This window comes from Mesorhizobium sp. B2-3-12 (assembly GCF_006442205.1).
Taxonomy (GTDB): Bacteria; Pseudomonadota; Alphaproteobacteria; order Rhizobiales; family Rhizobiaceae; genus Mesorhizobium.
Genome location: NZ_VFVR01000003.1, coordinates 1 through 111948 on the forward strand (window position 1 = coordinate 1; position 111948 = coordinate 111948).

Genomic DNA, 111948 nt, shown 5'->3' on the forward strand with positions numbered 1-111948 from the left:
GAACAGGGGTGGGGGTCTGTAGGGGCAAGGTCGGCGCAGTCCCCCTCACCCGGATTGCCAACCCGAATTGCGGGGCAATTCGGGCAATCCGACCTCTCCCCGAGGGGAGAGGAGGCGCATGCGCCGGTGTCAGCCTCTTCTCCCCTCGGGGAGAAGGTGGCCGCGAAGCGGCCGGATGAGGGGGCCTTTGCGCGATTACTTTCCGCTCGCCGGGATCAGCCTGAAATCTGGCAGCTCCCGCAAGCCCAGTTCCGGCCCGGCTGGCGAATAGACAACGAAGAGCTGCATCGGCGCATCACCCGTATTTAGCGTCGAGTGGAAGCGGCTTTCCGGCACATAGATGGTGCAGCCGGGACCGACCTTCTCGACCACCGGATTGCCTTGCTCGTCCTCGACCATCTGTTCGCCATGGCCCGAAATGACGAAGATGATCTCTTCCGCACCCGGATGGTTGTGGCGGGTATGGCCCTTGCCCGAGGGCAGGTCGACGACGCCGCCGGAAAAGCGGGTCGCGCCATTCACTTCGGGCGCTACGGTCAGGGACAATTTCCCCCAGTCGAAGCCGAAGGCGTCGACGTCCTTCGGATAGACAAACACCTTGCTCTTGTCGGTCATCTCTCATCATCCCTTCTTTTTCTTCGTGGGCGCTTTGTCGCCGCCCAGCGTGACCGCCTTGAAATCCGCCGTTTGCCTGGCGATCGCGGCTTCCGCCGGCAGCCGTTCCATCGAGCTCGCGCCATAAAAACCGTGCAGGCCCTTAGCACGAGAGAGAATGTAGCGGGCATCGTCGGGCATCGAGATCGGGCCGCCATGGCAAAGCAGGATGACGTCCTTGCGCACCGAGCGCGCGGCTTCCGAAATGGCGTCGATGGCCACGACGCAATCGTCCAGCGACTTGGCAGACGTGGCGCCGATCGAGCCGCCCGTGGTCACGCCCATATGGGCGACGATGATGTCGGCGCCGGCCTTGGTCATGGCGCGCGCCTCTTCCGGGTTGAAGACATAGGGCGTGGTCAAGAGGTCGAGCTTGTGTGCCTCGGCGATCATGTCGACCTCGAGGCCGAAGCCCATGCCGGTTTCCTCGAAACTCTGCCGCATGCTGCCGTCGAACAGGCCGATGGTCGGAAAATTCTGCACGCCGGAAAAGCCCATCGTCTTCAGTTCCGCCAAAAGCAGCGGCATGATGACGAAGGGATCGGTGCCGTTGACGCCGGCCAGTACGGGGGTCTTCTTGACCACCGGCAAGACCTCGTAGGCCATTTCCTTGACGATGTCGTTGGCATTGCCATAGGCGAGCAGGCCGGCGGCCGAGCCGCGTCCGGCCATGCGATAGCGGCCGGAATTGTAGATGATGATCAGGTCGATGCCGCCGGCTTCCTCGGCCTTGGCCGACAGGCCGGTGCCGGCGCCGCCGCCGACGATCGGCACGCCCTTGTCGATCATTGCCCGGAATTTCTTCAATATGTCCTTGCGCGGTATGGCTGGCATGTCTGGTCTCACTGTCTGGCGATGTCGAGGAAGGCGGCGGTTGCCGCCTGGGCGAATTCCGGATCGTTGATGTGCAGCGGCAGGCGAGTGACGCGGCGCGTCGCATCCGGCCTGATGGTGCGCTCGATGGCGTCGAAGAGGGCGGCGTCGGCTTCCGGATCGAAGAAGGCGCCGCCTTCGATGTCGAGCGCGGAGACGCCTTTTTCCGGGATCAGGAAATGCATCGGGCCTTCGCACAAAGCGAGTTTGGCACCAATCCATTCGCCGATCTCGCGGCATTCCCGCGCGGTCGTGCGCATCAGGGTGACATTCGGGTTGTGCTCGTAGAACCGTCGGCCACGATACCGTTCCGGGATGGTCGAAGGCGCCCAGAAATTGACCATGTCGAGCGCGCCCACCGAACCGACATAGGGCAGGCCAGTGCGGGCGACGGCGCCGAACCGATCCTGTGTCGCCGGCAGCACGCCGCCGAACAGCAGGTCGCAGACCTCCGTCGTGGTGATGTCGATGACACCCGACAGCAGGCCGCTGTCGGCCAGTTTCTCCATGCTGCGGCCGCCGGTGCCGGTGGCGTGGAACACCATGCAGTCGTAGATGTCGCGCAATTGATCGGCGATTGCGGTCACGCAAGGCGTGGTGACCCCGAACATGGTGAGGCCGATCGACGCCTTGCCGTCCGCTGCCGGTGCTGGATTGCCTGCCATGCCTGAAATCGCCTGAGCGGCGTTGTGCAGCACGACCCGGGAGAGCCGGTTCAGCCCGGCCATATCGGTCACCGATGGCATCATGATGATATCGGATACGTCGACGTAAGGGGCGGTGTCGCCGGAGGCCAGCGTCGAGACCATGATCTTGGGCAGGCCGAGCGGCAGCGCGCGCATGCCCGCGGTGATAATCGAGGTGCCGCCGCCACCGCCAATGCCGATCACGCCGGCAATGTCATTTCGCGACTGGATGAAACGGGTGAAGGCGACGCCCATGGCGGCGACAGCCGCGCCACGGTCATTGCCGCCGAGCACGGCCGTGCCGCCGGCGGGATGATGCGCGGCGACATCCTTGGCGCCGATGTCGACGGATATTGTTGCCTCGCGCGTTCCGACATCGATACGGCAGACGAGGGCGCCGGTGGCAGCGATGGCGTCGGCCAGGAAGCCGAGTTCCTCGCCCTTCGTGTCAGCCGTGCCCACCACATAGACGCGCTTCATCAAGGTTCCCAATCCCGGCGGCGGCGATGCGTCTATCTCATCGCCAGGATTGCACCGGCTGCCATTGCAATTTTTTGAGACGCGCGTATCGTATTGGTATGGATGTCTCACGTCAACAACCTGCAACGAACGACGATGCCGGTGAGAGAGCCGAGCGCGGACCCCGCGCGCGTACGAAACGGCTGATGCTGGAGACGGCGACAAGGTTGATGCAGGCGGGTGTCACGCCGTCGATCAGCGAGGTGGCGGAGGCGGCGCAAGTGTCCCGCGCCACCGCCTATCGCTATTTTCCCAGCCAGGCAGCCTTGGTGCAGGCGGTCGTCGACGAGGGGCTCGGGCCGATCCTCACCTGGAAATCCACCGCCGCCGATGCCGAGCTCCGCGTGGCCGAACTGTTCGATACCGCCATGCCGCGCATCGAGGCCTTCGAGGCGACATTCAAGGCGGCGCTGAAACTGTCGCTCGATCAATGGGCGCGGCGCCAGGCGGGCACGCTGGGCGGCGAGCCGGCCTTCACACGCGGCCATCGCGTCGAATTGCTGAAGGAGGCGCTCGCGCCGCTCAAGGGCCGCCTGCCGCCGCGCGACCTCAAGCGGCTGGCGCAGGCGCTGTCGCTGATCTTCGGCGTCGAGGTGCTGATCGTGCTCAAGGATATATGGGAGCTGGACAGCCGCCGGACGATGTCGGTCGCGCAATGGGCGGCGCGTGCGCTGGTGCGCGCGGCGATCGCCGAGTCGGGCGCCGACACGGCCCGGATCACGTTGGCAACGACGCAGAAATAGCGCTTATCTGGTTGGACCAGATTTGAGTGTCGACTGCCGATATTGGTTCCAATGCAAAAGTCCACACAAGGCCAAAACGTATCAATGAGTAGGAAAATATAGAGAAAACAGTTGGATAAGTCTGGAATTCGCAGACTTTGCCCGGCATCCTTGCTCAAGAAAGGGCTTGACGGGCATTCACAATTGGTAATACCAGATTTGGAAAGAAAAGCGGATCGAAAGTGAGGGCTGCGATCCATTTCCGGACAGAGCGAGGAGGCTCCAAGTTTGGAAAAGCGCGACCACGGAGGAACTACCAGGGCCGGCTCCGTCGCCGGCCTGCAAGACAAGGTAGAATGCGCACAAGGGAGGAAATCATTATGCGCAAGTTAGTGACCAGCGTGCTTGCTGGTATCGGCTTAACGCTTGCCTGCGGAACGTCCGTCTACGCGCAGGAAAAGTCGCTCACCATCTTCTGGGCGGAATGGGATCCGGCCAATTACCTGCAGGAACTCGGCAACGAGTACGAGAAGGAAACCGGCGTCAAGATCACGGTGGAAACCACGCCCTGGTCCGACTTCCAGACCAAGGCCTTCACCGAGTTCAACGCCCATGGCGACGCCTATGACCTGGTCGTTGGCGACTCGCAGTGGCTCGGCGCCGGCTCCACCGGTGGCCACTATGTGGACCTGACCGATTTCTTCAAGAAGCATGATCTCGGCAACGTCATGGCACCGGCGACGGTGAAATATTATGCCGAGTATCCCGGCAACAGCGGCAAATACTGGGCGATCCCGCTCGAGGGCGACGCTGTCGGCTGGTCCTATCGCAAGGACTGGTTCGAGGATCCCAAGGAAAAGGAAGCCTTCAAGGCCAAGTATGGCTACGACCTCGACGTGCCGAAGGATTTCAAGGCGCTGCGCGACATCGCGGAGTTCTTCCACCGGCCGGACCAGAAGAGATACGGCATCGCCATCTACACCGACAATTCCTATGACGCGATGGCGATGGGCTTCGAGAACGCGCTGTTCTCCTATGGCGGTGAGTTGGGCGACTACACGACCTACAAGGTCGACGGCCATATCAACTCCGACAAGGCGGTTGCCGCGCTCGATGCCTACAAGGAACTCTACAAGTTCACGCCTCCGGGCTGGGCCAAATCGTTCTTCGTCGAGGACAACCAGGCAATCACGGAAAACCTGGCCGCGATGAGCATGAACTTCTTCGCGTTCTTCCCCTCGCTGATCAACGAGGCGTCGAACCCGAATGCCAAGAACACCGGCTTCTTCGCCAATCCTCCCGGTCCAAATGGCGACCAGTTCGCCGCGCTCGGCGGGCAAGGCATCTCCGTCATCTCGTACTCGAAGAAGCAGGACGAGGCGATGAAGTTCCTCGAATGGTTCATCAAGGACGAGACCCAGAAGAAGTGGGCGGCCCTTGGCGGCTACACCTGCAGCCAGGCAGTGCTCAAGTCGCCTGAGTTCCAGAACGCCACGCCCTACAACAAGGCCTTCTACGAGACCATGTTCAAGGTGAAGGACTTCTGGGCGGTGCCGGAATACGCCGAACTGCTGCAGCAGCTCAACCAGCGCATCTACCCCTACATGATCGGCGGCAGTGGCACCGCCAAGGAAACGCTGGACGCACTGGCTGGCGACTGGAACGCGACCTTCAAGAAATACGGCCGCGTGCAATAATCCTTCATGTCCCGCGGAGGGGGCGGTGTCGCCTCCTCCGTTTCTTTTTCTTGAACCGGGAGCAGGGTCTTGGCGACCACGATGATCACCACCCTCGACAGATCCTCGCGCGCCGCGGCACGCGGCCTGAGCGATATCTCCATCCGCAATCTCTTCATCATCCCGACGGTTCTGTTCCTGATCGTCTTCAACATTTTTCCGCTGATCTACTCGCTCGGCTACTCCTTCACCGATTTTCGCGCGTCGACCAATGCGCCGGCGAATTTCGTCGGGCTGCAGAACTATCGCGACCTGCTCAACGACCCCTATGTCTGGTCGAACTTCGCCATTACGGCGAAATACGTGATTGTGTCGGTCGTCGGGCAGTTGCTGGTCGGCTTCGGCGTGGCGATGCTGCTCAACCGGGATATTCCGCTCAAGGGCCTTATCACCACGCTGCTGCTGCTGCCGATGATGCTGTCGATGGCGGTGGTCGGGCTGTTCTGGAAGCTGCTTTACGATCCGTCGTGGGGGGTCATCAACTATGCGCTCGGGCTCGGCAATTTCGAGTGGCTGGCCGATCCCAAGATGGCGCTCTACGCCGTTGCGTTGACCGACATCTGGATGTGGTCGCCCTTCGTCATGCTGCTGTCGCTGGCCGGGCTATCGGCTGTGCCGAAGCATCTCTATGAGGCCGCCGCGATCGACCGCGCCGGGCCGTTCTATACCTTCTTCCGCATCACGCTGCCGCTGGTCGCGCCGATCCTGATGATCGCGGTCATTTTCCGCACCATGGAAGCGTTCAAGACTTTCGATCTCGCCTACATCCTGACCAGCCAGCCGACGGCGGAGCTGATCTCGATCCGGCTCTACAAGATGGCGTTCCAGGAATGGCAGACCGGGCGCTCCTGCGCGATGGCCTATATCGTGCTGATCATGGTGCTGGCGATCACCAACATCTACGTCAAATACCTCAACAAGGTGAAGGAGCGCTGAGATGGCCGCCGTCCGCACTTCTTCCGAAATCACCTTCAACCGCGTCGCCATCGTCGCCGTGCTGCTGGTGACCATCATCTTCCTGGCGCCGATCTACTGGATCGCCTCGACGGCGTTCAAGCCGCGCAATCTTGCCACCACCATTCCGCCGACCGTCGTCTTCCAGCCGGAGATTTCGCCCTTCGTGAAGCTGTTCACCAAGCGCTCCCAATTGCGCAGTCCGCCGTCGCCGGAAGAGTACGCGGCGGCCCCATGGTGGGAGCGTGTCGTCTTCGACGGCGGTGAAAAGATCGTGCGCGACGGCAAGGGCCAAGTGCAGTGGTCGGGCTATCCGAGCCGCTTCCTGAACTCGCTGATCATCGCCATCACGTCGACGGTGCTGGCGGTCGGCATGGGCACGTTCACCGCCTATGGGTTCTCGCGCTTCAAGGTGAAAGGAGAGGCGGACCTGCTCTTCTTCATCCTGTCGACGCGCATGCTGCCCCCGGTGGTGGTGGCGATCCCGATGTTCCTGATGTACCGCGCGGTCGGCCTCAACGATACCCACATAGGGCTGATCATCCTCTACACCGCTTTCAACCTGTCCTTCTCGGTGTGGCTGATGAAGGGTTTCATGGACGAAATCCCGAAGGAGTATGAGGAGGCGGCACTCGTCGACGGCTACACACGCATGGAAGCCTTCTTCAAGATCGTGCTGCCCGAGGCCGCCACCGGCATCGCCGCCACCGCCGTCTTCTGCTTCATCACGGCCTGGAACGAATACGCCTTCGCGCTGATCATGACCAACCGCCGCGCCCAGACGGCGCCGCCCTTCATCCCGAGCCAGGTCGGCTCCGGCCTGCCGGACTGGACGGTGATCGCCGCCGGAACCTTCCTGTTCCTGCTGCCGGTCGCCATCTTCACCTTCCTGCTTCGCAATCATCTGCTGCGCGGCATGTCCTTCGGAGCGATCCGCAAATGAGCTTTCGCACCATCAATCAGAAATATCTGGAACCGGGCTCGCAGATACTCATGGTGCTCGGCATCGTCGCGCTGTGCCAACCCTGGAACATGACCCTGCACACCTACGGCCTGACCATCATCCTGATCGGGCTGGTCGGCTTCAACATCACCTCGAAGATCGCGCCGGAGGAACAGGCCGGCACCGGTCATGGCGCGGATGCACGAAATCCGGGAGCACAGCATTGACCCAGATCGAGCTTCGCGGCGTCCAGAAATTCTTCGGTGCCGTCCAGGTCATCAAGGACCTCAACCTCAAGATCGCGGACAATGAGTTCATCGTGCTGCTCGGCCAGTCCGGCTGCGGCAAGACGACGACCTTGCGCGCCATCGCCGGACTGGAAACCGTCGACGAGGGCGACATCCTCATCGACGGCAAACCGGTCCAGCATCTGAAGGCCGCCGACCGCGACATCGCCATGGTGTTCCAGTCGTTCTCGCTGTACCCGCATATGAGCGTCTACGAGAACATCGCCTTTCCCTTGCGCGCCACGCGCAAGAGCAAAAGCGAGATCGACCAGGAAGTGCGCTCGGTCGCCAAGACGCTGCAGATAACGGATTTGCTGGCGAAGAAGCCGTCGGCACTGTCGGGCGGCGACATGCAGCGCGTGGCCATAGGCCGGGCGCTGGTGCGGCGGCCGAAGGCGATGCTGATGGACGAGCCGATCGGCGCGCTCGACGCCAAGCTGCGCGAGGAGATGCGGGCCGAGATCAAGCGGCTGCACATCAAGCAGGGCTCGACCACCATCTATGTGACGCACGATCAGATCGAGGCGATGAGCCTCGCCGACCGTATCGTCATCATGCATGAGGGCGTGCTGCAGCAGGTGGGAACGCCCGACGAGGTCTATTCGCGGCCGGCCAATCTGTTCGTGGCCCAGTTCGTCGGCAGCCCGGTGATGAATGTCGCCGACGCGGCCGTGACGGAGAAAGCCTCGGCCGCATCGGTGACCGTGGGCGACGCGGCCACCGGCTTCGAGTTTCCTAGCACGCTGCTGTCGAAGCTCAACGGTCATGCCGGCGATGGGTTGGCGCTCGGTATCCGGCCCGAAGGGGTGCTCATTCGCCGTGACGCGGCCGACGGCTTCATGGCCGTCGAGACCCAGATCGTCGAGCCGCTCGGCTCCTTCGACATCGTCGACCTGAAGGTCGGCACCAAGATGCTGCGGGCGCGCACCAAGAGCGGCTTCGTCAGCGGTCCCGGCGAGAAAGTGTTCGCCAGGATCGATCCGACGCAGGCGCATTTCTTCGACAAGGCAAGCGGCAAGTCGCTTGAGGTGAGGCTCTGATGGCCCATATCCAACTCAAGAACATCTCCAAGACTTTCGGCAACCACACTGCCTTGACCGGGCTCGACCTCGACATCGCCGATGGCGAATTCTTCGTCCTGCTTGGCGAGACGGGCGCCGGCAAGACGACGACGCTGCGGCTGATCGCCGGGCTGGAAAAGCCGAGCGAAGGCCAGGTCTTCATCGATGGGGTCGACGTTGCCGACTGGGGCGCGGCCGAGCGCGACGTGGCACTGGTGCTGCAGCAATACTCGCTCTATCCGCGCTACACGGTGCGCGAAAACCTCGAATTTCCTCTGAAGCCGAAGATCCGCCGGCTGCCGGACGCCGAGATCAAGGACCGCGTCGACCGCGCCGCCCGCACGCTCAGGATCGAGCACCTGCTCGACCGCAAGACCGATAGGCTGTCCGGCGGCGAGATGCAGCGCGTCTCGATCGGCCGCGCCATCGTGCGCAAGCCGCGTGTGTTCCTGATGGACGAACCGCTGTCGGCGCTCGACGCCAAATTGCGCGAGGCGCTGCGCACCGAGTTGAAGAACCTGCAGATACAGCTCGGCGCCACCTTCCTGTTCGTGACCCACGACCAGATCGAGGCTATGTCGATGGGCGACAAGGTCGGTGTGCTCAATCATGGCCGCATCATCCAGACCGGCACGCCTCACGAGATCTACAACAATCCGCGCGACACCTATGTGGCGAGCTTCGTCGGTTCGCCGCCGATGAACCTCATCGACGGCAGGCTGGTGAACGGCCGCGCGGTGATGGCGCCGCTGAATTTCGAACTGCCCTTCGCGGGGGGAGCCAAAGCGGGTGCGGCGACCGAGGGGCGCCCGCTCGTCTTCGGCATTCGTCCGGAGGATGTCTATCTGGAAAGCGGCGCACCGGTCGAGGCGCGTGTCCACGACGTCGAGAACCATGGCGTCGAAAAGATCCTGACGCTGCGGGTCGGCGACACAACCCTGCGCGCCACGGTGCCGGCCAGAACCGATGTCGCGATCGAGCAGCCGGTGCGTTTTGCCTGGAACCCAGACAAGGTGGTGCTGTTCGACAAGGGCAGCGGCGTGAGCTTACGGCACGCCGGATGACGTCGCGACCGAGGTGTCGCGGAGAAGCACCTTGGACAGCGCCCCAAAACAAAACCCGCCTCGCGGCGGGTTTTTGGCGCGACTCGGCACCTCAACCAGATGTATAGCATAACTGCCCTCTGCAATCAATGTCGGGGGGCAATACCGCTCGAACGGTTCGTCCGGTCTCTACTTCGGCAGATAGGTCTCGTAGGGTTCGGTGTTGAGCAAAAGGATCACGCATTCGGTGTCCGAGAGGCAGGCGTCGTCATGCATCTCGTTGGCCTTCTGGGTCCAGTAGGAGCCAGGCGGCAGTTCGACCTTGGTCGCCTCACCGCCCTCCATCTGCCAGTGCGCCCATAGGCCCTGGATGACCACGGCGCGATAGTCGGCGGTGTGCGCGTGGACGGGGGCGCGCCAGTTGCCCGGGACTTTCAGCAATGTTCCGGCTGGACCCTTGGCCCTTTCGCCCCACAGTGGTCCCAGGCGCTGCGGCTGGTCTGGCGCCTCGGCGACGTAGGGGATCTTGCCTGCCGGCAGATAGCTGTCCTCGAGGGCAAAGGCGCGTCCGGGAATGACCGACAGGACACCAAGCGCGAGCAGTGCGAAATGATTGGCCATGGGATTTCCTCCACGGGCCAGATTATCCGCCGGATGCCGGCCGGCCATGACGCTGCGTCCAAAAGACCTGGCAATTCCTCCAGACCGGGAAGGATTGGAAGTGATTTTGGTGGCTGACGTCAGGACGGCTCTTCGCCGGCACCACTATGGCGCAGATGGCTCGGCGCCACGCCCATCACCCGCTTGAAGGCACGGCTGAAGGATGCTTCCGAATCATAGCCCAGTTTCGCCGCCGCGACCGATACCCTCATGCCATCCCGCGCCAGCCATTGCCTGGCCTGATGCATGCGCACGCGCAGCACATATTTGGCCGGCGTCTCTCCGACCACCGTGGCGAAGCGCTGGGCAAAAGCCGAGCGCGAGGCTCCCATCATCCGCGCCAGTGCCTCGACGCTCCAATCGCGATCCGGCTGCAGGTGGATGGTCGCCAGCACCTTGCCGACGTCGGGATTGCGGACGGCGGCGATCCAGCCGGTGGCATCGCCACAGCCGTTCTCCACCCAGGAGCGGATGATCGTGGCGGCGAGCACATCGGCAAGGCGGGCAAGGATGCCGCCGGAACCGACCCGGTCCATCGTCACCTCGCCGGCCATAGCGTCGAGCAGATGCTGAATACCCGGCGCGTTCGCCATCAACTTATGCGCCTGCATCAGGGTGGGCATCATGTCGAGCAGCGGATGCGAGCCGTCGAGATTGAAATGCATGCTGCCGCAAAACAGCAAGGTCTTGGGGCCGCCGCACTCGTTGGAGACGTCGTAGATGTTCTCGCACACCGGTTCGATCGTGTAGCGGCCAATCGGTACCGGGGGCACGCCTGGCGCGCTGGCCAGGACATGCTCGTCACCGCGCGGGATCAGAAGTGCGTCGCCCACCGAGAGTTCGATCCACTCCCTGGCTGGTGAGAACAGCCAGCAGCCCTGCTGGCCGATGAAATGAAACCGCGCGGCTTTCTGGGCCGGGAAGGAAACGGCCCAAGGCTCGCCCAACACGCAGCGGCCATAGTCGACGCCGTCGAGCCGCAATCCGCGCAGCATGTCGCTCAGCGGGTCGCCAGAAGTCGGTAGCGCCATTTTGGACGAATTGTAATTCATTCCGGAGTTTCTAGCATGGAAACTCCAACTTGTCACTCCCATGTTGCGTTGCAGCCAAATGTTGCGTTGCAACAAACCGTAGACCGGCCGCATAGCCAAGTCATGGCGGCGAGGCATGTAACGGGTGGAACCCGAGCCGGTCATTTTCCATGCGGCGCCGCAAACAGATCGGAGACTGACCATGGCCGAACCCGCGACAGGCGCCATTGACGCCGCACTTCTCAACCCCGTCGAATCCGATGAACGAACCGAACCGGCGTGGGGCGCGGTGGTCTCGCTGGCCCTTGGCGTTTTCGGTCTTGTCACCGCCGAATTCCTGCCCGCCAGCCTGCTGACGCCGATGGCGCGTGATCTCGGCGTCAGCGAAGGCGTGGCCGGCCAGGCGGTGACGGCAACCGCCATCGTCGGCGCCATCGCCGCGCCCACCATGGCCATCGTCACAAGGCGCATGGACCGCAGGCTGGTGATGTGGATGCTGACGGTTTTCCTCATCCTGTCCAACCTCCTGGCCACCTTCGCCTCGTCGCTCACCACGCTTCTGCTCGCCCGTGTCGTGCTCGGTGTCGCCCTTGGCGGCTTCTGGGCGATGTCGGCGGCCATGGCGCTGCGGCTGGTGCCGATGCGGCTGATGCCGCGCGCCATGTCGATCATCCTAACCGGCGTGTCGCTGGCCACCGTCACCGCCGCTCCGGTCGGCGCCTATGTCGGCGACATCTGGGGCTGGCGCACGGCCTTCATGATCGCGACCATTGTCGGGGCCTTGGCGCTGCTGGTGCAGTTGGGCACCATTCCGAAGCTGCCGCCGGTCGGTGTCGCGAGCTTCCGCACCTTACTAGAAGTGCTGGAGCGGCCGTCGATCAGGGTTGCCCTGCTGGTCGTGCTGCTGGTCGCGTCCGGGCACTTTGCCGGCTTCACCTATGTCCGTCCCTTCCTCGAGAAGGTGCCGGTGCTCAACATCGAGACGATCTCGTTGGTGCTGCTGGCCTATGGCATTGGCGGCTTCTTCGGCAATATCGCCGGGGGCTTCCTTGCCGAACGCAATCTCAAGGCAGCGGTTGCGCTGGCACCGCTGCTGATCGCATTGGCGGCCGCCTCGATGCTGATCCTTGGCGCGTCGCCCATGATCGCCGCCGCCGCCGTCGCGGCCTGGGGCTTCGCCTTCGGCGCGGTGCCGGTCGGGCTGCAGAGCTGGCTCGTGCGGGCAGCGCCCGACCAGGCCGAGAGCGCCGGCGGCCTGATGGTGGCGACCTTCCAGGTGGCGATCGCGATGGGCGCTGTGTTTGGCGGCCTGCTGGTCGACCATGCAGGCGTTGCCAGCGCCTTTGCCTATTGCGGCATCGCAACGCTGCTGGCTGCCATCGTGGTGTTCCTGCGCGGCCCGAAGCAGGCCAAATAGTCTCTCCCAGCAGCCAACGGCAACGGCCCGGGAACCCCTACGGTTTTCGGGCCGTTTGCGTTGTGATGGCGGCGACGAAGCGGTTGAGACTGTCCTCGACATGGACGGCCACTTCGATGATCGGATCAAAACTCCACCACAGCAACGCACCTTGCCAATGCGACGCCATCAGCAGGCCGACGTCTTGTGGCGGGTCGTCGATTTCAGCGAAGCAGGCCGCAAGAGCGGCGCACAGGAATGTCTTCCAGGCCGCGCCGCGTGCCCTGAGCAGGGGATCGCGCAAATCCTCGCGCAAGACGAGCAGGCCTTCGGCATAGGACTCGATGCCGCCATAGCCCTGCGACAGCGCCACCAGCAATTCGATGGCGCCGGCCGGGGTTTTGGGCATGCTGGCGGCGAGCGCCCTTGTCTTGTCGTCCAGGTCGTCCCAGGCATGCAGCAAGGTGCGCTGCTTCAACCGAGCCTTGTTCTTGAACCGCTGCACCAGGGTTGCGCCGGACAGGCCGCAGGCTTTTGCCAGACGCTCGAAGGTGAGCGCTTCCGGGCCATGCTCGTGCATCAATCGCAACGCGGCTTCCAGCACCTGCTCGTCGGACCGGGTCTTGGGGCGGGTCATCTTGACATTCCAATATAACCGAATGATCATTTATATATGTTGCGAGCGGCATTAGCCAGCTCGGATTTGATCGACGGTGCTGTTTTGGGAGAGTTCAATGACGTTGCAAGGAAAAGTTGCCCTGGTTGCCGGCGGCACACGAGGCGCCGGGCGCGGCATAGCGGTCGAACTCGGTGTCGCCGGTGCAACTGTCTATGTCACGGGGCGAAGCACGCGCGGCCAGCAATCCGAGTATGCCCGGCCCGAAACCATCGAGGAGACGGCGGAACTGGTCACCGCGAATGGCGGCAAGGGCATCGCCGTGAAGGTGGATCATCTGATCGCCGACGACGTGCGCGGGCTGGTCGGGCGCATTCGCGCCGAGCAGGGTCGGCTCGACATACTGGTCAACGATATCTGGGGCGGCGAAAAGCTGTTCGAATGGGACAAGCCGGTCTGGGAGCACAATCTGGAGAACGGCCTGCGCATGCTGCGCCTGGCCATCGACACGCATCTGATCACCGCGCACCATGCCTTGCCGCTGATGATCGAGCGGCCGGGCGGGCTGCTGGTCGAAATCACCGACGGCACCGCCGCATACAATGCCGAGCATTATCGCCTGTCGCCCTTCTACGACCTTGCCAAGGTGGCGGTGAACCGCATGGCCTGGGCCCACGCCAAGGACCTGGCGAAACACGGCGCCACATCGGTCTCGCTGACGCCGGGCTGGATGCGTTCGGAAATGATGCTGGAGATTTATGGCGTCGCCGAGGAAAACTGGCGCGACGCGACGGCGAAAGTGCCGCATTTTGTCATTTCCGAGACGCCGCGCTTCGTCGGCCGCGCCGTTGCCGCTTTGGCCGCGGATCCGGATCGCTCGCGCTGGAACGGTCAGTCGCTGTCCAGTGGAGGGCTGGCCCAAGTCTATGGCTTTACCGATCTCGACGGCTCGCGGCCCGATGCCTGGCGCTATGTTCCGGAGGTTCAGGATGCCGGCAAGCCAGCCGATGCGACAGGCTACCGGTAGCAGTCGGCTTCAAGCCGAACGCCCGTCGAAATCGAAGATCGACAAGGTAGACGGATCGACATCATCGATACAGTTGATGTTGATGTAAGCGCTGCGCTCCGCACCTTCGTCGACATCCTCGGCGAAGGGATGGAGGCCGCAGCTGCGGCAGAAACGGTGCGCTATTTTCGCATCGCCGAATGTGTAGCGGCCAAGATCATCGCCCCAGGCAATGAGGGTAAGCTTGTCATGTGGCACGGCCCACAGCAGCGCGGCCTTGCGGGCACAGATCGAACAATTGCACCTGATGACGCCGTCGAGCTCGCCCTCGATTTCGAACGCAACCTTGCCGCAATGGCAGCTGCCCTTGTACAGCATGAGTATCTTCCTATCGCTGGCAGGTGCAAAGGCACGCTGGCCGGGTTATGCGTTTCGCGGGCCTGACGGCTGCTTGCCCTAAGGACGTTCTATCCTGGCGGAGTCCGACATCGACATGCAATCAATCCGCGACCATCTCGAAATCATCCTGTCACGTCTTGCCAACCGTGCGGCCGACGAGAAGGTCTTCACGAAGCTTTATGCCGAAGCGGCACGGGCCGCGGCTGACGCCAGCGAGGCCCGCAAACGAGCCGGCGTGACGCTCGGCCCGCTCGACGGCACCATCGTCTCGATCAAGGATCTGTTTGATGTCGCCGGCGAAGCGACCACGGCCGGCTCGCTGATGCGCAAGACCGCCGCGCCCGCTTTGCGAGACGCGGCAATCGTCGGCCGGTTGCGCCAGGCCGGCGCTGTCATCATCGGCAAGACCAACATGACCGAATTCGCCTTCACCGCGATCGGCGACAACATGCATTACGGCACGCCAGGCAATGCCGTCGATCCAAGCCGCATTCCAGGCGGTTCGTCCTCAGGCGCCGGCGTTTCCGTGGGTGAGGGGACGAGCGAAATCTCCATCGGGTCCGACACCGGGGGCTCGATCCGCATTCCGGCGGCGCTCAATGGCGTCGTCGGCTTCAAGCCAACGGCGCGGCGCGTGCCGCTCTCTGGCGCTTTTCCGCTTTCGGGCACGTTGGATTCGATCGGGCCGCTCGCCCGAACCGTCTCGCAATGCGCCGCCGCCGACGCGGTGATGGCCGGCGAGGTGCCGAACGAATTGGCGGCCATTCCACTGGCCGGGCTTCGCATTGGCATTCCGCGCGGCGTTCTTTTCGGCGACACGCAAGGCGAGGTTGCCGCGGCCTTCGAGCATTGTCTCGGCAGGATCGGGGCGACCGGCGCACACATTACGGAGCTGTCGATCGACGATCTGATCGCGGATTTGCGCACGGCCACCAAGCGCGGTTCGATCGCGGCCATGGAAGGCGCCGAAGTGCATGCCGACTGGCTGGCGACCGGCGCACCCGTGGCTGTCGACCCGCATGTCAGCGGGCCTTTGGCGCGGGCGACACTGCTGACGGCTCCAACCTATATCAGGGCGCTGCGCCGCCGTTCCGTGCTGGCCGCCGCCATGGATGAGCGGTTGGCGTCGGTTGACGTGCTGGCGTTGCCGACCACGCCGGTGACGGCGCCGACCATCGCTTCCCTGGCCGAGGATGCCGAACTGCGCGAGCGCACCGAAGGGCTGCTGTTGCGCAACACCCAGGTCGCCAATCAGTTCGACCTCTGCGCGATTTCATTGCCGATGCCAGCCATGACGCTGCCTGCCGGCTTGATGCTGGTCGCGCGCAACGGTCATGATCGCCGCTTGTTGAGGATCGCCGCCTCGGTGGAGGCCTTGCTCGCCTCCTGACAGTTCTGTTCCGCTTCAGGCCGGGAGCATGCTCTTGGCGATCATTGCTTGTGTGAGAAGCAGTGCTTGCGCTCACTGTCCTTGGCGGTGCGCACTATGCTCGTCGCGACCAGCCAAGGCAGGCTGTAGTCCTTGCCGGTGAAGGTCTGGGTTCGATGTTCGATCGATCCCCTGACGACGGTCCTGCCGGCGTAAAGCACGTCGGACGCATCGGTCATCGCCTTGTCCTTCGGCGGCAATCGGCTGGTGTCGATCGAGACACCTTTGATGATCTTGCCGGTGGCGAGGTCGAGCGCACTGTTCGACGGGCAGGGCGCCTTGAAGCAGCGCAGCCCGTTGTCGCAATAGACATAGCTGCTCTCGGCCATTGCCGAGGATGGCAAGGCGCAGACCAGGAGAGCGGTGGCAGTCAGAAACGCGTGGCGAAGACCGGACATGGCCGCAGGGTCGCCAAGAAATGGGGCGAAAGCGCGATTGCTATGTCTGGCTTGGAAACCGCCGCCGGTAGTGATCGACCACTTCAGGATTGCGCAGATTGACCGGCAGCTTACCCGCCAGCACCAGCAGGGCTTCGCCGGCCGCGCCGACGCCCATGCGCATCATCGATTCTTCGGTAATGCCCGCCATATGCGGGGTGATGATGACATTGTCGAAGCCGAAATAGGGATGGTTCGACGGCAGTGGCTGAGTCGAGAAAACGTCGAGCGCGGCACCGCCGATGCGGCGCTCCCGCAAGGCATCGATCAGCGCGTCATCGTCGACCACCGGCCCGCGCGACACGTTGATCAGCAGTGCGTTGGGTTTCATGCGGGCGATGCGCTCGCGGCTGATCAGGCCGCGTGTCTCCGGCGTCAGCGGGCAGCAGAGAACGATGATGTCGCTCTGCTCGACCAGCGCGTCGATCGACAGAAAACCGACTTTTTCCGGCGCCGGCTGCATGCTGCGCGTCGTCGCCACCACTTTCAGGTCGAAGCCGTGCGCCGCGATGTGACCGACCGCTTGCCCGACGGCGCCGAGGCCGACGATGCCGATGGTCTTGCCGGCGAGTTCGATGTTGGAATTGGCATGCTCGCGGCCGGCGAGCCAACCCTTGGCGCGCAGGTCGCGGTCTACCTTGCGGAATTGCCGCAGCAGCGCAAGCGCGGTGAACATGACATGCTCGGCGACCGAGCGGGCGTTGACCGCCGGCACGTTGGCCACGAGCACGCCGGCTGCCAAGGCTGCCTCCATCGGGATCATGTCGAGCCCGGCGCCATGGCGGATCGCGGCCCTGAGTTTCCAGGCGCCCTCGAACAGTGCCGGCGGCAGCGGCGCGCGCACGATGACGATGTCGGCGTCCTTCGCCTCCCTGGCCAAGGTGACGGCATCGAGCGCCGAAGCGATGACGAGTTGACCGGCGCCGGCCAGCTTGGCCGAGGCGCGTGGGTGCAGCGGATGGGTCGACAGGATTTTTGGTACGGTCTGAGCCACGGTCAGGCCTTTTCGAGCGCGGGACTCGCGGGCGCGGCCGCCTTGCCCTCGATCAACCCCTTCCAATAGCTCTCCGCGCCCTGCAGATGGGCACTCATCAGCGCCTGGGCGAGATTGCCGTCGCGGCGCAGCAGCGCCTCGTAGATCTGCACGTGCTCGGCATGCGAGCGCACGCTGCGTTCGGGGTCGTTGAAGTAGATCGGCAGGCGCTGCTCGCCCATCAGATAATAGACGCTGCAGATGTTGTGGAAGACGCTGTTCTTGGTGGCGCGGACGATTTCGAGGTGGAATTCGCGGTCTTCCTTGGCCAAGCCTTCGCCAGCGGCGATACGCTCCTCGGACGCCTTCAAGATTTCGCGTAGCCGTTCGAAATTCTCCTCGGTGGCGCGCGAGCAGGCAAGCTCCGCGGCCTTGATCTCGTGGATCTTGCGCAACTCGACCGTTTCATAGATCTGCAGCGGATCGAGCGGCAGGCCGGCGCGGGCGAACAGCGCCAGCGCCTCGACGCTGGCCTGTTTGGTGTCGACATAGATGCCTGATTTGGCGCGGCGCTCGACGATGCGCATGGCCTCGAGAATGGCGAGCGCTTCACGAATCTGGCCGCGACTGACGGCGAAATGCTCCGCCAGTTCACGTTCCGATGGCGTGCGTCCGGTCTCCTTGTCCGAGTGGGAGAACAGATAGGCGGCGAGTTCCGCGAGAAGGTTCTTTTCTTTCATCGTCAACAGCGTTGCGCGTGCGCCTCCAGGAATCGCTCCGAAACCGTGAATCCCAATCCGGGCTTTTCCGGGATCGCTATCATACCGTCCCTGGCTTCGACAGTCTCTTCGACCAGATCGTGGATCATCGGATTGGCGCCGAGCGAATATTCGACCGTGAAACTTGAAGGCGACGCGGCACAGACATGCAGCCCGGCGAAGAAGCATGGCGCGCCGGCCCATAGATGCGGCGCGAAGCGCAAATTGAAGGCGCTGGCGATGGTGCCGATCTTCATTGCCTCGCTGATGCCACCGCAGAAGGCCGGGTCCGGCTGGAAGATGTCGGCCGCCTTGAGCACGGCGAGGTCGCGGAAGGCATAGCGCGTCGCCTCGCTTTCGCCGGTGGCGATCGGAACGGTGCCGGCGGCGCGCACTTCGGCCATGCCTGGCTTGTCGTCGGCGATCACGGGCTCCTCGAACCAGGCGAGGTCGAGATCGCCGACGAGATGGATGAAGCGCTTGGCTTCGCCGACCGTATAGGTGCCGTGGGCATCGACCATCAGCTCGACATCGGGGCCGAGCGCCTGGCGCGCGGCGCGCACGCGGGCGGCGGAAATGTGCGCCGCGCCATCCATGGCGCCGACCCGCATCTTCAACGCCTTGAAGCCGCCCTTGGCGATGTAGGATTTCAATTGCTCGCCAATGGCATCGGCCGATGCCCAGCCACCGGAGGCATAGGCCTGCATACGATCGACCTTGCGGCCACCGAGAAGCCGCCAGACCGGCTGGCCCAGCGACTTGCCCAGGATGTCCCAAAGCGCGATGTCGACGGCGCTGATTGCGGCGACGCTCATGCCGCGCCGCGCCAGCTGCGGCATGGCGTGGCCCGCGTAAGCGGCACTCTCGTGGCGCACGCCGTTGTAGAGCATCTCCCAGATGACGCCAATGTCGGCCGGATCGCGGCCGATCAATTGCGGCCCGACTTCTTGGTTCAGCATGTGGACGAGGGCGCCGTAGCTGCCGGCGCTGCCGGCGGCGTTCTTGCCTTCGCCCCAGCCGACCAGCCCGTCATCGGTTTCGATGCGCAGGATGGCGGCGTCGAAGGTCATCACCTGGCCGAAGTCGCTGCGATGCTGCTTCGCGGCTTCGATCGGGACGCGGACCCACCAGGCTTGGACGGTCTTGATGCGCATGTTTTTCCCCAACCCTGCCGCCGGCCGGGCGGAAGGGCAAATTTCCCAGAGGCAATCGACTACTTGATCAGCGGCAGCAGCGTTTCGGCGGTGATGCGCATCTGGTCGGTGTAGAATTTCTCGGTGAGCACGCTGGAGCCATGGTCCTGGATGAACTTCAGCTGCTCGGGCGAGATATCGACCGGGTGACGCTCGACCATGTCGGGATAGGGTGCCGCCGGCGTACGATCGACCGGGGCGACGAACTCATTGGTCAGCGCGCCGTCATAGCCGACTTCCTTCAAGGTCGCGACGATCCTGGGCCAGTCGATCTGGCCAAGGCCGGCGGCGAAGCGGTTGTTGTCGGCGACATGGAAATCGAACAGGCGCTTTCCGACCTGCCGGATGGCGTCATGGACGTTAAATTCCTCCATGTGGATGTGGTAGGCATCGAGGCAGACGCCGCATTCGGGGCTGACCGCGTCGGCCAGCGCCAGCGCCTGGGCACCGCGGTTGAACAGATAGGTCTCGAAGCGGTTGAGCGGTTCGACGGCGATCTTGACGCCGACCTTCTTGGCATGAGTGAAGCATTCGCGAGTCGCGTCGACGACCCACTTCCATTCCTCTTCCTCGGTGCCGTCCGGGACCACCTTGCCGACTGTCGCCGGAACGAGCGTGATGATCTCGCCATCGAGCTCGCCGACCATGGTCAGCACGTCCTTGACATATTGCACGGAGCGCTCGCGCTGGCCCTGGTCCCTGGCGGCGAGGTTGCGTTCACCCAGCATCAAGGTCACCGCGCCCCAGCAGCGAATGCCATGCTCCTTCAGCAACGCCCGCGTCTCCTTGGTCTTGTACTGCGCTGGCTCGCCGGAAATCTCGATCGACTCATAGCCGAATTTCTTGATGCGCTTCAGCGTCGTCTCAAGCGGTTCCGCGCGCATCCAGTTGTGCGTCGAAAGATGCATGGTCTGTCCTTCCCGGATTCGTCCGTATGGTTTGCCTTCGACATGCATCGCCGAAAGACGACGCAAGGGTTCCTCCCCAACGCATCCCCAGCCATTTCTTGCAAACTGGTTAGACCAATTGGGCCTGAATTGAGGTCTACAGCAAATTCTTCGAGACGGCAACAACCGAGGCTCCGCAACTTTCAAGGCGGATTAGTTTGTTGATTACATTGCGATATATGCCGTTATTTCGCCCTCGCGGAGCGCCTTTTCAGTGCATTCCGAGGCTTGACCAGATTGCCTAATTTGGTCATACCAGAATGGCGGCGTCGGCGGAGCGTCCGACGCGATAAGACCAAAGTGACTGGCCCTGCTTCCATCAGGCGCTATGCTTGGTCGCGATAAACGAGGAGGATGCCGATGCCGACGACAATGAAGGGCCCTGGACTGTTTCTGGCACAGTTCGCGGGCGATGCCGCACCGTTCAATTCGCTGGCGTCGATCACCAAATGGGCCGCCGGTCTCGGCTACAAGGGCGTGCAGATCCCGACCTGGGACGCGCGCCTGTTCGACCTCAAGAAGGCGGCGTCTTCCAAGGCCTATTGCGATGAGGTGAAGGGCATCTGCACTGACGCCGGGGTCGAGATCACCGAATTGTCGACGCATCTGCAGGGGCAGTTGGTGGCGGTGCATCCGGCCTATGACGCGCAGATGGATGGCTTCGCGCCGCCATCGGTGCACAACAATCCGAAGGCGCGGCAGGAATGGGCTGTCGAACAGATGAAATTCGGCGCCAAGGCATCGCGCAATCTGGGGCTCGATGTCTCGGTATCGTTCACCGGCTCGCTGGCTTTCCCTTACCTCTATCCCTTCCCGCAGCGGCCCGCCGGACTGATCGAGGAAGCCTTTGGCGAACTTGGCAAACGCTGGAAGCCGATCCTGGATGTCTATGAGGACAATGGTGTCGATGTCGGCTACGAAATCCATCCTTCAGAGGACGTGTTCGATGGGGCGACCTTCGAGATGTTCCTCGACGCTGTCGGCGGACACAAGCGCTGCAACATCAATTACGACCCTTCGCACTTCCTGCTGCAGCAGCTCGACTATCTCGAATTCATCGATATCTATCACGAGCGGATCAAGGCGTTCCACGTCAAGGATGCCGAGTTCAATCCGACCGGCCGGCAGGGCGTGTACTCCGGTTACCAGAGCTGGACGAACCGCGCCGGCCGCTTCCGTTCGCTCGGCGACGGGCAAGTGGATTTCGGCGGCATCTTCTCCAAGCTGACGCAGTACAATTACGATTCCTGGGCGGTGCTGGAGTGGGAGTGCTGCCTGAAACATCCTGAGGATGGTGCCGCCGAAGGGGCGCCCTTCATCCAGCACCACATCATCCGGGTGACCGAGAAGGCATTCGACGACTTTGCCGCCGGCACGACGGACAAGAAGCTGCTGCGCGCCATGATGGGAATCTGACACCGATTTCGCTCCCCCTTGGGGAGGGGTATTTCATACGAGGGAGAAAAACATGGTAGGCGCATCGAAGTCGGAAACGGGAGGCGGCCCGATCCGCTACGGCATGGTCGGCGGCGGGCAAGGCGCCTTCATCGGCGCGGTGCACCGGATCGCGGCACGCCTGGACAATGATTTCGTGCTGGTTGCGGGCGCCCTGTCGTCCGACCCGGCCCGTGCGAAAGCCTCGGCAGCCGAACTCGGGCTCGATCCCTCGCGCAGCTACGCGTCCTACGCCGAAATGGCCAAGGCCGAGGCGAAGCGCCCGGATGGCATCGAGGCGGTGGCCATCGTCACGCCGAACAATGTCCACGTGCCGGCGGCCAAGGCCTTCCTGGAGGCAGGCATCCATGTGATCTGCGACAAGCCGCTGGCGACGACGCTGGCCGAAGCCAAGAAGCTCGCGGCGGTCGTCGAGAAGACCGGCAAGGTGTTCGTGCTCACCCACAATTATACCGCCTATCCGATGGTGCGGCAGGCGCGCGAGATGGTGGCTAAGGGCGTGCTTGGCGACATCCGCATCGTGCAGTCGGAATATCCGCAGGACTGGCTGACCGAGGACCTCGCCGCCACCGGCCAGAAGCAGGCGTCGTGGCGCGGCGACCCCAAGCAGGCGGGCGCCGGCGGTGCGCTGGGCGACATCGGCACCCATGCCTACAATCTCGCTCGCTTCGTTTCCGGGCTCGAGCTCGATTCGCTCTCGGCCGATCTCGATGCTTTCGTCCCGGGTCGGCTGCTCGACGACAACGTCAATGTCATGTTGCGTTTCAAGCCGACGGGAAAAACGCATCCGGCCAAGGGCATGATCTGGGCGAGCCAGGTGGCGCCGGGTCATGAGAACGGCCTGAAGCTGCGCATCTACGGTTCGAAGGGCGGGCTGGAATGGGTGCAGGCCGATCCCAACTATCTCTGGTACACGCCTTTCGGCCAGCCCAAGCAGTTGATCACCCGCAACGGCGCTGGCGCCCTGCCGGTGGCGGGCCGCGTCAGCCGCGTACCGTCGGGTCATCCCGAGGGCTATCTCGAAGGCTTCGCCAACATCTATCAGGAGGCGGCGCGGGCGATCCGCGCGGCGCGCAAGAAGGGTGGCAAGCCGGCAAAAGATGTCGTCTTCCCGACCATCGAGGATGGTGTCGAGGGCATGGCCTTCATTGAAGCCTGCGTGAAGTCGTCGAAGAAGAATGGGGCGTGGACGAAGCTTTAGCCGCGCGGTGGGTAAAGAAGGCCCCCTCACCCGGATTGCCGACCGAATTGCAAAGGGCAATTCGGGGCAATCCGACCTCTCCCCCAAGGGAGAGGAGGAGGTGGCGCCGACGCTAAGTCTCTTCTCCCCTCGGGGAGAAGGTGGCCGCGAAGCGGCCGGATGAGGGGGAGTTTGCGCGAAGCGACGGGACAGCCAGTACGCGCCATCAAATGAGGGGGAGGGTGTCGATGAAAATCGGCATGTGCATGTTCTTGTGGACGACCGCGGTGTCGAAGAGGCATGAGCCGCTGCTTCGCGACATCAAGGCAACCGGTTTTGACGGTGTCGAAATCCCGATCTTCGCCGGCATGCCGGACGACTACAGAAAGCTCGGCGAACTGCTCGACCGTATCGGACTGGAGCGGACGGCGGTGTCAGCCATGGGCGATCCGGCGATGAACCTGATCTCGGCCGACGCGGCAACGCGCAAGGCCGGTATTGACTATATGAAATGGGCCATCGATTGCGCCGATGCGCTTGGTGCGCGGACATTGAGCGGTCCGCTGCATTCGACGCTCGGCGCCTTTTCCGGATCCGGGCCGACTGCCGCCGAAAAGAAGCGCTCGGTCGCCTCGCAGCGCGCCATCGGCGACCATGCCGGCAAACGGGGTGTCACCATCGGGCTCGAGGCCCTGAACCGCTTCGAATGCTATCTGCTCAACACCATGGCCGACTTGTCGGAACATATCGACGCCATCGATCGGCCGCACATCAAGGCGATGTACGACACCTTCCACGCCAATATCGAGGAGACCGACCCGATCGGCGCCTATACGAAGCATCGCCGCAATGTCGTGCATATCCACATATCGGAGAACGATCGCGGCGTGCCGGGGCGCGGCAACATTCCGTGGAAAGAGACCTTTTCCGCCATTCGCAAGAGCGGCTATGACGACTGGCTGACCATCGAGGCGTTCGGGCGTTCGCTGAAGGATCTGGCGGCGGCGACCAAGGTTTGGCGCGATTTTTCGGAGAGTCCGGAAGCGGTTTATCGCGAGGGGTATAAGCATATCCGGAGCGGGTGGAAGAAGGCGGCTTAGGCGCCCTGCGCCTGGTCCATTTTAATGCGTTCGCGGTTGCCAGGTGGTTCCCCCACTCCGTCTCGGCTTCGCCGAGCCACCTCTCCCCCCTCCGGAGGGAGAGGAAAGGGAGCCTGGTGGCTCGGGTGAGGAAGAAAGTCTCGGTCTAAGGAGGATGGGCGCCGCCTTAGACAGCTTGGCGCCTTTCCTCTCCCCCGTCGATCGGGAGAGAGGTGTCGAGCGAAGCTCGACGGAGTTGGGGGTCGACCCTTTAGCGCCGGGCGAGACGATGCCTTGCGCTTATGCGTCATAAAGCTACCCCCGCTCGGCCTGAATCCTGTTGTAGTCGTGGATCGTCCGGCTCAACCGGCGGCGCAGGAAGTTGGATATGTTGTCGAAAATGAAGACGACGAGCAGGATCAACAGCACCATGTAGAATACGTTGGCCCAATTGGAGTTGGTGCGCATGGCTTCCCACAGTTTCAGGCCGATGCCGCCGGCGCCGACGGCGCCGATGATGGTGGCGCCGCGGGTGTTGGATTCCCACTGGTAGAGCGTCTGGCTGATGAAGACCGGGATCACTTCGGGCATCACACCATAACGTTGCACCAGAAGGCCATTGGCGCCGGTCGACGTGATGCCTTCACGCGGCTTGTCGTCGATGTTCTCCAGACCTTCCGAATAGACTTTGCCGAGGGTGCCGATCTCGGTGAAGAAGATCGCGGCACTGCCGGCCAATGGACCGGGGCCGAAGGCGCGGGTGAAGAACAGGGCCCAGATCAGCATGTCAACCGAGCGCATGAAGTCGAAGAAGCGCTTGAGCACCTGGCTCAGCACACCGCTCGGCGTGATGTTGCGCGCGGCGAAGAAGGCAAGCGGGAAGGCGACGATGCCCCCGAGCAACGTGCCGAGGAACGCCATGACGATGGTCTGCAAGAGCTTCGTCCAGACATCGCCATGCTGCCATTGGGCGTTGTTCCAGATGTTGTCGCCGGCCAGCGCGAGGTTCGACGTGCCCGGCTTCAATTCGGGCCCGGATATGATCAGCGAGATCACCTCGCTCGCGGGCTTGCCGAAGAAGGGCGAGCGCGTGTCGAAGACGAAATTCGCCCAGCCCAGGAAGCGCTTGCGCACCTTGACGCGGTCGACGGTGACGCGCACCTCGCCGACGAAGCCCATCTTGGCAACGATTTCGTCGTCATGCACGGTGACCCAGTCCGGCACCGAGCCTGATACCACCGGCTTGCCGCCAGTCAGAGCGACAGGAATTGTCTGGCCGTTGGCGACGATGGTCGCCTGGGTTTTGTCGAAGGTGACGGACTTGGCCGGCCCATCGATCAGGATGGTGTAGGTGCCATTCGCGTTCTTGATCACCCAGTCGGGATCAGGGTTCTCGCCCAATGCCGAGAAGCGCGGGTATTTCGGTGTGATCTCAGGCTGGTCGAGGCGGAATTCCGGCTGCAGGTCGTAGCTGATCCATTGCGTCAGGAAGAGCGGCAAACGTTCCCAGTGCGAATCCCGTAGCACCTGCGGCAGGCTGAAGAACCACAGGACATAGATGAGGTAGAGCAGAATGCCGGCAAACAGGAGCAGCGGCGTGAAGCGTTTGTACAGCGGCCGCCGGAATATCTGCGGGTAGCGCTCCTCGATCGGCAGCATCTGTTCGGCGGTCATGGTCGCCATGATCTACGCCCCCATCATAAAGGCTTGCTCACCGACAAGCTTGCGGCGCAGCCAGGCGGAGAACTGGTCGATGATGAAGATGGTCGTGAACAGGAGCAGCACCAGCGCCAGCGTCTTGGCGCCGAAGCCGCGCGAGATGGAGAGCTTCAGCTCCTCGCCGATGCCGCCGCCGCCGACGGCGCCGATGATGGTCGAGACACGGACGTTGATCTCGACGCGCAGCAGCGTGTACGACATGAAATTGGGCAGAACCTGCGGCAGGCCGGCAAAACGAACCCGCTCGAACCAGTTGGCACCGACCGCGCGCAGGCCTTCCTCGGCCCGCATGTCGATGTTCTCGTTGATCTCATAGAACAGCTTGCCCAGCGCGCCGATCGAATGCAGGCCGATGGCGATGATGGCGGCGATCGGACCGGTCGAGACGATGGCCGCGAACAGGCCGGCGATGACGATTTCCGGAAAGGCGCGCAGCAATTCCATGAAGCGCTTGACGATCTGCCTCAGTGCCGGATGCGGCGTCAGATTGCGCGCCGCGATGAAGGAAAAGGGCACCGCGAAAATGAAGCCGATGAAGGTCGAGACCAACGCCATGTTCACGGTGGTGATCATCAGCTCGAAATATTCGGGGATGTAGAAGCCGCCCCAGACATAGACGCGGCCGAGCGGGAAGTTGAATTCCTGGGTGCCGGTATCATGCGGCGAGGCCATGTCGAACAGGGCGCGCCAGACGTCGTTCCAGTCCTTGGGAATGAGCCAGCTCAGGAAATCCAGAATATGCGGCAGCCGGTCGAAGAAGTGCCCGGCATTGGCTTCGTCGGCGAACCACATGCTGGCGAACATGGCGGCAAGCAGCAGGCCGACGCCAAGCACTGTATAGAACCGGCGCAGCGACGTCTGGCGTCGCCAGGCATCGGCCATCTGGTGGGTGGCGCCGGAAGGGGCTGTCACGGAAAGGGTCATGATCGGAGATGCAAAAAGGGCGGCACCCGAGGTGCCGCCCTTTTCGATTTCGCCGTTAGCCGCCGATGGCTGCCTTACGGGCTTCGACGATGACGTTGTAGAAGTCCGGCTTCACCGGAACATAGCCGGTAAAATCGCCGCCTTCGACGCCTTCGAAGCAAGCCTTGTCCTTCTTGGGCAGGTCGGTGAAGAAGGCGGTGAGCTTGGCGGTCATGTCGTCGCCGAGCGCGGTGCGCACGACCAGCGGGCCGTTCGGGATCAGGCCCGAGCGCCAGACTTCGACGAAGTCGTTCGGGTCGACGGCGCCCTTGGCGACAACCTTGTGGAAGGTGCCGGAGGTGAAGCCGTTCTTGAAGTCGCCGATGCCCGAGGAATCGTCGACGGCGACGTCGACCTTGCCGTCACGCACGGCCAGGATGTTGTTCTCATGGCCGCCGTTGAACTGGGTCGAAGCGAAGAAGGTTTCGTTCGAAGCGCCCGTCTCCTTCGGAATCTGGGTCAGCGGGATCAGGTAGCCGGAGGTCGAATCCGGATCGGCGTAGCCGAGCTTCTTGCCCTTGGCCGACTTGATGTCGGTGATGCCCGAGGTCTTCAGCGCCAGGCCGATCGAATAGTAGCCGGTGGCGCCATCGGTCTGCTTGGTGGTGAGGATCGGGGTGACGGCTTTCGGGTCCTTCAGGACAACGCTGGCATAGCCGGAAGCGCCGAGTTCGGCGAAGTCGAGCGTGCCGCCGAGCAGGCCCTGGATGACGCCGTCATAGTCGGCGGCGGGGAACAGCGAAACCTTCTCGAAGCCGAATTCGGTCTTCAGGTGGTCGGCCAGGCACTGGTAGTTGCGCAGCCGGTCGGTTTCGTTTTCACCGCCGAGAATGCCGACGCGAAATTCCTTCATGTCGGCGGCGTGGGCCATGCTGGTGGCCATGGCGAGCACCGAAACGGCGCCGAAAACCATCTTCCTGAACATTGATGTCTCTCCTGTAAGTTCCGGCCCCGCGCCGGCAGCGTTCTTGATCTTGACAAGTGCCCTTGACGCGGGCGGACGATCCAGGCTGCTCGCCATTGGCCCGTAATGGGCTCAGTACCCCGGGTATGCGGGTTCGAGCGGTCCGGCGGATGCGGCGATCTTCTGCTTGAAGGCAACGCTGGTGGAGGTGATGACCTCGGATATCTCGCCACCATTGCTGTCGGCGCCATAGACGAGACGCACGGCTTCGCGGTCGAGTTCCTCCGGCGGCCCGTCGAAGACGACCTTGCCGGCGGCCATGCCGATGATGCGGTTGCAATAGGTGCGGGCGGTATCGAGCGTGTGCAGATTGGTGACGACGGTGATGCCTTCGCGCAGATTGATGTCCTGCAGCGAATCCATCACCACCTTGGCGTTGAGCGGGTCGAGCGAGGCGATCGGCTCGTCGGCGAGGATCACCTTGGGCTGCTGCATCATGGCACGCGCGATGGCGACGCGTTGCTGCTGTCCGCCCGACAATGTGCCGGCGGGCTGAAGAGCGGTACGGGCGATGTCGAGCCGCTCGAGCGCGGCGACCGCTTCAGCGCACTCGACGCGCGAAAACATGCCCAGAAGGTTGGACAGGGTGGAACGGTGGTTCAGCTTGCCAAGCAGCACATTGGTCAGGACGTCGAGGCGCGGCACCAGGTTGAACTGCTGGAAGATCATGGCGCAGTCGCGCTGCCAGCGCCGCAGCGGCGAGCCGCGCAATTGCGAAACCTCGGCGCCGTCAAAAAAAATCGACCCCTGGCTGGGGTCGACAAGACGGTTGATCATGCGAAGAAGAGTTGATTTGCCGGCACCCGAACGACCAATGACGCCGACCATCTGCCCCTGCGGGATCGAGATGCTGACGTCGCTGACGGCGGTGTTCTTGCCAAATCGTCGGCTGACACCGCGGATTTCGAGCGTGGCAGAGCTTGCTGACATGGGCTGGTTCCAGTCCGGTCCATATTGATCGTCAGGCACTCGCCTAACGCAGCCACATGAACCTGCCATGTCGCCAGCATGTCAGTTTTGTTACGCTCCACAGATACGACGGCCGGGTCCTGCTGGCGATCAGCCGAGCATCAGCAATTCCTCGAAATGCTTCATGTCGCGGAATGCGCAGAAGGCAGGCGGCTTGATCTCGATCACCGGGGCCTCCCGGCCGAAAAGCGCCAGACACTCGTCGAAAAGCGCGCGCCAGGCAGCAGCCCTGTCGTCGGCGAGACGCTGGATCTGGTAGGCGAAGGTGATGTGGAAGACGTAAGCGTCATGGTCGGGGTGCCGGTAGCCGAACGGCACCGCGAGCGCGTCACGCCATTCACGCATGATGCGCACGTCCTCGTCGGTCGCGCCGGCAACAGTGAGGCCGGTCGGCACGATCTCGACCACCTTGATGTTGAACGGCCCGGCGCCCTGGAAGCCTTTCAGGCGTTCGAGGTAGAGGCGGGTCATGGCGTCGATGCTGGTGTCGAGCGGCACGTCGGACGGCCAATAGGGGAGCCGGCGGCGATATTCGATGATGCCTTGGAACAGCGTCATGTGCAGGCTGGAGATCGGCGTGAAGGCAAGGCGGTCGACGTCCGGCATGGCCATCATCCGATCGCGGACAGCGAGCACCACGGCTTCCGAGGGCGAGCCGCTGACCAGATGGCTGACGACGGTGTTGCCGGGTTCCAGGAGAAAATTGCCCGACGCGTCGTAGCGCGTGCCGAGATGCGCTGGCGGCGTCGGATTGGAGCCGGCAAAGAATCCGGTGAGCGAGGGTCTGACGGTGTCGAGCATGGCGATCTCCTTGGGGAGATGGCGTCCTGTACGAGTCCTGTGTCAGGGATATGAACAGGCCGGCGATATGACGATGATGTGAGGGCTATGCCTCTTTGCCCGACGCGCTTCCCTCGTATTTCTCCAAAAACGCCTCGGCGGTCAATTCCCGGAAATCCTCGAGGCTAGCGCGCAGCCTGGCATGATCCCAGTCCCACCAGGCAAGCGCCTGGTAGCGCTCGGCGGTGCGGCGGTCGAAACGCTCGCGGATCGGTTTGGCCGGCACGCCGGCGACGATCGTGTAGGGCGCGACATCCTTCGACACCACCGCCCCGGCGCCAACCGCCGCGCCATTGCCGACGGTGACGCCGGGCAGGACGGTCGAGCCGTGGCCGAGCCACGTGTCGTGGCCGATGGTGACGCGTTTGGCGCGACGCTCAGCGAAGAATTCGCTCTCATGCTCGGCGTCGTCCCAATAGTCCGACGCGCGATAGGTGAAGTGGTGCAGCGTCGGCCGCCAGGTCGGATGATTGGTGGCGTTGAGGCGCACGCTTGCCGCGATGTTGGCGAACTTGCCGATCGTCGCGCACCAGACGGCGCAGTCTTGCATCATGTAGGAATAGTCGCCGAGTTCGCTTTCCGAGACCCGGCTGCGGTCGGCGATCTCGGTCCAGCGGCCGAGCGTTGAGTTGTGCACCTCCGCCGTGGGGTGGACAAGCGGCGTCTCCGACAGTTTCCTGGTCATGCGGCGAGTTTTCCCGGGGCGAAGGCGGTGACGTCGATGATGCGGTCGGCCACCGCCTCGCGCACATCATGGTCGTGGAAGATGCCGAGCAGGGCGACGCCCGCCGTCTTCTTGGCGGCGATGAGTTCGATCACCACGTCGCGGTTGGTGGCGTCGAGCGATGCGGTCGGCTCGTCGAGCAGCAGGATCGGATGCTCGGTGATGAAGCCGCGCGCGATGTTGACGCGCTGCTGTTCGCCGCCTGAGAAGGTTGCCGGCGGCAGCATCCAAAGCTTTTCCGGCAGGTTGAGCTGGGCCAGCAAGGTCCGTGCCTTGCCTCTTGCCGTCTCGCGCTCCTCGCCGCGCTCGACCAGCGGTTCGGCGACCACGTCGAGCGCCGAGACGCGCGGCACGGTGCGCAGGAACTGGCTGACATAGCCGATCGTTTGCCGACGTATGGCAAGCACGGTGCGGGGACTGGCGTGGGCCAGGTCGATCAGCCCGTCTTCGTGCGTGACGATGATCTGGCCTTCGTCGACGGCGTAGTTGCCGTAGAGCATTTTCAGGATCGAACTCTTGCCGGCACCGGAGGGGCCGCCGAGCACGGTGCATTCGCCCGCCTTGATGGAGAAGGAGACGCCGGAGACGACAGGCAGTTTGATGCCGTCGCGCAGATGCATGGTGAAGCTTTTCGCGACGTCGGAAACAACGAGAGGGGTCGGCATCGTTACACCTGCAGAATGGAAGAGACGAGCAGTTGCGTGTAGGGCGCGCGCGGATCGTCTAGAACGCGGTCCGTGAGGCCGCTTTCGACGACGCGGCCATCCTTCATCACCATCATGCGTTGCGACAAAAGCCGGGCCACCGCGAGGTCGTGGGTGACGACGATCGCGGCAAGGCCAAGATCGGTGACCAGTCCGCGCAAGAGGTCGAGCAGGCGCGCCTGCACCGAGACGTCGAGACCGCCGGTCGGTTCATCCATGAACACCAGCCGTGGACCGGTGACGAGGTTGCGGGCGATCTGCAGGCGCTGGCGCATGCCGCCGGAAAAGGCGCGCGGTTCGTCGTCGATGCGGTCCTGCTCGATCTCGACGCGCGACAGCCAGTCGACCGCGGTGGCGCGGATCTTGCCGTAATGGCGGTCGCCGACCGCCATCAGACGCTCGCCGACATTGGCGCCGGCCGACACCGTCATGCGCAGGCCATCAGCCGGGTTCTGATGGACAAAACCCCAGTCGGTGCGCATCAGGAAGCGGCGCTCGGCCTCGCTCATGCGGTAGAGCTCGCGGAACTGGCCATCACGCATACGGTAGCTGGCGGTGCCGGAGGAGGGCAGCAGCCGCGTCGACAGGCAGTTGAGCAGCGTGGTCTTGCCGGAACCGGATTCACCGACGACAGCCAGGACCTCGCCCGGCCACAGGTCGAAGGAGACGTTGTCGCAGCCGACGCGCGAGCCGTAGAATTTAGAGAGCGCCGAGACGCGCAGCAGCGGTTCCTCGGTCATTGTGCCGGCTCCATCATCTCGGGGGCAAGATGGCCGCGATGGCCCTCTTCACGCCGCTTCTCGCAGTGGTCGGTGTCGGAGCAGACGAACATGTGGCCGCCATGGTCGTCGAGGATGACCTCGTCGAGATAGACATTCTCGGCCGCGCACAGCGCACAGGGCTGGTCGAAGGTCTGGACCTCGAACGGATGATCCTCGAAGTCCAGGCTGACGACATCGGTGAAGGGCGGCACGGCGTAGATGCGCTTTTCGCGACCGGCGCCGAACAACTGCAAGGCGGGCGAGCGGTGCATCTTGGGATTGTCGAATTTCGGCGTCGGCGACGGGTCCATCACATAACGACCCTCGACCTTCACCGGATAGGCATAGGTGGTGGCGATGCGGCCGTGCTTGGCGATGTCCTCATAGAGCTTGACATGCATGAGGCCGTATTCCTCCAGCGCATGCATCTTGCGCGTTTCGGTCTCGCGCGGCTCGAGGAAGCGCAGCGGCTCCGGGATCGGCACCTGGTAGACCAGCACCTGGCCTGCCGTCAGCGGATGCTCAGGGATACGGTGGCGGGTCTGGATGATGGTGGCGCTGGCCGTGTCGGTCGTGACAGCGACATTGGCGACCTTCTTGAAGAAGGCACGGATCGAGACGGCGTTGGTGGTGTCGTCGGCGCCCTGGTCGATGACCTTCAGCACATCGTCGGGACCGATGATCGAAGCGGTGACCTGGACGCCGCCAGTGCCCCAGCCATAGGGCATCGGCATCTCGCGGGAAGCGAACGGCACCTGATAGCCCGGAATGGCGATGCCCTTGAGGATCGCGCGACGGATCATCCTTTTGGTCTGCTCGTCGAGATAGGCGAAGTTGTAGGTGGCGATGTCGGTCATGGTGCGACCTCCAGTCCTTTGGCATAGCGCTTCAGCCGCTCGTCGAGCGTACCGGTGTGCAGTTCGAACATGTGGTTGTCGTCGTCGTAGAAATAGATCGAGCGGCCTTCACCCTCGACGCGCGGACGCGGCGGTCGCATGTCTAGGCCCAGCTTGCCGACGCGCTCGGCGTAGTCGTCGAAATCGGCGTCATCGATCTTGAAGGCCACGTGATTGTAGGTGCGTTCCGGCAGCGTCTCGCCTTCCATGATGGCGATCCAGATGTCGCCGATCAGGAAGAATTTTTCGCGCGACAGCGAAAACTGCGCGGCATCGCTGGCATAGACCTGGCGGGCGTCGAAGACGCCTTTGAGGATAGTGCTCATCCGGTCGAGGTCGCGCACGATGAAGGTCATGTGGGACAGGCCGTGGATCATTCCGCCGCTTCCCGTTTTTCTTCGGTCTTTGCTGGATTTTCGCGGGCCTCGTATTCGGCGCGCATGCGGCGCACGAGGTCGAGTTCGGCCTGGAAATCGACATAGTGCGGCAGCTTCAGATGCTCGACAAAGCCGGTCGCCTGGACGTTGTCGGAATGGGAGATGACGAACTCCTCATCCTGGGCGGCGGCGACGATGTCCTCGCCGAGCTCGGAGGCGCGTAGCGCCCGGTCGCAGAGCGCCATGGCCATCGCCTTGCGTTCGCTCTGGCCGAAGACGAGGCCGTAGCCACGGGTGAATTGTGGTGGCGCCTTGGCCGAGCCCTTGAACTGGTTGACCATCTGGCATTCGGTGACCCGCACCGTGCCGAGCGGCACCGCGAAAGGCAGCTCGGGAACGTCAAGCTCAAGCTCCACCTCGCCTATGCGGATTTCACCAACAAAGGGATGATTGCGGGCGTAGCCGCGCTGCGTGGAATAGCCGAGCGCCAGCAGAAAACCCTCATCGCCGCGCGACAGTGCCTGCAGGCGGATGTCGCGCGCCATCGGGAATTCCAGCGGCTCGCGGGTGATGTCTCCGGGAATGTGATCGCCAGGCATGTCGCCATCGGGCTCGATCAGGCCTTCGCGGGCAAGGATGGCCGAGACACGCGGCATGGGCTCGGCCTCGCCGGCGCGCTGCAACGGTTCGGCGACATCGGCGCCGGCGGCCAGCTCGGGGTCGAGCAGGCGGTGCGTGTAATCGAAGGTCGGACCGAGCAGCTGGCCGCCAGGCAGGTCCTTGTAAGTCGCCGAGACACGCCGTTCGACCAGCATCGCGCTGGTGTCGATCGGTCTGGTGTAACCGAAGCGCGGCAACGTGGTGCGATAGGCACGCACCAGGAAAATCGCTTCGATCATATCGCCGCGCGCCTGAACGATGGCGAGTGCCGCCAGTTCACGGTCGTAGAGCGAGCCTTCGCTCATCACACGGTCGACGCCGAGCGCCAGCTGTTCGACGATCTGGTCGAGGCGAAGTGCTGGCACGGAGCGGTCGCCGCGCCGGCGGTCGGCAAGCAGGCTGTGAGCGTTGGCAATGGCGGCTTCGCCACCTTTCACCGCGACATACATGGTCAAGCCTCCATCGTCTTGATGCGCGTCGTGCGCGGCAGGCAAGCGATGCCGTCCGGTGTGGCGAGGACGATGTCGACGCCGCGTGGAAAGCGCTGGTTGTTTTGCTTCCACTGCTCGACGAAATGGCGCGGCATCCGCGCCGGCGCGATCGTGGCGCTGGTTTCGATGCCGGGACCTGCCAGCAAGAGCGGGGTCCCCGAAGTGAGGTCGCCGACCTGCAGGATCAGCGTCGTCGATCGATCGGGATAATCCTGCGTGCCTTGTGAAAAACCGTCCAGCGCCATCATCTCGGCCGGGTTGGCGACAAATGCGAAATGCGCGTCGGCCGGTGTGTTGGCCAGCGGTGCGCCGGTGTGGAAACCAAGCCAGGAGCCGATCGCGGCGGAGGCGTGCAGGGCCGGGTCGAGCCAGAGCGGCGTGTCATTGTCGCACAGCGCCAGGGCAATGGCGCCTGATGTCGCCGACAGCGGCGCCGGCGGGCGGGCCAGGCCCGGTAAGGCCTGAACGCTGCCCGGCCGCGCCATGGCGTCCATGACGGCCCGAAACACGGTCTGTGCGTTGAAGACCGGATCGGCGAAACCGCCCTCGATCGATTGCGCTGCGATATCCATCAATCTTCTCCGCGAACCATGGTGAAGAAATCCACTTTCGTCGCCGCCGTCTCGGCGCGGCGTTTTTCGCGGGCAACGGTCAGAGCCGAGCGTAAGGGCGCGATGAGCCTGGTCTCGACCTCGGCGCGGCGGGCAGGGTCCTGCCAGAGCGCGTCGGCGATGGCCGCGAGCTTCGCCTTCTGCTTGTCGCGGCCAAGCGCGTAGCAATGGCCGACCTGTCCTGACGGCAGCCGGACCGTGGCGCGAGTGACGGTCGCTTCGCCGACATTGAAGGGCGCGCCGCCGCCGCCGATGCGGCCACGCAGCGTGACCAGGCCGGTCTCGGGGCCGCGCAGCATCTCGGCTTGCGATGGCAGGCCGGCCTCGTTCCAGAGCCGCACGATGTCGTCGCCGCTGGATTGCGCCAAGGTGGCCATGGCAGCCTTGCGCTCGGCCTGGTCGCGGGCTTCCTGTCCTCGCATCGACTGATTTCCTCGTTGCCAAATTTGTCTATTGATATAGACAACTATACAAATTATACATATTACCTAGCGCGAGTCCATGACGGGTGCGTGACAGGATTGGCCGGGGGGCAAAAACATGACCGGACATGATGTGGCCGACAGCATCGAGCGGCGCAGCGGCGTCTCGCTGTGGCGCCAGATCGCCGACAGGATCCTGCAAGCGATCGCCACTGGCGATTTCGCCGAGAACGCCGCGCTGCCGCCCGAGGTCGCACTGGCGGAACGTTATGGCGTCAACCGTCACACGGTGCGCAGCGCCATATCCGCCCTCGTGCAGGAGGGCGTGCTGCGGGCCGAGCAGGGGCGTGGCACTTTCGTCTTGTCGCGCAAGCGGCTGTCCTACCCGATCGGCGCGCGCACGCGCTTCTCGGCGGGCCTGCAGGGTCAGACGTCGGAGCGCCACATCGTGTTGCTTGCCTCATCGATTGAGCCGGCCAGCCCGCGCGTCGCCGAGGGCCTCGGTCTGGCCCGTGGCAGCGAGGTGATCCGGCTGGAGACACGCGGCGAGGCCGACGGCCGGCCGGTGTCGCGCGCTGCCGCCTGGTTCGAGGCCAGGCGCTTCGCCGGCATCGACAAGGCGATGGCGCAAACCGGGTCGATCACCGCTTCGCTCGCCCGTTTCGGTGTCGACGATTATCTCAGGCAATCGACCGTGCTGTCGGCCCGCCATGCGGACGCCGCCGATCTCGCCGATCTCGACCTGCAGCCGGGCGCCATCGTGCTGGTCACCGTGGCGGTCAACGTCACACCCGACGGCCAGCCGATCCAGTTCTCGGAGTCGCGTTTTCCCGCGGAGCGAGTGGAGCTGAAGTTGTCGGCACTGTAACGCCCTGGCTATCCGATCTCGATCACGGCCTTGATCAGGCCCGACTTTTCGTGCGCCCAGCGTGCGAGATCCCTTGGCGTTCCTTCGAGCGTGGTGCGGTGGGTGACGAGCTTGGCCAGCGGCACGGCGCCGTCGCGGATCGAGGTGGCGACGTGGTCGAAATCGGCGCGCAAGGCGTTGCGGCTGCCAACCAGCGTCATCTCGCGCTTGTGGAACTCGGGGTCGGAAAAGACGATCTCGTCCTTGACGACGCTGACGAGCACCAGCGTGCCGCCATGCGCGACATGAGCGAAGGCCGATTGCACCGAGGAGGTGTTGCCGGTGGCGTCGAAGACCACGTCGAAACCTTCGCCTGATGTCGCATCACGCACCAGATCGGACACGGGTGCCTGTGAGCCGTCAAGGATCGAGAAGCCGAGCTCGCTTGCCGCGAAGCCCAGCCTTTCGGTGCTCATGTCGAGAAGTGTCACGTCAAGCCCGGCAATGCGGGCGAAGATGGCGGTGCCAAGCCCAATTGGGCCGGCGCCGATGACCAGCGTGCGTGCGCCGGGCTCGGAACGTGCGCGGCGCACGGCATGTGCGCCGATGGCCAGGAATTCGACGGCGGCGGCGTCGGCCAGCGACAGGCCATTGGTGGGATAGAGGTTTTGTGCCGGCACCAGGATCTGCTCGCACATGGCGCCGTCGCGGTGGACGCCGAGCACTTCGATGCGCACACAGCAATTGGGTTTTCCGTGCCGGCAGGCGATGCATTTGCCGCAGGAAAGATAGGGGTTGATGATCACCGGCTCGCCAATGTCGAGGCCGACGCCTTCGCCTGTCCCGATCACGGTGCCTGATACTTCATGGCCCATGATGCGGGGGTAGGCGAGGAACGGGTGCTTGCCCTCGAAGATGTGGTAGTCGGTGCCGCAGATGCCGACATGGCTGACCGCCACCAGCGCCCAGCCGGGAGGCGGCGCGCCGGGAGCAGGGTGGTCTTCGACAACAAGGTCGCCGGGCGAGCGGCAGACGACGGCTTTCATGCTTTGATCCAGTCTGTTCGCGAAATCGCCGGCCCGCGTCAGGCCGGCGATCGATTGGAACGCGTTACTTGCCGCGGCGGCGCAGTCCGTCGAAGTAGACGATGATGATGATCAGGGCGCCAGTGATGATGCGCTGCCAGAACGAGTTGACGTTGAGCAGGTTGGCGCCGTTGTTGATGGTGGCAAGGATGAAGGCGCCGAGCAGCGGCCCGTGCACCGAGCCGACCGCACCGAAGAGCGAGGTACCACCAATGACGGAGGAGGCGATCGCCTGCAGTTCCCAGCCCTCGGCCTGGGTCGGGTTGCCGATGCCGATGCGGGCGGCCAAGAGCACGCCGACGAAAGCCGCGCACAGGCCGGACAGCGTGTAGGCCATGTAGATGGTGCGCTGGACATTGACGCCCGACAGGCGCGAGGCCTCGGCATTGGAGCCGACCGAGAACAGGTACCGGCCCCAGCGGCTGTGATGCAGGAAGACATAGGCGGGCACGCCGACCAGGATCACCATCCAGAACAGATTGGGGATGCCGATAAAGGAATTGCGCGAGAAGGCGGTGAAGCTGTCGCTGTTGATGTTGATCGAGTTGCCGTTGGTCATCAGAAGGCCGATGCCGCGCAGCGAGGTCAGCGTCGCCAGTGTGATGATGAAGGGCGGCAGGCCCATCTTGACGATCCCGAAGCCGTGGAAAAGGCCGATTGCGACACCGACCAGCAAGGTGATCAGGATGGCGAGCGCGATCGGTACGCCGGCATTGATCAGCAGGGCGACGACGACGGTGGCGAAACCGACCACCGCGCCAACGGAAAGATCGATGCCGCCAGTGATGATGACGAAGGTCTGGCCGACCGCCATGATGGCGATCATCGAGCCCTGCCGCAGAAGATTGGCGATGTTGTTGCCGGAGGCGAAGCTTGGCGTCGCCAGCGACAGGACGATCCAGAGCAGCACCAGCAGCGCCAGCAGCGTCAGCCCGAACAGGACGTTGTAGTTGCGCTTCGGTTTTTCGGCGGGGATCGCCTCGATGCTCATGTCTGTCCTCCCAGTTTTTCTTGTTTCTCGGCGAGCGCCTGCGTGAGAATGTCCTCGTGACTGGCGGTGTTGAACCCGTGCGTGGCGACCAGCTTGCCGCGCCGGAACACATGCAGCGTGTCGGCCAGCTCGTAGACCTCCGGCAAATAGGACGAGATCAGGATGATGCCGGCACCCTTGGACAACAGCTCGCCGAACAGGCGATAGATCTCGGCCTTGGTGCCGACATCGACGCCGACCGTCGGTTCGTCGAAGATGAACAGCTTGGCGCCATGGGCCAGCCATTTGCCGATGACGATCTTCTGCTGGTTTCCGCCCGAAAGGCTCGACGCCAGCGCGCCGCGCGTCGGCGTCTTGATTCTCAGGCCAGCGATCTGGCGGTCGGCCTCGGCCTTCTCTTTCGCGTTCGAGATCAACAGATTGCTGGAGATGCGCTTGTAGATCGGCAAATTGAGGTTGAGGCCAACCGGCAAATTGAGGCAAAGACCCTGGTCGCGGCGGCTTTCCGGCGCCAGCGCCATGCCGAGCTTGATCGCGTCATGCTCGGAGTTGATCTGGACTTGCTTGCCTTCCCACAGGATCTGGCCGGCCGACTTTTTGTGACGTCCATAGAGCGAGGTGACGAACTCGCTGCGCCCGGCGCCGATCAGCCCATAGAGGCCGACGATCTCGCCGGCACGCACCGTCATCGAGATGTTCTCGAAGCCCTTGCCCGACAGGTTCCTTGTTTCGACGATCGGAGCGCCCGGCGTGAAATGCTCCTTGTGGTAGACCTGCTCGATCGAGCGGTTGATCATCATCTTGACCAGTTCGGCGTCGTTGGTCTCGGCGATGTTTCTGGTGCCGACCAGCGTGCCGTCGCGCAGCACGGAAACGCGGTCGGCGAGTTCGAACACCTCTTCCATGCGGTGGCTGATGTAGATGATCGTCACACCTTCGCCCTTCAGACGGCGGATGAGCGTGAAGAGCTGGTCGGCCTCCTTGCGGGTGAGATAGGCCGTGGGTTCGTCGAAGATCAGGAACTTGGTGCCGCGCACCGTGGCGCGGGCGGCGGCGATCAATTGCTGCTGGCCTATGGTGAGGTCACCCAGCACGACATGCGCCGGCAGGTCGAAGCCGAGATCGTCGATGATCTTCTGCGCTTCCCTGACCATGGCGCGTTGCTGCAGGATGCCGAAACGCGAATTCTCCTCGCCTAGGAACATGTTGGCGGCGACGGTCAAATGACGGCACAGCACGACTTCCTGATGCACGGCATTGATGCCGAGCGCCATCGCTTCATGCGGCGTCGCCAGGGCTGCCGGCTGCCCTTCCCAGAAGACCTCGCCAGAGGTGCGCGGCATGACGCCGGTCAGGAGCTTGATGAGGGTCGATTTGCCGGCGCCATTCTCGCCGACGATGGCGTGGATTTCGCCTGATCTGAAGGCAAGATTGACCGGCTTCAGCGCATGGGTGCCGGGATAGCGTTTTTCCAGCCCGCGCAGTTCGAGGATGGTCCTGCCGGGTTCCAGAACGGGGGCCGGATGCAGTTCCTGCGCCGTCGGCGTCATGACAATCCTCCCAGACTGGTCTTGCGAGTGGCGGGCGGCGATGCGGCTCTCCACTCGTTGAAATCAGATTAGTTCGAGCCCGCCGATTCCCAAGCCGCTGCGGGATGTTTCCGGGGCGAGGAGGCCCCGGAAACGATTGCGATCTTGCCTGCCCTTACTTCAGCTTCGGGTTGAGCAGGGCGTCGATCTTGGGGTCCTTCATATTGTCCTTGGTCACCAGGTTGGCGCCGGTGTCGACATTGGCCTCGACCTTCTCGCCCTTGGAGGCGGCGAGCGCGGTCTTGATGCCGTCATAGCCCATCCGGTAGGGGTCCTGGACGACGAGGGCGGAAATGACGCCGTCGTTGAGGAACTTGATCAGCTTCTCGTCGCTGTCGAAGCCGACCAGCGCCAGCTTGCCGCCAAGGTTGTTCTCGGCGACGGCCTGACCGACGCCCTGCGCCATGATCAGGTTGGAGGCGAAGATGCCCTTGAGGTTCGGATTGGCGGTGATCAGATCGGTGGCGATGTTGAGGCCGGTGGTGGCTTGGCCGTCGGCATATTTGTCGGCGACCAGCTTCAGGCCCGGATACTTTGCCTTGAGCTGTTCGGTGAAGCCCTGCTTGCGCTGTTCGAGCGAGCCGGCGCCGGGCGCGTTGGTGATCAGGGCGACGTCGCCCTCGATCTTGCCGCCGTTGGCGGCGCCGATGGCGGCTGCGAGGCCATCAGCGGCGACGCGGCCGCCCTGCACGTTGTCGGTGGTCAGGAACGAGGTGAAGGCCTTGGAGTCGGCGCCGGAGTCGATACCGATGACCTTGACCTTGGCGGCCGCTTCATCGATCGGCTTGCCAAGCGCCTTGAACTCGGTAGGCGCGATCACGATCGCGGCCGGGTTGCTGGCGACAGCGTTCTCGAGGATCGAGACCTGGCCGTTGACGTCGGTTTCAGCCTGGGCGCCGAGTTCCGGCACATTGACGCCGAGATCCTTGCCGGCCTTGCGGGCGCCGGCCAAAACGATCTGCCAGTAGAAGGACGTGGTGTCCTTGACGATGATCGGGATGGTCACGTCAGCCGCCGAAACCGGTGCGCTGTGCATGACGGCGGTGAGCATCGAGGCTGCCGCAAGGGCCATGACGGCGCGGCGGTTGAGAATGCTGGTCACGAATTTCATAGGATCCTCCCTAAGTCGCCCGGTGAACGTTTACGGAAGCTCCGTTCGGATAGGCGTGGCCCAAACAGAACTTTATCAATAAAAAACAGTTGCTCTGTTTTGATAGTGCATCGGTCCGGCTGATGCAAGCGGTGTTTCCAGTCAGTCATCCCAAACGGTCTGGCAATGACTCACCCGCTGGCGTGGTTCCTCCCTTGCCGTGGTCAGGTGCTTCCGTCCGTTCTATAGAGGTATGGAATATTAATTCCATACCTCAGTCAATATGGAATGTTCATTCTTTTCATAGGATCGCGGCATTGTGAAGCCGACCGCGATTGTGCATATCGCGAGGGTATGGTCCTCAAGGCAGTTCCTGCGTCACAGTGTAGGGACGATACTTGGCATATTCCGTCTCCGGCACGTCGATATCGAGCAGTTCGAGGTTGCGCGTCAGGTTCGCCAGTTTTGCGGTGCCGGTCAGCACGGTGGCGACGGCTGGTTCGTGCAAGGGAAACTGGAAGGCGGCCGCCGGCAGCGGGTAGCCGCCTTCGCCTGCGATCTTCTCCATGGCGTCGACCCGGTCGAGCATATCGCGGTTGGCGGGCTGGTAGTCGAAATGCGCGCCTTGCACCGGCCCGGTCGCCAATATGCCGGAGTTGAAAACGCCGCCGATGACCAGCGACGTCTGTTGCGCCCGGCACAGCGGCAGCAATTCGGCTTCCGCGCTGCGGTCGAGCAAGGAGTACCGGCTGGCGAGCAGGATGCAGTCGAGCGGCGCCCGGCGCATGACGTCGAGGCAGATCTGGACTTCGTTGACGCCGAGCCCATAGGCGGCAATCGTACCGTCCCGCTTCAACTCCTCGAGCGCCTTGAGCCCGCCGTCCATCAGCTGGCGAAAATGCAGTTTGGTCTTCTCGGCGCCATGCGTGTAGACGCCGATGTCGTGCACATACAGGATGTCTATCCTGTTTAGCCCGAGGCGCGCGTAGCTGAAGTCGACCGACCGCATGATGCCGTCATAGGAATAATCGTAGTCCAGCGCGAATGGCAGCGGATCGACATAGGAGTGGTCGGGCACCCTGTCTTCAGGCACCGGGTGTAACAGGCGTCCAACCTTGGTCGACAGCACGTAGGAATCGCGCGGCTTGTAGCGCAGGAAGTCGCCGAAGCGCCGTTCCGACAGGCCGAAACCGTAGAAGGGCGCGGTGTCGAAATAGCGCAAGCCCGCCTCCCAGGCGCCTTGCAGCGTTTCCATCGCTGCCTCGCGCGAACAGGCCCGGTAGAGGCCGCCGATCGCGGCGCCGCCGAAGCTGACCTCGGTGACCTCCAGTGCCGTCTGGCCGATGCGGCGTCTTTCCATGCAAACCCTCCCCGTGGCCGGCCGTTGCGCGGCTCGGCAAGTCTACCAGATATGCGTCGAAACCTAGAGTGTCGCGCCGAGATGCCAGGGCACGAACTCGTTGTCGCCGTAACCGAAATCCTCGCTCTTGGTCTTGCGGCCCGAAGCCGTTTCGACGATCAGCTCGAAGATCTCGCGGCCCATGCCGGCAATGGTCTTTTCGCCCGAGGCGATGACGCCGCAATTGACATCCATGTCCTCTTCCATCTGGTGATACATGGTCGAGTTGGTGGCGACCTTGATCGACGGTGTCGGCCGGCAGCCGAAGCAGGAACCGCGGCCGGTGGTGAAGACGATGACATTGGCGCCGCCAGCCACCTGTCCGGTGGCCGAGACCGGGTCGTAGCCGGGCGTGTCCATGAACACCAGCCCGTTGCCGGTGACCTTCTCGGCATAGCCGAACACACCGTTGAGCGGGGTTTGGCCACCCTTGGCGACGGCGCCGAGCGACTTTTCAAGGATGGTGGTGAGACCGCCGCGCTTGTTGCCGGGCGACGGGTTGTTGTCGATCGAGGCGCCATGCTTGGCGACATGATCTTCCCACCATTTCACATAGCCATCGAGCTTCTTGGCGATCTCCGGCGTTGCCGCGCGATAGGCGAGCAGATGTTCGGCGCCATAGATTTCGGTCGTCTCGGAGAGAATGCCGATGCCGCCGACGCCGGCGAGGATGTCGACCGCCGCACCCAGTGCCGGATTGGCTGTGATGCCCGACATGCCGTCGGAGCCGCCGCATTGCAGGCCGACGACGATCTCGCTGACCGGGATCGGCTCTCGCTTCAGCTGGCCGACCTCCTCGGCGATCTCGGCCAGCACGCCCATCGCCTTTTCGACGGATTTGCGCGACCCGCCGGCATCCTGGATGTTGAAATGACGCTTGCCGGCGGCGGCACCCTTCTGCCCGTAGAGAGTGAGCTGGTTGACCTCGCAGCCGAGCCCGACCATAAGCACGCCGCCGAAATTCGGGTGGCGGGCATAGCCGGCCAAGGTCCGATGCAGCACCATCATGCCGTCGCCGGTGCCGCTCATGCCGCAGCCCTGGCCGTGGACGATTGGCACGAAGCCGTCAATGCCGGGATATTTCGGCAGCAGGGTCCGGTTGGCGGTGTCGGCGATCGAATGGCAGACCGTGGCCGAGCAATTGACGCTGGCGATGATGCCGATGAAGTTGCGCGTGCCGGCGCGGCCGTCGGCGCGGCGATAGCCCATGAAGGTTCTGACACGGTCGGCCTCCGTCGCATGCTCGGCCTCGCTCGGCGGCACCACCGGCAGGCGGCCGGCCTCGAAAACCAGATTGTGCGAATGGACATGCTCGCCAGGCGCGATGTCCTGTGTGGCGCGGCCGATCGCCTGGGCGTATTTGACCACGGCTTCACCCGTGGCAATCGGTTTGATGGCCACCTTGTGGCCGGGCTCGATGACGGCGACGGCGCGCGCGCCACCCGGCAGCGCGGTGCCGATCTCGATGCGGCCATTGGCAACGGCGACATTGTCGGCGGGGGACAGAAGGATGGTGTTCGAGACGTTCACGGGCGTTTCCTGGGTGATCCTGGGATGCGCGGATTGACACGCGCTTGTTAAGAGTTAATGTCTTTTATCGTGAAAAAACAGTTTTGCGTCAATTGTTTTTTCGCCGCGGTTCCACCTGGGTAAGTGGTAGCGCTCGGGACATGAACCGGACCCAGTTAAAGCGTTTCCCGCTTTTCAGGGTCGTGGGAACGTCATATTGCGCTTCAAGCCGGCCGCCGCAAGCGCCGGCATGAATGGGTCAGGGGATGTCGAAGAGCAACAACGTCTACAAGGACGCCTATAACCGCTGCCTCAGGCTGCTCGACGAGACACGCAGCCTGCCGTCGGAGCCGGAGCTTGGCGCCTTGCTCGGCGTCAGCCGCACCACCGTGCGCAGCATCCTGGCGCGCATGGAGGAAACCGGGCTGATCGCCTGGAACAAGCGCGCCAAGACGGTGCTGCGCGACCCGCGTCCCGACGATTTCTTCCCCGAGGAAGAGACCGACACGCTGGCCGAGATCATCGAGCGCTCGTTCATGCGCAGGCTGCTGGCCGGCGGCGCCGAGGCCGGCATGCAGATCAACGAGCTCGAACTGGCGCGCGAGATCGGCGTCGGCACGACCAGCGTGCGCGAGTTCCTGATCCGCTTCTCCCGCTTCGGCCTGATCGAAAAACGCCGCAACAGCCATTGGGTGCTGAAGGGCTTTACGCGGGCCTTCGCGCTGGAACTGACCGAGATCCGCGAGATGTTCGAATTGCGCTCGGCCGCTGCCTTCGCCGCGCTGCCGCCGGACAGCCCGGTCTGGGGCGATCTGGACCGCCTGGAAGAGGAGCATCGTGTCCTGCAGCGCGAGATCGCGACGCGTTTCAACGCGTTCTCGGAGTTGGACGAACGCTTGCACCGGTTGATCCATCGCGCCTCGCACAATCGCTTCATCGTCGATTTCTACGACGTCATCGCCATGATCTTCCACTACCACTATCAGTGGAACAAGGCGCAGGAGCGCGAGCGCAACGAAGTCGCGATCGGCGAGCATCTTGCCTATATCGAGGCTCTCAAGTCGCGCGACCTCGGCAAGGTCGATGCCGCCTGCCGCAAGCATCTGAAGTCGGCGCGCCAGACATTGCTCACCTCCATCCCGGAAAGTCGGCCATCCCAAAAGAGCTGATCCTGCCGTGTTGCCGCAGCATCGAATTGGCGATTTTCGACCTTTCCCGGCCGTGCTAGGTATCGTCATCGATTGTTTGAAGAAACAGATGGTTTGATCGGGCAAGTCATTTGAACAAGAACGGGAGACGGTGGAGCATACCGGTCGCGCTTGTCGCGGCCTATCTGCTGTTGCTCCAGTCGACACTTGGTGCGTTCGCCTTCGGCTCCGGGCCGAGTGCCGCGCAGTTCGACGCCTTCGGCAACGTCATCTGCACCCACGACGGCGCCACCCAGCTCCCCGGCGGCGACCAGCATCCATCCCATCTGCCGGCCTGCTGCACACTCGGCTGCAGCATGTTTTCGCCGGCCTATGCGCCGCCGCCCGATGCCGGGCTTGCACTTGCATCCCTTTCCTTCGAGACCGTCGCCTTCGTCTTCCCGGCGACCACCCATCTCGACTTCGCCCGCGAACGCTCGCCGTCGAACCCGCGCGCGCCGCCGCTGGCGGCTTGAGCCAGCTTGCTTGCGGAACCGTTCGCGAGCGTACTCATCCAGGATCAAACCATTCGCGACCGGCGACGGCGCGATCATCACGTCATGGAGCAACCATGTCCCATTCTTTCCTCATAGCGGCGGGCACTCTGTTCGACCGCACCCTGCCTCGTTTCCAGGCGCGTCTCGGCATTGTCGCCCTGGCCTTTGCCCTGGTGTTCGTCGGTGCCCAGGCCGTGCTGGCGCATGAATTCAAGGTCGGCGATCTCGAAATCGAACATCCCTGGTCTCGCGCCACGCCTGCCGGCGCCAAGGTGGCCGGCGGCTATTTCACCATCCTCAACAAGGGCAGCGCCGCGGACCGGCTGTTGTCGATCTCCTCCGATGTCTCCGACAAGGCCGAGCTGCATCAAATGGGGGTCAAGGACGGCGTCATGACCATGCGGCCAGTGGACGGTGGCTTGGAAATCCCGGCTGGCGGCAAGGTCGCGCTCGCGCCCGGTGGCTATCACCTGATGTTCATCGGCCTGAAGCGGCAACCCAAGCAGGGCGAAAAATTCGCCGCCACGCTGACCTTCGAGAAAGCCGGCACCGTCAGCGTGGAATTCGCCGTCGAAGGCATGGGCGAAATGGGCGGCATGGACGACCACGCCAATTGATCAAGCCGATCCACCAATTTTGACATTAGAGGGACCATCATGAACAAGTTTCTTTTGGCGGCCGGCGCGTTTCTCGTGCTGGGGACGAATGCCGCCTTCGCGCACATCACGCTCGAGACTCAGGAGGCTGCGGTCGGCTCGACCTACAAGGCTGTGCTGCGCGTGCCGCATGGTTGCGACGGCAAGGCGACGACCGCCGTGCGCGTGCAGATTCCTGAAGGGGTGATCGCGGTGAAGCCGATGCCGAAGCCCGGCTGGACGCTGCGGACCAAGAAGGGCAAATACGAGAAGTCGTACCAGCTCTACGGCCAGCCGGTTGCCGATGGGGTCAAGGAAGTCGACTGGAGCGGCGGCAATCTGCCGGATGAATTCTACGACGAGTTCGTCTTCCGCGCGATGCTCACGGCGGATCTGCCTGTCGGCCAGAAGCTCTATTTCCCCGTGGTGCAGGAATGCGATGGCGCTACCGAACGCTGGATCGAGATTCCGGCGACCGGACAGGACGAGGACGCACTGGAGACCCCGGCGCCCGGCATCAAGCTTACGCCGAAGAAATGATTTTCCGGCGGCGCGCCCTGTCGGCAAAGGCGCGCCGCCAATTCCATGGCGACAGCATGAACGCGATATTCCCATTGCAAAGGACGGCGACGACCCGCAAACGCTTCAATTGGGTTGCTGGGCTCTTCGCGATGATCATCACGTTCATCATGATGGCCGCGACAGGCCAGGCCTTTGCCCATGCGGCGCTGATCAAGACCGACCCGGCCGACGGGGCGGTGCTGGCGCAGGCGCCGGCGCGGTTCTCGCTGACCTTCAGCGAGCCAGTCTCGCCGCTGGTGCTGACGCTGGTGACACCCGACGGCACGCCGGTCGCGCTGACATCCTTCCGGCTCACCGACCAGACGCTGGAGATCGACAATCCGCAGGCGCTCAAATCGGGCACTCATGTGCTGAGCTGGCGCGTCATTTCCGCCGACGGCCATCCGGTCGGCGGCTCGCTCTTGTTTTCCATCGGTGCTCCAAGCGAGCCGCCGGCGGTCTCCGAAGCCATCGACTGGCCGCTGCGGTCGGCGATCTGGATTGGGAAAGTCCTTCTCTACGCGGGTCTTTTCCTCGGTGCCGGCGGCGCCTTCGCTATTGCCTGGCTGGCCGGCGGTGGTCGCGCCGGTCAGCGCTTTGTTGCCGGGACGATCCTGTGCGGGCTGTTGGCTGCGCCGCTGTCGCTGGGCTTCCAGGGACTGGATGCGCTCGGCGCGCCGCTCTCCCACCTGGCGCAGCCGGTTGTCTGGCGCACCGCGCTCGGCACCAGCTTCGGCTGGACGGTGTTGCTCGCCCTGATCGCGCTGGGGCTTGGCCTGCTGTCGCTGGCCGCGCCGCGCGCGGCTGCCAGGCCGCTTGCCCTTGCCGGGTTGGCCGGTGTGGGCGCGGCACTCGCCGCGAGCGGCCACGCCAGTGCCGCCGAGCCGCAATGGCTGACACGGCCGCTGGTTTTCGTGCATGGCGTCGGCATCGCTTTCTGGGCCGGCGCGTTGGTGCCGCTCGGCCTCGCGCTGAAGCGTCAAGCGGCCGACGCCGTTGAATTCCTGCGCCGCTTCTCCTCAGCGATCCTGCCCGTGGTCGCCTTGCTTGCCGCGGCGGGCATCGTGTTGGCCGTGATCCAGGTGCGGACGCCCTCGGCGCTGGTCGACACTGCCTATGGCCGGCTGCTGCTGGTCAAGCTCGCGCTGCTGGTCTTCCTGTTCACGCTGGCCGCCGTCAATCGCTGGAAGCTCACCGCTTCGGCCGAGGCGGGCGCGACCGAGGTGCAACGCAGGCTCACGCGCTCGGTCGGCGTCGAAGTGCTGATCGTGCTGGCGATCTTCGGGGTCGCCGCCGGCTGGCGCTTCACGCCGCCGCCACGGGCGTTGGCGATCGCTGCGGCGCAGCCGGTTTCGGTCCACATCCACGCGCTGCAGGCGATGGCCGATCTCAGCATCACGCCTGGCCATGCCGGGCCGGTCGTCGCCTCGATGATCATCATGACCGGCGATTTCGGGCCGCTCGACGCCAAGGAAGTGACGCTGGTGCTGTCGAAGCCCGATTCCGGCATCGAGCCGCTGAGGCGCGCGGCGACCAAGCCCGGCGACGGCAGCTGGCGTGTCGACAATCTCATCATCCCGGTTTCGGGCCGCTGGACGGTGCGCGTAGACATATTGGTCTCGGAGTTCGAGATGGTGAAGATCGAGGCGCCGATCGACATCAGGCCGTAATGGTCCCGGCAACACAATTGGGCGAGGCGGTTGACGCGGGCCTGAAGGCCCGTCAATCATCCGCGCAATAACCGGCATCCAGCCAACGAAGAGCGCGAGCTCGAAAACACCAGATCCGGAAACAGGGAAGAAACGATGGAAAAAGCCGAAATCGGCCTGATCGGCCTTGGCACGATGGGCTCCAACCTGGCGCTGAACATCGCCGAGCACGGGCACCGCATCGCCGTCTTCAACCGCACGAGGGCACGCACCGACGCTTTCGTCGAGAATGCCGGTGCACTCAGGGATATGGTCGTCCCCTGTTACAGCCTGGAAGAGCTTGCCGCCGCGATCCGGCCGCCGCGCCCGATCATCATCATGGTGCTGGCCGGCAAGCCGGTGGACGAGCAGATCGAAGCGCTGCGCGGCGTGCTGTCGGCCAACGACATCGTCGTCGATGCCGGCAATGCCAATTTCCGCGATACAATGCGGCGCTTCTCCGAACTGTCCGGCTCTGGCCTCACCTTTATCGGCATGGGCGTGTCCGGTGGCGAGGAGGGCGCGCGCCATGGACCTTCGATCATGGTCGGCGGCACGGAAGATAGCTGGAAGCGTGTCGAGAAGGTGCTGACCGCCATCTCCGCCAAATTCAAGGACGAGCCCTGCGCGGCCTGGCTCGGCACCGATGGCGCCGGCCATTTCGTCAAGACCATCCACAACGGCATCGAATATGCCGACATGCAGATGATCGCCGAGATTTACGGCATCCTGCGCGATGGCCTGGGCATGGGGCCGAAGGATATCGGCACGGTCTTTGAAAACTGGAACAAGGGCCGGCTCAATTCCTATTTGATCGAGATCACCGCCAAGGTACTGGCCGCCGACGATCCGAAGACCGGCAAGCCGGTGGTCGATATCATCCTCGATCGCGCCGGCCAGAAGGGCACCGGCAAATGGTCCGTCATCGAGGCGCAGCAGCTCGGCATTCCGGCGACCGCGATCGAGGCGGCGGTGGCGGCGCGCGTGCTGTCGTCGATCAAGGACGAAAGGCAGGCGGCTGAAAAGGCCTATGGCAATAGCGGCGTGACGAAGATTTCCGGCGACAAGGACGCGCTGTTGCATGATCTCGAACTGGCGCTGTTCGCCGGCAAGATCGCTGCTTACGCGCAGGGCTTTGCCGTGATGGCCGGCGCCTCGAAGGAGTTCAACTGGAACCTGCCGATGCCGACCATCGCCAAGATTTGGCGCGCCGGCTGCATCATCCGCTCGCAAATGCTCGACACGATGGCCGAGGCCTTCAGCAGTGGTGGCGCCTCGACCAACCTGCTGATGGCGCCGGCTTTCATCAGCTTGATGCAGGAGGCGCATCCGTCGCTGCGGCGCATCGTGGCAAGGGCTTCCGAAGCCGGTGCGCCGGTGCCGGCGCTGTCTTCGGCGCTTGCCTATTTCGACAGCTACCGCCAGGGGCGCGGCACTTCGAACCTGATCCAGGCGCAGCGCGACTTCTTCGGCGCGCATGGTTTCGAGCGCATCGGCGAGCAGGGTGCCTTTCACGGCCCTTGGGGCAGCGGCGCGGCGGGTTAGATCATGCTCATCAAGCAGCCGGCATTCCTTGCCGGCTCCGCCTAAAGAAACTTAACGCTCGACATGCGGCTACTCGATCCCGGGGATGCCGCCGATCTGCTGAGCGAGAAAATCGACCAGCAGCCGGACCCGGGCGATGGCCGCCCGCTCGGGTACGATCAGCATGCTGAGCGGAACCGACGGCAGCGCATAATCCGGCAGGATTGCCTCGAGCCGGCCGGACGCCAGGAGATCGCCGACAAGCCATTGATGGGCGGGCGCAATGCCGCGCCCTGCGAGCAAGGCTTCGCGTGCGGCAAGTCCGTGGTCGACCCGAAGGCGTCCGGCAAACGGCACCACATGGCGCTCGCCGTTCGGTCCTTGCAGGACAAGGGTGTCGCTGCCGGTAACGTTTGACATGCGGACGCCCTCGTGACCAGCCAGGTCCCGGGGATCCGCGGGCCTGCCTCGCTCAGCCAGATAGCCCGGCGCCGCGACGAGCAGCCGCCGCGACTGGCCGAGCGACCGCAACTTCATGGAACTGTCGGTGAGCGGGCCGAGACGAAGCGCGAGGTCGACGCCTTCCGTGACAAGGTCGATGCGCTCGTCGGTGAGGCTGAGATCGACGCCGATATCGCGGTAGCGATCCTGAAACGCGAAGATCAGCCGGCTGACATGCAGCACCCCGATGGCCGCGGTGCAGGAGAGCCGGATCGTGCCGGCCGGCGCTCCTCGCGTGCCGCGAACCTCGTCGCTCGCCTGTTCGACAAGGCGCAGAATTTGCACGCTGTCGGCATAGTAGCGGCTGCCCTCGTCGGTCATGGCGACACGCCGGGTGGTCCTGCTGAGCAAGGCCACGCCGACGGCTTCCTCCAGTTCCCTCAAATGGCGCGTGACCGTCGATTGGCCGATCCCGAGGTCACGCGCGACCGCCGACAGGCTGCCTCGTTCAGCAACGCGAACGAAGGTGCGCATGCGCTCCAGCGTGACAGCTGATTTATCCACTAATCGGCAGTATATTATGCATTCCCCATATGTAGCGGATGATTCCGCCATTGGCTATCTCAGGGTCCACGTTTCCAACGGAGATCGATGAATCATGAAAGTCCTGCTTGTCTTTGCCCATCCCGAACCGCGCTCGCTCAACGGCGCGCTCCGTGACGTTGCCGTCAAGGAACTCCAGGCTCAAGGCCACGAGGTGCGGGTGTCCGACCTTTATGCCGACGGCTGGAAATCGGAGGTCGACCGTGCTGATTTTCCCGCTCTTTCGTCAGAAGCGCGGCTGGTGCCGGTGGCGGCCTCCAAACAAGCATACGAGTCCAATGCGCTGACTGAAGACGTCAAGACCGAGATCGAGAAGCTGCTTTGGGCCGATGCGCTGATCCTGCAGTTTCCGCTGTGGTGGTTCGCCATGCCGGCGATCCTGAAGGGCTGGGTCGATCGGGTCTTTGCCTACGGCTTCGCCTATGGTGTCGGCGAACACAGCGACAAGCGATGGGGTGACCGGTACGGCGAGGGCACTCTCGCCGGCAAGCGAGCAATGCTGATCGTGACGGCCGGCGGCTGGGAAGATCATTATTCCGCGCGTGGGGTCAACGGGCCGATCGACGACCTGCTGTTCCCGATCAACCACGGAATCCTCTATTATCCGGGCTACGACGTGCTTCCGCCGTTCGTGATCTACAGCGTGGACCGTCTCGATGAAGCTGGCTTCGGGCCCATCGCCGAACGCCTGCGCGAACGGATGCGGACACTGGCCACCACCGCACCGATTCCCTACCGGCGGCAGAATGGTGGCGACTACCTGATCCCGAGCATGCGGCTTCGTGCCGAACTGGAGGGTCCAGGAGCAGCAGGCTTCGAACTCCATGTGAAACGCGGCGCGGCCGGCCAGAACGGTTCATTGTTTCACGCAACGCACGCGGATTTGCGGGCGTCGATCCAGACAGACGCTCAGTCGGAGCCCCGATAGGCCACAACCCCCTTCGGCTCGCTCAGGCTCTGCAGAGAGCCGGGCGCAGCGCCGCCTATCCAGCCGAGCACCGAGCGGGCGAGCTCGGAGCCGGCCAGCCGGAAGTCTTCGTTGACGACCAGCAATTCATGCCGGAACAGATGCAAAAGGTCCGACGACTGTTTCGACACCACGTCGACATCGTGGCCGAGCTTGAGGCCGGCATCCTCGATACCGGCGACGATGGCGAGCGTCGCGGCCGCGGCGCTGCTGATGATGCCGTCCGGCCTGATGTCGCGCCGCATCAGCTGCGCGGTCCTCGTCCTGATCTGCTCCATCGAGTGGTCGATCGAGACGATGTTGAATGGCACCTCGCTGGCGCCGGCTTCGCTCAGCGCGTCGGCAAAGCCGTCGACCGTGTGACGGTAGTAGCTCAAACCGACCGGCGGCGTCACCAAAGCCAGCCGTCGGCGGCCCATGCCGGCGAGATGGCGTACCGCCTCGGCCGCGAAGGCGTAGTTGTCGAAATCATGATAGGGATGAACCAGCCCCATATCCGTGCGGCCATGCGTGGCGAAGGGTATGCCGCGCTCCAGCATGTAGCGGGCGCGGGGATCGTTCGGTTGCGTGCGGGAAATGATGACGCCGTCGGCCGAGCCTGTTTCGACGAGATAACGAACCGGATCCAGCGGATCCTGCGAGCGCGAGTAAGGCGTGACGATCAGGTGGTAAGGCGTGTCGGCGATGACTTCCGTCACGCCATAGATGATGTCGGAGACGAAGCTCATGATCTCCTGCTCGGTGTTGAGCACGAGGCTGATGACATTGGTCTTGCCGGTTCTCAGGCGCACACCGGCGCGATTGGGCCGGTAGCCGATCTGCTTGGCGACGAGCTGGACGCGGCGCCTGGTCTCGGCGCCGATTTCCGGCGCGTCCTTCAGCGCGCGCGACACGGTGGTGACGCCGAGCCCGGTCATGAAGGCAAGCGTCTTCAACGTCGGCCGCTCTCGCGCCGACGCGTCCTCGTTCTTTTCCGTCCGCTGTCTGTCCATTCGTCCCGCCCGTCAGGCGCATAGCAGCCACAGGCCGGGTCGGCAATCGCCGCAATCCGCAACAAGGCGTGATTTCGAGCCCGGCGTCGTTCCAATATACTGAAACGTTACAGATTGCCAATGTCGCCTGCCGGGCGATGGGTAGGACAGCGGACTTCTGGCGGGCAAATTCCTTTGGAATTCGTGGCAAACTGCCTCTCGTGGTGATTTTGCGCCGCAATGACTGCATGTTGCAGCGCAGCACGGCCGATTCGCTCCAGAATTTGTTCGCGACTCGAAAAAATGTAAGACCGCCCGCATGCTCGGGGTTGCGCCATCCCTGCAATTGCCGTATCGAAAATCTGTAACGTTTCAGATTTCTGGGAGGAAGCCGAAATGCGATACAAATTCCTGACCTCTGCCTTTGCAGCGACGGTTGCGCTCAACGTCGCCGGACCGGCGGCCGCGACCGATCTGGAAGTCACCCATTGGTGGACCTCCGGCGGCGAGGCGGCGGCGGTCGCCGAACTCGCCAAGGCATTCGACGCCACAGGCAATCACTGGGTCGACGGCGCCATCGCCGGATCCGGCGGCACGGCGCGGCCGATCATGATCAGCCGCATCACCGGCGGCGATCCGATGGGGGCCACCCAGTTCAATCATGGCCGGCAGGCGGAGGAGCTGGTGCAGGCCGGCCTGATGCGCGACCTCACCGATGTCGCCACCAAGGGCAAGTGGACGGAAGTGGTGCGGCCCAAGAGCCTGCTCGACTCCTGCACGATCGACGGGAAGATCTATTGCGTACCGGTCAACATCCATTCCTGGCAGTGGCTGTGGCTGTCGAACGCGGCCTTCGAGAAAGCCGGGGTTCCGGTGCCGAAGAACTGGAATGAATATGTGGCCGCCGCTCCGGCGCTGGAGAAGGCAGGCATCGTGCCGCTCGCGGTCGGTGGGCAGGCCTGGCAGGCATCGGGCGCCTTCGACGTGCTGCTTGCCGCGGTCGGCGGAACGGACACCTTCCTCAAGGTCTACAAGGACAAGGACGCCAAGTTCGCAGCCGGCCCCGAAGTCGCCAAGGTCTTCAAGGCGGCCGACGATGCGCGCAAGATGGCCAAGAACACCAACGTCCAGGACTGGAACCAGGCCACCAACATGGTCATCACCGGCAAGGCCGGCGGCCAGATCATGGGCGACTGGGCGCAGGGCGAGTTCCAGGTCGCCGGCAAGACCGCCGGCAAGGATTACACCTGCCTTCCCGGCCTTGGCCTGAACGAGGTCATCGCCACGGGCGGCGACGCCTTCTACTTCCCGCTGCTCAAGGACGCCGACAAGGCCAAGGCGCAGGAAGTGCTGGCCGAAACGCTGCTCGATCCCAAGACCCAGGTCGCCTTCAACCTCAAGAAGGGTTCGCTGCCGGTGCGCGGCGACGTCGACCTCAACGCCGCCAATGACTGCATGAAGAAGGGCCTCGCCATCCTGGCCAAGGGCGCGGTCATCCCATGGACGGATCAGCTGCTCTCGCAGGACAGCCAGAAGCAGAAGGAGGATCTTTTCTCGGAATTCTTCGCCAAGCCCGACATGAGCCTCGAAGATGCGCAGAAGCGCTTCGCCGACATCATCGCTTCGGCTGACTGACGACCGACGAGCCGCCTCGCTCCCGACCTTGCCAGACAGGGCCGGGAGCCCAGGCGCGCTGACTTTCCGCCCTTATCCGATCCAGCACGGCTGTACCGATGAGCAAGAGCGAACGCCCGAGCCAACTCTTCCGCAATCTCAATGCGAAGGTCGCTTCGATCCCGATGATCCTCACCGCAATGGTGGTCTTTGTCGGCGGCACCGCGTGGACGGTGCTTTATTCCTTCACCAATTCGAAGCTGCTGCCGCGGCTGAATTTCGTCGGGCTCGACCAGTATTACCGGCTGTGGGCGACACCGCGCTGGCTGATCTCGATTGAAAACCTCTTGATCTATGGCGTGATCTCACTGGTGTTCTCGCTGGTGATCGGGTTTCTGCTGGCAGCCCTGCTCGACCAGAAGATCCGTTTCGAGGACACGTTCCGCACCATCTTCCTTTACCCCTTCGCGCTGTCCTTCATCGTCACTGGCCTTGTCTGGCAGTGGCTGCTCAATCCGGATTTCGGCGTCCAGGGCGTGGTACGAAGCCTCGGCTGGACCAGCTTCGACTTCAATCCGCTCTACAATTCCAGCATCGTCATCTACGGCATATCGATCGCCGCGCTTTGGCAAGGCACCGGGCTGATCATGTGCCTGATGCTGGCGGGCCTGCGCGGCATCGACGAGGATATCTGGAAGGCCGCGCGGGTCGACGGGATTCCCATGTGGAAGACCTATCTGTTCATCATCATCCCGATGATGCGGCCGGTTTTCATCACCACGCTGGTGATCATCGCGTCCGGCATCGTCAAGGTCTACGACCTGGTCGTGGCGCAGACCAGCGGCGGTCCCGGCATCGCCTCCGAAGTGCCGGCCAAATATGTCTACGACTACATGTTCTTCGCCCAGAATCTCGGCCAGGGCTTTGCCGCCTCGACCATGATGCTGTTGTCGGTGATGATCGTCATCGTGCCGTGGGCCTATCTCGAATTCGGAGGCCGCAAGCGTGTCTGATCATGCTGTCTCCCTGGCTGCTTCCCACGCCGCCATCCGCGCCGATGCCTCCGGACCGAGCGGACCGAAGCCGCGACACATGTTTTCGCGCCGTAATATTTTCCTCTACGGTACGCTTGTCGTGGTCGCGCTCTACTACCTCCTGCCGCTCTATGTGATGGTCGTCACCTCGCTCAAGGGCATGCCGGAGATCCGCCTCGGCAACATCTTCTCGCCGCCGATGGAGATCACCTTCGAGCCCTGGGTCAAAGCGTGGTCGCAGGCCTGCACCGGCCTCAATTGCGACGGGCTGTCGCGCGGTTTCTGGAACTCGGTGCGCATCACCGTTCCCTCGGTGATCCTGTCGATCGCCATCGCCTCGGTGAACGGCTACGCGCTGGCCAACTGGCGCTTCAAGGGCGCCGACACATTCTTCGTCATCCTGATCGTCGGCGCCTTCATTCCCTACCAGGTGATGATCTATCCGATCGTCATCATCCTGCGCGAGATCGGCCTCTATGGCAGCCTTACCGGCCTGGTGATCGTGCATTCCATTTTCGGCATGCCGATCCTGACGCTTCTGTTTCGCAATTATTTCACCTCCATGCCGGAGGAGCTATTCCGGGCGGCGCGCGTCGATGGCGCCGGCTTCTGGGGCATCTACCTGCGCATCATGCTGCCGATGTCGCTGCCGATCTTCGTCGTCGCCATCATCCTGCAGGTGACCGGCATCTGGAACGACTTCCTGTTCGGCGTCGTCTACACCCGCCCAGACACCTATCCGATGACGGTGCAGCTCAACAACATCGTGAACTCGGTGCAAGGCGTGAAGGAATACAATGTCAACATGGCCGCCACCATCCTGACCGGGCTGGTACCGCTGATCGTCTATTTCATTTCCGGCAAATTGTTCGTGCGCGGCATCGCCGCCGGCGCGGTGAAAGGGTGATGGCGATGGCGGCGAACGGCACCAGCGTTTCGATCCAGGACCTGTCGCTGAACTTCGGCGCGGTCTCGGTGCTGCAGACGCTCAACCTCGATGTGGCCGAAGGCGAGTTCATCGTGCTGCTCGGACCTTCCGGCTGCGGCAAGTCGACCCTGCTCAACTGCATCGCCGGCCTGCTCGACATTTCGGAAGGCCGCATCTTCATCAAGGGCAAGAACGTCACCTGGGAAGAGCCCAAGGACCGCGGCATCGGCATGGTCTTCCAGTCCTATGCGCTCTATCCGCAGATGACGGTGGAGAAGAACCTGTCCTTCGGGCTGCGCGTCGCCGGCATCGCCAAGGACGAGATCGCCAGGCGCATCGCGCGTGCCGCCGAGATCCTGCAGATCGAGCCGCTTTTGCAGCGCAAGCCGGCCGCACTCTCCGGCGGCCAGCGCCAGCGCGTGGCGATCGGGCGGGCACTGGTGCGCGATGTCGATGTCTTCCTGTTCGACGAACCGCTTTCCAACCTCGATGCCAAGCTGCGTTCGGAACTGCGCGTCGAGATCAAGCTTCTGCACCGCAAGCTGCAGAACACGATGATCTACGTCACCCATGACCAGATCGAGGCGATGACGCTGGCAGACCGCATCGCGGTGATGAAGGGTGGCGTCATCCAGCAACTCGACGCGCCGCAGACCATCTACAACCGTCCGGTCAACCGGTTCGTCGCGGGGTTCCTCGGTTCGCCCGCGATGAACTTCGTCGAGGGGCAGCTGGAAGCTGGCGCGACGGCGGTGTTCAAGACCGGGGATTTGACCGTACCGCTCGATCGCTACGGCTTCGACGGCGCCGGCAACAAGGGCGGGCCTTGCGTGTTCGGGATCCGGCCCGAGCACGTTGCCTTTGGCGAGGCCGCGAACGCAATGCCCTTTGCCGCCGATGCCGCCGTCGAGATCGTCGAGCCGATGGGCTCAGATACGCTGGTTTGGACGAAGCTCGGCGGCCGCAATTTTTCCTTCCGCGTCGAGGCGGAAAAGACGCTGCGCAACGGCGAACCGATCCGGATCGGCTTCGATCCCGCACGCGCCTCGCTGTTCGACACCCCATCCGGCAACCGCATGTAGCTCCCGAGAAAACCATCCTCCCAAAGAATCCCCAAGCAGAACGGACAGAGACGATGAACTGGTCATTCCAACTTTACAGCGCCCGCAATTTCTTGCCGTGGACCGGCGTGCTCGAGATGCTCGGCAAGCTTGGCTACGCCGAGGTCGAAGGTTTTGGCGGCGTCTATGACGATCCCAAGGCCTTCCGCGCCGAACTCGACAAGAACGGCCTGGCCATGCCGACCGGCCATTTTTCCATCGATGCGCTGGAGAATGATTTCGATGGCGTGCGCAGGATCGCCGAAACGCTCGGCGTCAAGCTCTTGATCTGCCCCTATCTGATGGCGGAGGACAGGCCATCCGACATCGCCGGCTGGCGCGGCTTCGGCGAACGCCTGGCCAAGGTCGGCGAGGTGGCCTCGAAGGCAGGCTATGGCTTTGCCTGGCACAATCATGATTTCGAGTTCAAGGCACTCGCCGACGGCTCGGTGCCGCAGGATCATATCCTGTCGTCCGCCCCCAATATCGGCTGGGAAATGGACGTTGCCTGGGTCGTGCGCGGCGGCGCCGATCCGTTGCCCTGGATCGAAAAGCAGGGCCAGCGCATCAGTGCCGTGCATGTCAAGGACATGGCGAAGCCCGGCGAGGGGCTGGATGAGGATGGCTGGTCGGATGTCGGCCACGGCACGATAGACTGGGCCGGCCTGATCAAGGTGTTGCGTGCCAAGAGCGCTGCAAAATACTTTGTCATGGAACAGGACAATCCCAACGATATCGAGCGCTTCGCCCGCCGCTCGATCGCAACCGTCAAGAGCTACTAGGAACAACCACAATGGCAAAAAAACTGGGTATTGGCGTCATCGGCTGCGGCAACATCTCGAAGGCGTATTTCTCGCTGGCGCCGCTGTTTCGCGGCATCGAGATGCGCGCCTGCGCCGACCTCAACATGGACGCGGCCAAGGCGCGGGCGAAGGAGTTCAAGCTGCGCGCCGAGACCGTCGAGGATCTGCTCAAGGCCGACGATATCGACATCATCGTCAATTTGACCATTCCGGCCGTGCACTACGAAGTGTCGAAGCAGGTGCTCGACGCCGGCAAGCACGTCTATTCCGAAAAGCCGTTCGTGCTGTCGCTCAAGGAAGGCCAGGACCTCAAGGCGCGGGCCGAGAAGAAGGGGCTGCGCATCGGCTCGGCACCGGACACGTTCCTCGGCGGCGCGCACCAGCTGGTGCGCGAACTGATCGACGAGGGAAAGCTCGGCAGGATCACCAGCGGCACCTGCCATGTCATGGGCCACGGCATGGAGCATTGGCACCCAAATCCGGATTTCTTCTTCCAGCCGGGCGCGGGGCCGGTCCTCGACATCGGGCCGTACTACATCACCAACCTGATCCAGCTGATCGGGCCGGTGAAGCAGGTGGCGGCATTTGCAACGACGCCGGCCAAGGAGCGGACCATCAGCTCCAAACCGCGCGCGGGAGAAAAGATCCCGGTCAACACGCCGACCACCATCCATGGCCTGCTCGAATTCGAGAACGGCGCCGTGGTGACGCTCAACACGAGCTGGGATGTGTGGGCTCACGGCCATGCGCCGATGGAGCTCTATGGCGAGGCCGGAACGGTGTTCGTGCCGGATCCGAACTTTTTCGGCGGCGACGTGCGCTTCACCGAAGAGGGCAAGCCCGTCAAGAAGCTGCCGAAATGGAAGCACCCGCTTGGCGTCCCGAACGAAATGCACGGCCAGGGCATGATGGCCAACTACCGCACAGCAGGCCTCGCCGACATGGCGCTGGCGATCACCGAAGGGCGGCCGCACCGCTGTTCCATGGAACTGGCGCTGCATGCGGTCGATGTCATGACAGGCATCCTGCGCTCCGGCGAGACCGGGAAGTACGTCGCCATGCAGACGACGTGCGAGCGGCCTGCCGCGCTTGGCGTCAAGCAGGCCAAGGAACTGCTGGCCAAGAAAAAGTAGGCGCGTGGATTATCGATAATTTCCTCCTAGCCTCTCCCCGTTCCCCCGGGGAGAGGGTAAGGATGGGAACGGGTACGCTCGTCGCGGCTGCGATGACGGTGCCCCTTCCGTTCAGGTTCGAGGATCTCCCATGCCCTATATTGCCGCTGAAAACCGCTATGAGAAAATGATCTACAACCGTTGCGGACGGTCCGGCCTGAAGCTGCCGGCGATCTCGCTCGGGCTGTGGCACAATTTCGGCGACGACACGCCGCATCGGACCAAGCAGGCGATCGCCCGCAAGGCTTTCGACCTCGGCATCACCCATTTCGACCTCGCCAACAATTATGGCCCGCCGCCCGGCTCGGCCGAGACCGCTTTCGGCGAGATCCTGCGCACCGATTTTGCAAGATATCGCGACGAACTGATCATCTCGACCAAGGCCGGCTACGAGATGTGGGCGGGCCCCTACGGTGAATGGGGCGGGCGCAAATACATGCTGGCCAGCCTCGACCAGAGCCTGAAACGGATGGGGATCGACTATGTCGACATCTTCTATTCGCATCGCTTCGATCCCGACACGCCGCTCGAAGAAACCATGGGCGCGCTCGACCATGCCGTGCGTTCGGGCAAGGCGCTCTATGCCGGCATCTCGTCCTACAATTCGCAGCGCACCCGCGAGGCCGCCGACATATTAAGGCAACTCGGCACGCCCTGCGTCATCCACCAGCCAAGCTATTCGATGCTGAACCGCTGGGTCGAGGAGGACGGGCTGCTTGACACGCTCGAAGGGCTCGGCGTCGGCTCGATCGTGTTCTCGCCGCTGGCGCAAGGCATGCTGACCGATAAATATCTCGGTGGCATTCCCGATGGCAGCCGAGCCTCGCAAGGCAAGTCGCTGAAGACGGCTTTCATCAACGACCGCACCATCGCCAACATCAAGGCGCTCGACGCGATCGCGGCCAAGCGCGGCCAGACGCTGGCGCAGATGGCGCTGGCCTGGGTGCTGCGCAAGGGCAAGGTGACGTCGGCGCTGATCGGCGCCAGCCGGCCCGAACAGGTGGAAGACTGCGTCGGGGCGCTGAAGGTGCTCGATTTCAGCGACGCCGAACTCGCTGAGATCGACACTTACGCGCGCGAGTCCGACATCAATCTGTGGGCGGCCTCCGCCGAGCGCAAAGGCCCGCCGAGAAAATAGCGCGGCCCAGAAGCCTGCAAACCGAAACGGCGGGAGCATTCCCGCCGTTTCCTTATCCGAGGTGACTTTGGCTTCAGGGCGTTTTTGGCTTCATGGCCGTGCCCAGGCCCGGCTTCGGCTTTTCCGGAGCTGGAGCCTTGGTCTTCATCTTCTCATCGATCCAGCCGGTGTAGTTGGCCAGCCGCGTATAGATGCCATAGGCGTCCTTATGGCCGCAGGCGGCACTGCCGTCGGCCGGCCCTTCACCCCAGGAGACGACACCGAGCTGGACCGGACCGTCGCTGCCGGTCATGAACAGCGGGCCGCCGCTGTCACCATTACAGGCATCGCGTACGCCGCTCGTGGTACCAGCGCAGATCATGTTTGATGTCAGCGGGTCGGTCATGTCGGCGGCGATCGCGTTGGCGGCGGCATCGATGCCCTTTTCCGAATAGCGCATGCGGTGCGACAGGTCGCCGAGCGCGGCTTTGAGGTCATGCGCGTAGATGGCCTTGATGCCGCTGTTGCAGGCGCTGTTCGGCTGAAGGTCGAGATCGGCGACCATCAGCGTGGTCGGGAAAGTGCCGTCCTGCATCTTGCCCCAGCCGGTGACCGTGGTCTTGCCGGCCTCGGGCGTCGCCTCATGGGTCAGCTTGATCGTCGGCGCATCGGCCGGCTCGGCCAGCCTCAGCAGGCCGAGATCATTGTCCAGCGTCTGCTCGCTGTAGCCCTCGTTGACGATCACTTCGATCACCTTGTGGCGCTTGCCTTCGCTGAGATCCGTGGCTCCGGTCAGCACGGTCACAGTGTCGGGTGAGATCGGACGGCCCTTGTCGTTGAGGCAGTGCGCGGCGGTCAGCACCCATTGCGGCGCGATCAGGCTGCCGCCGCAAAACTGCGCGTTTGCCTGCGAGGCGGGGTTCTCGTCCAGCCGGTTGCTGGTGAGAAGCGCGACCTGGAATGGATAGGCGCCCTTCTCGGCCTGGTTGCCGCCATAGACGCGATCGGCGCCGTCGGGATTCTCAGCCGCTGCCTTGGCCCTGGCTTCGTTCACCCGTTGCATCGGCGAGACCGCCGCTTCCGGCCTGACGGCGGCCTCGTCCGCCCGCCCGGTGTCGATCGAAGTGACGGCAGCGGCGATGCCAAGCAGCGATGCGGCAACGATTGGCCCGAACCGATTTGTGATGTGCACCTGAACCTCCTGAGACAATTCTCCCGCGCGGATCGACGCCGGGCATTGTGCAAGGAGGTTCCGGTTCGACGAGCCCGCACACGTGCCGTATCGAAACGGCGCGCGATCGGTCACAAAACCGAATCCCACTTTTGCTAACCGTGCCCGCGAGTAGAACCCGCGCAAAACTCTATAGCCCCCCACGGGCTACGTGGAAGCGATTTGTCATTGCCAATGTTGGATTATTTTAGGCAGTATATCGCTGACCGGTCTTTTTGTGGGGGCTTTAGATTGACCATGGTAAACAACGACCGGGTGGGCGCGTCGCCAGGCTTGCTCATTTTTTGGCGCCACCACGATCTCGACAATATTTCTGTATTTTGATCCAGTCCTTGCTGACTTTTTGGGAGAGTCTCACCATGACAAAACTGACATACGCTATGATTGCATCCGCATTGCTTTCCACGGCGATGTGGGCGGTTCCTGCTTTCGCCGATCCTGGCTCAGCCAGTTCCGGCAACGGGGAAAGCATGCGGGACGTGACTTCGGGCGACTTCAAGCCGGGGCGGGCAAAACCGATCACGACACCGAAACTTACCGATGAAGACAGCCGCGCCGCGCCGCTCACCGACGAAGCGACGGCTGTCAAATCCTATGGCATCGTCGGACGGTCCGCCGATGGCAAGGAGATCAAGATCGAGCCGAGCGAGGCGCTGCGGGAACTGATCATCAAGCAACTGAACGCCCCGGCCGATGGGCCGGAAGGCACCCAGCGCAAGACCGAGGATCCTGATCTTGGCGAAGGCGAAGCCGGTCGCCAGGTTTTCGGCGCCGACGATCGCGTGCAGGTCAAGAACACCAAGACCTATCCGTTCTCGGCCATCGGCTATCTCGAAGCCAAATCGCCGAAAACCGGCAGCTTTGGTAGCTGCTCGGCGACGCTGATCGGTCCGCGCACGGTGCTCACCGCCGCGCATTGCCTCTATAGCCATGAGGACAAGGACTGGCTGGCGGACTATCTGTTCGTGCCAGGTCTCAACGGCAGCACCGCCGATGACGCCCCGTTCGGCGCCTTCACCTTTGAAAGCGCCTATGTGCTGCAGGGCTTCATCGACAACTACCAGGGCTATTACGGTTCGGTGATTCCATGGGATCTCGGCATCATCACGCTGAAGCAGGATGTCGGCACCAATCTCGGCTGGCTGGGCTACGCCAACTATGACGATCTCGGCGACTTCACCGCCAATCTCGTCGGCTATCCCGGCGACAAGCCGATGGGCACGATGTGGAAGGCAAGCTGCGAGGTGCATGCCGAAAACATCGCCCCGGAATATTTCCAGTATGACTGCGATACGTTCCCGGGGTCGAGCGGCAGCTCGGTCTATGCCTATGACAACAACTCCAAGCAGCGCATCATCACTGGCGTCAACGTGGCGGAGAGCCCCGACGCGAACACCGCGGTGCGCCTGAACGCCGCCAACATCCAGTGGATCAACAGCCTTTACAAGTAATACTCGTAACGGCAGTTACAGGAAGGCGGCGGATCAATCCCGCCGCCTTTTTCATGCCGACCCCTCCGTGCGGCTTCTCTTGCACGCGGACCGCGCCCCGACTACGCTTGATCGGCCCAAGGGGTTGGGCATCCAAAGGGGGCGAGGAGCATGGCGCGGGCAAGGGCAGTGCTTGGTATCGCGGCCGCATTCATGCTGGCCACGCCGACGCTTTCACCGGCTTTCGCCGATTCGGCCACCATCCCCGGCGCCTGGGCGGAACGCGTGCAGATCCTCTACCAGAGCGACACGCGCTCGGTGCTGCGCAGGGCGGTGCGGGTGTGGGATTTCCATCCGGAGAAGGGCCTCGACTTCACCTGGGAGCCGGCGGCGGGCCAGTCGCCCGACCGGACGATCGCTCAGGATGAGACGATCAACGGCAAGGGCCGACTGGTCTGGCGTGTGCGTGGTTCGGCGAGCTACGATCCCAAGACCATCTATTCCAGCTATTTCGGTGACATCATAAACGGCCGGCCCGACGGGCAAGGCAGGCTCGAATTGCGCTCGGGCGAGTTCTTCGATGGGCACTGGCTCGAAGGAGAACTCGACGGAAAGGGCATCCATGTCGATGCCGAGGGCAATCGCTATGAAGGACAATTCGTCAAGGGTGTCCCGAACGGCGAGGGCAGGTTGCTGTCGAAGACCGGCGAAATCTTTGCCGGCTCATTTGTCGATGGCGTAAAGAACGGCAAGGGCCGCACACGGCTCGCTGGAGGTACGGTCTACGAATCCCAATGGATGATGGGCAAGGAAATCGGCGGCACGCGGCCCGACGTTCTGGCCGACGCCAAAGTGGGCGGACTGCTCAAGGCACAGGCCGGCGGCGGCGATGCCGACAAGGTCGAGATCGGCGTCATCGTGGACCAGCGCATGACCCAGCAGGCCGACATGAAATACCAGCATCTGGTGCGCGACGAGGACGTCGCGATCTATCCCGAGGACAACCTCTACAACGACGCCTGGAACGGCACCGGGCAGATCAATACGACCAATGTCCATGAAGGTCTGGATTGGGAGGACACGCCGGCCTTTGCCGAGGTCGATCTGAGCACGACGGACCAGTCCAGGGTCAAGCTCGACAGGCTGGAGATGAAGGTCGCGGCCAGCGACGCCTACCGCAAGCCGATGCTCTCCATTTCGGAGCATTTCGGCTGCGTCGGCTTCCGGCCTGATTTCTCGGTCATGAACAGTGGCTGGGGCGACGCCAGGGACATGAAGATGTCGATCCAGTTCACCACGGTGGACGAAGAGGGCAATCCGACCGGCCAGCCGAGCCGCATGTTCACGAAGGATGTCGGTGCTTTCGGCGACGGCGTCGATGTGTCGATCAAGAGCGTCCTCGACGAGGCCGGCGTCGACACGGCGAGCCTGGAAACAGGGCGTTTCCCCTGTCCGTCGGTCGACAGTCTCGCTGTCTGCCGCAGCCAGCTCACCAACAAGATCAAGTTCGGCGAGGTTGGCGACTATCTCGGCAATTTCAACCAGGCGATGACGCTGAACGCGATCGGCAAGTTCGACTATTCCTGGGCGGACGATGAGGGCAATGTCTATCAGCAGAGCGAGCCGTTTCGCGCACAGATGACCATGGCGGTCTTTGAGGTTCCCGAATCGATGGCCGAATGCGGCGACGGCGGTGGCGGTAGCCCGGAAGCCATGCGCTACCAGAACATCGAGTTCCCGATCGGCAAGCATGACTACACCATTGCCATGCCGGTGCGCGGCAACAAGAACGTCAGCGCCTATACGGCGCGGTTGAAAATGTGGTCGGCGATGTCGTCGATCCACCGCTTCAGCATCGCCGCGCATTTCGCCGACGGCAGTGTGCGCGAGAGCAAGCCGGTGAGCTTCTTCTATTTCCGGCCTAAGCAGTCGCTGTTCGAAACCAAGACCGAGCCGACGGCGTGCTATCTGCCACGCCAGATGATCGGCTGCGGCTAGGGTGGGTCAATTGGGATGAGGCCGGCTTGCGAACGGCGGTCTCCTGCGCTTTCCCATTCTACTGCGTCGCAGTAGAACCGAGCTCACGTACTTAAGTACGCTCCGCTCCGGTTCTCGGAGCCCACCATTCTCAGCTCGGCCTGATCCCAATCTCAACCCACCCTAAGTCAGAAGCGCTTATTTGCGGCCCATTTCGAAATAGTTGGGTAGCGGGATGAGCCTGGTGAAGATCGTGCCCTGGGCGAAGACGCGCAGTTCCAGCATCGAGCCCGACGAGCGTTGCGCGCTCTGGTCGAACAGGAAATTGCCGAGCGAATAGACCTCCGCCACATCGCCGCCGGCAAGCGGCACGATCGCCTCGCTCGACACATGCGGATGACCACCGACGATGGCCGTGACGCCGCGCAAACGCATCTCGTCGGCTAGCCTGGCTTCGCGTGCCGAGGGTTCGGTCTTGTACTCACGGCCCCAGTGGACGAAGGCGACCACCGGCCGCACGGCATTCTCGTGCAGCAACCGGTCGAGCAAGGCAGGGGTGAGCAAGTCGGTGTTATCAGACCCGTTGGTGTCGATGTCGGTCAGGCCGACAAGGTCGAGATCGGCAAGCGCCAGCGTCTCGCCCTGGCCGAAATGCGGAATGCCCGCCTCGTCCAGCGCGCGCAGCGTCTCGGCATAGCCCGACGGTCCCAGATCATAGGCGTGGTTGTTGGCGAGGCCGACCCCGGCGACATGCAGCCGCTTCAGCATCTCGACAGCCAGGCCCTGCGGCATTGCCAGCGTCATGTCGTCGATCGCTTCCGGCACGTTGGGCAGGATGACGCCTTCAAGATTGACGATGAGCGGCCGTGAACGGGTCAAGGACAGGATGCTGTCGACGATCCGGTCGGCGATGCCGTCGCGCAGCAAAATCCTCTTCATGGCGCGGCCGAAATTCACGTCGCCGGCGATATAATAGATCTTGTCCTTCGGCCGTGCCGGGCTGTTGAAACCGGGGCCGAAGGTACCGAACAGCGCCACCACATAGCTGGTGGTGCGCTCGACATAGTCGGACGTATGTTCCTGCGAATTCTCGCTGGCGACGACCAGCGGCTGGGCGCCGAACAGTTGGCGCTGCAGCCTGGTCTGGATATAGAGCGCGCCAACGGAGTCCGCGTGATCGGGCTGGCGAAGCGCCGCGATGCCGTCGAGAGAGCCGGCGGCCAGCATGTTGATCGACTGCTGGTCGAAACGGCGTGCCTCGTGCTGCGGCAGATAGTGCGAGAAGTCGGTGGATTCGACGATCAGTGTGTCCTGGTCGACGATGGCCTTGAGCGCCTCGGCAAGCCTGTCCCAGTCGCCGCGCTTCGCCTTCACCGACATCGCCACCGGAACGATCTTCGCCTCGGGGAAATAGTGATGCAGGAAGGGCAGCATGGCGCGCACGCCATGTTCCTTGTCGAACAGGCAGGATTCTTCGACCATGTCGCCGTTCTTCTCCAGGAGGCGCACGGCGTCGGTGTCGGCCATGACCGGGCCAAGCACGGTGTCGAAGCCGCGCATGGAGGTGGCATAGAGCTTGTGCGTCTTGTGGAAATGGTCCGGCGACAGGATGACGATGCGCTTGTAGCGGAAGCCCGAGGCTGCGTGGAACCCCAGCGCCACCAGATCGGCGGCCAGGAGATGATGCGGCACGGTGATGCCGGTCAGCCGCTGGTTTGAGGGCTCGACACTGGCGACATTGGCGATGGCATCCTTGAACAGAGTGGCGTCGTCGTAGAATGGCGGGAAGTTTTCCATGCCGGGCGGGCAGGTGACGGGTGCGGCAAGGGTTGGGAGGGGGAGGAAGAACAGGATTGCCATAGCCGGCCAGATTCGCGCGAGAGGGGTGTCTGGGCGCCGACTTTTGATGCTCATGGCTCGGCCAACACGATGTTCTCCACGCCGCCGACATAATAAAACGGCTTCTGCTTCGAAGCGGTCAGCCGTACCACCTCGCGCGAGATGAAATCGGCGAGGCCGAACAGTGTCACGCCGCCATCGGAAGTCCTCGCCTTGCCGCGCAGGCCCTCGAGGATCGAGTAGGTGAAGACGCCGTGGCCGAGCTCGGGCAATTCGGCGGCGGTGTTGTTGGCGGCGGTGGCCGAGAAAACCACGATGCGCGCGTCCTGCGCGTCCTTTTCCAGGCGCGGATTGAAGGCGTTGGCGGCGTGGCAGGTGTCGAGCAGCATGAAGCGCATGCCCTTGGCCCGCTCGACCGATTTCTGGATGTCGGACCAATCGACCAGCGAGGAGCGCTTCCAGCGCTCCGCATCCTGTTTGCGGCCGTCGGTCGGGATGAAATAGTAGTCCTCGTCGATGTTGATGCCATGGCCGGCGACGAAGACGAGGGTGGTGTCATGTTCGCCCGGCCTGTCGAGGAAGTCGGCGAGCTGGTCGTCGATTGTGTGCGAGTCCGGCTCCATGATCTTGTCGGCACTGGCAACCTTGTAGGTCTGCTGTGCCTTGTCGGGGTTTTCGTCGAGCGCTTCGCGATTGACCAGCACCAGCGTCTCCATCGACGAGAACAAGGGCGCCGATTTCTGCGCGACCACCTTGAGGAATTCGGTGGCGTCGTCGACGGGGTAGCGCAGGTCGCAGGCCCGACCGGAGCAGGCATCGGTCAGGAACGGGTATTTGTCGACGCCGATGACCGCGACATAGAGCTTGCCCTTGGCCTCGGCCTTCTCGGTCTTCCTCGCCAGCGCGGTCACGCTGCGCTCGGTCAGATAGCCATATTCGTTGGTGCCGGTGACGCGGATGGTGTTCTGGCCATTCTCGACCGGCACCTCGACAATGGTTCTGTCGCCATCGGCCGAGCGGGTGGCGATGTCGCCGACGTTGCGGCTGTTCGACAGGATAGAGAAGCCGGCGACATCAGCGCCGGCCTCCCTGGCGCCCGTGATCTCGACGGCGACGTAGCCGTCGCGAACCTTGCTCTGGTCGTCGGCGACGCGGATGCCGAATTCCGGCGGCTTGCGCTGGAGAAGCTTCTGCAGCTCATTGTCGACACCCGGCCGCATCTCCTGGACAGCCTGCCTGGCGCTGCGCAGGATGATGGCGCGGCGCACCATTTCCGGGCTCCAAAGATATTTTTTCAGCTGGCCGGCGCGGACGAAGCGGCCTTCATGGTCGCGGCCCTGGTTGACGTGCCAGCCGATCAGCTTGTCGCCCTCGTCGGAGGAATAATAATAGCCCTGCGGCATCCAGGCGATCCATTGCGACCCGGTAAAGAACATCGACACGATCAGTTCGTGCGTCTTCAGGTTCCAGAGCCGGAGCGTCTGGTCGGCGCTGCCGGTGACCAGCAGGCCGGCCTTTTGCGAGGCGACCATGGCGTTGACCTCGCCGGTATGACCGGTGAATTCACCCGATACCCTGGCGGTGGCGGATTTGTATTCCAGCAGCGTGCCGTCATTGCCGCCAGTGATCAGGCCCAGCCCGTTGTCGATCAGGGTGTAGGCGGAATGGGCAAAGCCGTTGGTGGCGTCGTTCTCGATCGTGCGCACGACCTTGCAGTCATGGACGATCTCCAGAACCGCGTTTTCCAGCGCATCCTTTCCGCCGGCCGTGGCGTGCAGCGACCATTGTCCGTCACTCAGCATGGCGCGGGCAAAGGAGTTCGGCTCCGTCAGCGGCTGCGGGCCATCGAAGAACCGCTCGGCGGTGGGCAGGTCCAGTCTTCGATCCAGCGCCCCCAATTGTTCCGGGCAGGCAATGCGCTCGGGGCAGGGGTTGGCATCGCCCCAGGCGATGACGCCGTTGGCCGCATCGATGCCGACCGCGGTCACCGGTTCGCCCGATCCCTGCAGCAAGGCCTTGCGTTCGCCCGTCGCCGGATCCCAGATCTGGATGGCGTTGCGGGTACCGCCGGCGGTCGCCACCAGCGAGCCGTCGGCATTGGCGGTGCTGGCATAGACGGTGCCATCGTGACCGGCATAGTCGAGCACCTTGTCGCCGGTGCCGGTGTTCCAGACGATGGAGCGATGCTTGTCGGCACAACGATAGCCGCAGGAGGCGACCAGGCGTGATCCCTTGGCGAAGCTCAGCGAGCCGATGAGGAAATCCTGCTTCGGCATGGTGCGCACCAGCTTGCCGTCAGCCGCATTCCTCAGCTGGACCTGTCCGTCCCCGCTGCCGGTGGCAAACAGGCGGCCATCCTGCGAAACCGCGAGCGCCATGACGCCGACGTCGCGCAGCGGATCGGCGTCGGCGGGCAAGGCGATCTCCTCGCCCTTCGTCATATCCCAGAGCCGGATCCCATTGTCAGTCGTCGTCGCCGCCAGCCGGGTTCCCGCTGCGGCGAAAGCCAGTTTGTCGATGTGCCAGGAATCGGCGTCGAGCTTCTTGTCCAGCGTCCACCCGGCCGCGGATTTGTCGTCGAGCTTCCAGAGATAGACGACGCCGTCGGCGCCGCCGGCAGCCAGGGTCTTGCCGTCGGGAGAGAAGGCAAGGTCATAGGTCGCGTAATCGGCGGCCTTGAGCACGGCTCTCATCCTGCCGGTGGCGACGTCGAACAGCCTGATGTCGCCATAGGGCGGCTTGTCGCCGAGTCCGGCGCCGAAATAGCCGCCGGCGGCGATCGTCTTGCCGTCAGGCGAAACCGCGACGGCGAAAATTTTGCCGTCATTGCCGTTGCCGAGGTAGCCACGGAGGGTGCGCAGGCTGACGCCGCTTTGCCAATCCCAGATGCGGATGGTCTTGTCGTCCGAGGCCGAGACGAGTTCCTCGCCATCGGGCGTGAAGGCGAGATCGCTGATCCGGGCGCTGTGGCCGCCGGTGTCGAGATCGAGGTGGAAATCCGGGGCGTCCTCGGCATGGGCGACCGACGCCGAGACCAGGGCTCCGGCCATGGCGAGCCAGCGGCAGGCGCGCATGAGGCGGAAGCTCACCCCGGCCCTTGTCATCCCGGCCCTTGTCATCCACGGCCTTGTCATCGTTATTTGGTTTCAGCCGACGGTTGCCCGCTGCGCACATAGGCTTCGATCGCGGTGGCGAAAGTGGGTGAGCCCGCCTTGCGCTGCCTGTCGATATAGCCAGCAAAATAACTCCAGAAGGAGACGGCATAGTCGCGGAAATAGGCGTCGGTCACCTTGCGCGAACACAGGTCGCCATCGACGCAGAAGGAAAGCCGGTTGAGGAAATAGACGATGCGGTCGAAATTCTCATTGAAGTCGGCCAGCGGCATGTCGCCGCCCGAAGCGCTCATCGCCTCGATGCCGATGCGCTGCCTGAAGACCTGCTCCTCGGTCGAGGAAGGGTTGGCGCTGAGCAGATTGTCATATTTGGCATTGAGGGCCGCGAGACGGTCTTTCAGCGCCCGCTGCGCCTGCTGATAGTCCTTGGTCTCCCATAGCTCGACGAGCGACATGGTCTGCTCGACGCGCTTCTGTTCCTGATTGGCCAGGAACTGATAGACCGAGAATCCCAGGGTAAAGATGATGGCGAAGCGGACCAGCATGCCCGACCAGGCATAGACGAGCATGCGCCAGTCCCGGTCGGTGAAGGGGTTGCTTTCCTTCTTGATCTCATGGGCGCTGGGCCAGGGGAAACCTTCCGTGGTTTCCGGCAAGGCCTGCTTCGCCGCCGTTTTTGCCGGCACGGCAACCGCTGTCTGCTTGGGCGCCCCCGCCGGTTTCTTCATTTGCAGCTGTCCAGTTCGATGGTGGCGGAGGGATCAAGCACGACGCCCGGCGTCTCGAGCTGCTTCTTCAGGCAGGCCAGCTGCGGGCGCGAAACGATGAACTGCATGTCCGGCTCCGCCGGTGCCTTGTTCGGCGACGGCAAGGCCTCGACGATGCCGCGCGAGGCGCAGCCTGATAGGTCGACCACGATCGCGTCGCTGCTGGCCTTGGCGAACTGGTCGTACTGGTCGAGAAAGCAGCTCGCCAGTTCCGAATTGATGACCACCTGCTTGGCACAGAGGCCGCAGGCGTCCTGCGCCGACGCACTCGCGATCAGCAGCATGCCGCCGGCAAGACCGGCAACCGTCGCGCGCCAGGAAAATACGGACTTTTTCACAATCGATCCCACCCGCTTCATGCGGCCGTCATGCCCCAAGGGCCGCAGCCTGCAATGTTCTCATATCGCGCCGATCGCGCAAGGGCCGGCGCGGCAGGGCCGAGCGGCGCTGGCGCCAGAGTTCAGGCGCGCGGCACTGTCTCTATCGGGAAGATCATTACCGCGCCCTTCGGACCGCTCTTGTCGGCAAGCCGCATCACCGATCGGGTCGACGGCGCCATGCCGATATCGGCGAGCATGTCGGAGAAGCCGGCGGGGCCTATCCCGCGTGTCGCCGAGGCGACGCCATCCTGCTCCAGGAAGCTCAGGTCCTCCTTCTCGCTCTCCGGCGGTGCCTCGGTCAGCACCGCGATCATCCGTTCCATGCCGAAACTGACGTCGGAGAATTTCAGCAACCCCTGCTCGAGCGTTGCTTGCGGCGCCAGCCGCTCGGCTATGATGTGGGTGATCGAATAGTCGCTGCCGACATAGAGCACATTGATGTCGACCAGCTGGTCCGAACTGTTCTTGGCCAGCACATGCACCTGGTCGTCCGGTGAGACGCGTGGCACCACTGAAGCCTGCAAGGGTTCGAGGCCCTCCTTGTCGCGACGCTTGACCTGGAATTGCACGTCGACGTCCTCGGGCTTGTAGTCGGAGGCCGCGGCCAGCCTGGAAAGCCCGGTGGCCCGGAAGATGGTGCGCAAATTCCTGGTCGTCGCATCGACGAGTTTCTGGCGGTCGTCGGCGTGGATGATGATCAGCGGCGGCTTGCTGCCATCCTTGAAGGTCACTTCGCCCGAGGCCGGCAGGAACCATAGAGCCGGCTTGTCGGTGGCGTTCTTGTCGGCGCCGGCAATGGCGTTCTCGCGCATCACCGCGAAGCGAAGCTCGGCGCTCTTGCCCGGATCGACCAGTTCGATGTTGAAGCCGGTCTCCTTGGCCGCGGCCAGTTCGTCGAGAACCGAATTGACGAGTGCTGTTTCCGCCTCCAATCCCTTGGTCGCGGCCGGCCGCGCGACGGCGAGCCTGTAGTCGACGGCGATCTCCGCCACCCGGGCATAGGCGTGGGCGGGGATATCGGCGACTTTCAGCGCCGGCTTCTTGTCGAATTCGACCGTCTTGACGCGGCTCTCCAGGTTCTTCGCCGATTGCACTTCGAGATAGCCGACCGCGTCGGACAGCGATGACAGCGCCGACGGCAGGATGGCGAGCTTGCTGCCGGGGGTGAGGCGATGCAGCAGACCGGCGCCTATCGTCGCCTCGCCGTCCTTGACGACGATGGGCCACTGCATGATCGCATCCGTCTTGTCGGTGCCGAACACGCGCGCGTCGAGTTCGCCTTCGAACAACGGCGTCGGCCGGGTGCGGCTGTCGGCCGAATATTGCTGCAGCACGGCCTGGCCGAGCTGCCGGTAGGTGATGTCGGGGTTTTCGGCGAGCTTCGACAGGATGGTGAAGGTGAACAGGCCAAAGCGTGGCGCATCGGGCGTGCCCTTGGGCAGCGGCATCTCCGGCGTCGTCTCGACCGTCTGCGCGGCATAGAAGGCGACCAGCTTGCCCTTGCTGATCGGCTCGCCGCCGGTCGGCGTCAGGTTGAAGGCAGGCTTGCGCTGGCCGTTCTCGTCGAGGCCGCGCGATGCGCTCGCGACCGTGTCCTCATAGGCCTTGATGGCCGCCGCCCTGGCGTCCTCGTCGCCGCCGACCAGATCAGCGAACTCGACCTTGCGTTCGAACTCGTCTTCGACATCGACCGCGCGGGTTGCCGTGCCGGAATGGCAGCAGTCGAACACGGCCCAGACGAAGGCGCCCTTGTTCCTGATGGCGTCGAGCGCGTCGCCGATCTCATTGTCGACGAGCGCGTTCGGCACACCGGCGTCCCTGTTGATCCACTTCTCGATGTCGACCGGCAGGAAAATCTCATCGAGGCCGTCGGTCTCGTCGCCCTTGACCCTCTCAGGCTGCTGGGCGCCGTGGCCGGACAGATGCAGGTAGACGAAGTCGTCGCGCTGAACCTTGGCCGCCAGGTCCGCCAGCCCGGCCTTGATCGCCGCATGGGTCGGCAGGTCCTTGGCGCCGGGCACGTCCTTGGCCAGCAGCGTGACGTTCTCCGGCGCGAAGCGCACCGGATCAGGCACGTTCTTCAAGAGATATTCGTGCACCAGGCCGGCATCGTTCTTCGGCCCGATCAGCCAGTTTCGCTGCGGCAAAGCAGGATATTCGGTGCAGGCGACCAGCAGCGCATGGTAGGTGCGCGAAGCGGCCCGCGCGCGGAACGACACCGCACCGGCGGCCATCAGCGCGGACGTGCCGACAAGCAGCGTCCGCCGTGTCAATTTGATCATGTTGCTTCCCCAAGCCCGAACCAATTTCCCAAGCGTGGCAAACTTCGCCGAAGATTTTGTCAGTATTTTGAATGCCGCTCCGCTATCAATCCCGCCACTGCCGTTACATCGGCACGTCGTCGATTGGTCCGGCTACAACAGAAGAGTAGCAAAGACCGCGGTTCGTCGCTATCTGATTGGGATCAGGCGGTTTGCACGTGCAGACAACCGCGCGTGACGCAGGACGAGTTGGAACAGGACCATGGCGGCAAGGGATGTGCTGACGAAAAACCAGTTGTGCGTGCTCGAGAAGCTCGAGACCGCCAGCGGGCCGCTCAGCGCCTACACACTGCTCGACCAGCTTCGCGAGCGCGGTTTTCGTGCGCCATTGCAAGTCTATCGCGCTCTCGACACGCTGGTAAAATCCGGCTTCGTGCACCGGCTGGAAAGCATCAATTCCTTCGTCGCCTGCGCCGAGCCGCATGACCACAGCCATGCGATGACCGCGTTCGCGATTTGCGACACATGCGGGCAGGTGACCGAAATGTCCGACCACGACGTCGACCACCGGCTGAACGAATGGGTCAGTTCCACCGGCTTCGCCGCCAAGAAGGCGGTGATCGAGTTTCGGGGGACCTGTGCGAAGTGCCGGGCCGAGGCTGCCTAACGCGCCGTTGACCAAGCAAACCAAAAGGCAACGAGCGCCAACAAGGTCGAAAGCAGCCGTCGGCTGATTTGTTCCAGCCGCGGATCGTTGAGGAATGGCTGCAGTGCTCCCGCCAGTACGACAATCACACCATGGATGGCGGTCGCAACAGCCACGTATGTGAGGGTTAGCAGGGCGGTCTGCGCAAGTACGGGTCGTTCCGGCTCGACGAAGGTCGGTAGCACGGCGACATAGAAGATCGCAGCCTTCGGATTCAGAAGATTGGTGACAAGCCCGCGTAAGAAATATTTCCCGCCCGGATCGCCATTGCTCGAAACCACATCGGTCCCAGTGGTCCAGCCCTCCCAGGCGAGATAAAGCAGGAACAGTATGCCTGCCCAGCGGAGACCCTCGTAAAGCAGGGATGAAGCCTGGATGAGTTCGGCAACGCCCAAAGCAGCGATGCCACCGATGAGCGCGAGGCCCACCGCGATGCCTGCCACGGTAGCGAAGCCGGCGCGGCGACCGTCGCTCGCCGAGACCAGCGCCAGGTAGGTCATGTTCGGGCCCGGCGTCAGTTCGATCAGCAGGGACGCTAGCGCGAATGACAGGAATGTGCTCGTTGATAGCGGCAGCATTGTGCCCATATCAATGCGCCTCGTCCCAGTTGTTGGCGGCGCGGGCGTCGACGTGCAGCGGGACCGACATCGAGACCGCCGGCATCGCCGCGTTTTCCATGACGTGGCGCACGACCGGGATTGTCGCCTCGACTTCGGCCTCGACCGTTTCGAAGATCAGCTCGTCATGCACCTGCAGGAGCATGCGGGCGGATAACCTGGCCTTGTCCAAGGCTTCCTCCATGCGGATCATGGCGCGGCGGATGATGTCGGCGGCGGTGCCTTGCAGGCGGGCGTTGATCGAGGCGCGCTCGTTAAAGGCGCGTAGCGACGGGTTCGACGACCTGATGTCGGGATAGTGGATGCGGCGGCCGAAGATCGTTTCGACAAAGCCGTGCTCGCGGGCATAGGCCTTGGTCTCCTCGATATAGTCGCGGATGCCCGGGAAGCGCTCGAAATATTTCTTGATATAAGCGCTCGCCTCTTCGCGCGGGATCGACAGCTGGTTGGCGAGGCCGAAAGCCGAGATGCCGTAGATGATGCCGAAATTGATCGCCTTGGCGCGGCGGCGCACCTCCGAAGGCATGCCCTCGACGGGGACACCGAACATCTCGGACGCCGTGATGGCGTGGATGTCGGCTCCATCGGCAAAGGCCTGCCGCAATTGCGGAATTTCGGCGACATGGGCGAGCACGCGCAGTTCGATCTGGCTGTAGTCGGCCGAGACCAGCCGGTGGCTCTTGTCGGTGATGAAGGCGGTCCTGATCTTGCGGCCTTCAGCCGTGCGCACCGGAATGTTCTGCAGGTTCGGGTCGGACGACGACAGCCGGCCCGTCGTCGTCGCGGCCAGCGCGTAGGAGGTGTGGACGCGCTTGGTGTCGGGATTGACGAAGCCGGGCAGCGCATCGGTGTAGGTCGATTTCAACTTGGTGAGCTGGCGCCAGTCGACGATCTTGCGCGGCAATTCATGGCCTTCGGCGGCAAGGTCTTCGAGCAGCTGCGCCGAGGTCGACCACTGGCCGGTCTTGGTCTTCGAGCCGCCGGGCAGGCCCATGCGGCCGAACAATATGTCGCCGAGCTGCTTGGGTGAGCCGATGTTGATGCGCTCCCCGATGAGCTGGTAGATTTCCTCCTCGAGCCGGGCCGCACCTTGCGCCAGTTCGCCCGACAGCCGCGACAGGATCTGCCGGTCGACCGAAATGCCGCGCTGTTCCATGCGCGCCAGCACCGGCACCAGCGGCCGCTCGAGCCGCTCATAGACCGAGACCAGGCCCTTGGCGGCCAGCCTTGGTTTCAGCACCAGCCAGAGCCGCAGCGTCACATCGGCGTCCTCGGCGGCGTGCGCGGTCGCCTTGTCGATGTCGACCTGGTCGAAGCCAACCGAGCTCTTGCCGGAACCGGTCACGGCCTTGAGCTGGAGCGGGCTGTGACCAAGCCACTTCTCGGCCAGTGCGTCCATGCCGTGGCCATGCGGGGTGCCGGCATCGAGCACGTAGGAGATCAGCATGGTGTCGTCGAACGGCGCGACATCGATGCCGTAGCGGCTCATGATGACGATATCATATTTCAGGTTCTGCGCGATCTTGAGGACCGATCTGTCCTCCAACAGCGGCTTCAGCACCGCCAGCGCCTCGCGAAGCGAAATCTGGTTTTCGAGCGTGCCGCCGCCAAGCAGGTCACCATTGCCGCTCTTGTGGGCAAAGGGAATATAGGCGGCGCGGCCAGGCGCCGTGGCTATTGCCATGCCGATCAATTCGGCCTGCATCGGATCTGTTGATGTCGCCCTGACGTCGAAGGAAGCTATACCGGCCTCCAACGCTTCAGCCACCCATGCTTTCAAGGTCGCGATGTCTCGGATGCAATGGTAGGCCGACGTATCGATCTTGGCGGTGGCCGCGCCCTCCAGCCGCAATGCGGCCAGGAGGGAAGGGGTGTCACCTTGTTTCGGCGTCTCCGTCGTCTCGGTTTCAGCAGTCTGGCCAAGCCCGGAGCCCGCGCCGTTGCGGGCAACGGGTGGTGCTCCCGCGCCGACATCGGGGCCATGTGCATTGTCGGCGCGTTCGACGGTTACCGCCACGGCCTGTACGTCGCCGGCCTCCGTGCCGGTCGCTTCCGCGACGCGGCGGGTCAGCGAGGTGAATTCCATGGTCTTGAGGAAGCCGATCAGCTTCGGCCCGTCGGGGGCATGCAGCACGAAATCGTCCAGCCCCTCGGCCACCGACACGTCGTTCTTCAGCGTCACCAACTGGCGCGAGATGCGCGCCTTGTCGGCGTTGGCGATGATCGATTCACGCCTTTTCTCCTGCTTGATCTCGCCGGCGCGGGCGAGCAATCCGTCGAGGTCGCCGAACTGCTCGAGCAGTTGCGCCGCGGTCTTTGGGCCAATGCCGGGCACACCAGGCACATTGTCGACGGAATCGCCGGTCAGCGCCTGCAGGTCGATCATCTTTTCCGGCGGCACGCCCCATTTCTCGATGACTTCGGGAATGCCGATCTGACGGTCCTTCATCGGGTCGTACATGCCGACCGTGTCGCCAACCAACTGCATCAGATCCTTGTCGGAGGAGATGATGGTGGTGTCGCCGCCGGCCTCGCAGGCCAGGCGGCAATAGGTGGCTATGAGATCGTCGGCCTCGAAGCCCTCCATCTCGACGCAAGGCAGGTTGAATGCCCTGGTTGCCTGTCGGATCAGGCCGAACTGCGGGATCAGATCCTCGGGTGGCGCCGAACGGTTGGCCTTGTATTCGGGATAGAGATCGTTGCGGAAGGTTTTCGAGGAATAGTCGAAGATGACGGCGAAATGCGTCGGCACGATCCCCACATCGGTGTTGCGGGCATCCTGCATCAGCTTCCACAGCATGTTGCAGAAGCCCGAAACGGCACCGACCGGCAGGCCGTCCGACTTGCGGGTCAGAGGCGGCAATGCGTGGTAGGCACGGAAGATGTAGCCGGAGCCGTCAATGAGGAAGAGATGATCGCCTTTTTTCATGCCGGCAGGGATAGCGCGGCACGATGGCTTGGTCCATGCCAAAGACATCGCGCGATATAGGTTCCGTCAACACCCTGACAGATCGGGTTCCGCAGGCCTGCTCACGGTCACGTTACAAAAGTGTAACGTTGACGCCCTTGAATCGCCACGTTCAGAGACCCAAATACACGTCATCGGCAGTTTTCGCCGAGTCCGGAGCAAGGCCCGTCCCCCGCCTATCCCGGACAACTGCGGCAGCCTATCCCCCCTCTCCGGGCTGCCGCATCGTTTCGAGTAAAACGCCGCCGTGGTCCCCCCTCCACCACGGCGGCATTTTTTTGCCCGATTGCGCCATGCGGGCCGTGGTCCAATCGTCCCGGGCTTTTCGTTTCGCCGCTCTGCCTTTACGGTTCCGGCACTGAATCGAAAGGCTCGCCAAATGTCCGCAATCTCCCCCGTCCTCGATCGTCTCGACCAAAATCTCGACCAGAGCCTGGAGCGGCTCTTCGGACTGCTCAAGATCAAGTCGATCTCCACCGATCCGGCCTATGCCGCCGACTGCCGCAAGGCGGCGGAATGGCTGGTGGCGGAGCTCAGGCTCATCGGCTTCGAGGCCAGCGTGCGCGACACGCCAGGCCACCCGATGGTGGTTGCGCATCATGACGGACCGGCGGGCGCGCCGCATGTGCTGTTCTACGGCCATTACGACGTTCAGCCGGTCGACCCGATCGAATTGTGGGAAAACGACCCCTTCGCACCCGCGCTCAAGGACGTCGCACCCGGTCACAAGGTGATCACCGGGCGCGGCTCGGCCGACGACAAGGGCCAGCTGATGACCTTCGTCGAAGCCTGCCGCGCGTGGAAACAGGTGCATGGCAGTCTGCCATGCCGCATCACCATCCTGTTCGAAGGCGAGGAAGAATCCGGCTCGCCTTCGCTGAAGCCGTTCCTCGAGGCCAATGCCGAGGAGCTCAAGGCCGATTTCGCGCTGGTCTGCGATACCAGCATGTGGGACCGCGACACGCCGTCGATCTGCGTCGGGCTGCGCGGGCTGGTCGGCGAGGAGATCACGGTCAAGGCCGCCGATCGCGACCTGCATTCCGGCCTCTATGGTGGTGCCGCCGCCAATCCGATCCGCATCCTGGCCAAGGTTTTGGCCGACATCCACGACAAGGACGGCCATGTCACCATCCCGGGCTTCTATGACGGCGTCGAGGAAACGCCGACGCAGGTTCTGAAATCGTGGGAGACGCTGGGTGAGACGGCCGAGACCTTCCTCGGACCTGTCGGCCTGTCGATCCCATCGGGCGAAAAAGGCCGCTCGGTGCTGGAACTGACCTGGGCGCGGCCGACCGCTGAGTTCAACGGGATCATCGGCGGCTATACAGGCAAGGGGTTCAAGACCGTCATCGCGGCGGAGGCGTCGGCCAAGGTTTCGTTCCGCCTCGTTCACAAGCAGGATCCGAAGAAGATCCGCACGGCCTTCCGCAAATTCGTCGAGGAGCGCATTCCGGCCGATTGTTCGGTCGAATTCCACGCCCACGGCGGCTCGCCGGCAATCCAGCTGTCCTACGACTCGCCCTTCCTGGCCAAGGCCAAGACCGCACTTTCCGACGAATGGCCAAAGCCCGCTGTGACGACCGGCAGCGGCGGCTCCATTCCAGTGGTGGGCGACTTCCAGACCTATCTCGGCATGGAATCCCTGTTGGTCGGCTTCGGCCTCGACGACGACCGCATCCACTCGCCCAACGAAAAATACGAACTCAGCTCCTTCCACAAGGGCCAGCGCTCCTGGGCGCGCATTCTGGATGCGCTGACGCGCTGAAACGGCGGGAAATAACGTTTCCTGTTGATTTTTCATCGGATCGCGGCGAGGACGGGCCACGAGACAAAAGTGTCGGCATCCCTTGCGTGGCAAGGGATGCCAGAGGCTCGACCGGAGAAGACAATGGCCGACATCCGTTTCCATAAGAACGATCTGCCCGACCTTTCACTTTACAATGTCGGGGCGGTGGCCATCGACACGGAAACGCTGGGCCTCAACCCGCATCGCGACCGGCTCTGCGTCGTACAGATCTCGCCTGGCGACGGCAGCGCCGATGTCATCCAGATCGCGCCGGGCCAGAAAAAGGCGCCGAACCTCGTCAGCCTGTTGAGAAACCGCGCCATCACCAAACTGTTCCACTACGGACGCTTCGATATCGCGGTGCTCTACAATGCGTTTGGCGTCATGGCCGAGCCGGTGTTCTGCACCAAGATCGCTTCGCGGCTGACGCGCACCTACACCGACCGGCACGGGCTGAAGGACATATGTTTCGAGCTTCTCGGCGTCGGCCTGTCCAAGGCGCAGCAATCGTCCGATTGGGCGGCCGAAACCTTGTCGCCCGAACAGCTCGAATACGCCGCCTCCGATGTGCTCTATCTGCATCGGTTGCGCGATGCGCTGGCCGGGCGGCTGGCGCGCGAGGGACGCACCAAGGAGGCGGACGCCTGTTTCCGCTTCCTGCCGACGCGGTCCAAGCTTGACCTGATGGGCTGGGCCGAAGAGGATATCTTCGCCCACAGCTGACGTCCTGGCGACGACCTGCGTCTCGCCGCCGGTTTGGAACCAGGTGCCAGCCGTCGCGTTTTGTCGGCTCGAACGACTTGGTTTGCGCAGTTCCGGACGAAAACCGCTACACACTGGAATTGCTCGGAGGGGGATGACATGGCGGACAGAAAGCCGATATCGACGGCGCCGACCGACGGTTCCAAGGTCAGCGTTACCTGGAAGGACAGTGACGGCGTCCTCAACGAATCCATCGCGCAATACCGCGACAACGGCTGGTGGGTCTACACCGACAGCGACACGCAGAAGAAGGTGCAGCCGACCAGCTGGCGGCCTGCTTCCGGTGACGACGACGAATAGGTGTGCCGCTGGCGGCGCAGCCTGCTTTCGAATAGCTTGAAATCGTTGATATCGAGGCCGATTCGGAGCCTTCCGCTCCGTTGTCGCCCTCTTGCTCGGAGGAAATCGCCATGGGCGCCGAAAGCCTTCTCGTCTTCATCATCATTGGTGCCATTGCCGGCTGGCTTGCTGGTCTCATCGTTTCCGGCTTCGGCTTCGGCCTGATCGGCAACATCATTGTCGGCATCGTCGGCGCGTTCATCGCCGGCTGGCTGTTCCCCCGGATCGGCTTTTCCATAGGCGGTGGCGTTCTCGCCTCCATCATCCACGCCACGATCGGCGCCATCATCCTTCTGGTGCTGGTCAAGGTGCTGAAGCGAGCGTGAGGCTCGGTACGACAAAGGACGCGCCATGAAGCAGAACACGCTCTATCTCATCATTGGCGCGCTCGTCGTCGCGGTCATCGCACTCGGCGTCTATGTCTATCGCGAGCAGACCAGGCCGAAGGGCGTCGAACTCAAGATCGACGACAAGGGTATTTCGATCCAGCAGAATTGAGCCTGTGATCGATTGGCATGTCGTTTGATTCTCCGGATGGCGGGCAGCCTTGATCGACAAGCGCGAGGAGCATGGTTGGCGGCCCGAAATCCAGGGGCTGCGCGGCGTTGCCGTCGCCCTGGTGGTGGTTTTCCACCTCTGGCCGGCGGCGCTTCCCGGCGGCTATGTCGGGGTAGACGTGTTCTTCGTCATCTCGGGCTTTCTCATCACCGGTCTGCTCGCCCGTATGGCGACCGCCGGTGGCCACGCCTGGCTCCTTACATTCTATTCGCGGCGGGTGCGGCGCCTTTTGCCGGCGGCTCTCCTGGCCCTTCTCGTCACGCTTGCCGGGACGCTGTTGTTTCTGTCCAAGGCGCGATGGGAGGAGACGGCGATCCAGGTCGCGGCCAGTGCGCTGCATGTGCAGAACTGGTGGCTTGCCTTGCAGGCGGTCGACTATCTCGGTGCCGCGGAAGCGCCAAGCCCGGTGCAGCACTACTGGTCGCTGTCGATCGAAGAGCAGTTCTATGTTGTCTGGCCATTGCTGATGGCGGCCGCCATCTGGCTGGCGCGGCGTTTCGGATATCCCCCGAAGGCTGCATTGATCGTGGCGCTGGCGCTTGTTTTCACTGGATCACTGGCCGCTTCGGTGGTCGTGACCCAGGCTGATCCGGCCTGGGCTTATTTCGTTACCCACACACGCCTTTGGGAACTGGCGCTTGGCGGGCTGCTGGCGCTGGCTGGGGAGCGGGTTTCGCCGGCCGCGCGATTGCGCCTTGCCATGATGGCGGCTGGCATCGGCGCCATAGTGGCCTCGGCGCTGCTGTTTTCCGACGCGACGCCGTTTCCGGGCCTTCACGCCTTGCCGCCGACGCTGGGCGCCGTGCTGGTCATAGCCGCCGGTGGCATCCGGCTTGGCCGGTTCCGTGGCCTCGACGTCGCGATCCTGCGCGCCATCGGCGATCGCTCCTACTCGATCTATCTCTGGCACTGGCCGCTGATCGTCTTCTATACGGCGCATCGCCCGGGTGTCGGATTGTTTGCGGGCCTTGCGCTGATGGCGCTGACGCTGGGCGTCTCGGAGCTGTCATACCGCTTTGTCGAACAGCGCTACCGCCGGCCGCTAGCCGGCGCGGAATGGCGCCCGCTGGCCTATGGTTCGATGGCGATTGCCGTCTGCGTGGCGGCATCCGGCGGGCTCGGCTACGCGCTTGACCGTCAAGGCGTCGATATCAGCCTGATTGGAACCGGCCGATATCCGGGACCCGCCGCGCTGCTTGCCAATGCCGCCGTTCCGGCCGACGTGGAGCTGCTGCCGCCGCTTGGCAAGCTGAAGCGGGACATGCCGATCGTCTACCGCCTGAAATGCCACCAGGGGCAGGACAGCACCGTGCCGGTGAGTTGCATCCTTGGCGACCCCGGGGGAACCAGGACCGTTGTCGTCACCGGGGATTCTCACGCGGCGCAATGGATTCCGGCCATCGACAGGATCGCCAGGGAGCATGGATGGAAACTGGTCACCTTCACCAAGGCGGCCTGCCCCTTCACCCGTGCCCCGGTGACGGATAATGGCAAGCCCTATCCAGCCTGCGCGCAATGGCGCGACAACGTTCTGGCCGAGATAAGCAAGCTGCGACCGGAGCTGATGTTCACCAGCCAGTCCAACTATGACAACGTCCCACAGGATGTGATGGTCGAAGGGCTGCGCAGCGTCTGGGGCGAACTCGGCGAGGAAGGTGTGCGGACCATCGCCATACGCAACACCCCTTTCATAAGATTTGACCCGGGCGACTGCCTGGCCGCCAATCCGGACAAATGTGCCACCCCGCGAAAAGACGGCGAGCGTATCAATATCCTCGCGCTGGCCGCGGCGTCGCTGGACCATGTAAGAGTGGTCGACATGAACGACGCGCTGTGTGGCAAGGAAACGTGCGCCGCGGTCGTCGGCAACATCATCGTCTGGCGTGACTATCACCACATGACGGCGACTTACGCGCTGGCGCTGGCGCCGTATCTGGCGAAGGCGGCGGGCCTCTGACACCTTATCGAAACGAGGCAGGAATTCGCCGATGGAACGGGCCTGCAAGACCGATCCTCCAACGCTCGATCCCGGCGGGAAGCGCATGACCATACCTCCCGTCGCGTTCAGGGCCAGCCAAGCCGTTCGGGCAGCGCTTTCGGCGCTTGGACGCACCGAGGATCTGCGCTTTTCGCCCGACAACAGGTTGCTGGCGATCGCGGGCTTCGCGCGCAAGCGCTGCCTGCTCCTGCGCATCGATATCGGGATGCGGCCCGATGGTCCCGGCATCACCATCCATGATTTCGTGGAACTGAGGTCGGACGACATAGGCGAGGTCCATGGCCTCGACTTCATCGATGACCGGACCCTGGTGGTCGCCAACCGCGATGGACAGCTTGCGATCTTTGCCCTGCCCGTGGACAGCGTGACAGGCCGGCATCGGGAAATCACCGCGCTGCGGCGGATCGACGGCAAGCCTTTCTGCAAACTCAGGACACCCGGCTCGGTGGTTGCCCGGCGCGAGTCCGGCGGCCGCGTCAGCCTGCTGGTGTGCAACAATTATACCCATCTGGTGACCCGGCACGTGGCTGTCCGCCGGCTGGGCTACCGGACGGTCAGGAACCAGCCATTGCTCGGCAACGGCCTCGACATACCCGACGGCATCGCAATCAGTCATGACGGCCAATGGATTGCCGTGAGCAGCCATGGCACCAAGGACGTGAAGCTTTACCGGACGTCCCCAACGCTTGGGCCACGCAGCGAGCCTGTCGGCACCCTGCAAGACGCCGGCTTTCCACATGGCCTGCGCTTCACCGGGGATGACCGGCATATCATCGTGGCCGATGCCGGCAGCCCCGTCGTGCACGTCTATGAACGCGGCGACAGCTGGAACGGGCGTCGCGGCCCGGCGCGGTCAGTCGGCGTGCTCGACGAGGAGACCTTCCAGCGCGGCAGGGCCAGTGTCGAGGAAGGCGGGCCGAAGGGCCTCGACATCGACCGCTCGAACAGTGTCATTGCGGTCACATGCGAGGAGCAGGCGCTGGCCTTCTATCCGCTGGCGTCGGTCTTGGGGTCGGGGATCGGGCCGTGCTTGGCCCCTTGAGCATCCGACCGAATGCAACAAGGCGCCAGAAAGCGACCATGCCTACTTCCGCGGCCTGGCGGCAAAGGCCTTCATGCCCTTTTTGATCGCCCTGTGCGCTTCATCGGCATCCTGCCAGCCTTTGAATTTGATGGTTTTGCCCGTTCCAAGCACCGACGACAAAAAGAACTGTTCGATCTCGCGCCTGAGATGCTCGGGCACTTGGTCCGCCGCCACGGGCTCGTCCACCGCATCCTCCCTGTGAGGGCAGAAAACGTAGCGGTCGTTGCGGAGCGGCTCACCGCCCTGATCCGTCTGCTCGACCCGCAGCGCGCCCAGTAAGTCGCATTTGATGACGACGCCCGAACCCGTGGCGGCCTGATGGATGACAAGTCCGTCCAGTGGATCGCCATCCTCCCCCAACGTGGAGGGGATAAACCCCCAATCATAGGGATAGATCATTCCGACGGGCAAAGGGCGGACATAGCCGAATACCTGCGTAGCCGGCTCATAGGCGACCTTGGCCGCGGCGCCACGCGGTGTTTCGATGACGACCCTGACAAGACCCTTCGTCGTCGTTGGCAACTTGAGATAGTCGGGCATGAGGTTGCTCTGTCGCATTCCGGGTTGGTCCGGGATGGAACTCCAAGGCGTAATGAATGTTCCGAAGGGCAGGCCGAGGAGATTTCAGGTATGACAAAAGCCTCTTTGCACTTGCTCAAGGGCGTGGGTTATCTGATTTCAACCTTGAGTGTTGTGTTGCTGGCCATCGTCAGCTGGTCGAGCGCTTCCAAAAGCCCGCTGCTGACCATTTGTCTGCTTTTCGGCGCCGCGGCGTCGATCGTCGGCATGTTCTGCCGATGGCTGACCTATGAGATCGAAAACCGTCAAGAAGGCAAACGAGGCGTTCGTGGCGGCCATGAGGTCCGGCGGACTTGGCGTCGCGTAAGCCGGCTGTCATCCGGTCCCGGCCCACAGGATTAACAAATTCCTAACGAAATTCAACGGGTTGGCCGAAGGCCTGCTTAACCCGCCCTTAAATCGCCGCATCTACTCTTCAACCCGAGCGCCATTGGCACCGGGGATATCAGCGCAGCGCATGGCGAACCGCAGAGACAGTCGCATCGAACCCAGCTTCGAGGGACCGCCACGGGCGAAATCCCAGACGGGTCTGTCGGTGAGCGAGGAGGACCGCGTCGTGCCGAGCAATCGCAAAGCCTCCGCCAAACGCAAATCATCGAAGGCGAAATCGTCACGGGGCAGGCGCGGCGGAAGCGGGCGTGGCCTGTTCGGCGTGCTCGGCCGGTTGGTCTACTGGTGCTTCGTGCTCGCCATATGGGGCGGCATCGCTGTGGCGGGTGTCGTCATCTACTACGGCGCCAAGATGCCGGCGGCCACGACCTGGTCGATCCCTGACCGCGCCCCCAACATCAAGATCGTCTCGGCCGATGGGCAGCTGCTCGCCAATCGCGGCATGAGCGGTGGCGAGGCCGTCGGGCTGCACGAGATGTCGCCCTATATTCCCGAGGCAGTGATCGCCATCGAGGACCGCCGTTTCTATTCGCATTTCGGCGTCGATCCGATCGGCCTGTCGCGCGCCATGGTGACCAACGTGCTCGGCGGGCATTTCTCGCAGGGCGGTTCGACGCTGACGCAGCAATTGGCGAAAAACCTGTTCCTGAAGCCAGACCGTACGCTGGAGCGCAAGGTGCAGGAGGTGCTTTTGGCGCTGTGGCTGGAGCACAAGCACAGCAAGGACCAGATCCTCGAAATGTACCTCAACCGGGTGTATTTCGGCTCCGGCGCCTATGGCGTCGAGGCGGCCTCGCGGCGCTATTTCGGCAAGAGCGCGCGCGACGTCACCCTGTCGGAAGCCGCGCTGCTGGCAGGCCTTTTGAAGGCGCCCTCGCGGCTGTCGCCGGCGCGCGATCCCAAGGCCGCCGAGGAGCGCTCGCAGCTGGTGCTCGCCGCCATGCGCGAGGAGGGCAAGATCAGCGAGAAGGAGCTGAAGACGGCGCTGAGCGCACCGGCGACGCGCTCGCCATCCTACTGGACCGGCTCGGAAAACTATGTCGCCGACACCATCATGGAAGAACTGCCCGACCTGATCGGCGACGTGCGCGGCGATATCGTCATCGATTCTACAGTCGACCTCAACCTGCAGAAGCTCGCCGAACAGTCGATCCGCCGGCTGATCGATGAAAGCGGCAAGAAGCTCAACGTCACCCAGGGCGCGCTGGTGTCGATCGACGATTCCGGCGCGGTGCGCGCCATGGTCGGCGGCTACGACTATTCGACCAGCCAGTTCGATCGCGCCTCCGAGGCGCGCCGCCAGCCCGGCTCGGCGTTCAAGCCGTTCGTCTACATGGCGGCGCTCGAGGCCGGCCGTACGCCCGACAGCGTGCGCAACGACGCGCCGATCAAGATCGGCAACTGGACGCCCGACAATTACGGCGGCAAGTATTTCGGCAAGGTCACCTTGGCGACCGCGCTGGCCAAGTCGCTGAACTCGGTGGCCGCGCAGTTGACCATGGAAGTCGGGCCGAACGCGGTGGTGGAAGCCGCGCATCGCATGGGCATCCAGTCCGAGCTGCAGGCCAACACCTCGATCGCGCTCGGCACCTCGGAAGTGACGCCACTGGAGCTGACCTCGGCCTATGTGCCTTTCGCCAATGGCGGCTACAAGCCCGACATCCATTTCATCCGCCGCGTGACGACGTCGGACGGCAAGGTGCTCTATGACAGCGCCGGCGGCAGCGCACCGCGCGTGATCAAGCCCGAAATCGTCGGCATGATGAATTCGATGATGACCGGCACGGTCGAGGTCGGCACGGCCAAGAAGGCGGCTTTCGCCTGGCCGTCGGCGGGCAAGACCGGCACCAGCCAGAATTCGCGCGACGCCTGGTTCGTCGGCTATACCGCCAATCTCACCACCGGCGTGTGGTTCGGCAATGATGATGGCACGGCGATGAAGAAGGTCACCGGCGGCGCGCTGCCGGCGCAGGCCTGGCATGAGTTCATGGTCGCCGCGCATGAGGGCGTGCCTGTGCGGCCGCTGCCCGGCACCTGGAAGTCGACGCCGCCCGACACGGTCGTGCCCGACGACATTCCCTCGGCCGACAACAACCAGCCGGCACCTGTCCCGTCGGCGTCGGTCGGCCAGCAGGCGCCGGCCGCGCAGGCGACAGCACCGGCGACGCCTGCGCCGGTCCGCGCGGCGCGGCCTGCCCAGACCGTCGATGCCGACGGCGACTTCAACATGCCAAGCGATTCCGGCACGACTGCTTCCGTCGGCCATCCGGTGCCGCCCGGCAGCGTTGGTGGTCCGTTGAAGAAGAAGCGGACCTCGATCCTCGACATTCTCGGTGGCGGCTGAGCGTCAATCCGCCTCTCGCCAGCGCCACGGTGTTCGGCTACACCTCCGGCCGGAGACCGCGACATGGCTGAACTCGACACCCGAAAAACCATCGTGCTGACCGGCGCCAGCCGCGGCATCGGCCACGCCACGGTCAAGCGCTTTTCGCGCGAGGGCTGGCGCGTCATCACGTGCTCGCGCCAGGCCTTCGCCGAGGATTGCCCGTGGCCGGCCGGCCCCGAAGACCACATCAAGGTCGATCTCGCCGATCAGGAAGATGTCGGCATCGCGGTGTCTGAGATTCGTCACCGGCTGGAGGCGCATGGGGGCCAGCTCAATGCGCTGGTCAACAATGCCGGCATTTCGCCCAAGCTCAAGGACGGCAACAGCCGGATGAACTCGATCGACACGCCGATGCATGTCTGGCGCGACGTGTTCCAGGTCAATTTCTTCGCGCCTATCATGCTGGCACGCGGCCTGTTCAAGGAGTTGGCTTCGGCCAAGGGCTCGATCGTCAACGTCACCTCGATCGCCGGCACCCGCGTGCATCCCTTCGCCGGCACCGCCTATGCGACGTCGAAGGCCGCACTCGGCTCGCTGACGCGCGAAATGGCGCATGATTTCGGCCCGCACGGCATCCGCGTCAACGCCATTGCGCCCGGCGAGATCGACACCGCGATCCTGTCGCCGGGCACGGAAAAAATCGTCGAGACGATTCCACTGAGACGCCTGGGCAGCACGGCGGAGGTCGCCGACATCATCTTCTTCCTGTGCTCGGCCCAGTCGTCCTATGTGTCCGGCTCGGAAATCCACATCAATGGCGGCCAGCACGTGTGAGCCGGTCGAGCCAAGGCCCGCTCATCCGGTGAGGGTAAGGACGGCCTTGCCGCTGAAGCTTCGCTGGCGCAGTGCGTCCAGGGCTTGGCCGATGTCCGTCCACGGCACGGTCATCGCCACGCGGGTTTCCAACCTAACCAGCGGCGACCAGCGCGAGCAGCGCGGCGATATCCGCGCCGATGGCGGAACCGGATGTGTAGTAGGCGAATGTCTGCAGCCTCGCCCCTTCGTGATCCGGAACGAACTGACGGAACCCGACCGGCGTGAGTTCGCCGCTGCTCGACCCGAAGATGACGATTGTCCCGCCAGGGGCGACGCGTTCGATCGCGTCGGCGAGGCTTTTGCCGCCGACCGACTCGGTGATCAGGGAAAACGGCCCTTCCGCCTGCTCGATCGCTTCGACAATCCACCCAGCTCCCAGTCCACGCAGGTCCTCATGGTGCCGGGCGGCGGCGACGGCGGTCACCGAAGCACCCTGGTCGCGGGCGATCTGGATCTGGAAGCGGCCGACGGCCCCACTTGCCCCGGTGATCAGAACCTTTAAGCCGGCCAGGTCGCCGCCATGGCGCAAAGTCCTGAGCGCCGTCGTGCCCGCCACTGGGAGCGTGGCTGCCGAGACGAAACCGACCTCCTCCGGCAGGCCGGCGAGGCGGTCGGTCGGAACGGCGACGCGTTCAGCCCAGCCGGCCTGGTCGACCAGAGCCGCGACGCGCGTGCCCGCTGCCGGCCCGGAGCCATCGGCGGCCGCGCGTTCGACAATTCCAACGATATCCTGGCCGGGTATCCAGCCGTTGGGGCGGATGGTGAGCAGGCGCAGTTCGCCGCGGTTCAGCGAGGTCGCGTGAACCGAGACGAGCGCTTCGTCCGCGAGGGGCCGAGGCTCTTCCACCTCGGCTAGCCTCAATCGAGTGGCACTGTTGGAAGATATGACTAAGGCGAGCATGGGCACGTACCTTCTTGCTGGTCATCGGATCTTATCGACTTCGCAGCGGGAAAAATTTAGCTATCATGGCATTTAATCGCTAAAAGCAGTCATCATGAGACAGCCTCTTCGCTACCCTTGGCTCAATTTCGATGTCGATGATGTGGTGGCGCCGGCCATCGCCGTTCGTGTCGACGTCACCGAGACCAGAGCGGAGGTGCCGGCTCATTGGCACCGCAAGGGCCAGCTCGTCTTCGCGCTCGGAGGCGGCGTCACATGCCGCGTTCCGAGCGGACTGTGGATGGTGCCGCCGCATTGCGGGGTGTGGATCCCCGGCGCCATGGAGCACAGCAACATCGCGACGGCCAATGCCCGGATTTTCTTCGTCTACATCGAGCCGGGAGCGGCCGATTTGCCCGACCGATGCTGCACGCTTTCGATCTCGCCGCTGCTGCGCGAACTGATCATCGAGTTGGCCGACAGCATGCGGGACGACCAGGCAAGGGATGAGCTCTTGACGACGACGCTGCTCAACGAGCTGCCGCGCATGCCCGTCCAGCAGCTGCATCTGCCGATTTCATCCGAGCCGCGCCTCAGCCGGATCGCCACCGCATTGTCGCAGAACCCGGCCGATCGCAGCACGCTTGCCGAATGGGCAAAGCGCGTCGCGCTCAGCGAAAGCAGTCTGGCTCGCCTCGTCGTCAAGGAGACTGGCTTGAGCTTCGGGCGCTGGCGCCAGCAATTGCACCTGATCGTCGCCATTCGGGAACTCGCCGCCGGCGCCAGCGTGCAGCAGGCTTCGGGCGATCTCGGCTATGGCTCGGTCACCGCCTTCATCACCATGTTCAAGAAGGCGCTTGGCACGCCGCCAGCAAAATACCTCGGCAGTGTCGCGCAAAACGGCGGCTCGGCCTTCGTGGCTTGATCAATACGCCCGTGGGCGGGTTGGCTCAGGCAGCGGACGGCTCAGCCACCTGTTGCTTGTGGCCAAGCACCTCTTCGACAATGCCGCGGGCGATCTCGCGCTCGCCCATGATCACCGTATCGGCACCGAGCCCCTTCAAATGCTCGACCTCGGCATCGGAATGGGCGCGGGCGACGACGTTGATGTTGGGATTGGCGGCGCGCGCCCTCAGCACGATCTGGCCGGCCTCGAAGGCATTGGGGATGGCAAGGATCAGCCGTGTGGCGCCTTCGGGATTGGCGGCGGCGAAGACTTCGGTGTTAGCGGCGTTGCCGGCGACGGTTTCGATGCCGTCTGCTTTCAGCCTCGCCAGCGTCTTGTCGGCGTCCTCGATGACAAGGAAAGGCCGTGCTGCTTCTTTCAACGCAGCGCCGACGAGGCCGCCGACGCGGCCGTAGCCGATCAGGATGGCATGACCTGTGAGCGCCGTCCTTGGTGGCGGGCCGTCTTCCTTTTTGGACGCTGCGGCGACCGAGGCGACCTGGCCCGGTTCCGTCGCTGGACCAACCGGCTTGGCGTCCGCCGGCGGTGCCGTCCTGGCGGCGCGGGCCTCGAGCCACGGCTTCATCCAATCGATGATCAGGAACATCAGCGGGTTGAGCACGATCGACAGGATGGCGCCGGCCAGGATCAGGTCGCGGCCCTGTTCGGGCAGAAGTTTCAGCCCGACGCCGAGTTCGGCCAGGATGAAGGAGAATTCACCGATCTGGGCAAGACTGGCCGAAATCATCAGGGCCGTGGCCATGGGGTAGCCGAAGGCGACGACGATGACGAACGCCGCCAGCGACTTGCCGATGACGATGATGGCCAGCGTCGCCAGGATCGGCAGGCCGTTGCTGAACAGGCTGAATGGGTCGAACAACATGCCGACGGAGACGAAGAACAGCACCGAGAAGGCATCGCGCAGCGGCAGCGATTCTTCCGCCGCACGATGGCTGAGCTCGGATTCGCTCATGATCATACCGGCGAAAAAGGCGCCCAGCGCCAGCGAGACGCCGAACAGTTTTGCCGCGCCGAAGGCGACGCCGAGCGCTATTGCCAGCACCGAGAGGCGGAACAGTTCGCGCGACCCGGTATGGGCGACATAGTGCAGGATCCACGGAATGACCCTGCGGCCGACCACCAGCATGACGACGACGAAGGCGGCGACCTTCGCCAGCGTGATGCCGACGACGCCCCAGATGCCGTAACTGGCCGGCAGCGACAGCAGGCCGCTCGAATGGGCATCGGCCTGTTCCTGGCCGCCGAGCACGCCGGCAAGGGCCGGCAACAGCACCAGCGCCAGCACCATGGCCAGATCCTCGACGATCAGCCAGCCGACGGCGATGCGGCCGCGCTCGGTCTCGATCAGGCGGCGTTCCTGAAGCGCGCGCAGCAGCACCACGGTCGAGGCTACCGACAGCGCCAGGCCAAACACCAGGCCCGCGCCCATCGACCAGCCGAGCATCCAGGACAGCCCGGCGCCGAGCGCCGTGGCGAAGCCGATCTGCACGATGGCGCCCGGCACGGCAATGGCGCGGACCGACAGAAGGTCCTTCAGCGAAAAATGCAGGCCGACGCCGAACATCAGAAGGATGACGCCGATTTCAGCCAATTCGTTGGCAAGGCCAGCGTCGGCGACAAAACCGGGTGTGTTCGGCCCAACCAGCACGCCGGCTACGAGATAGCCGACCAGTGGCGGAATGCGGAACCGATTGGCGAGGGCGCCGAAGACGAATGCCAGCCCCAGACCGGCGACGATGGTGGCGATAAGGGGCGTGTCATGCGGCATTGTCTATGGAGCGCCTTTCAAGCTAGCGATGTCGGATATGCGCCGCCCTAAGCCGCCGCCTGTCTTGCAATATGGTGGAAGGGGTAACGGTGATGCAACCCGCAAGGGTGTGAAAATCGACGGCGCGGGCGACAAAAAGGACCGGCGACTGCGAAGCCACCGATCCATTTGAGTCCGCGATGCTATCGACCTCGATGATCGAGCCGTTGCTGGCGGTCAGGCTGCCTGCAGCAGGGCCTCGATCTCGAAGATGGCATGGTTGGTCATGGTCTTCGGGATTTCGGCTGTCACCTTCTCCCCGACCTCCTTATGCAGCTTCTTGCGCATCGCGCCGAGCACCATTGGCGGGGCGACAAGCACAAGGCTGTCGAATGCACCCTCATGTGCAAGCTTGTAGAGGCGGGCGGCAATCTCCTCGGCGAAGCGCTCCTTGCCGATGCGATGCCAGTCGGTCTCCTCGACCGCGCTGCGATGCACGGATGGGCCGTCATTGTATCGACCGGGGCTATCGCTTCCCTGTTCGCGTGTGGGCGGGTTCTCCTGTTCCATCACCTGTACGACTTCAAGGTTGGGAAACTTGGTATCGCCGGCATTCTTGAGCAGGAGCGCCTTTTCACCGTCGGCCACCAAAACCCAAATGCCATGCTTCAGCTTGATCGTGTTCATGGGAACGCTCCTTGTTGAGTGGTGGCTATACCGGGAACGCATTTTGACCCGTCAACGTTCCACCCGAACGGAGGACCGAGTGGCCGTGCAGCCAGGCGCTGAAGACGAAATCACCGCCGCACGACTTTAATCTACTGAATTGGTAGAAATTAGAAAAAACTGTTTTGTGGGACAGGTCGCCGACAGCTAAAAGTGCCTCAAATCAAGGCGCGGTTCAGCAGCGCGGGCGCTCCCGGTGCATGGGCGTGGAATATTTTTCTCCTGCCTTTCGCGGTTGCGAAAAAGCGATTGCCTGCCATCACCGGATGCGCGAGTGCTTTGCTTCTGCTTTTTTACGCCCGGGCGTAAAACTGCGATACTGTTTCCGGATTGCTTTTCTGATGCCGCAAGACACCACCAAGCTCAATGCCTTCCCCGTCTTCGTGCGGGTCGAGGGCGAAGCCGTGGCCATTGTCGGCGGCGGCGAGGAAGCCTTGGCCAAGGCGCGGCTGATCGCCCAGTCGAGCGCGGTCCTGCATATCATCGCCGCGAATGCCGAGCCGGAGCTGTTGGCTTTCATCGCCGAGAACGGCGCGAACCATGTAGCCGCCGCCTATGACGCTTCGCGGCTCGGAGGCGCCGTGATGGTGTTTGCCGCCAGCGGCGACGAGACGCTCGATCGTCGTGTGGCCGCCGACGCGCGCCGGCTGGGCATTCCGGTCAATGCCGTCGACCGGCCGGAGCTCTGCGATTTCTTCACGCCCGCGCTGGTCAACCGCGCACCGGTCGCGGTGGCGATCGGTACGGAAGGCGCCGGCCCGGTGCTTGCCCAGATGCTGCGCGGCCGCATCGACCGCATGCTTTCGCCGTCGCTCGGGCCGCTGGCGGCGCTCGCCGCGTCGTTCCGCAATGCCGCCGAGAGATTGCCCAGGGGCAATGTACGCCGCCGTTTCTGGAGTGACTTCTTCGGCGGAGCGCCGGCGCGCGCTGTCGAGGCCGGCGAATTTTCGCGGGCGCGCGAAGCCGCGACCGATCTGCTGCTCTCAAATGTACCCGCCTCGGGCCACATCGCCCTGGTGGGCGCCGGTCCCGGTGCCGAGGATCTCTTGACGCTGCGGGCGCATCGCCTGCTGATGGAGGCCGACGTCATCGTCCATGACGCGCTGGTGCCGGAGGCAGTCGTCGCCATGGGGCGCCGCGATGCCGAGCGTCTGCCGGTGGGAAAGCGCAAGGGCTGCCACACCAAGAGCCAGGCCGAAATCAATGCGTTGCTGGTGGATCTCGGCCGTCAGGGCAAGCGCGTCGTGCGGCTGAAATCGGGCGATCCTCTGGTGTTCGGCCGCGCCGGCGAGGAGATGGCCGCGCTTCGTGACGCCGGCATCGCCTATGAGGTGGTTCCGGGTGTCACCGCGGCCTTCGCCGCCGCCGCCGATTTCGAGCTGCCGCTGACGCTGCGCGGTGTTTCGTCCTCGATGGTGTTCACGACCGGCCACGATCTCAAGGGCAATTCATTGCCGGACTGGGCCAAGCTCGCCATTTCCGGTGCGACCGTTGCGGTCTATATGGGCCGTTCGGTCGCGGCCGAAGTCGCCGGCCGGCTGATCGAAGCCGGCCTGTCGCCGGACACGGCGGTCGCCGTCGTCGAGAACGCCAGCCTGCGGAACCGCCGCCGTTTCCACGGCACGCTGGCCGATTTGCCGTCGCTTGAAGCACGAGTCGATCTCACCGGCCCGGTGATGACCATCATTGGCGACGCGGTTGCCGGCGCCAACTTTGAACGTTCAGAGCCGCTCGCGGCACATACTCATGAGAGCGCCGCCAACGTGGCTGCCGTGGAGGTCGAACCATGAAGATACTGACCGCAAACCGCCTCACCGACGGCATTGCCGTGTGGTACGCCGATGGCGGCTGGGCGGAAACAGTTGGCCAGGCCGACCTTGCCCATGACAAGGCCGCCGAGGATCGGCTGGAGGCGATCGGCGCCAAGGCCTATGCCGACAATGAAGTGGTCGACGTCAATCTGATCGACGCGGAAGTCGTCGGCGGCGTCGTCGAACCTTTGCGCTTGCGCGAAAAGATCCGCGCCGCCGGTCCCACCATCCGCAACGATCTCGGCAAGCAGGCTGCGCACGCAGCCTGACAAGACACCAGGCATGGGCGGACGCGCCCTGAAAGACGAAGCATGTACCGTTACGATGAGTTCGACCACGATTTTGTCCAGGCCCGCGTCGCCGAGTTCAGCGATCAGGTCGAGCGCCGGCTGTCCGGCGAGATCACCGAGGACCAGTTCCGGCCGCTGCGGCTGATGAACGGCGTCTACCTGCAACTGCACGCCTACATGCTGCGCATCGCCGTGCCCTACGGCACGCTGAACGGCAAGCAGCTGCGCATGCTCGGCCACATCGCCCGCAAATACGACAAGGGCTATGGTCATTTCACCACGCGCCAGAACATCCAGTTCAACTGGCCGGCATTGTCGGACATTCCGGCGATCCTGGCGGACCTGGCAAGCGTGGAGATGCACGCCATCCAGACCAGCGGCAACTGCATCCGCAATGTCACCGCCGACCATTTTGCCGGGGCTGCAGCCGACGAGGTCGCCGATCCGCGTCCCTATGCGGAAATCCTGCGGCAGTGGTCATCGGTACATCCGGAATTCTCGTTCCTGCCGCGCAAGTTCAAGATCGCGGTGACAGGAGCCGAGCGCGATCGCGCCGCCATCCAGACGCATGACATTGGCCTGCACCTGAAGAAGAACGCAGCCGGCGAGCTTGGCTTCGCCGTCTATGTCGGTGGCGGCCAGGGCCGCACGCCGATGGTGGCGCGCAAGATCCGCGACTTCCTGCCGGAGGCCGACCTTCTGTCCTACTGCACCGCGATCCTGCGCGTTTACAATCTCTATGGCCGCCGCGACAACAAGTACAAGGCGCGCATCAAGATCCTGGTCCATGAGACCGGCGTCGAGGAAATCACCCGCCAGGTCGAGGCCGAGTGGCAGGAGCTGAAGGACGCGGAACTGAAGCTGCCGGAGGCGGATATCCGCGCCATCGAGGCCTATTTCGCACCGCCGGCCTTGACGATACGGCCCGATGGCGACGCGGCCGTGAAGGTGGCGCGGCTGGATTCCAAGGGCTTCTCCGAGTGGCTCGACCAGAACGTTGTGACACACCGCCACCCCGACTACGCGGCGGTGACGATTTCGCTCAAGGCTATCGGCGAGGTGCCGGGCGATGCCTCGGACAGCCAGATGGAAGCGGTGGCCGACATTGCCGAGAAATATGCCTTCGATGAGCTTCGCGTCAGCCACGAGCAGAACCTGATCCTGCCGCATGTGGCGCGCGCCGACCTCAAGGCCGTCTATGACGCGCTGGTCGACATCGGGTTGGCGACGGCCAATTCCAACCTGATCTCCGACATCATCTCGTGCCCGGGCCTCGACTATTGCGCACTGGCGACGGCGCGTTCAATCCCGATCGCGCAGGAAATCTCGCAACGCTTCGCCTCGCTGGAGCGACAGCGCGAGATCGGCGAGCTCAAGCTCAAGATTTCCGGCTGCATCAATGCCTGCGGCCATCACCATGTCGGCCATATCGGCATCCTCGGGGTCGAGAAGAAAGGCTCCGAACTCTACCAGGTGACGCTCGGCGGTTCGGCCGACGAAAACACCTCCGTCGGCGAGATCATCGGACGCGGCTTCTCGTCGGAGGAAATCACCGACGCCATCGAGACGATCGTCGATACCTATCTCGGCCTTCGGCTCAACCCACAGGAAATATTCATCGACGCCTACCGCCGTGTCGGTCCCGCGCCGTTCAAGGAGGCGCTCTATGCTGGCGAAGCCAAGGCCGCTTGACCATATTGCCGACGTCGATGACGGCGCCGCCGCCAAGGCGGCGGGCCTCGACGCGCTCTACGGTCACCTGAAGCCGCTCGAAATCATCGAACGGTCGGCCCGCGAATTTTTCCACGACGAGATTGCCGCCGTATCCTCCTTCGGTGCGGATTCCGCCGTGCTGCTGCACATGATCGCCGAGATCGACCGCACGCTGCCGGTCATCTTCCTCGACACCGGCAAGCATTTCGAGGAAACGCTGGGCTATCGTGACGCGCTGGTCGCCGATTTCGGGCTGACCAACATCCAGGTCATCAAGCCCGAGGATGCGGCGCTCGAACGGATCGACCCGACCGGCGATCTGCACCAGAGCGACACCGATGCCTGCTGCAATGTGCGCAAGGTCGAGCCGCTGGCACGGGGCGTGGCGCCGTTCCGCGCCTGGTTCACCGGCCGCAAGCGCTTCCAGGCCTCGACACGGGCGGCACTGCCTGTGTTCGAGGCTGTGGGACCGCGCATCCGCATCAATCCGCTGGCACGCTGGACGACGTCGGACCAGGCGGACTACATGCGCGCGCATGCGCTGCGCGAAAATCCGCTGGTCGCCTATGGCTATCTGTCGATCGGCTGTTTCCCGTGCACGCAGCCGGTGCAGCCGGGCGAGGACGCGCGCAGCGGCCGCTGGGCCGGCCACGCCAAGACCGAGTGCGGCATTCACCTGTCGGGGCTGGAAGTGTCGCTGACCGACGCATCACTATAGGTATGTTACAATTCAGGTCAGCCGGTCTGCGCACGGCGGCTTCCTGCGCTTCCGGTGCTCATGTACTTCAAGTACGCTCCGCTCCGGTTGACCTGGACCTCAACACGCTGAGCTTTGAATCTTTAGGAATTTTGATGACTGAACCGACGACACCGGAAACCCGCCTCTGGACCCCGACGGGTTTCCGCGAGGATGAGTGGACGCATGCCGAGAGCGCGGACGCGCTTTCCGGCAATGGCCGCTTCATCCTGCCGCTGCAGGCGTTCCTCGATCTCGATCCGGAGGTGCGCCGCTCGGCGAAGGAGCGGCTCGGCGTCGTGCTACAGCCCGGCGATCAGCTCGAGAAGATCGCCGGCCTGCTCGACCAGCTGTCGCTGGTGGCGCTGGCCTTCCCGGCTTTCGGCGACGGCCGGTCCTTCTCCAAGGGCGAATTGCTGCGCAACCGCTATCACTTCACAGGCGCGCTGCGTGCCACCGGGCAGGTCCTGGTCGACCCGTTGCCGCATATGCTGCGGCTCGGCTTCGACGAGTTCGAGATCTCGAATCCGGTGCTTCTGAAGCGCCTGGAAGAGGGCCGTACCGGGGGCTTGGGGCTTTACTACCAGCCGGCCGCCATAGCGGAGCCCAAGGGACCGAAATATTCCTGGCGGCGCCTTCGCACCAGCTGACGCTGGGGCAGTTCCGTAGGTCTTTACATCGCCCGCGATCGGGCCTTTTCTGGTCGTCCGGATAGAGATATCCGCCTGACGATCGGGAGGGGTCTTCATGCGCTACGACTACGTCATCGCCGGCGGCGGCTCCGCCGGCTGCGCGCTTGCCGTGCGCCTCTCCGAAGATTCGTCGAAAACGGTTTGCCTGATCGAAGCAGGCGATGCCGGCAAGAGTCTGCTGATCCGGGCGCCCGCTGGCGTCATCGCGCTGCTGCCGGGTCGGCCGAAGATCAACAACTGGGCGCTCGAAACGGTGCCGCAGCAGGGGCTTGGCGGCCGCAAGGGGTACCAGCCGCGCGGCAAGGCGCTGGGCGGCTCCAGTGCCATCAACGCCATGCTCTACGCACGCGGCCATCGCCGCGACTATGACGAATGGGCCGATCTTGGCTGCGACGGCTGGTCATGGGACGAGGTGCTGCCCTATTTCCGGCGCTCCGAGGGCAACCAGCGCGGCGCGGATGCCTTGCATGGCGGCGATGGGCCGTTGCGGGTCGCCGAGCAACAGGAGCCTCGTGCTATCGCTTACCAATAGAGCGATTTGCGCTTTCTCTTTCATCGTCCTGCACTTAGCATAGAGCGATTATTTCGTGACCCGAAATAAATGGCCACAAGGGAGGATCCGGGAATGGCTGGCAAGAAGATATTGATGCTCGTTGGCGAGTTCAGCGAGGAGTATGAGATTTTCGTCTTTGAACAGGCCATGCATGCCGTTGGTCACACGGTGCATGTCGTGTGCCCGGACAAGAAGGCCGGCGACGTGCTGAAGACCTCGCTGCATGATTTCGAGGGCCACCAGACCTATACGGAAAAGCTCGGCCACGACTATATCCTGAATAAGACGTTTTCCGAGGTGGACCCGGCCCAGTACGATGCCGTCTACGCGGCGGGCGGGCGCGGGCCCGAATACATCCGTATCGACAAGCGCGTGCAGGCGCTGGTGCGGCACTTCCATGAGACCGGCAAGCCGATTTTCACCATCTGCCATGGCGTGCAGATCCTGATCGCGGTCGACGGCGTGGTGCGGGGCAGGGAAGTGGCGGCGCTTCACTATTGCGAGCCAGAAGTCACGCTGGCCGGCGGCATCTATATCGACGTCGCGCCGACGGGGGCCCATGTCGACGGCAATCTGGTGTCGGCCAAAGGCTGGCCGGGCCTGTCCAATTTCATCCGCGAATGCCTGAAGGTGTTGGGCACGGAGATCCGCCATGGCGAGATCCTGATGCGCGAAGAGCGGCAAGCAGCCTGAGCAGAGGCGTCGCCGGGCCGCGCGCCCGCGGCGCGGCGCTGATCCCTGAGCGGGTCGCCGTTTGACGGAAACGCTGACCCGCTTGTCTCCTGATGTTGCGCAACCGCGGACAAAAACCGTGCCCGCGGTTCCCAGGGTTGCTCTACAGGGCCGCGTGTGCCTCGCGGAACGATACCAGCTTGCGGCGGTTTTCGTCCCACAAGGCCAGTTTGACGCAGCGCAGGCTGTCGAGCAGCGTGACGCGGCCGATACCGCGCAGTTCCGGATAATCGCGCAGCACTTCCTGCAGGCGGTAGCCGGGGACCTTGGCGGAGAGATGGTGGACGTGGTGGACGCCGATATTGCCGGTAAACCAGTTCAGCACCGGAGGCAGGTCGTAGTAGGACGAGCCGTGCAGGGCGGCATGCTGGAACTGCCATTCCTCATCCTTCGCCCATTCGGTCTCCTCGAACTGATGCTGGACGTAGAACAGCCAGATGCCGGCCGAACCGGCGAGGATGACGATCGGCAGATGGACGATCAGGAACGCGCCTGGACCGACGGCCCAGATAAGCAATGCCGCCGCGAGCGCAATGGCGAGATTGGTGGTCATCGACGACACCCAAGGCGTCAGTCCGCCACGCATCATGCCGATCGGCAGCCTTTGCGAGAAGATGAACAGCCAGATCGGCCCGAGGCCGAACATCACCAGCGGATGGCGGTAGAGGCGATAGGCCAGGCGGCCGCGCCAGGACATGCGCCGGTACTCCGCGACGGTCAGCGTCGTGATGTCGCCCATGCCGCGCTCGTCAAGATTGCCGGCGCTGGCATGATGCACGGCGTGGGCACGCCGCCAGCAATCGTAGGGCGTCAGCGTCAGGACGCCAAGCGCACGGCCGATCCAGTCGTCGGCGATGCGATTGGCGAAGAACGAGCCATGGCCGCAATCGTGCTGGATCATGAAGATCCGCACCAGGAAGCCGGCCGCGGGCAGGATGAGGACCAGCCCCCACCAATGGCCGTACGCATAGGCGGCGGAAGACAGAGCCCACAGTGTGGCGAAAGGGATGAGGGTAATGGCGAGTTCGAGCGCGCTGCGCCGCCTGTCAGGCTTCTTGTAGCGTGCCAGAATCTTGAGCCAGGCGCGCTTGCTGTTGGCCGCCACTTCAGGGGAAATCATGTTCATCAGGAAGCATAGGCAGGGCGCGCCGCCGCCGCAAGCCGGCCATCACGTAAAGTTACTGTGCGTAATTGTCGCGTAAGGCCGGACGACGAGGCTATTGCCGGCGCCAGACGTCGCCGTTCTCGACCCGGTCAAGGCGGTCGAGCAATTGCCTGAATCGATCGGGTATGTCGGTCTCGGCGCGGAAGGTTGGCAAGGTGCGCACAAAGCGCGCCATCGTCTCGGCACCGAGCTGGCGCCGAACCTCCGCGGCGAGCCCTTCGCCTTTTTCAAGCTTGTTGCGGGTCATCATCTCAAAAATCCTGCGTCGGCTCCGAAACTCCTCCAGCAAGGGAATGGTTCCCCCATCACGCCCTTGTGGCAAGCAAAGCCGGCAAGTACGGTAAAATTTGAATTAAAATCGGAGCATCGCCCTGATGCCTTCCAGGTCCGTTCAAAGGGCCTTGCGGTCGCTTTCCCCTTGATTTTTGGCCTGCGAACCTCGATATCGGGCACAAAATCCACACCAGTCGAGATGACGGGAAACGGCGATGAGCGACCAGGCAAAAGATGAACGCGCGCCCAGTGAAGCCGAGACGGCCGAGGCCAATGCCGAGCGCACGGAAGGCGGGATCGACGGCGACTACGAAGCGCTTGTGCGGCTGCTGAAGGAAAATGAAGAGCTGAAGGACCGCGCGTTGCGCGTCGCGGCCGAGATGGAGAACCTGCGCCGCCGCACCGCGCGCGACGTGCATGACGCGCGCACCTATGCCGTGGCGAATTTCGCCCGCGACATGCTGTCGGTATCGGACAATCTGCGCCGCGCGCTGGATGCCATTCCCGCCGAGGCCAAAGCGTCGGGCGACGCCGGCTTCAAGGCGCTGATCGAAGGCGTCGATCTCACCGAACGCGCCATGCTGTCGGCGCTGGAACGGCATGGGGTCAAGAAACTCGCCCCGGAAGGCGAGAAGTTCGATCCCAATTTCCACCAAGCCATGTTCGAAGTGCCCAATCCGGATGTCCCGGCCAACACCGTGGTCCAGGTCGTGCAGCCGGGCTATTCGATCGGCGAGCGGGTGCTGCGCCCGGCCATGGTCGGCGTCGCCAAGGGAGGCCCCAAAATCGCCGCCGAGGCGCCGGTCGAGCCGGGGCCGGTCAATGAGCAGGCGGAGAAGGATGCGTGAGTAGCGAATAGAGAGTAGTGAGTAGCAAGGACCGGGTCGGGTAGCGCCTGCTTCGCCAATTGCCATTCACTACCGACTACTTCACTACTCACTCCATGAATCCCATCGCCCTTCTCGACTATGCCGGCGTTGCCGTCTTCGCGGCGACCGGGGCATTGGCGGCTTCGCGCAAACAGCTCGATATTATCGGCTTCCTGTTCCTGGCCAGCGTCACCGGCATCGGCGGTGGCACGCTTCGCGACGTGATCCTCAATCTGCCGGTCTTCTGGGTCGCCAACTCCAGCTACGTGCTGATCTGCGCGGCGGTCGCGGTGTTGGTGTTCTTTGGTGCGCATCGTGTCGAATCCCGGTGGAAATGGCTGCTGTGGCTCGACGCGATCGGGCTGGCGGCCTTTTCGGTGATGGGGGCGGCCAAGGGGCTGGCAATTACCGGCTCACCGGTTGTCTCCGTCATCACCGGCGTGCTCACCGCCACGTTTGGTGGCATCCTGCGCGATCTGCTGGCCGGCGAACCCTCTGTGCTGCTGAGACCGGAAATCTACGTTACCGCGGCTCTGGTAGGCGCCGCCATCTTCACGGCTGGCGACGTCGCGGGATTGCCGCCGATCGTTTCGGAGGTGGCCGGCTTCGCCGCTGCCTTCGCGGTGCGTGGCGGTGCGCTGCGTTTCGGTTGGGCGTTTCCATCCTACAAGAGCCGCCCCGGCCGGCGGCCCGAAGACATTCCGTGAGTGAGTAGGGAATAGTCAGTAGTCAGTCCGTGATGTCGCTGCGTAGCGTTCATCACGCACCACTCACTTCAAGCCGCGAAGCGCTGCGCTTCCCCGCCATAATAGTTGACGTAGCGGGCGCCGATCTCCTTGACCGGCATCACGACGAAGACGTCGACGGTCGAGAATTCGCGGTCGATGACGCAACCATCGCCGATGCGGGCGCCGACCCGCAGATAGCCCTTGACCAGAGGCGGCATCGCCGCGATCGCCGCCTTGGTGTTGACCGCCTCGATCGGCATCAGGTCCATCGAGCAATAACGCCCCGACACGGCGCGCACATCCCAGGCCGAATTGGTGCGGCAGTGATGGGCGAGATAGGTCAGTGCCTCTGCATGCGCCGCCGGTACGGTGCCGTGGAAGGAAGCACAGCCGGTCATCACACCGATTTCGTAGTGGTTGATGTAGGCCCAGATGCCTTGCCACAGCGCTTCGATGGTGCGCTTCGAACGATATTGCGGCAAAACGCAGGAGCGGCCGAGTTCGAGAAAACGCTGGCCGGGGTGACGGGCGATGAGTTTGGTCAACTCGAATTCGCCTTCGGAATAGAAGCCTCCGGCGGTTGCCGCGATTTCTTGCCGCAGCAAGCGGTAGGTGCCGACGATGCGGCGATGCTCGGGGCCGGAAAGCGAGGTATCGAGGACGAGCAGATGATCGCAGAGCGGATCGAAGCGATCGGCATCGCGGCGATCCTGCGCCTGGAAAAGGTCTTTCCTGGCGCCAAGCTCGTCATAGAATACGCGGTAACGCACTTCCTGCGCGGCCGCGATCTCGGCCTCGTTGCGGGCGAGCCGCACTTCGAGATTGCCGATACGGCCGAGTGCCGCGCCTTTTATGACGGAATCGACATTACGTCCGGCGAGCAAGGCGCTGCTGGCGTTCGGCCGAGTGTCACATTCCGGCATAACTGTATGCACGAGTGATTCTCCTTCGAGCCATCCCTCTTGGCACGGGGATACGGTGTAGGTGCAACAGGATTGTGACAGTACCGTGATACGGCGTCGCGGGCAATACTTCGTCGGCTGGCGAAAACGGTCAACCGGCTATGTTGGGTCACAAGAGCCCTGTGCGCTTTGCGTTCGCGGGCGCCGAAACCGGGCTGCTTTTGTGGTGGTCTTGTCAGCCACGCACCGGGAAAAGGTGGCTCAAGCGGCGACCTGGCCCTCGACGGCACTGACCAGCGCGTCGGGATCGAGCGGCTTGGTGACGAAGCCGCTGGCGCCGTGGGCAAGCACCGTATGGCGGGTCTTTTCCTGGCTGTCCGCCGACAGAACCATGATCGGCACCGGCGGCACGGAGGTTTCCTCTTCATGGCGGCGGATCGCGGCAATGGCGTCCAACCCGTCCATGACTGGCATATGCAGGTCCATCAGCACCACGTCGAAGCGGCGGTTGTGCCCGGCGCCGGTGACCGCCTCGACGGCGGCCTTGCCGTTGCCGACCACCTTGACGCGATGCCCGGCCTTCAACAGCGTTGCGCGGGCCAGCATGGCGTTGATGTCGTTGTCCTCGGCGATCAGCACGGACAGGCCCTGCTGGCGTTCGCCCGCGGCACGATGTGCCGGTGCGCGGCGTTTTTCCGACTGCGGTGGGGCCTGCACCGGTGCATGGCTGCTCAAAAGGACACGCAAAAGTGTTCCCCCACGCACCGGCCGGGCAAGGAATGTCGCGTAGCCGCTGGCGCGAAACTCGCCAAGCATGCCGCGGTCGGTGGGGGCGATCAGCGTGACGGCTTCGCAATCGGAAAACCCATGCTGGCGGAGCCGTTTGAGCAGCCTTCCGTCACTCTCCTCCATGGCTGCGTCGACCAGAAGCACGTCGCAGCCGTCGGCGAAGGACGCTGCCTGGGCCACGGTGGTGGCGATGCCGGCCGCGCCGCCATTGGCGCGGATGGTGAGGGCGATGGCGTCGGCTTCGACGGTATTCTTGGACAGGATCACGGCGCGTCGGCCGGCAAGCGCGTTCATCCGGCCCTGCGGCGGTTCGGTGGCTGATATGGCGGGGATCTCGAAGACGAACTCCGATCCCTGGCCAAGCCGGCTGGAAACCGAAATCGTGCCGCCCATGGCGGCCACCAGGCGCCTGGAGATGGCAAGTCCCAGTCCGGCACCGCCATGCGTGCGCGTCGAGGTGCCGTCGGCCTGCTCGAACTCCTCGAAGATGCGCTCCATGTCCTCGTCGCGCATGCCGGGACCGGTATCGGCGATGGTGAAGCAGATGCGGTCGGTGGTCTCGGTTCGGGCGCGCGCGACGGTGACCAGCACGCCGCCGCTGTCGGTGAACTTGATGGCGTTGCCGATGAGGTTGAGCAGCACCTGCCTGACCCGGCCTGGATCGGCGGTGATCAATTGCGGCACATCCGGTTCGACATGGCAGCCGAGGCCGATATTCTTGGCGAAGGCGCGCGCGGCCATCAACTCGATGATGTTGTCGGCGATCTCGCGCACCGACATGGGCTGCGGTTCGGGATCGAAGCGCCCGGCCTCGATCTTGGAATAGTCGAGCAGGTCCTCGATCAGGGCCAGCAAGGCGCTGGCCGAGGTCGAGATGGCGCCGACATAGGTCTGCTGCTCCGGCGACAGGCTGGTGTCGGCGAGCAGCCTGGCCATGCCCATGATGCCGTTCATCGGCGTACGGATCTCGTGGCTGACGGTGGCCAGGAAGCGCGACTTGGCCTGGCTTGCGAACTCGGCCCGCTCGCGCGCGGTGATCATGGACGATTCGGCGCGTTTGCGGGCGGTGATGTCGCGGGCGATGGCGCGATGCGAGACGGCACCGCTGTCCTTGTCGCGCACCGACAGCTCGATCCACGAGAACCAGCGCGGGCCGGTGGGCGTGCGGATGGCGACGTCGGTGGAACTCAGGCACTCATGGTCCGAGAAAGCGGCATCGGGAACGATGCCGACCTCGATGCCGAGCTCGGCCAGCGTCTTGCCGGCAAGGTCGCGCTGATCGGTTTCGACGAGGTCGGCGAACACCTTGTTGGCATAGACGATGTGACCGTCGCGGTCGCGATGGATGACGAGGTCGCCGAGGGCGTCGATGAGACCGCGAAAGCGCTCCTCGCTTTCCTGCATCTCCCACATGCGGTCGGCCAGCGTCTCGATCTCGGCGCGGTTGCGAGCGGTGGTCTCGTCGAGCAGGACCGTTGTGTGGCGTACGCCGCGCCTGGCGTGCAGATGCATGGCCAAGCCGGCAAGGCCTGTTGCCAGCAAGGCAAGGCTGATGAAGGGCGGCGCCCCGGTCAGGTAGGAGAGGCCGGCCAGCGCCATGACAACGAAGGCCAGGATCGGCAGGCCCTCGCGCTTGACCGGTTGCTGATCGGGCACCAGCGGCGGCGCGGCGATAAACCGTCGCACCGATGCCGACGCGTGCGCCGGTGCCGCATCGATGTCGTCGCCAGCGTCGGCCTGTCGGCTGTCGGATTCCGCGATCATGCGAAATCCTTTGCCAGACAGAGATTATGGAAAATTGCGGGGGATCGTTCGAATTTTAGCGGATAGCGCGTTTTTGCCCCGCGGCGACGGATTTGCCGGCCGATGTGGCAATTCCGTCCGCTGCCCGCGATGCGTGAGCCGGGTCACATGTCGACGACGACGCGGCCGCGGATCTTGCCGTCGACGATGTCGCGTGCGGCACCGATGATGCCGTCAAAGCCGATGGTCGTGGACAGGCTGGCGAGCTTGTCCACATCGAGATCGGAGCCGATGCGCCGCCAGGCTTCGAGGCGCACGGCCTTCGGCGCCATCACCGAATCGATGCCGAGGAGCGAGACGCCGCGCAGGATGAAGGGCGCCACGCTCGACGGCAGATCCATGCCGCCCGCCAGACCGCAGGCCGCGACCGCGCCACCATAGGACGTCATCGACAGCACGTTGGCCAGCGTGTGGCTGCCGACCGAATCGATGCCTCCGGCCCAGCGCTCCTTGGCCAACGGCTTGGCGGGCTGGTTGAGTTCGTCGCGCGATATCACTTCGGCGGCGCCAAGATTGATCAGATAAGGGCTTTCGGCGTTGCGGCCGGTCGAGGCAATGACATGGTAGCCGAGGCTGGACAGGATCGAGACCGCGACCGACCCGACGCCGCCGGCAGCGCCCGTCACCACGACAGGGCCGCGATCGGGCAGGATGCCGTGCCGCTCCAGCGCCATGACACAGAGCATGGCCGTGTAGCCGGCGGTGCCGACCGCCATGGCGTCATGCGCGCTCATGCCTTCCGGCAAGGGCACCAGCCAGTCGCCCTTAACACGGGCGCGCCCGGCATAGGCGCCGAAATGCGTTTCGCCAACGCCCCAGCCATTCAGGATGACCTTGTCGCCCTTGCGCCAATCGGGATTGGAAGAGGAGGTGACGGTGCCGGCGAGGTCGATGCCCGGCACCAGCGGCCATCGGCGGATCACCGGCGCCTTGCCCGATATGGCCAATCCATCCTTGTAGTTCACCGTCGTCGCCTCGACCGCGATGGTGACGTCGCCCTCCATCAGATCGGCGTCGGTGAGATCGGTCACGGCGACCGACTGTTTTTTCTCGGCGTCGCGCGAAACGAGGATGGCTTTGAAGGTTTCGGGCATCTTTCTCTCCGCGAACTTGCTTGGCGTCTGACTGTGCGGCGACGGTCGGGCGGGGTCAATCCTTGGAAGGCTTGGCGTTCGGAGACGTGGATTCGCGCCGCCAGCCGATGAGTTCGTCGAAGACGACCAGCGCCGCGCCGACGGAAATGAAGGCGTCCGCGAGGTTGAAGACGGCGAAGGACCAGACCGGCGTGTGGAACAGGATGTAATCGATGACATGGCCGTAGACGGCACGGTCGATCAGATTGCCCAACGCGCCGCCGATGATCAGGGCAAAGCCGATGCGGGCGATGACATGGCCCGCAGGCGTGCGCGTGGCAAGGTAAAGCACGAAAGCCACGACCAGGACGGCGATGACCACCAGCCCGGTGTCACCGAAGGAGGAGAACATCGAGAAAGCGATGCCGGTGTTGTAGGTGCGAAACAGCGCCAGGAAGGGCACCAGATCAAGCTTTTCCTGAAACGGCAGGCCGGCCTCGACCAGCGTCTTTATCCATTGGTCGAGCGCGATGGCCACGATGACGAGTAGCGCGTAGGGGGGCCATGATTTCACGATTGGGCAACCTTCATTGCTGGTCGGGAATTGGTTCGAGTTTCAGCGCGCCGCGCCTGATCTCGAACAGCATAATGCCGGTGGCGACCGCGAGGTTGAGCGAATCGGCGCGGCCCGCCTGCGGTATCCTGAGCAGCCTGTCGCAACTCGCCGCCAGGCTTTCGGGCAGTCCCTGCTGCTCGTTGCCCATCATCAGCAGCACCGGCCCGCGGGAAAAATCGACCGAGCGGTAGTCGACAGCGCCTTTCAGATGCGTGCCGGCGACGAGGCCCGAAAAGCCACCGCGCCAGGCGAGGAATGCCTCGGTCGTCGCCCTTGCAACCGGCACGGCGAAGATCGACCCCATGGTAGCGCGCACCGTCTCGACGGAAAAAGGGTCGGTGGTGTCGCCGACCAGGATGACGCCCTTGGCGCCGACGGCATCGACGGTGCGGATGACGGTGCCGAGATTGCCGGGATCGCGCACCCGGTCGAGCGCGACCCAGACATCGCCATTGTCGGCACGGATGTCCTTCAGTGCCAGGAACTTCTGCGAGAAGACGCCGACCACCATCTGCGGATTGTCGCGGCGGGTGATGGCGACAAGCACTTTTTCCGAGACTTCGAGCACCATGCCGCCGGCGGCGACCGTGCGCGCCGCGACCTTTTCCACGGCCGGATTGCCGCGTCCGGCCTTCGCGAAAACCAGCGTCCTGATCTGCCAGCCCAAGTCGAGCGCATCGATCACCAGCTTAAGCCCTTCGGCCATGAAGGCGTTCTGCTGGTCGCGGAATTTCTTCAAGGCGAGTGCCTTGATGTCCTTGACCAGCGGATTGGCAAGACTGGTGACTTCCTTCACCTGGCCGGGTGCGCCGGCGTGCCGTTCGTTCATGTCAGGCCACCCAGCGCGAAAAAAGTGATGTCGAAAGCGCGCGGCTGGCGGACTTCTCACGGATGATCAACTCACCCGATTCAACCTTGCCGCCCATGCCGGCAAAGGTGTCGCGCATCAGGGCGTGGATGGCGAAGAAGGAGGCGCGAATCGAGTAGGCGGTCAGCACCACGGCAAGCGGTTTCGGGGTCAGGATCGAGCGGCAGAGGTCGGTCAGATCAGGCAGGTCCTCGAACAACTGCCAGACCTCGCCCTTGGGACCGCGGCCATAGGCCGGCGGATCGAACAGGATGATGTCGTAGCGGCTGCCGCGACGCTCCTCGCGCTCGGCGAACTTCACCGCGTCGTCGACGATCCAGCGGATCGGCTTGCCGCCAAGCCCGGCCATCTCCTGGTTTTCGCGGGCCCAGCCGATCGCCTTTTTCGAGGCGTCGACATGGGTGACCTCAGCGCCCGCACGCGCCGCCACCAGCGAGGCGAGACCGGTATAGCCGAACAGGTTCAGCACCTTGACGGGCCGCCTGGCCGCCGCGATCAGCCCTGCCATATGGTCCCAGTGCGAGGCCTGCTCGGGAAAGACGCCGACATGGCGAAACGAGGTGAAACGGCCGAGATAGTCGATGCCGTCATGCTTCATCGGCCAGGTTTCGCCGAGCGGCGTCTTGGGAAAACGCCAGCGGCCGATGCCTTCCTCGTCGGTGTCGCCGGTAAAGATCGCGTCGGCACGCTCCCAGTCCTTGGCCGGCAGAGCCTTCTGCCAGATCGCCTGGCCCTCGGGACGCACGATGCGGTAGGGGCCGTATTGTTCGAGTTTTTGTCCGGCGCCGCTGTCGAGCAACGCATAATCGGCGTTCGGCGCCACTTCGAGGATCAGCGGCAGGTGTTCGGCCGGTAGCGCTCCGTCGCGACGGGCAAGGTTGCGCGGCGCGGATTTCGGTGCGGACTGGTTGTCCGGCTTGCCGGTCTGTTCTTCGCGTGGCTTTGCTTGCGGCCTTGCCGCCGCGCGGTCGTGCGGACGCGCCTGTTGCGCACCGCCTTTCGCAGGCGGGCGGCTGTCGCGGCGTTTGTCGCGAAAAGACTTCAAGCGGGAGCATCTCCGAGCGGCGTGGCCGCTTTTGGCATAGGGCAACCGGCTTCGCAACCAAGTCCGCTTCGCCGTGCCTCCCGTTCATGTCGGCAAGCGATGGACCAATGTCAAAGAAACAGGCAAATCTGCCGGATGTCGCGCTCCGAACGCCTGCTTGACCTGATCCAGTCGCTTCGCCGGCACCGCCGGCCGGTGAGCGGGCAAGCATTGGCGGATGAACTCGGGATCTCGATCCGCACGCTCTACCGCGATATCGTAACGTTGCAGGGGCAAGGCGCGCCGATCGAGGGCGAGGCGGGGCTTGGCTATGTGCTCAAGCCTGGCTTCATGCTGCCGCCGCTGATGTTCAGCGACGAGGAGATCGAAGCCATCGTGCTCGGCTCGCGCTGGGTGGCCAAGCAGCCGGACCGGCGTCTTTCTGCCGCCGCCGCCAATGCGCTGGCCAAGATCGCGGCCGTGCTGCCGGACGATTTGCGTGAGGATCTCGACGCCTCGACGCTGCTGGTCGGGCCACCGGCCGCAGTCATCGAGGGCATCGATCTCGGCCTGGTGCGACAGGCCATCCGCAATGAACGCAAGCTCGCTTTCCACTACCGCGACGCGGGCGGCGCCGCTTCACAGCGCGTCGTCTGGCCGTTCGCGCTCGGCTTCTTCGACAAGGTGCGGGTCGTGGTGGCATGGTGCGAGACGCGGCAGGATTTCCGGCATTTTCGCACGGATCGCATCGCCGAGCTGACGCCGATCGATACACGCTATCCACGCCGGCGCCAGGCGATGCTCAAGGAATGGCGGGCAACGCTCGACAAGCCGCGCGGCTCATGATGGCTACTGCCAGAATCTGACAGTAGCCTGTTCTAGGGTCTGCCAATCGAAACGCCGACCCTTGGAGATCAGACATGACCAGCCCGAACTTCGTCATTCTCTATGTCGACCGGCCGCTCGAGAGCGGCGCCTTCTACAGCGCGCTGCTGGGACGGGAGCCGGTCGAAAGCGCGCCGACCTTCGTCCTGTTCGTGCTCGACAACGGCTTCAAGCTCGGCCTCTGGTCACGTCATACGGTCGAGCCGGCAGCAGAAGCGGCCGGTGGCGGTTCCGAGATCGTGTTTGCGCTGGAGACGCCTGCCGCGGTCGACGCCACGTATGCCGACTGGGCCGGGCGCGGCCTGAAAATATTGCAGGCGCCGACCGACATGGATTTCGGTCGCACTTTCGTCGCGCTCGATCCCGACAATCACCGTCTGCGCGTTTATTGGCTGAACGACGGAGAACAGGCATGAACGCCTGCTGGATCGCGGTCGCGTCGGCGCAGCATGTGCGGCGCGGCCGCAACGACGGTTTCATGCAAGTCAATCACGGCAAGGCCGCACCGTTGCGCCGCATCAGGCCCGGCGATGGCATCGTCTATTACTCGCCAACCACGGTCCTGGGCGAGAAAGACGGTTTGCAGGCGTTCACGGCGATTGGCACCGTGCGGGAAGGAGAGCCCTATCAAGGCATCATGGGCGGCGGCTTCACGCCATACCGCCGCGATGTCGATTGGGCGCAGGCGCAGGAAACGCCGATCAAGCCGTTGCTCGACAGGCTGGAGTTCACCGCTGGCAAATCGAACTGGGGTTACCAGCTTCGCTTTGGTCTTTTCGAAATCACCGCGCATGATTTTCATCTGATCGCCGACGCCATGAGCGTTGCGACGAAGCTTGTGGGCGCTATCGCTTGAGCGCTTCGTAGACGGCAATGCCGGCGGCCAAGTCCTCCAGTGCCGCGCCAACCGATTTGAAGAGCGTGATCTCGTCAGCGCCGCCGCGGCCTTGCTTCTGGCCGCGCGCCAGTTCGTGCAGGTCGGCGACGATGGCTTCCGGCTTCAGCACGCCGGAGGCCAGTGGCTGGACGATGTCGCCCGCTTCCTTGGTGGCGCCGGCGCGGGTGTCGACATAGACGCGGGCGCACCTGATCGCGTCGTCATCGCCTTCGCGCATCGTCGGGGTGAAGCCGCCAACCAGATCGACATGGGTTCCCGGCCGCAGCAGCGCACCCTTGACCAGCGGCGTGGTGGTGATCGTCGCCGAGGAGACGATGTCGGCCTGGCCAAGCTCGGCATCGAGATCGGTCGCGGCGCTGGCGGCGAAACCCTCGGCGCGCAGATCGGCCGCGACTTTCTCGGCGTTGCCCGGGGTGCGGTTCCAGATGCGGATGGTCTTGATCGGCCGCACGGCGCTGTGCGCCCTGACGAGGAAGGGCGACAGCGCGCCGGCGCCGACCACGAGCAGCCGCGAGGCGTCGGCGCGCGCGAGATAGGACGCCGCCAGCGCCGAGGCGCAGGCCGTGCGCCACTGCGTCAGCCGCTGGCCGTCGATCAGGGCCTCCGGTTCGCCGGTGCCGCCATCGAGCAGGAGATAGAGCCCCATCACGGCGGGCTTGCCGATGGCATTGTTGTCGGGCGAGACGGTCACGATCTTGACGCCGATATGACCACCGGCCGAACCGCCGGC

Annotated in this window: 107 protein-coding genes and 2 pseudogenes (1 of these 109 only partly in view); 54 read left to right on the forward strand and 55 right to left on the reverse strand. The window is 63.7% G+C overall.

The features are described from left to right. Nucleotides 1-195: 195 nt before the first annotated feature. The 3 genes from FJ948_RS10295 to FJ948_RS10305 are packed head-to-tail and all read right to left on the reverse strand — an operon-like array spanning nt 196 to nt 2693. Nucleotides 196-615 carry a cupin domain-containing protein gene (locus tag FJ948_RS10295; protein ID WP_140703995.1) on the reverse strand — a complete coding sequence of 140 codons (420 nt, stop codon included), beginning with the start codon at nt 613-615 and terminating at the stop codon, nt 196-198. A gap of 6 nt (nt 616-621) precedes the next feature. Beyond that, a complete protein-coding gene (locus tag FJ948_RS10300) occupies nt 622-1488 on the reverse strand; it encodes a phosphoenolpyruvate hydrolase family protein (protein ID WP_140703997.1) in 867 nt (288 codons plus the stop codon). Nucleotides 1489-1496: 8 nt separating this feature from the next. Then, a complete protein-coding gene (locus tag FJ948_RS10305) occupies nt 1497-2693 on the reverse strand; it encodes a Tm-1-like ATP-binding domain-containing protein (RefSeq protein ID WP_140703999.1) in 1197 nt (398 codons plus the stop codon). A gap of 98 nt (nt 2694-2791) precedes the next feature. Between FJ948_RS10305 and FJ948_RS10310 the strand changes: the two genes are divergently transcribed. From FJ948_RS10310 to FJ948_RS10340, 7 genes are all read left to right on the forward strand, one after another. Beyond that, nucleotides 2792-3475, forward strand: a complete 684-nt coding sequence (locus FJ948_RS10310; RefSeq protein WP_140704000.1) for a TetR/AcrR family transcriptional regulator — start codon at nt 2792-2794, stop codon at nt 3473-3475. 359 nt (nt 3476-3834) lie between these two features. Then, a complete protein-coding gene (locus FJ948_RS10315) occupies nt 3835-5151 on the forward strand; it encodes an ABC transporter substrate-binding protein (protein WP_140704002.1) in 1317 nt (438 codons plus the stop codon). Between the two features lie 69 nt (nt 5152-5220). After that, on the forward strand, nt 5221-6126 hold the full coding sequence (locus tag FJ948_RS10320) for a sugar ABC transporter permease (protein WP_015315632.1): 906 nt from the start codon (nt 5221-5223) through the stop codon (nt 6124-6126). A gap of 1 nt (nt 6127) precedes the next feature. Further along, nucleotides 6128-7087: a carbohydrate ABC transporter permease gene (locus FJ948_RS10325; protein WP_027144637.1), complete on the forward strand. Its 960-nt coding sequence runs from the start codon at nt 6128-6130 to the stop codon at nt 7085-7087. Beyond that, complete coding sequence (locus FJ948_RS10330; RefSeq protein WP_140704004.1) at nt 7084-7314, forward strand: hypothetical protein; 231 nt, start codon at nt 7084-7086, stop codon at nt 7312-7314. The genes FJ948_RS10325 and FJ948_RS10330 overlap by 4 nt, the downstream gene beginning before the upstream one ends. Continuing rightward, complete coding sequence (locus FJ948_RS10335; protein WP_140704006.1) at nt 7311-8414, forward strand: ABC transporter ATP-binding protein; 1104 nt, start codon at nt 7311-7313, stop codon at nt 8412-8414. The genes FJ948_RS10330 and FJ948_RS10335 overlap by 4 nt, the downstream gene beginning before the upstream one ends. Further along, the gene (locus tag FJ948_RS10340) at nt 8414-9499 is read left to right on the forward strand and encodes an ABC transporter ATP-binding protein (RefSeq protein ID WP_140704008.1); all 1086 of its coding nucleotides are present in this window, start codon (nt 8414-8416) and stop codon (nt 9497-9499) included. Before FJ948_RS10335 ends, FJ948_RS10340 begins: the two co-directional genes overlap by 1 nt. A gap of 168 nt (nt 9500-9667) precedes the next feature. Here the strand turns inward: FJ948_RS10340 and FJ948_RS10345 are convergent, their stop codons facing one another. Both FJ948_RS10345 and FJ948_RS10350 read right to left on the reverse strand, forming a co-directional pair. After that, on the reverse strand, nt 9668-10099 hold the full coding sequence (locus FJ948_RS10345; RefSeq protein WP_140704010.1) for a DUF4437 domain-containing protein: 432 nt from the start codon (nt 10097-10099) through the stop codon (nt 9668-9670). Nucleotides 10100-10218: 119 nt separating this feature from the next. Continuing rightward, nucleotides 10219-11190: an AraC family transcriptional regulator gene (locus tag FJ948_RS10350; RefSeq protein ID WP_140704012.1), complete on the reverse strand. Its 972-nt coding sequence runs from the start codon at nt 11188-11190 to the stop codon at nt 10219-10221. 181 nt (nt 11191-11371) lie between these two features. Here FJ948_RS10350 and FJ948_RS10355 point away from each other — a divergent pair, with 181 nt between their 5' ends. After that, nucleotides 11372-12586 (forward strand): MFS transporter, encoded by a 1215-nt coding sequence (locus FJ948_RS10355; RefSeq protein WP_140704014.1) that lies wholly within the window; start codon nt 11372-11374, stop codon nt 12584-12586. Nucleotides 12587-12623: 37 nt separating this feature from the next. Here the strand turns inward: FJ948_RS10355 and FJ948_RS10360 are convergent, their stop codons facing one another. Continuing rightward, the gene (locus FJ948_RS10360; protein WP_210242269.1) at nt 12624-13202 is read right to left on the reverse strand and encodes a TetR/AcrR family transcriptional regulator; all 579 of its coding nucleotides are present in this window, start codon (nt 13200-13202) and stop codon (nt 12624-12626) included. Nucleotides 13203-13299: 97 nt separating this feature from the next. On the opposite strand from FJ948_RS10360, the gene FJ948_RS10365 reads away from it, so the two are divergent. Continuing rightward, nucleotides 13300-14208 carry an SDR family oxidoreductase gene (locus tag FJ948_RS10365; RefSeq protein ID WP_140704018.1) on the forward strand — a complete coding sequence of 303 codons (909 nt, stop codon included), beginning with the start codon at nt 13300-13302 and terminating at the stop codon, nt 14206-14208. Nucleotides 14209-14217: 9 nt separating this feature from the next. Here the strand turns inward: FJ948_RS10365 and FJ948_RS10370 are convergent, their stop codons facing one another. Further along, on the reverse strand, nt 14218-14565 hold the full coding sequence (locus FJ948_RS10370) for a GFA family protein (RefSeq protein ID WP_140704020.1): 348 nt from the start codon (nt 14563-14565) through the stop codon (nt 14218-14220). Nucleotides 14566-14680: 115 nt separating this feature from the next. Between FJ948_RS10370 and FJ948_RS10375 the strand changes: the two genes are divergently transcribed. Then, complete coding sequence (locus tag FJ948_RS10375) at nt 14681-15976, forward strand: amidase (protein WP_140704022.1); 1296 nt, start codon at nt 14681-14683, stop codon at nt 15974-15976. Between the two features lie 41 nt (nt 15977-16017). Here the strand turns inward: FJ948_RS10375 and FJ948_RS10380 are convergent, their stop codons facing one another. Genes FJ948_RS10380 through FJ948_RS10400 form a run of 5 tightly spaced genes read right to left on the reverse strand, consistent with a single transcriptional unit; the run spans nt 16018 to nt 20284 of the window. Continuing rightward, nucleotides 16018-16413 carry a hypothetical protein gene (locus FJ948_RS10380; protein WP_140704024.1) on the reverse strand — a complete coding sequence of 132 codons (396 nt, stop codon included), beginning with the start codon at nt 16411-16413 and terminating at the stop codon, nt 16018-16020. A gap of 40 nt (nt 16414-16453) precedes the next feature. Beyond that, nucleotides 16454-17446, reverse strand: coding sequence for an NAD(P)-dependent oxidoreductase (locus FJ948_RS10385; RefSeq protein WP_140704026.1), 993 nt, complete (start codon nt 17444-17446; stop codon nt 16454-16456). Nucleotides 17447-17448: 2 nt separating this feature from the next. Then, on the reverse strand, nt 17449-18165 hold the full coding sequence (locus tag FJ948_RS10390) for a FadR/GntR family transcriptional regulator (protein ID WP_140705000.1): 717 nt from the start codon (nt 18163-18165) through the stop codon (nt 17449-17451). Nucleotides 18166-18167: 2 nt separating this feature from the next. Beyond that, nucleotides 18168-19337, reverse strand: a complete 1170-nt coding sequence (locus FJ948_RS10395) for a mandelate racemase/muconate lactonizing enzyme family protein (RefSeq protein WP_140704028.1) — start codon at nt 19335-19337, stop codon at nt 18168-18170. A 59-nt stretch (nt 19338-19396) separates the two neighbouring features. Beyond that, nucleotides 19397-20284, reverse strand: coding sequence for a sugar phosphate isomerase/epimerase (locus FJ948_RS10400; RefSeq protein ID WP_015315643.1), 888 nt, complete (start codon nt 20282-20284; stop codon nt 19397-19399). Between the two features lie 399 nt (nt 20285-20683). Between FJ948_RS10400 and FJ948_RS10405 the strand changes: the two genes are divergently transcribed. The 3 genes from FJ948_RS10405 (at nt 20684) to FJ948_RS10415 (ending at nt 24058) form a co-directional block, all read left to right on the forward strand. Continuing rightward, entirely contained in the window at nt 20684-21739 is a 1056-nt protein-coding gene (locus tag FJ948_RS10405; protein ID WP_140704030.1) for a sugar phosphate isomerase/epimerase, read from the forward strand. 52 nt (nt 21740-21791) lie between these two features. Next, a complete protein-coding gene (locus FJ948_RS10410; RefSeq protein ID WP_140704032.1) occupies nt 21792-22979 on the forward strand; it encodes a Gfo/Idh/MocA family oxidoreductase in 1188 nt (395 codons plus the stop codon). Nucleotides 22980-23206: 227 nt separating this feature from the next. Beyond that, complete coding sequence (locus tag FJ948_RS10415; RefSeq protein WP_140704035.1) at nt 23207-24058, forward strand: sugar phosphate isomerase/epimerase; 852 nt, start codon at nt 23207-23209, stop codon at nt 24056-24058. A gap of 294 nt (nt 24059-24352) precedes the next feature. On the opposite strand, the gene phnE (FJ948_RS10420) is transcribed toward FJ948_RS10415, so the two are convergent. The 13 genes from phnE (FJ948_RS10420) to phnG all read right to left on the reverse strand — a co-directional run bounded on the left by phnE (FJ948_RS10420) (nt 24353) and on the right by phnG (nt 35138). After that, entirely contained in the window at nt 24353-25720 is a 1368-nt protein-coding gene (gene phnE / locus FJ948_RS10420; RefSeq protein ID WP_140704036.1) for a phosphonate ABC transporter, permease protein PhnE, read from the reverse strand. Nucleotides 25721-25723: 3 nt separating this feature from the next. Beyond that, complete coding sequence (gene phnE / locus FJ948_RS10425; protein ID WP_140704038.1) at nt 25724-26680, reverse strand: phosphonate ABC transporter, permease protein PhnE; 957 nt, start codon at nt 26678-26680, stop codon at nt 25724-25726. Nucleotides 26681-26735: 55 nt separating this feature from the next. Further along, entirely contained in the window at nt 26736-27644 is a 909-nt protein-coding gene (gene phnD / locus FJ948_RS10430; RefSeq protein WP_140704040.1) for a phosphonate ABC transporter substrate-binding protein, read from the reverse strand. Between the two features lie 111 nt (nt 27645-27755). Then, nucleotides 27756-28613: a phosphonate ABC transporter ATP-binding protein gene (gene phnC, locus FJ948_RS10435; protein WP_140704042.1), complete on the reverse strand. Its 858-nt coding sequence runs from the start codon at nt 28611-28613 to the stop codon at nt 27756-27758. A 129-nt stretch (nt 28614-28742) separates the two neighbouring features. Then, nucleotides 28743-29453 carry a DUF1868 domain-containing protein gene (locus FJ948_RS10440; RefSeq protein ID WP_140704044.1) on the reverse strand — a complete coding sequence of 237 codons (711 nt, stop codon included), beginning with the start codon at nt 29451-29453 and terminating at the stop codon, nt 28743-28745. Nucleotides 29454-29538: 85 nt separating this feature from the next. Then, nucleotides 29539-30177, reverse strand: a complete 639-nt coding sequence (locus tag FJ948_RS10445) for a DapH/DapD/GlmU-related protein (protein ID WP_140704046.1) — start codon at nt 30175-30177, stop codon at nt 29539-29541. Further along, entirely contained in the window at nt 30174-30881 is a 708-nt protein-coding gene (gene phnL, locus FJ948_RS10450) for a phosphonate C-P lyase system protein PhnL (protein WP_140704048.1), read from the reverse strand. Before phnL ends, FJ948_RS10445 begins: the two co-directional genes overlap by 4 nt. A gap of 2 nt (nt 30882-30883) precedes the next feature. Further along, the gene (gene phnK, locus FJ948_RS10455; protein WP_140704049.1) at nt 30884-31660 is read right to left on the reverse strand and encodes a phosphonate C-P lyase system protein PhnK; all 777 of its coding nucleotides are present in this window, start codon (nt 31658-31660) and stop codon (nt 30884-30886) included. After that, on the reverse strand, nt 31657-32538 hold the full coding sequence (locus tag FJ948_RS10460; RefSeq protein ID WP_140704051.1) for an alpha-D-ribose 1-methylphosphonate 5-phosphate C-P-lyase PhnJ: 882 nt from the start codon (nt 32536-32538) through the stop codon (nt 31657-31659). The genes phnK and FJ948_RS10460 overlap by 4 nt, the downstream gene beginning before the upstream one ends. Next, the gene (fosX, locus tag FJ948_RS10465) at nt 32535-32954 is read right to left on the reverse strand and encodes a FosX/FosE/FosI family fosfomycin resistance hydrolase (protein ID WP_140704052.1); all 420 of its coding nucleotides are present in this window, start codon (nt 32952-32954) and stop codon (nt 32535-32537) included. Before fosX ends, FJ948_RS10460 begins: the two co-directional genes overlap by 4 nt. Continuing rightward, on the reverse strand, nt 32951-34063 hold the full coding sequence (locus tag FJ948_RS10470; protein ID WP_140705001.1) for a carbon-phosphorus lyase complex subunit PhnI: 1113 nt from the start codon (nt 34061-34063) through the stop codon (nt 32951-32953). The genes fosX and FJ948_RS10470 overlap by 4 nt, the downstream gene beginning before the upstream one ends. A 2-nt stretch (nt 34064-34065) precedes the next feature. Next, nucleotides 34066-34677 carry a phosphonate C-P lyase system protein PhnH gene (gene phnH / locus FJ948_RS10475; RefSeq protein ID WP_140704053.1) on the reverse strand — a complete coding sequence of 204 codons (612 nt, stop codon included), beginning with the start codon at nt 34675-34677 and terminating at the stop codon, nt 34066-34068. Further along, nucleotides 34677-35138 carry a phosphonate C-P lyase system protein PhnG gene (gene phnG / locus FJ948_RS10480; RefSeq protein ID WP_140704054.1) on the reverse strand — a complete coding sequence of 154 codons (462 nt, stop codon included), beginning with the start codon at nt 35136-35138 and terminating at the stop codon, nt 34677-34679. Before phnG ends, phnH begins: the two co-directional genes overlap by 1 nt. 118 nt (nt 35139-35256) lie before the next feature. Here phnG and phnF point away from each other — a divergent pair, with 118 nt between their 5' ends. Continuing rightward, nucleotides 35257-36006 carry a phosphonate metabolism transcriptional regulator PhnF gene (gene phnF / locus FJ948_RS10485; protein ID WP_140704056.1) on the forward strand — a complete coding sequence of 250 codons (750 nt, stop codon included), beginning with the start codon at nt 35257-35259 and terminating at the stop codon, nt 36004-36006. A gap of 8 nt (nt 36007-36014) precedes the next feature. On the opposite strand, the gene FJ948_RS10490 is transcribed toward phnF, so the two are convergent. From FJ948_RS10490 to FJ948_RS10515, 6 genes are all read right to left on the reverse strand, one after another. Then, entirely contained in the window at nt 36015-37031 is a 1017-nt protein-coding gene (locus FJ948_RS10490) for a zinc-binding alcohol dehydrogenase family protein (protein ID WP_140704058.1), read from the reverse strand. Nucleotides 37032-37095: 64 nt separating this feature from the next. Then, nucleotides 37096-38061, reverse strand: coding sequence for an ABC transporter permease (locus FJ948_RS10495; protein ID WP_140704060.1), 966 nt, complete (start codon nt 38059-38061; stop codon nt 37096-37098). Beyond that, entirely contained in the window at nt 38058-39611 is a 1554-nt protein-coding gene (locus tag FJ948_RS10500; RefSeq protein WP_140704061.1) for a sugar ABC transporter ATP-binding protein, read from the reverse strand. The genes FJ948_RS10495 and FJ948_RS10500 overlap by 4 nt, the downstream gene beginning before the upstream one ends. Before the next feature lie 154 nt (nt 39612-39765). Next, nucleotides 39766-40761 (reverse strand): ABC transporter substrate-binding protein, encoded by a 996-nt coding sequence (locus FJ948_RS10505; RefSeq protein WP_140704063.1) that lies wholly within the window; start codon nt 40759-40761, stop codon nt 39766-39768. Between the two features lie 340 nt (nt 40762-41101). Then, nucleotides 41102-42100 carry an aldo/keto reductase gene (locus FJ948_RS10510; protein ID WP_140704065.1) on the reverse strand — a complete coding sequence of 333 codons (999 nt, stop codon included), beginning with the start codon at nt 42098-42100 and terminating at the stop codon, nt 41102-41104. 63 nt (nt 42101-42163) lie between these two features. After that, nucleotides 42164-43669, reverse strand: a complete 1506-nt coding sequence (locus tag FJ948_RS10515) for an altronate dehydratase family protein (RefSeq protein WP_140704067.1) — start codon at nt 43667-43669, stop codon at nt 42164-42166. Nucleotides 43670-43914: 245 nt separating this feature from the next. Here FJ948_RS10515 and FJ948_RS10520 point away from each other — a divergent pair, with 245 nt between their 5' ends. The 6 genes from FJ948_RS10520 (at nt 43915) to gndA (ending at nt 49761) form a co-directional block, all read left to right on the forward strand. Next, the gene (locus FJ948_RS10520; RefSeq protein WP_140704069.1) at nt 43915-44817 is read left to right on the forward strand and encodes a GntR family transcriptional regulator; all 903 of its coding nucleotides are present in this window, start codon (nt 43915-43917) and stop codon (nt 44815-44817) included. A gap of 137 nt (nt 44818-44954) precedes the next feature. After that, nucleotides 44955-45311, forward strand: coding sequence for a DUF2946 family protein (locus tag FJ948_RS10525; RefSeq protein ID WP_140705003.1), 357 nt, complete (start codon nt 44955-44957; stop codon nt 45309-45311). A 95-nt stretch (nt 45312-45406) separates the two neighbouring features. Next, complete coding sequence (locus FJ948_RS10530) at nt 45407-45949, forward strand: copper chaperone PCu(A)C (RefSeq protein WP_140704070.1); 543 nt, start codon at nt 45407-45409, stop codon at nt 45947-45949. A gap of 39 nt (nt 45950-45988) precedes the next feature. Then, nucleotides 45989-46507 carry a YcnI family protein gene (locus FJ948_RS10535; RefSeq protein WP_140704072.1) on the forward strand — a complete coding sequence of 173 codons (519 nt, stop codon included), beginning with the start codon at nt 45989-45991 and terminating at the stop codon, nt 46505-46507. Between the two features lie 56 nt (nt 46508-46563). Next, nucleotides 46564-48198: a copper resistance CopC/CopD family protein gene (locus FJ948_RS10540; RefSeq protein WP_140704074.1), complete on the forward strand. Its 1635-nt coding sequence runs from the start codon at nt 46564-46566 to the stop codon at nt 48196-48198. Between the two features lie 135 nt (nt 48199-48333). After that, the gene (gene gndA, locus FJ948_RS10545; protein ID WP_140704076.1) at nt 48334-49761 is read left to right on the forward strand and encodes an NADP-dependent phosphogluconate dehydrogenase; all 1428 of its coding nucleotides are present in this window, start codon (nt 48334-48336) and stop codon (nt 49759-49761) included. Nucleotides 49762-49830: 69 nt separating this feature from the next. On the opposite strand, the gene FJ948_RS10550 is transcribed toward gndA, so the two are convergent. Then, on the reverse strand, nt 49831-50745 hold the full coding sequence (locus FJ948_RS10550) for a LysR family transcriptional regulator (RefSeq protein WP_140705005.1): 915 nt from the start codon (nt 50743-50745) through the stop codon (nt 49831-49833). A gap of 94 nt (nt 50746-50839) precedes the next feature. Between FJ948_RS10550 and FJ948_RS10555 the strand changes: the two genes are divergently transcribed. Next, nucleotides 50840-51712, forward strand: coding sequence for an NAD(P)H-dependent oxidoreductase (locus FJ948_RS10555; RefSeq protein WP_140704078.1), 873 nt, complete (start codon nt 50840-50842; stop codon nt 51710-51712). Here the strand turns inward: FJ948_RS10555 and FJ948_RS10560 are convergent. Continuing rightward, the gene (locus tag FJ948_RS10560; RefSeq protein WP_140704080.1) at nt 51694-52743 is read right to left on the reverse strand and encodes a LacI family transcriptional regulator; all 1050 of its coding nucleotides are present in this window, start codon (nt 52741-52743) and stop codon (nt 51694-51696) included. The genes FJ948_RS10555 and FJ948_RS10560 overlap by 19 nt on opposite strands. A 375-nt stretch (nt 52744-53118) precedes the next feature. On the opposite strand from FJ948_RS10560, the gene FJ948_RS10565 reads away from it, so the two are divergent. The 7 genes from FJ948_RS10565 to mgrA all read left to right on the forward strand — a co-directional run bounded on the left by FJ948_RS10565 (nt 53119) and on the right by mgrA (nt 60511). Continuing rightward, a complete protein-coding gene (locus FJ948_RS10565; protein ID WP_140704082.1) occupies nt 53119-54357 on the forward strand; it encodes an ABC transporter substrate-binding protein in 1239 nt (412 codons plus the stop codon). Between the two features lie 98 nt (nt 54358-54455). Beyond that, complete coding sequence (locus FJ948_RS10570) at nt 54456-55349, forward strand: sugar ABC transporter permease (RefSeq protein WP_015315676.1); 894 nt, start codon at nt 54456-54458, stop codon at nt 55347-55349. 34 nt (nt 55350-55383) lie between these two features. After that, nucleotides 55384-56277, forward strand: coding sequence for a carbohydrate ABC transporter permease (locus tag FJ948_RS10575; protein ID WP_246677510.1), 894 nt, complete (start codon nt 55384-55386; stop codon nt 56275-56277). 5 nt (nt 56278-56282) lie between these two features. Beyond that, entirely contained in the window at nt 56283-57380 is a 1098-nt protein-coding gene (locus FJ948_RS10580) for an ABC transporter ATP-binding protein (protein WP_140705007.1), read from the forward strand. Nucleotides 57381-57433: 53 nt separating this feature from the next. Further along, a complete protein-coding gene (locus FJ948_RS10585) occupies nt 57434-58180 on the forward strand; it encodes a sugar phosphate isomerase/epimerase (protein ID WP_140704086.1) in 747 nt (248 codons plus the stop codon). An 11-nt stretch (nt 58181-58191) separates the two neighbouring features. Beyond that, entirely contained in the window at nt 58192-59334 is a 1143-nt protein-coding gene (locus FJ948_RS10590; protein WP_140704088.1) for a Gfo/Idh/MocA family oxidoreductase, read from the forward strand. Nucleotides 59335-59464: 130 nt separating this feature from the next. Next, nucleotides 59465-60511 (forward strand): L-glyceraldehyde 3-phosphate reductase, encoded by a 1047-nt coding sequence (gene mgrA / locus FJ948_RS10595; RefSeq protein ID WP_140704090.1) that lies wholly within the window; start codon nt 59465-59467, stop codon nt 60509-60511. Nucleotides 60512-60584: 73 nt separating this feature from the next. On the opposite strand, the gene FJ948_RS10600 is transcribed toward mgrA, so the two are convergent. Both FJ948_RS10600 and FJ948_RS30550 read right to left on the reverse strand, forming a co-directional pair. Next, a complete protein-coding gene (locus tag FJ948_RS10600) occupies nt 60585-61682 on the reverse strand; it encodes a trypsin-like serine protease (RefSeq protein WP_140704092.1) in 1098 nt (365 codons plus the stop codon). A gap of 316 nt (nt 61683-61998) precedes the next feature. Then, nucleotides 61999-62193, reverse strand: a complete 195-nt coding sequence (locus FJ948_RS30550) for a hypothetical protein (protein WP_224694378.1) — start codon at nt 62191-62193, stop codon at nt 61999-62001. On the opposite strand from FJ948_RS30550, the gene FJ948_RS10605 reads away from it, so the two are divergent. Together FJ948_RS10605 and FJ948_RS10610 are read left to right on the forward strand one after the other, a co-directional pair. Further along, nucleotides 62192-63172: a serine protease gene (locus FJ948_RS10605; RefSeq protein WP_224541952.1), complete on the forward strand. Its 981-nt coding sequence runs from the start codon at nt 62192-62194 to the stop codon at nt 63170-63172. The genes FJ948_RS30550 and FJ948_RS10605 overlap by 2 nt on opposite strands. Before the next feature lie 150 nt (nt 63173-63322). Continuing rightward, complete coding sequence (locus FJ948_RS10610; RefSeq protein WP_140704096.1) at nt 63323-65149, forward strand: hypothetical protein; 1827 nt, start codon at nt 63323-63325, stop codon at nt 65147-65149. Between the two features lie 177 nt (nt 65150-65326). On the opposite strand, the gene amrB is transcribed toward FJ948_RS10610, so the two are convergent. From amrB to FJ948_RS10635, 5 genes are all read right to left on the reverse strand, one after another. Continuing rightward, the gene (amrB, locus tag FJ948_RS10615; RefSeq protein WP_140704098.1) at nt 65327-66988 is read right to left on the reverse strand and encodes an AmmeMemoRadiSam system protein B; all 1662 of its coding nucleotides are present in this window, start codon (nt 66986-66988) and stop codon (nt 65327-65329) included. Between the two features lie 50 nt (nt 66989-67038). Further along, nucleotides 67039-70056, reverse strand: coding sequence for a caspase family protein (locus FJ948_RS10620; protein ID WP_246677496.1), 3018 nt, complete (start codon nt 70054-70056; stop codon nt 67039-67041). Nucleotides 70057-70103: 47 nt separating this feature from the next. Continuing rightward, entirely contained in the window at nt 70104-70808 is a 705-nt protein-coding gene (locus tag FJ948_RS10625) for a hypothetical protein (protein WP_140704100.1), read from the reverse strand. After that, on the reverse strand, nt 70805-71185 hold the full coding sequence (locus FJ948_RS10630; protein ID WP_140704102.1) for a hypothetical protein: 381 nt from the start codon (nt 71183-71185) through the stop codon (nt 70805-70807). The genes FJ948_RS10625 and FJ948_RS10630 overlap by 4 nt, the downstream gene beginning before the upstream one ends. 122 nt (nt 71186-71307) lie before the next feature. Further along, the gene (locus FJ948_RS10635) at nt 71308-73509 is read right to left on the reverse strand and encodes a caspase family protein (protein ID WP_140704104.1); all 2202 of its coding nucleotides are present in this window, start codon (nt 73507-73509) and stop codon (nt 71308-71310) included. Between the two features lie 241 nt (nt 73510-73750). Between FJ948_RS10635 and FJ948_RS10640 the strand changes: the two genes are divergently transcribed. Beyond that, nucleotides 73751-74155: a Fur family transcriptional regulator gene (locus FJ948_RS10640; RefSeq protein ID WP_140704106.1), complete on the forward strand. Its 405-nt coding sequence runs from the start codon at nt 73751-73753 to the stop codon at nt 74153-74155. Here FJ948_RS10640 and FJ948_RS10645 read toward each other — a convergent pair. Both FJ948_RS10645 and polA read right to left on the reverse strand, forming a co-directional pair. After that, nucleotides 74152-74781: a LysE family translocator gene (locus FJ948_RS10645; protein WP_140704108.1), complete on the reverse strand. Its 630-nt coding sequence runs from the start codon at nt 74779-74781 to the stop codon at nt 74152-74154. The two genes, FJ948_RS10640 and FJ948_RS10645, sit on opposite strands and share 4 nt — an antisense overlap. A 1-nt stretch (nt 74782) precedes the next feature. Further along, entirely contained in the window at nt 74783-77740 is a 2958-nt protein-coding gene (polA, locus tag FJ948_RS10650; RefSeq protein ID WP_181173633.1) for a DNA polymerase I, read from the reverse strand. 418 nt (nt 77741-78158) lie between these two features. Between polA and FJ948_RS10655 the strand changes: the two genes are divergently transcribed. From FJ948_RS10655 to FJ948_RS10685, 7 genes are all read left to right on the forward strand, one after another. Further along, complete coding sequence (locus FJ948_RS10655) at nt 78159-79544, forward strand: M20/M25/M40 family metallo-hydrolase (protein WP_140704110.1); 1386 nt, start codon at nt 78159-78161, stop codon at nt 79542-79544. A gap of 123 nt (nt 79545-79667) precedes the next feature. Beyond that, nucleotides 79668-80288: a ribonuclease D gene (locus FJ948_RS10660; RefSeq protein ID WP_140704112.1), complete on the forward strand. Its 621-nt coding sequence runs from the start codon at nt 79668-79670 to the stop codon at nt 80286-80288. 138 nt (nt 80289-80426) lie between these two features. Next, entirely contained in the window at nt 80427-80627 is a 201-nt protein-coding gene (locus FJ948_RS10665; RefSeq protein ID WP_140704114.1) for a hypothetical protein, read from the forward strand. Between the two features lie 110 nt (nt 80628-80737). Further along, nucleotides 80738-80992 (forward strand): GlsB/YeaQ/YmgE family stress response membrane protein, encoded by a 255-nt coding sequence (locus FJ948_RS10670; protein ID WP_111548817.1) that lies wholly within the window; start codon nt 80738-80740, stop codon nt 80990-80992. Between the two features lie 25 nt (nt 80993-81017). Then, entirely contained in the window at nt 81018-81164 is a 147-nt protein-coding gene (locus FJ948_RS10675; RefSeq protein WP_140704116.1) for a hypothetical protein, read from the forward strand. 49 nt (nt 81165-81213) lie between these two features. Next, on the forward strand, nt 81214-83181 hold the full coding sequence (locus FJ948_RS10680; RefSeq protein WP_140704118.1) for an acyltransferase family protein: 1968 nt from the start codon (nt 81214-81216) through the stop codon (nt 83179-83181). A 31-nt stretch (nt 83182-83212) separates the two neighbouring features. Next, on the forward strand, nt 83213-84265 hold the full coding sequence (locus FJ948_RS10685; RefSeq protein ID WP_246677497.1) for a hypothetical protein: 1053 nt from the start codon (nt 83213-83215) through the stop codon (nt 84263-84265). Between the two features lie 42 nt (nt 84266-84307). Here the strand turns inward: FJ948_RS10685 and FJ948_RS10690 are convergent, their stop codons facing one another. Then, nucleotides 84308-84847, reverse strand: coding sequence for an inorganic diphosphatase (locus tag FJ948_RS10690; protein WP_140704120.1), 540 nt, complete (start codon nt 84845-84847; stop codon nt 84308-84310). A 90-nt stretch (nt 84848-84937) separates the two neighbouring features. Between FJ948_RS10690 and FJ948_RS10695 the strand changes: the two genes are divergently transcribed. The 3 genes from FJ948_RS10695 to FJ948_RS10705 all read left to right on the forward strand — a co-directional run bounded on the left by FJ948_RS10695 (nt 84938) and on the right by FJ948_RS10705 (nt 88436). Then, nucleotides 84938-85228 (forward strand): hypothetical protein, encoded by a 291-nt coding sequence (locus tag FJ948_RS10695; protein WP_140704121.1) that lies wholly within the window; start codon nt 84938-84940, stop codon nt 85226-85228. 115 nt (nt 85229-85343) lie between these two features. Next, nucleotides 85344-87620 (forward strand): transglycosylase domain-containing protein, encoded by a 2277-nt coding sequence (locus tag FJ948_RS10700; protein WP_140704122.1) that lies wholly within the window; start codon nt 85344-85346, stop codon nt 87618-87620. 63 nt (nt 87621-87683) lie between these two features. Continuing rightward, a complete protein-coding gene (locus tag FJ948_RS10705) occupies nt 87684-88436 on the forward strand; it encodes an SDR family oxidoreductase (RefSeq protein WP_140704124.1) in 753 nt (250 codons plus the stop codon). A 21-nt stretch (nt 88437-88457) separates the two neighbouring features. Here the strand turns inward: FJ948_RS10705 and FJ948_RS10710 are convergent. Next, nucleotides 88458-89379 (reverse strand): annotated as a pseudogene (locus FJ948_RS10710) (zinc-binding dehydrogenase). A gap of 94 nt (nt 89380-89473) precedes the next feature. Here FJ948_RS10710 and FJ948_RS10715 point away from each other — a divergent pair. Beyond that, nucleotides 89474-90283, forward strand: coding sequence for a helix-turn-helix transcriptional regulator (locus FJ948_RS10715; RefSeq protein WP_140704125.1), 810 nt, complete (start codon nt 89474-89476; stop codon nt 90281-90283). 25 nt (nt 90284-90308) lie between these two features. Here FJ948_RS10715 and FJ948_RS10720 read toward each other — a convergent pair whose 3' ends face one another. Then, nucleotides 90309-92093: a cation:proton antiporter gene (locus FJ948_RS10720; protein ID WP_140704127.1), complete on the reverse strand. Its 1785-nt coding sequence runs from the start codon at nt 92091-92093 to the stop codon at nt 90309-90311. 216 nt (nt 92094-92309) lie between these two features. After that, nucleotides 92310-92759 (reverse strand): host attachment protein, encoded by a 450-nt coding sequence (locus tag FJ948_RS10725; protein WP_140704129.1) that lies wholly within the window; start codon nt 92757-92759, stop codon nt 92310-92312. Between the two features lie 380 nt (nt 92760-93139). On the opposite strand from FJ948_RS10725, the gene cysG reads away from it, so the two are divergent. From cysG to FJ948_RS10760, 7 genes and pseudogenes are all read left to right on the forward strand, one after another. Next, nucleotides 93140-94588: a siroheme synthase CysG gene (cysG, locus tag FJ948_RS10730; RefSeq protein ID WP_140704131.1), complete on the forward strand. Its 1449-nt coding sequence runs from the start codon at nt 93140-93142 to the stop codon at nt 94586-94588. Next, nucleotides 94585-94878 (forward strand): DUF2849 domain-containing protein, encoded by a 294-nt coding sequence (locus tag FJ948_RS10735; protein WP_140704133.1) that lies wholly within the window; start codon nt 94585-94587, stop codon nt 94876-94878. The genes cysG and FJ948_RS10735 overlap by 4 nt, the downstream gene beginning before the upstream one ends. Before the next feature lie 42 nt (nt 94879-94920). Continuing rightward, nucleotides 94921-96591 (forward strand): nitrite/sulfite reductase, encoded by a 1671-nt coding sequence (locus FJ948_RS10740; RefSeq protein WP_140704135.1) that lies wholly within the window; start codon nt 94921-94923, stop codon nt 96589-96591. Beyond that, the gene (locus FJ948_RS10745; protein ID WP_140704137.1) at nt 96566-97330 is read left to right on the forward strand and encodes a phosphoadenylyl-sulfate reductase; all 765 of its coding nucleotides are present in this window, start codon (nt 96566-96568) and stop codon (nt 97328-97330) included. Before FJ948_RS10740 ends, FJ948_RS10745 begins: the two co-directional genes overlap by 26 nt. A 134-nt stretch (nt 97331-97464) precedes the next feature. Beyond that, on the forward strand, nt 97465-97998 hold the full coding sequence (locus FJ948_RS10750; protein WP_140704139.1) for a DUF934 domain-containing protein: 534 nt from the start codon (nt 97465-97467) through the stop codon (nt 97996-97998). A 97-nt stretch (nt 97999-98095) separates the two neighbouring features. Beyond that, nucleotides 98096-98563, forward strand: a pseudogene (locus tag FJ948_RS10755) (GMC family oxidoreductase N-terminal domain-containing protein); the annotation flags it as partial. Nucleotides 98564-98665: 102 nt separating this feature from the next. Then, entirely contained in the window at nt 98666-99286 is a 621-nt protein-coding gene (locus FJ948_RS10760) for a DJ-1/PfpI family protein (RefSeq protein WP_140704141.1), read from the forward strand. 142 nt (nt 99287-99428) lie between these two features. Here FJ948_RS10760 and FJ948_RS10765 read toward each other — a convergent pair whose 3' ends face one another. Both FJ948_RS10765 and FJ948_RS10770 read right to left on the reverse strand, forming a co-directional pair. Continuing rightward, nucleotides 99429-100451 (reverse strand): fatty acid desaturase, encoded by a 1023-nt coding sequence (locus FJ948_RS10765; protein ID WP_140704143.1) that lies wholly within the window; start codon nt 100449-100451, stop codon nt 99429-99431. Between the two features lie 91 nt (nt 100452-100542). Further along, nucleotides 100543-100740 (reverse strand): hypothetical protein, encoded by a 198-nt coding sequence (locus FJ948_RS10770; RefSeq protein WP_140704145.1) that lies wholly within the window; start codon nt 100738-100740, stop codon nt 100543-100545. 238 nt (nt 100741-100978) lie between these two features. Between FJ948_RS10770 and grpE the strand changes: the two genes are divergently transcribed. Further along, on the forward strand, nt 100979-101611 hold the full coding sequence (gene grpE / locus FJ948_RS10775; protein ID WP_140704147.1) for a nucleotide exchange factor GrpE: 633 nt from the start codon (nt 100979-100981) through the stop codon (nt 101609-101611). A gap of 95 nt (nt 101612-101706) precedes the next feature. After that, nucleotides 101707-102339: a trimeric intracellular cation channel family protein gene (locus tag FJ948_RS10780; protein ID WP_140704149.1), complete on the forward strand. Its 633-nt coding sequence runs from the start codon at nt 101707-101709 to the stop codon at nt 102337-102339. A gap of 68 nt (nt 102340-102407) precedes the next feature. Here FJ948_RS10780 and FJ948_RS10785 read toward each other — a convergent pair whose 3' ends face one another. From FJ948_RS10785 to FJ948_RS10810, 6 genes are all read right to left on the reverse strand, one after another. Then, complete coding sequence (locus tag FJ948_RS10785; RefSeq protein ID WP_224542095.1) at nt 102408-103283, reverse strand: GNAT family N-acetyltransferase; 876 nt, start codon at nt 103281-103283, stop codon at nt 102408-102410. A 240-nt stretch (nt 103284-103523) separates the two neighbouring features. Next, nucleotides 103524-105815 (reverse strand): PAS domain-containing hybrid sensor histidine kinase/response regulator, encoded by a 2292-nt coding sequence (locus tag FJ948_RS10790; protein WP_140704153.1) that lies wholly within the window; start codon nt 105813-105815, stop codon nt 103524-103526. 143 nt (nt 105816-105958) lie between these two features. Further along, complete coding sequence (locus FJ948_RS10795; RefSeq protein WP_140704155.1) at nt 105959-106948, reverse strand: MDR family oxidoreductase; 990 nt, start codon at nt 106946-106948, stop codon at nt 105959-105961. Between the two features lie 55 nt (nt 106949-107003). Further along, complete coding sequence (gene lspA / locus FJ948_RS10800; protein WP_140704157.1) at nt 107004-107501, reverse strand: signal peptidase II; 498 nt, start codon at nt 107499-107501, stop codon at nt 107004-107006. 13 nt (nt 107502-107514) lie between these two features. Continuing rightward, nucleotides 107515-108372, reverse strand: a complete 858-nt coding sequence (locus FJ948_RS10805) for an RNA methyltransferase (RefSeq protein ID WP_140704159.1) — start codon at nt 108370-108372, stop codon at nt 107515-107517. 1 nt (nt 108373) lies between these two features. Beyond that, nucleotides 108374-109456 carry a class I SAM-dependent rRNA methyltransferase gene (locus FJ948_RS10810; RefSeq protein WP_140704160.1) on the reverse strand — a complete coding sequence of 361 codons (1083 nt, stop codon included), beginning with the start codon at nt 109454-109456 and terminating at the stop codon, nt 108374-108376. A 135-nt stretch (nt 109457-109591) separates the two neighbouring features. Between FJ948_RS10810 and FJ948_RS10815 the strand changes: the two genes are divergently transcribed. From FJ948_RS10815 to FJ948_RS10825, 3 genes are all read left to right on the forward strand, one after another. After that, entirely contained in the window at nt 109592-110281 is a 690-nt protein-coding gene (locus FJ948_RS10815) for a YafY family protein (protein WP_140704162.1), read from the forward strand. A gap of 74 nt (nt 110282-110355) precedes the next feature. Then, a complete protein-coding gene (locus FJ948_RS10820; RefSeq protein WP_140704164.1) occupies nt 110356-110736 on the forward strand; it encodes a VOC family protein in 381 nt (126 codons plus the stop codon). After that, nucleotides 110733-111176: an EVE domain-containing protein gene (locus FJ948_RS10825; RefSeq protein ID WP_140704166.1), complete on the forward strand. Its 444-nt coding sequence runs from the start codon at nt 110733-110735 to the stop codon at nt 111174-111176. Before FJ948_RS10820 ends, FJ948_RS10825 begins: the two co-directional genes overlap by 4 nt. On the opposite strand, the gene FJ948_RS10830 is transcribed toward FJ948_RS10825, so the two are convergent. Then, nucleotides 111166-111948 carry the 3' portion of an ornithine cyclodeaminase family protein gene (locus FJ948_RS10830; protein ID WP_140704168.1) on the reverse strand. Its footprint extends 183 nt past the window's final position, so only the last 783 of its 966 coding nucleotides appear in the window; the start codon falls outside the window, past its right edge — the gene reads right to left on this strand; it ends in the stop codon at nt 111166-111168. The genes FJ948_RS10825 and FJ948_RS10830 overlap by 11 nt on opposite strands.

What these genes read in the sequence shown, in the direction of transcription:
- FJ948_RS10695 (WP_140704121.1), top strand. Translation starts at nt 84,938, where the DNA reads ATGACAAAAGCCTCTTTGCACTTGCTCAAGGGCGTGGGTTATCTGATT.
- FJ948_RS10670 (WP_111548817.1), top strand. Translation starts at nt 80,738, where the DNA reads ATGGGCGCCGAAAGCCTTCTCGTCTTCATCATCATTGGTGCCATTGCC.
- FJ948_RS10610 (WP_140704096.1), top strand. Translation starts at nt 63,323, where the DNA reads ATGGCGCGGGCAAGGGCAGTGCTTGGTATCGCGGCCGCATTCATGCTG.
- FJ948_RS10490 (WP_140704058.1), bottom strand. Translation starts at nt 37,031, where the DNA reads ATGAAAGCCGTCGTCTGCCGCTCGCCCGGCGACCTTGTTGTCGAAGAC.
- FJ948_RS10785 (WP_224542095.1), bottom strand. Translation starts at nt 103,283, where the DNA reads ATGCCGGAATGTGACACTCGGCCGAACGCCAGCAGCGCCTTGCTCGCC.
- FJ948_RS10520 (WP_140704069.1), top strand. Translation starts at nt 43,915, where the DNA reads ATGTCGAAGAGCAACAACGTCTACAAGGACGCCTATAACCGCTGCCTC.
- FJ948_RS10535 (WP_140704072.1), top strand. Translation starts at nt 45,989, where the DNA reads ATGAACAAGTTTCTTTTGGCGGCCGGCGCGTTTCTCGTGCTGGGGACG.
- phnD (WP_140704040.1), bottom strand. Translation starts at nt 27,644, where the DNA reads ATGTTCAGGAAGATGGTTTTCGGCGCCGTTTCGGTGCTCGCCATGGCC.
- FJ948_RS10760 (WP_140704141.1), top strand. Translation starts at nt 98,666, where the DNA reads ATGGCTGGCAAGAAGATATTGATGCTCGTTGGCGAGTTCAGCGAGGAG.
- FJ948_RS10500 (WP_140704061.1), bottom strand. Translation starts at nt 39,611, where the DNA reads ATGACGCCGACGGCGCAGGAACTGCATCCGGCCCCCGTTCTGGAACCC.
- FJ948_RS10815 (WP_140704162.1), top strand. Translation starts at nt 109,592, where the DNA reads ATGTCGCGCTCCGAACGCCTGCTTGACCTGATCCAGTCGCTTCGCCGG.
- FJ948_RS10315 (WP_140704002.1), top strand. Translation starts at nt 3,835, where the DNA reads ATGCGCAAGTTAGTGACCAGCGTGCTTGCTGGTATCGGCTTAACGCTT.
- FJ948_RS10410 (WP_140704032.1), top strand. Translation starts at nt 21,792, where the DNA reads ATGGTAGGCGCATCGAAGTCGGAAACGGGAGGCGGCCCGATCCGCTAC.
- phnG (WP_140704054.1), bottom strand. Translation starts at nt 35,138, where the DNA reads ATGCGAGGACAGGAAGCCCGCGACCAGGCCGAGCGCAAGGCTGCCATG.
- FJ948_RS10720 (WP_140704127.1), bottom strand. Translation starts at nt 92,093, where the DNA reads ATGCCGCATGACACGCCCCTTATCGCCACCATCGTCGCCGGTCTGGGG.
- FJ948_RS10380 (WP_140704024.1), bottom strand. Translation starts at nt 16,413, where the DNA reads ATGTCCGGTCTTCGCCACGCGTTTCTGACTGCCACCGCTCTCCTGGTC.
- FJ948_RS10470 (WP_140705001.1), bottom strand. Translation starts at nt 34,063, where the DNA reads ATGTATGTCGCGGTGAAAGGTGGCGAAGCCGCCATTGCCAACGCTCAC.
- FJ948_RS10305 (WP_140703999.1), bottom strand. Translation starts at nt 2,693, where the DNA reads ATGAAGCGCGTCTATGTGGTGGGCACGGCTGACACGAAGGGCGAGGAA.
- FJ948_RS10750 (WP_140704139.1), top strand. Translation starts at nt 97,465, where the DNA reads ATGACTGAACCGACGACACCGGAAACCCGCCTCTGGACCCCGACGGGT.
- fosX (WP_140704052.1), bottom strand. Translation starts at nt 32,954, where the DNA reads ATGATCCACGGCCTGTCCCACATGACCTTCATCGTGCGCGACCTCGAC.
- FJ948_RS10495 (WP_140704060.1), bottom strand. Translation starts at nt 38,061, where the DNA reads ATGAGCATCGAGGCGATCCCCGCCGAAAAACCGAAGCGCAACTACAAC.
- phnH (WP_140704053.1), bottom strand. Translation starts at nt 34,677, where the DNA reads ATGGATATCGCAGCGCAATCGATCGAGGGCGGTTTCGCCGATCCGGTC.
- FJ948_RS10585 (WP_140704086.1), top strand. Translation starts at nt 57,434, where the DNA reads ATGAACTGGTCATTCCAACTTTACAGCGCCCGCAATTTCTTGCCGTGG.
- FJ948_RS10735 (WP_140704133.1), top strand. Translation starts at nt 94,585, where the DNA reads ATGAAGATACTGACCGCAAACCGCCTCACCGACGGCATTGCCGTGTGG.
- FJ948_RS10350 (WP_140704012.1), bottom strand. Translation starts at nt 11,190, where the DNA reads ATGAATTACAATTCGTCCAAAATGGCGCTACCGACTTCTGGCGACCCG.
- FJ948_RS10605 (WP_224541952.1), top strand. Translation starts at nt 62,192, where the DNA reads ATGCGGGACGTGACTTCGGGCGACTTCAAGCCGGGGCGGGCAAAACCG.
- FJ948_RS10640 (WP_140704106.1), top strand. Translation starts at nt 73,751, where the DNA reads ATGGCGGCAAGGGATGTGCTGACGAAAAACCAGTTGTGCGTGCTCGAG.
- FJ948_RS10790 (WP_140704153.1), bottom strand. Translation starts at nt 105,815, where the DNA reads ATGATCGCGGAATCCGACAGCCGACAGGCCGACGCTGGCGACGACATC.
- FJ948_RS10715 (WP_140704125.1), top strand. Translation starts at nt 89,474, where the DNA reads ATGAGACAGCCTCTTCGCTACCCTTGGCTCAATTTCGATGTCGATGAT.
- FJ948_RS10825 (WP_140704166.1), top strand. Translation starts at nt 110,733, where the DNA reads ATGAACGCCTGCTGGATCGCGGTCGCGTCGGCGCAGCATGTGCGGCGC.
- FJ948_RS10765 (WP_140704143.1), bottom strand. Translation starts at nt 100,451, where the DNA reads ATGAACATGATTTCCCCTGAAGTGGCGGCCAACAGCAAGCGCGCCTGG.
- FJ948_RS10560 (WP_140704080.1), bottom strand. Translation starts at nt 52,743, where the DNA reads ATGGACAGACAGCGGACGGAAAAGAACGAGGACGCGTCGGCGCGAGAG.
- FJ948_RS10740 (WP_140704135.1), top strand. Translation starts at nt 94,921, where the DNA reads ATGTACCGTTACGATGAGTTCGACCACGATTTTGTCCAGGCCCGCGTC.
- FJ948_RS10395 (WP_140704028.1), bottom strand. Translation starts at nt 19,337, where the DNA reads ATGCGCATCAAGACCGTCCAAGCCTGGTGGGTCCGCGTCCCGATCGAA.
- FJ948_RS10370 (WP_140704020.1), bottom strand. Translation starts at nt 14,565, where the DNA reads ATGCTGTACAAGGGCAGCTGCCATTGCGGCAAGGTTGCGTTCGAAATC.
- FJ948_RS10340 (WP_140704008.1), top strand. Translation starts at nt 8,414, where the DNA reads ATGGCCCATATCCAACTCAAGAACATCTCCAAGACTTTCGGCAACCAC.
- phnC (WP_140704042.1), bottom strand. Translation starts at nt 28,613, where the DNA reads ATGTCAGCAAGCTCTGCCACGCTCGAAATCCGCGGTGTCAGCCGACGA.
- FJ948_RS30550 (WP_224694378.1), bottom strand. Translation starts at nt 62,193, where the DNA reads ATGCTTTCCCCGTTGCCGGAACTGGCTGAGCCAGGATCGGCGAAAGCA.
- FJ948_RS10565 (WP_140704082.1), top strand. Translation starts at nt 53,119, where the DNA reads ATGCGATACAAATTCCTGACCTCTGCCTTTGCAGCGACGGTTGCGCTC.
- FJ948_RS10685 (WP_246677497.1), top strand. Translation starts at nt 83,213, where the DNA reads ATGGAACGGGCCTGCAAGACCGATCCTCCAACGCTCGATCCCGGCGGG.
- FJ948_RS10805 (WP_140704159.1), bottom strand. Translation starts at nt 108,372, where the DNA reads ATGAACGAACGGCACGCCGGCGCACCCGGCCAGGTGAAGGAAGTCACC.
- polA (WP_181173633.1), bottom strand. Translation starts at nt 77,740, where the DNA reads ATGAAAAAAGGCGATCATCTCTTCCTCATTGACGGCTCCGGCTACATC.
- FJ948_RS10725 (WP_140704129.1), bottom strand. Translation starts at nt 92,759, where the DNA reads ATGAACACGATCAAGCTGAAGCATGGCATTTGGGTTTTGGTGGCCGAC.
- FJ948_RS10510 (WP_140704065.1), bottom strand. Translation starts at nt 42,100, where the DNA reads ATGGAAAGACGCCGCATCGGCCAGACGGCACTGGAGGTCACCGAGGTC.
- gndA (WP_140704076.1), top strand. Translation starts at nt 48,334, where the DNA reads ATGGAAAAAGCCGAAATCGGCCTGATCGGCCTTGGCACGATGGGCTCC.
- FJ948_RS10655 (WP_140704110.1), top strand. Translation starts at nt 78,159, where the DNA reads ATGTCCGCAATCTCCCCCGTCCTCGATCGTCTCGACCAAAATCTCGAC.
- FJ948_RS10325 (WP_027144637.1), top strand. Translation starts at nt 6,128, where the DNA reads ATGGCCGCCGTCCGCACTTCTTCCGAAATCACCTTCAACCGCGTCGCC.
- phnK (WP_140704049.1), bottom strand. Translation starts at nt 31,660, where the DNA reads ATGACCGAGGAACCGCTGCTGCGCGTCTCGGCGCTCTCTAAATTCTAC.
- FJ948_RS10440 (WP_140704044.1), bottom strand. Translation starts at nt 29,453, where the DNA reads ATGCTCGACACCGTCAGACCCTCGCTCACCGGATTCTTTGCCGGCTCC.
- FJ948_RS10645 (WP_140704108.1), bottom strand. Translation starts at nt 74,781, where the DNA reads ATGGGCACAATGCTGCCGCTATCAACGAGCACATTCCTGTCATTCGCG.
- FJ948_RS10330 (WP_140704004.1), top strand. Translation starts at nt 7,084, where the DNA reads ATGAGCTTTCGCACCATCAATCAGAAATATCTGGAACCGGGCTCGCAG.
- FJ948_RS10635 (WP_140704104.1), bottom strand. Translation starts at nt 73,509, where the DNA reads ATGATCAAATTGACACGGCGGACGCTGCTTGTCGGCACGTCCGCGCTG.
- FJ948_RS10530 (WP_140704070.1), top strand. Translation starts at nt 45,407, where the DNA reads ATGTCCCATTCTTTCCTCATAGCGGCGGGCACTCTGTTCGACCGCACC.
- FJ948_RS10795 (WP_140704155.1), bottom strand. Translation starts at nt 106,948, where the DNA reads ATGCCCGAAACCTTCAAAGCCATCCTCGTTTCGCGCGACGCCGAGAAA.
- FJ948_RS10365 (WP_140704018.1), top strand. Translation starts at nt 13,300, where the DNA reads ATGACGTTGCAAGGAAAAGTTGCCCTGGTTGCCGGCGGCACACGAGGC.
- FJ948_RS10390 (WP_140705000.1), bottom strand. Translation starts at nt 18,165, where the DNA reads ATGAAAGAAAAGAACCTTCTCGCGGAACTCGCCGCCTATCTGTTCTCC.
- FJ948_RS10570 (WP_015315676.1), top strand. Translation starts at nt 54,456, where the DNA reads ATGAGCAAGAGCGAACGCCCGAGCCAACTCTTCCGCAATCTCAATGCG.
- FJ948_RS10705 (WP_140704124.1), top strand. Translation starts at nt 87,684, where the DNA reads ATGGCTGAACTCGACACCCGAAAAACCATCGTGCTGACCGGCGCCAGC.
- FJ948_RS10660 (WP_140704112.1), top strand. Translation starts at nt 79,668, where the DNA reads ATGGCCGACATCCGTTTCCATAAGAACGATCTGCCCGACCTTTCACTT.
- FJ948_RS10820 (WP_140704164.1), top strand. Translation starts at nt 110,356, where the DNA reads ATGACCAGCCCGAACTTCGTCATTCTCTATGTCGACCGGCCGCTCGAG.
- FJ948_RS10460 (WP_140704051.1), bottom strand. Translation starts at nt 32,538, where the DNA reads ATGACCGACATCGCCACCTACAACTTCGCCTATCTCGACGAGCAGACC.
- phnE (WP_140704038.1), bottom strand. Translation starts at nt 26,680, where the DNA reads ATGACCCTTTCCGTGACAGCCCCTTCCGGCGCCACCCACCAGATGGCC.
- FJ948_RS10665 (WP_140704114.1), top strand. Translation starts at nt 80,427, where the DNA reads ATGGCGGACAGAAAGCCGATATCGACGGCGCCGACCGACGGTTCCAAG.
- FJ948_RS10555 (WP_140704078.1), top strand. Translation starts at nt 50,840, where the DNA reads ATGAAAGTCCTGCTTGTCTTTGCCCATCCCGAACCGCGCTCGCTCAAC.
- FJ948_RS10375 (WP_140704022.1), top strand. Translation starts at nt 14,681, where the DNA reads ATGCAATCAATCCGCGACCATCTCGAAATCATCCTGTCACGTCTTGCC.
- FJ948_RS10700 (WP_140704122.1), top strand. Translation starts at nt 85,344, where the DNA reads ATGGCGAACCGCAGAGACAGTCGCATCGAACCCAGCTTCGAGGGACCG.
- FJ948_RS10345 (WP_140704010.1), bottom strand. Translation starts at nt 10,099, where the DNA reads ATGGCCAATCATTTCGCACTGCTCGCGCTTGGTGTCCTGTCGGTCATT.
- FJ948_RS10360 (WP_210242269.1), bottom strand. Translation starts at nt 13,202, where the DNA reads ATGACCCGCCCCAAGACCCGGTCCGACGAGCAGGTGCTGGAAGCCGCG.
- FJ948_RS10355 (WP_140704014.1), top strand. Translation starts at nt 11,372, where the DNA reads ATGGCCGAACCCGCGACAGGCGCCATTGACGCCGCACTTCTCAACCCC.
- amrB (WP_140704098.1), bottom strand. Translation starts at nt 66,988, where the DNA reads ATGGCAATCCTGTTCTTCCTCCCCCTCCCAACCCTTGCCGCACCCGTC.
- FJ948_RS10310 (WP_140704000.1), top strand. Translation starts at nt 2,792, where the DNA reads ATGGATGTCTCACGTCAACAACCTGCAACGAACGACGATGCCGGTGAG.
- FJ948_RS10590 (WP_140704088.1), top strand. Translation starts at nt 58,192, where the DNA reads ATGGCAAAAAAACTGGGTATTGGCGTCATCGGCTGCGGCAACATCTCG.
- FJ948_RS10540 (WP_140704074.1), top strand. Translation starts at nt 46,564, where the DNA reads ATGAACGCGATATTCCCATTGCAAAGGACGGCGACGACCCGCAAACGC.
- FJ948_RS10295 (WP_140703995.1), bottom strand. Translation starts at nt 615, where the DNA reads ATGACCGACAAGAGCAAGGTGTTTGTCTATCCGAAGGACGTCGACGCC.
- FJ948_RS10405 (WP_140704030.1), top strand. Translation starts at nt 20,684, where the DNA reads ATGCCGACGACAATGAAGGGCCCTGGACTGTTTCTGGCACAGTTCGCG.
- FJ948_RS10690 (WP_140704120.1), bottom strand. Translation starts at nt 84,847, where the DNA reads ATGCCCGACTATCTCAAGTTGCCAACGACGACGAAGGGTCTTGTCAGG.
- phnL (WP_140704048.1), bottom strand. Translation starts at nt 30,881, where the DNA reads ATGCCGACCCCTCTCGTTGTTTCCGACGTCGCGAAAAGCTTCACCATG.
- FJ948_RS10770 (WP_140704145.1), bottom strand. Translation starts at nt 100,740, where the DNA reads ATGATGACCCGCAACAAGCTTGAAAAAGGCGAAGGGCTCGCCGCGGAG.
- FJ948_RS10780 (WP_140704149.1), top strand. Translation starts at nt 101,707, where the DNA reads ATGAATCCCATCGCCCTTCTCGACTATGCCGGCGTTGCCGTCTTCGCG.
- FJ948_RS10445 (WP_140704046.1), bottom strand. Translation starts at nt 30,177, where the DNA reads ATGACCAGGAAACTGTCGGAGACGCCGCTTGTCCACCCCACGGCGGAG.
- phnE (WP_140704036.1), bottom strand. Translation starts at nt 25,720, where the DNA reads ATGGCGACCATGACCGCCGAACAGATGCTGCCGATCGAGGAGCGCTAC.
- FJ948_RS10505 (WP_140704063.1), bottom strand. Translation starts at nt 40,761, where the DNA reads ATGAAATTCGTGACCAGCATTCTCAACCGCCGCGCCGTCATGGCCCTT.
- FJ948_RS10625 (WP_140704100.1), bottom strand. Translation starts at nt 70,808, where the DNA reads ATGAAGAAACCGGCGGGGGCGCCCAAGCAGACAGCGGTTGCCGTGCCG.
- FJ948_RS10675 (WP_140704116.1), top strand. Translation starts at nt 81,018, where the DNA reads ATGAAGCAGAACACGCTCTATCTCATCATTGGCGCGCTCGTCGTCGCG.
- mgrA (WP_140704090.1), top strand. Translation starts at nt 59,465, where the DNA reads ATGCCCTATATTGCCGCTGAAAACCGCTATGAGAAAATGATCTACAAC.
- FJ948_RS10400 (WP_015315643.1), bottom strand. Translation starts at nt 20,284, where the DNA reads ATGCATCTTTCGACGCACAACTGGATGCGCGCGGAACCGCTTGAGACG.
- phnF (WP_140704056.1), top strand. Translation starts at nt 35,257, where the DNA reads ATGACCGGACATGATGTGGCCGACAGCATCGAGCGGCGCAGCGGCGTC.
- FJ948_RS10745 (WP_140704137.1), top strand. Translation starts at nt 96,566, where the DNA reads ATGCTGGCGAAGCCAAGGCCGCTTGACCATATTGCCGACGTCGATGAC.
- cysG (WP_140704131.1), top strand. Translation starts at nt 93,140, where the DNA reads ATGCCGCAAGACACCACCAAGCTCAATGCCTTCCCCGTCTTCGTGCGG.
- FJ948_RS10415 (WP_140704035.1), top strand. Translation starts at nt 23,207, where the DNA reads ATGAAAATCGGCATGTGCATGTTCTTGTGGACGACCGCGGTGTCGAAG.
- FJ948_RS10580 (WP_140705007.1), top strand. Translation starts at nt 56,283, where the DNA reads ATGGCGGCGAACGGCACCAGCGTTTCGATCCAGGACCTGTCGCTGAAC.
- grpE (WP_140704147.1), top strand. Translation starts at nt 100,979, where the DNA reads ATGAGCGACCAGGCAAAAGATGAACGCGCGCCCAGTGAAGCCGAGACG.
- FJ948_RS10300 (WP_140703997.1), bottom strand. Translation starts at nt 1,488, where the DNA reads ATGCCAGCCATACCGCGCAAGGACATATTGAAGAAATTCCGGGCAATG.